The sequence below is a fragment of the Pseudarthrobacter sp. MOO14 genome, assembly GCF_058267675.1.
This window is the reverse complement of record NZ_CM177849.1, coordinates 737,577-852,919: the sequence shown is the minus strand read 5'-3', so window position 1 is coordinate 852,919 and position 115,343 is coordinate 737,577. Positions and strand designations below refer to the sequence as shown.

Annotated in this window: 97 protein-coding genes, 1 tRNA gene, 1 other RNA gene, 1 pseudogene and 1 riboswitch (2 of these 101 cut by a window edge); of the genes and pseudogenes, 60 read left to right on the top strand and 40 right to left on the bottom strand. The window is 65.0% G+C overall.

Translation table 11 applies throughout. From position 1 onward, the window contains the following. From AC4EEV_RS03915 to secA, 4 genes are all read left to right on the top strand, one after another. Window positions 1–112, top strand: partial view of a ComF family protein gene (locus AC4EEV_RS03915; RefSeq protein WP_133830975.1) — the final stretch only. Its footprint begins 680 nt before the window's first position; 112 of the gene's 792 nt are visible here — the last part of the coding sequence; the start codon falls outside the window, past its left edge; it ends in the stop codon at window positions 110–112. A gap of 178 nt (window positions 113–290) precedes the next feature. Next, a complete protein-coding gene (hpf, locus tag AC4EEV_RS03910) occupies window positions 291–1,016 on the top strand; it encodes a ribosome hibernation-promoting factor, HPF/YfiA family (RefSeq protein WP_026264258.1) in 726 nt (241 codons plus the stop codon). Between the two features lie 31 nt (window positions 1,017–1,047). Then, window positions 1,048–2,289, top strand: coding sequence for a winged helix-turn-helix domain-containing protein (locus tag AC4EEV_RS03905; protein WP_285319972.1), 1,242 nt, complete (start codon window positions 1,048–1,050; stop codon window positions 2,287–2,289). 69 nt (window positions 2,290–2,358) lie between these two features. Beyond that, window positions 2,359–5,097, top strand: a complete 2,739-nt coding sequence (gene secA / locus AC4EEV_RS03900) for a preprotein translocase subunit SecA (protein WP_018760224.1) — start codon at window positions 2,359–2,361, stop codon at window positions 5,095–5,097. A gap of 88 nt (window positions 5,098–5,185) precedes the next feature. Here secA and AC4EEV_RS03895 read toward each other — a convergent pair whose 3' ends face one another. Both AC4EEV_RS03895 and AC4EEV_RS03890 read right to left on the bottom strand, forming a co-directional pair. Further along, the gene (locus AC4EEV_RS03895; protein WP_018760223.1) at window positions 5,186–5,683 is read right to left on the bottom strand and encodes an Rv3235 family protein; all 498 of its coding nucleotides are present in this window, start codon (window positions 5,681–5,683) and stop codon (window positions 5,186–5,188) included. Window positions 5,684–5,737: 54 nt separating this feature from the next. After that, window positions 5,738–6,112, bottom strand: a complete 375-nt coding sequence (locus tag AC4EEV_RS03890) for a LysM peptidoglycan-binding domain-containing protein (protein ID WP_491330192.1) — start codon at window positions 6,110–6,112, stop codon at window positions 5,738–5,740. A gap of 598 nt (window positions 6,113–6,710) precedes the next feature. On the opposite strand from AC4EEV_RS03890, the gene AC4EEV_RS03885 reads away from it, so the two are divergent. Further along, window positions 6,711–7,280: a hypothetical protein gene (locus tag AC4EEV_RS03885; protein ID WP_018760221.1), complete on the top strand. Its 570-nt coding sequence runs from the start codon at window positions 6,711–6,713 to the stop codon at window positions 7,278–7,280. A 52-nt stretch (window positions 7,281–7,332) separates the two neighbouring features. On the opposite strand, the gene AC4EEV_RS03880 is transcribed toward AC4EEV_RS03885, so the two are convergent. Further along, complete coding sequence (locus tag AC4EEV_RS03880) at window positions 7,333–7,548, bottom strand: helix-turn-helix domain-containing protein (RefSeq protein WP_018760220.1); 216 nt, start codon at window positions 7,546–7,548, stop codon at window positions 7,333–7,335. A gap of 153 nt (window positions 7,549–7,701) precedes the next feature. Between AC4EEV_RS03880 and AC4EEV_RS03875 the strand changes: the two genes are divergently transcribed. Genes AC4EEV_RS03875 through AC4EEV_RS03860 form a run of 4 tightly spaced genes read left to right on the top strand, consistent with a single transcriptional unit; the run spans window position 7,702 to window position 16,047 of the window. Next, window positions 7,702–8,343 carry a hypothetical protein gene (locus AC4EEV_RS03875; protein ID WP_109045138.1) on the top strand — a complete coding sequence of 214 codons (642 nt, stop codon included), beginning with the start codon at window positions 7,702–7,704 and terminating at the stop codon, window positions 8,341–8,343. Further along, window positions 8,340–9,644 (top strand): CpaE/TadZ family protein, encoded by a 1,305-nt coding sequence (locus AC4EEV_RS03870; protein WP_491330191.1) that lies wholly within the window; start codon window positions 8,340–8,342, stop codon window positions 9,642–9,644. Before AC4EEV_RS03875 ends, AC4EEV_RS03870 begins: the two co-directional genes overlap by 4 nt. A gap of 55 nt (window positions 9,645–9,699) precedes the next feature. Continuing rightward, window positions 9,700–14,553, top strand: coding sequence for an NAD-glutamate dehydrogenase (locus tag AC4EEV_RS03865; RefSeq protein WP_491330190.1), 4,854 nt, complete (start codon window positions 9,700–9,702; stop codon window positions 14,551–14,553). Between the two features lie 27 nt (window positions 14,554–14,580). Further along, window positions 14,581–16,047 (top strand): sensor histidine kinase, encoded by a 1,467-nt coding sequence (locus AC4EEV_RS03860; RefSeq protein WP_018760216.1) that lies wholly within the window; start codon window positions 14,581–14,583, stop codon window positions 16,045–16,047. 135 nt (window positions 16,048–16,182) lie between these two features. Here AC4EEV_RS03860 and AC4EEV_RS03855 read toward each other — a convergent pair whose 3' ends face one another. Next, entirely contained in the window at window positions 16,183–16,431 is a 249-nt protein-coding gene (locus tag AC4EEV_RS03855; RefSeq protein WP_003804966.1) for a WhiB family transcriptional regulator, read from the bottom strand. 230 nt (window positions 16,432–16,661) lie between these two features. Between AC4EEV_RS03855 and AC4EEV_RS03850 the strand changes: the two genes are divergently transcribed. Further along, window positions 16,662–17,150, top strand: a complete 489-nt coding sequence (locus AC4EEV_RS03850; protein ID WP_109045121.1) for a hypothetical protein — start codon at window positions 16,662–16,664, stop codon at window positions 17,148–17,150. Window positions 17,151–17,248: 98 nt separating this feature from the next. On the opposite strand, the gene AC4EEV_RS03845 is transcribed toward AC4EEV_RS03850, so the two are convergent. Then, window positions 17,249–21,316 carry a type VII secretion EssC family protein gene (locus AC4EEV_RS03845; protein WP_491330189.1) on the bottom strand — a complete coding sequence of 1,356 codons (4,068 nt, stop codon included), beginning with the start codon at window positions 21,314–21,316 and terminating at the stop codon, window positions 17,249–17,251. A gap of 180 nt (window positions 21,317–21,496) precedes the next feature. Here AC4EEV_RS03845 and AC4EEV_RS03840 point away from each other — a divergent pair, with 180 nt between their 5' ends. From AC4EEV_RS03840 to AC4EEV_RS03815, 6 genes are all read left to right on the top strand, one after another. Then, a complete protein-coding gene (locus AC4EEV_RS03840; protein ID WP_491330188.1) occupies window positions 21,497–22,081 on the top strand; it encodes an acyltransferase in 585 nt (194 codons plus the stop codon). Between the two features lie 123 nt (window positions 22,082–22,204). Beyond that, the gene (glf, locus tag AC4EEV_RS03835; protein ID WP_491330187.1) at window positions 22,205–23,392 is read left to right on the top strand and encodes a UDP-galactopyranose mutase; all 1,188 of its coding nucleotides are present in this window, start codon (window positions 22,205–22,207) and stop codon (window positions 23,390–23,392) included. Further along, a complete protein-coding gene (locus AC4EEV_RS03830; protein WP_491330186.1) occupies window positions 23,389–25,410 on the top strand; it encodes a glycosyltransferase in 2,022 nt (673 codons plus the stop codon). The genes glf and AC4EEV_RS03830 overlap by 4 nt, the downstream gene beginning before the upstream one ends. Continuing rightward, window positions 25,407–26,288 (top strand): ABC transporter permease, encoded by an 882-nt coding sequence (locus AC4EEV_RS03825; protein ID WP_491330185.1) that lies wholly within the window; start codon window positions 25,407–25,409, stop codon window positions 26,286–26,288. The genes AC4EEV_RS03830 and AC4EEV_RS03825 overlap by 4 nt, the downstream gene beginning before the upstream one ends. After that, the gene (locus AC4EEV_RS03820) at window positions 26,289–27,014 is read left to right on the top strand and encodes an ABC transporter ATP-binding protein (protein WP_018760208.1); all 726 of its coding nucleotides are present in this window, start codon (window positions 26,289–26,291) and stop codon (window positions 27,012–27,014) included. Between the two features lie 54 nt (window positions 27,015–27,068). Further along, window positions 27,069–29,177, top strand: a complete 2,109-nt coding sequence (locus AC4EEV_RS03815; RefSeq protein WP_491330184.1) for an acyltransferase family protein — start codon at window positions 27,069–27,071, stop codon at window positions 29,175–29,177. Between the two features lie 109 nt (window positions 29,178–29,286). Here the strand turns inward: AC4EEV_RS03815 and AC4EEV_RS03810 are convergent, their stop codons facing one another. From AC4EEV_RS03810 to AC4EEV_RS03785, 6 genes are all read right to left on the bottom strand, one after another. After that, the gene (locus tag AC4EEV_RS03810; protein WP_491330183.1) at window positions 29,287–31,260 is read right to left on the bottom strand and encodes a DUF6541 family protein; all 1,974 of its coding nucleotides are present in this window, start codon (window positions 31,258–31,260) and stop codon (window positions 29,287–29,289) included. Window positions 31,261–31,322: 62 nt separating this feature from the next. Continuing rightward, window positions 31,323–32,186 (bottom strand): glucose-1-phosphate thymidylyltransferase RfbA, encoded by an 864-nt coding sequence (gene rfbA / locus AC4EEV_RS03805; protein ID WP_491330182.1) that lies wholly within the window; start codon window positions 32,184–32,186, stop codon window positions 31,323–31,325. A gap of 43 nt (window positions 32,187–32,229) precedes the next feature. Continuing rightward, window positions 32,230–33,153: a glycosyltransferase gene (locus tag AC4EEV_RS03800; protein ID WP_491330181.1), complete on the bottom strand. Its 924-nt coding sequence runs from the start codon at window positions 33,151–33,153 to the stop codon at window positions 32,230–32,232. Continuing rightward, window positions 33,153–34,049 carry a glycosyltransferase family 2 protein gene (locus AC4EEV_RS03795; protein ID WP_491330180.1) on the bottom strand — a complete coding sequence of 299 codons (897 nt, stop codon included), beginning with the start codon at window positions 34,047–34,049 and terminating at the stop codon, window positions 33,153–33,155. The genes AC4EEV_RS03800 and AC4EEV_RS03795 overlap by 1 nt, the downstream gene beginning before the upstream one ends. Beyond that, window positions 34,049–34,438 (bottom strand): DUF2304 domain-containing protein, encoded by a 390-nt coding sequence (locus AC4EEV_RS03790; protein ID WP_109045110.1) that lies wholly within the window; start codon window positions 34,436–34,438, stop codon window positions 34,049–34,051. The genes AC4EEV_RS03795 and AC4EEV_RS03790 overlap by 1 nt, the downstream gene beginning before the upstream one ends. Further along, window positions 34,438–35,190 (bottom strand): glycosyltransferase family 2 protein, encoded by a 753-nt coding sequence (locus AC4EEV_RS03785; RefSeq protein ID WP_109045109.1) that lies wholly within the window; start codon window positions 35,188–35,190, stop codon window positions 34,438–34,440. The genes AC4EEV_RS03790 and AC4EEV_RS03785 overlap by 1 nt, the downstream gene beginning before the upstream one ends. A gap of 210 nt (window positions 35,191–35,400) precedes the next feature. Between AC4EEV_RS03785 and AC4EEV_RS03780 the strand changes: the two genes are divergently transcribed. From AC4EEV_RS03780 to AC4EEV_RS03760, 5 genes and pseudogenes are all read left to right on the top strand, one after another. Further along, complete coding sequence (locus tag AC4EEV_RS03780) at window positions 35,401–36,153, top strand: glycosyltransferase (RefSeq protein ID WP_018760198.1); 753 nt, start codon at window positions 35,401–35,403, stop codon at window positions 36,151–36,153. 30 nt (window positions 36,154–36,183) lie between these two features. Further along, on the top strand, window positions 36,184–37,182 hold the full coding sequence (gene rfbB / locus AC4EEV_RS03775; protein ID WP_018760197.1) for a dTDP-glucose 4,6-dehydratase: 999 nt from the start codon (window positions 36,184–36,186) through the stop codon (window positions 37,180–37,182). A 3-nt stretch (window positions 37,183–37,185) separates the two neighbouring features. Then, window positions 37,186–38,610: a sugar nucleotide-binding protein gene (locus tag AC4EEV_RS03770; RefSeq protein ID WP_491330179.1), complete on the top strand. Its 1,425-nt coding sequence runs from the start codon at window positions 37,186–37,188 to the stop codon at window positions 38,608–38,610. A 9-nt stretch (window positions 38,611–38,619) separates the two neighbouring features. Continuing rightward, a pseudogene (locus tag AC4EEV_RS03765) lies at window positions 38,620–38,961 on the top strand (glycosyltransferase); the annotation flags it as partial. Window positions 38,962–39,024: 63 nt separating this feature from the next. Next, window positions 39,025–39,603, top strand: coding sequence for a hypothetical protein (locus tag AC4EEV_RS03760; protein ID WP_491330933.1), 579 nt, complete (start codon window positions 39,025–39,027; stop codon window positions 39,601–39,603). A 50-nt stretch (window positions 39,604–39,653) separates the two neighbouring features. Here the strand turns inward: AC4EEV_RS03760 and AC4EEV_RS03755 are convergent, their stop codons facing one another. Together AC4EEV_RS03755 and AC4EEV_RS03750 are read right to left on the bottom strand one after the other, a co-directional pair. After that, window positions 39,654–40,931 carry a lipopolysaccharide biosynthesis protein gene (locus tag AC4EEV_RS03755; protein WP_491330178.1) on the bottom strand — a complete coding sequence of 426 codons (1,278 nt, stop codon included), beginning with the start codon at window positions 40,929–40,931 and terminating at the stop codon, window positions 39,654–39,656. Between the two features lie 137 nt (window positions 40,932–41,068). After that, window positions 41,069–43,126 (bottom strand): GH25 family lysozyme, encoded by a 2,058-nt coding sequence (locus AC4EEV_RS03750; RefSeq protein ID WP_491330842.1) that lies wholly within the window; start codon window positions 43,124–43,126, stop codon window positions 41,069–41,071. A gap of 719 nt (window positions 43,127–43,845) precedes the next feature. On the opposite strand from AC4EEV_RS03750, the gene AC4EEV_RS03745 reads away from it, so the two are divergent. From AC4EEV_RS03745 to ssrA, 15 genes are all read left to right on the top strand, one after another. Further along, window positions 43,846–45,147 (top strand): hypothetical protein, encoded by a 1,302-nt coding sequence (locus tag AC4EEV_RS03745; RefSeq protein WP_491330177.1) that lies wholly within the window; start codon window positions 43,846–43,848, stop codon window positions 45,145–45,147. A 41-nt stretch (window positions 45,148–45,188) separates the two neighbouring features. Then, the gene (locus tag AC4EEV_RS03740) at window positions 45,189–46,256 is read left to right on the top strand and encodes an acyltransferase family protein (protein ID WP_491330176.1); all 1,068 of its coding nucleotides are present in this window, start codon (window positions 45,189–45,191) and stop codon (window positions 46,254–46,256) included. Between the two features lie 333 nt (window positions 46,257–46,589). Beyond that, the gene (locus AC4EEV_RS03735) at window positions 46,590–47,813 is read left to right on the top strand and encodes a TadA family conjugal transfer-associated ATPase (RefSeq protein ID WP_491330841.1); all 1,224 of its coding nucleotides are present in this window, start codon (window positions 46,590–46,592) and stop codon (window positions 47,811–47,813) included. Then, window positions 47,810–48,667 carry a type II secretion system F family protein gene (locus AC4EEV_RS03730; protein WP_491330175.1) on the top strand — a complete coding sequence of 286 codons (858 nt, stop codon included), beginning with the start codon at window positions 47,810–47,812 and terminating at the stop codon, window positions 48,665–48,667. Before AC4EEV_RS03735 ends, AC4EEV_RS03730 begins: the two co-directional genes overlap by 4 nt. After that, window positions 48,664–49,605: a type II secretion system F family protein gene (locus AC4EEV_RS03725; RefSeq protein WP_491330174.1), complete on the top strand. Its 942-nt coding sequence runs from the start codon at window positions 48,664–48,666 to the stop codon at window positions 49,603–49,605. Before AC4EEV_RS03730 ends, AC4EEV_RS03725 begins: the two co-directional genes overlap by 4 nt. Before the next feature lie 70 nt (window positions 49,606–49,675). After that, the gene (locus AC4EEV_RS03720) at window positions 49,676–49,927 is read left to right on the top strand and encodes a hypothetical protein (protein WP_109045100.1); all 252 of its coding nucleotides are present in this window, start codon (window positions 49,676–49,678) and stop codon (window positions 49,925–49,927) included. Between the two features lie 75 nt (window positions 49,928–50,002). Continuing rightward, on the top strand, window positions 50,003–50,347 hold the full coding sequence (locus AC4EEV_RS03715; RefSeq protein ID WP_491330173.1) for a TadE family protein: 345 nt from the start codon (window positions 50,003–50,005) through the stop codon (window positions 50,345–50,347). After that, window positions 50,328–50,939, top strand: a complete 612-nt coding sequence (locus AC4EEV_RS03710) for a hypothetical protein (protein ID WP_491330172.1) — start codon at window positions 50,328–50,330, stop codon at window positions 50,937–50,939. Before AC4EEV_RS03715 ends, AC4EEV_RS03710 begins: the two co-directional genes overlap by 20 nt. 35 nt (window positions 50,940–50,974) lie before the next feature. Further along, window positions 50,975–51,385: a pilus assembly protein TadG-related protein gene (locus tag AC4EEV_RS03705; RefSeq protein ID WP_109045098.1), complete on the top strand. Its 411-nt coding sequence runs from the start codon at window positions 50,975–50,977 to the stop codon at window positions 51,383–51,385. Between the two features lie 77 nt (window positions 51,386–51,462). Then, entirely contained in the window at window positions 51,463–52,578 is a 1,116-nt protein-coding gene (gene prfB / locus AC4EEV_RS03700; RefSeq protein WP_491330171.1) for a peptide chain release factor 2, read from the top strand. 184 nt (window positions 52,579–52,762) lie between these two features. Further along, entirely contained in the window at window positions 52,763–53,551 is a 789-nt protein-coding gene (gene ftsE, locus AC4EEV_RS03695; protein WP_491330170.1) for a cell division ATP-binding protein FtsE, read from the top strand. Further along, window positions 53,548–54,462 carry a permease-like cell division protein FtsX gene (gene ftsX / locus AC4EEV_RS03690; protein WP_018760181.1) on the top strand — a complete coding sequence of 305 codons (915 nt, stop codon included), beginning with the start codon at window positions 53,548–53,550 and terminating at the stop codon, window positions 54,460–54,462. Before ftsE ends, ftsX begins: the two co-directional genes overlap by 4 nt. A 27-nt stretch (window positions 54,463–54,489) precedes the next feature. Then, entirely contained in the window at window positions 54,490–55,920 is a 1,431-nt protein-coding gene (locus AC4EEV_RS03685) for a M23 family metallopeptidase (protein ID WP_018760180.1), read from the top strand. 82 nt (window positions 55,921–56,002) lie between these two features. Next, complete coding sequence (smpB, locus tag AC4EEV_RS03680; protein WP_026264249.1) at window positions 56,003–56,476, top strand: SsrA-binding protein SmpB; 474 nt, start codon at window positions 56,003–56,005, stop codon at window positions 56,474–56,476. 73 nt (window positions 56,477–56,549) lie between these two features. Beyond that, window positions 56,550–56,918, top strand: a transfer-messenger RNA (tmRNA) gene (gene ssrA, locus AC4EEV_RS03675). 122 nt (window positions 56,919–57,040) lie between these two features. Here the strand turns inward: ssrA and AC4EEV_RS03670 are convergent. Continuing rightward, entirely contained in the window at window positions 57,041–59,191 is a 2,151-nt protein-coding gene (locus AC4EEV_RS03670) for an acyltransferase family protein (protein ID WP_491330169.1), read from the bottom strand. A gap of 408 nt (window positions 59,192–59,599) precedes the next feature. Between AC4EEV_RS03670 and AC4EEV_RS03665 the strand changes: the two genes are divergently transcribed. The 3 genes from AC4EEV_RS03665 to AC4EEV_RS03655 all read left to right on the top strand — a co-directional run bounded on the left by AC4EEV_RS03665 (window position 59,600) and on the right by AC4EEV_RS03655 (window position 64,340). After that, complete coding sequence (locus AC4EEV_RS03665) at window positions 59,600–60,064, top strand: pyridoxamine 5'-phosphate oxidase family protein (RefSeq protein WP_491330168.1); 465 nt, start codon at window positions 59,600–59,602, stop codon at window positions 60,062–60,064. Window positions 60,065–60,132: 68 nt separating this feature from the next. Beyond that, entirely contained in the window at window positions 60,133–63,318 is a 3,186-nt protein-coding gene (locus tag AC4EEV_RS03660) for an HAD-IA family hydrolase (RefSeq protein ID WP_491330167.1), read from the top strand. Next, on the top strand, window positions 63,315–64,340 hold the full coding sequence (locus AC4EEV_RS03655; protein WP_491330166.1) for an ATP-dependent 6-phosphofructokinase: 1,026 nt from the start codon (window positions 63,315–63,317) through the stop codon (window positions 64,338–64,340). Before AC4EEV_RS03660 ends, AC4EEV_RS03655 begins: the two co-directional genes overlap by 4 nt. Window positions 64,341–64,375: 35 nt before the next feature. Here the strand turns inward: AC4EEV_RS03655 and AC4EEV_RS03650 are convergent, their stop codons facing one another. The 3 genes from AC4EEV_RS03650 to AC4EEV_RS03640 form a co-directional block, all read right to left on the bottom strand. Beyond that, window positions 64,376–65,392: a zinc-dependent alcohol dehydrogenase family protein gene (locus tag AC4EEV_RS03650; protein WP_026264248.1), complete on the bottom strand. Its 1,017-nt coding sequence runs from the start codon at window positions 65,390–65,392 to the stop codon at window positions 64,376–64,378. Window positions 65,393–65,414: 22 nt separating this feature from the next. After that, entirely contained in the window at window positions 65,415–65,885 is a 471-nt protein-coding gene (locus tag AC4EEV_RS03645; protein ID WP_491330165.1) for a pyridoxamine 5'-phosphate oxidase family protein, read from the bottom strand. A 77-nt stretch (window positions 65,886–65,962) separates the two neighbouring features. Beyond that, a complete protein-coding gene (locus AC4EEV_RS03640) occupies window positions 65,963–66,427 on the bottom strand; it encodes a pyridoxamine 5'-phosphate oxidase family protein (protein WP_018760172.1) in 465 nt (154 codons plus the stop codon). 214 nt (window positions 66,428–66,641) lie between these two features. Between AC4EEV_RS03640 and AC4EEV_RS03635 the strand changes: the two genes are divergently transcribed. After that, window positions 66,642–67,625: a S1C family serine protease gene (locus AC4EEV_RS03635; protein WP_018760171.1), complete on the top strand. Its 984-nt coding sequence runs from the start codon at window positions 66,642–66,644 to the stop codon at window positions 67,623–67,625. Between the two features lie 27 nt (window positions 67,626–67,652). On the opposite strand, the gene AC4EEV_RS03630 is transcribed toward AC4EEV_RS03635, so the two are convergent. The 8 genes from AC4EEV_RS03630 to AC4EEV_RS03595 all read right to left on the bottom strand — a co-directional run bounded on the left by AC4EEV_RS03630 (window position 67,653) and on the right by AC4EEV_RS03595 (window position 75,361). After that, the gene (locus AC4EEV_RS03630; RefSeq protein WP_109045089.1) at window positions 67,653–68,030 is read right to left on the bottom strand and encodes a hypothetical protein; all 378 of its coding nucleotides are present in this window, start codon (window positions 68,028–68,030) and stop codon (window positions 67,653–67,655) included. Between the two features lie 80 nt (window positions 68,031–68,110). Continuing rightward, window positions 68,111–68,815, bottom strand: a complete 705-nt coding sequence (locus AC4EEV_RS03625; protein WP_018760169.1) for a metal-dependent transcriptional regulator — start codon at window positions 68,813–68,815, stop codon at window positions 68,111–68,113. A gap of 72 nt (window positions 68,816–68,887) precedes the next feature. Continuing rightward, window positions 68,888–69,646, bottom strand: a complete 759-nt coding sequence (locus AC4EEV_RS03620) for a class I SAM-dependent methyltransferase (protein WP_491330164.1) — start codon at window positions 69,644–69,646, stop codon at window positions 68,888–68,890. 92 nt (window positions 69,647–69,738) lie between these two features. Next, a complete protein-coding gene (locus tag AC4EEV_RS03615) occupies window positions 69,739–71,157 on the bottom strand; it encodes an aminotransferase class V-fold PLP-dependent enzyme (RefSeq protein WP_018760167.1) in 1,419 nt (472 codons plus the stop codon). A gap of 37 nt (window positions 71,158–71,194) precedes the next feature. Beyond that, window positions 71,195–71,308: riboswitch (SAM riboswitch) on the bottom strand. A gap of 141 nt (window positions 71,309–71,449) precedes the next feature. Further along, on the bottom strand, window positions 71,450–72,274 hold the full coding sequence (hisN, locus tag AC4EEV_RS03610) for a histidinol-phosphatase (protein ID WP_018760166.1): 825 nt from the start codon (window positions 72,272–72,274) through the stop codon (window positions 71,450–71,452). 44 nt (window positions 72,275–72,318) lie between these two features. Further along, on the bottom strand, window positions 72,319–73,434 hold the full coding sequence (gene rsgA, locus AC4EEV_RS03605; protein ID WP_285247522.1) for a ribosome small subunit-dependent GTPase A: 1,116 nt from the start codon (window positions 73,432–73,434) through the stop codon (window positions 72,319–72,321). Next, a complete protein-coding gene (gene aroA / locus AC4EEV_RS03600; protein WP_491330163.1) occupies window positions 73,418–74,806 on the bottom strand; it encodes a 3-phosphoshikimate 1-carboxyvinyltransferase in 1,389 nt (462 codons plus the stop codon). The genes rsgA and aroA overlap by 17 nt, the downstream gene beginning before the upstream one ends. 6 nt (window positions 74,807–74,812) lie before the next feature. Next, window positions 74,813–75,361 carry a DoxX family protein gene (locus AC4EEV_RS03595; protein WP_491330162.1) on the bottom strand — a complete coding sequence of 183 codons (549 nt, stop codon included), beginning with the start codon at window positions 75,359–75,361 and terminating at the stop codon, window positions 74,813–74,815. A gap of 276 nt (window positions 75,362–75,637) precedes the next feature. Here AC4EEV_RS03595 and AC4EEV_RS03590 point away from each other — a divergent pair, with 276 nt between their 5' ends. Both AC4EEV_RS03590 and rsrA read left to right on the top strand, forming a co-directional pair. Continuing rightward, window positions 75,638–76,411, top strand: a complete 774-nt coding sequence (locus tag AC4EEV_RS03590) for a sigma-70 family RNA polymerase sigma factor (protein WP_231369809.1) — start codon at window positions 75,638–75,640, stop codon at window positions 76,409–76,411. After that, a complete protein-coding gene (gene rsrA / locus AC4EEV_RS03585; protein ID WP_018760161.1) occupies window positions 76,408–76,668 on the top strand; it encodes a mycothiol system anti-sigma-R factor in 261 nt (86 codons plus the stop codon). Before AC4EEV_RS03590 ends, rsrA begins: the two co-directional genes overlap by 4 nt. A 101-nt stretch (window positions 76,669–76,769) precedes the next feature. Here rsrA and AC4EEV_RS03580 read toward each other — a convergent pair whose 3' ends face one another. The 5 genes from AC4EEV_RS03580 to AC4EEV_RS03560 form a co-directional block, all read right to left on the bottom strand. Further along, entirely contained in the window at window positions 76,770–76,844 is a 75-nt protein-coding gene (locus AC4EEV_RS03580) for a 50S ribosomal protein bL37 (protein WP_369299106.1), read from the bottom strand. A 118-nt stretch (window positions 76,845–76,962) separates the two neighbouring features. After that, the gene (locus tag AC4EEV_RS03575; protein WP_018760160.1) at window positions 76,963–77,424 is read right to left on the bottom strand and encodes a PadR family transcriptional regulator; all 462 of its coding nucleotides are present in this window, start codon (window positions 77,422–77,424) and stop codon (window positions 76,963–76,965) included. Beyond that, window positions 77,424–78,251, bottom strand: coding sequence for a DUF4097 family beta strand repeat-containing protein (locus AC4EEV_RS03570; RefSeq protein ID WP_491330161.1), 828 nt, complete (start codon window positions 78,249–78,251; stop codon window positions 77,424–77,426). The genes AC4EEV_RS03575 and AC4EEV_RS03570 overlap by 1 nt, the downstream gene beginning before the upstream one ends. Before the next feature lie 82 nt (window positions 78,252–78,333). Beyond that, window positions 78,334–78,933: a GDSL-type esterase/lipase family protein gene (locus tag AC4EEV_RS03565; protein ID WP_026264245.1), complete on the bottom strand. Its 600-nt coding sequence runs from the start codon at window positions 78,931–78,933 to the stop codon at window positions 78,334–78,336. 142 nt (window positions 78,934–79,075) lie between these two features. Beyond that, window positions 79,076–82,888: a multifunctional oxoglutarate decarboxylase/oxoglutarate dehydrogenase thiamine pyrophosphate-binding subunit/dihydrolipoyllysine-residue succinyltransferase subunit gene (locus AC4EEV_RS03560; protein ID WP_491330160.1), complete on the bottom strand. Its 3,813-nt coding sequence runs from the start codon at window positions 82,886–82,888 to the stop codon at window positions 79,076–79,078. 550 nt (window positions 82,889–83,438) lie between these two features. Here AC4EEV_RS03560 and AC4EEV_RS03555 point away from each other — a divergent pair. The 5 genes from AC4EEV_RS03555 (at window position 83,439) to AC4EEV_RS03535 (ending at window position 88,596) form a co-directional block, all read left to right on the top strand. After that, window positions 83,439–84,773: a hemolysin family protein gene (locus tag AC4EEV_RS03555; protein WP_491330159.1), complete on the top strand. Its 1,335-nt coding sequence runs from the start codon at window positions 83,439–83,441 to the stop codon at window positions 84,771–84,773. Beyond that, window positions 84,770–85,852, top strand: a complete 1,083-nt coding sequence (locus tag AC4EEV_RS03550) for a hemolysin family protein (protein ID WP_026264243.1) — start codon at window positions 84,770–84,772, stop codon at window positions 85,850–85,852. The genes AC4EEV_RS03555 and AC4EEV_RS03550 overlap by 4 nt, the downstream gene beginning before the upstream one ends. Window positions 85,853–85,919: 67 nt before the next feature. Continuing rightward, on the top strand, window positions 85,920–86,897 hold the full coding sequence (locus AC4EEV_RS03545) for a metal ABC transporter solute-binding protein, Zn/Mn family (RefSeq protein WP_491330158.1): 978 nt from the start codon (window positions 85,920–85,922) through the stop codon (window positions 86,895–86,897). Continuing rightward, complete coding sequence (locus AC4EEV_RS03540) at window positions 86,894–87,712, top strand: metal ABC transporter ATP-binding protein (RefSeq protein WP_018760153.1); 819 nt, start codon at window positions 86,894–86,896, stop codon at window positions 87,710–87,712. The genes AC4EEV_RS03545 and AC4EEV_RS03540 overlap by 4 nt, the downstream gene beginning before the upstream one ends. Continuing rightward, entirely contained in the window at window positions 87,712–88,596 is an 885-nt protein-coding gene (locus AC4EEV_RS03535) for a metal ABC transporter permease (protein WP_491330157.1), read from the top strand. The genes AC4EEV_RS03540 and AC4EEV_RS03535 overlap by 1 nt, the downstream gene beginning before the upstream one ends. Here the strand turns inward: AC4EEV_RS03535 and AC4EEV_RS03530 are convergent. Continuing rightward, the gene (locus tag AC4EEV_RS03530) at window positions 88,574–89,035 is read right to left on the bottom strand and encodes a Fur family transcriptional regulator (protein WP_109045078.1); all 462 of its coding nucleotides are present in this window, start codon (window positions 89,033–89,035) and stop codon (window positions 88,574–88,576) included. The two genes, AC4EEV_RS03535 and AC4EEV_RS03530, sit on opposite strands and share 23 nt — an antisense overlap. Window positions 89,036–89,126: 91 nt before the next feature. Between AC4EEV_RS03530 and AC4EEV_RS03525 the strand changes: the two genes are divergently transcribed. After that, complete coding sequence (locus tag AC4EEV_RS03525) at window positions 89,127–89,783, top strand: MBL fold metallo-hydrolase (RefSeq protein WP_109045077.1); 657 nt, start codon at window positions 89,127–89,129, stop codon at window positions 89,781–89,783. On the opposite strand, the gene AC4EEV_RS03520 is transcribed toward AC4EEV_RS03525, so the two are convergent. Next, entirely contained in the window at window positions 89,780–90,895 is a 1,116-nt protein-coding gene (locus AC4EEV_RS03520) for a PLP-dependent cysteine synthase family protein (RefSeq protein WP_491330156.1), read from the bottom strand. The two genes, AC4EEV_RS03525 and AC4EEV_RS03520, sit on opposite strands and share 4 nt — an antisense overlap. 109 nt (window positions 90,896–91,004) lie before the next feature. Here AC4EEV_RS03520 and AC4EEV_RS03515 point away from each other — a divergent pair, with 109 nt between their 5' ends. From AC4EEV_RS03515 to AC4EEV_RS03505, 3 genes are read left to right on the top strand one after another with little or no spacing between them, the layout of a single operon-like run. After that, window positions 91,005–91,898: a sulfurtransferase gene (locus AC4EEV_RS03515; RefSeq protein ID WP_491330155.1), complete on the top strand. Its 894-nt coding sequence runs from the start codon at window positions 91,005–91,007 to the stop codon at window positions 91,896–91,898. Then, window positions 91,895–93,052: an NAD(P)-dependent alcohol dehydrogenase gene (locus AC4EEV_RS03510; protein WP_491330154.1), complete on the top strand. Its 1,158-nt coding sequence runs from the start codon at window positions 91,895–91,897 to the stop codon at window positions 93,050–93,052. Before AC4EEV_RS03515 ends, AC4EEV_RS03510 begins: the two co-directional genes overlap by 4 nt. After that, window positions 93,049–93,477, top strand: a complete 429-nt coding sequence (locus tag AC4EEV_RS03505) for an HIT family protein (protein ID WP_491330153.1) — start codon at window positions 93,049–93,051, stop codon at window positions 93,475–93,477. Before AC4EEV_RS03510 ends, AC4EEV_RS03505 begins: the two co-directional genes overlap by 4 nt. A gap of 2 nt (window positions 93,478–93,479) precedes the next feature. Here AC4EEV_RS03505 and AC4EEV_RS03500 read toward each other — a convergent pair whose 3' ends face one another. From AC4EEV_RS03500 to AC4EEV_RS03485, 4 genes are all read right to left on the bottom strand, one after another. After that, window positions 93,480–94,463, bottom strand: coding sequence for a beta-ketoacyl-ACP synthase III (locus tag AC4EEV_RS03500; RefSeq protein WP_133830914.1), 984 nt, complete (start codon window positions 94,461–94,463; stop codon window positions 93,480–93,482). Between the two features lie 28 nt (window positions 94,464–94,491). Further along, window positions 94,492–98,478, bottom strand: a complete 3,987-nt coding sequence (gene hrpA, locus AC4EEV_RS03495) for an ATP-dependent RNA helicase HrpA (protein WP_491330152.1) — start codon at window positions 98,476–98,478, stop codon at window positions 94,492–94,494. A 64-nt stretch (window positions 98,479–98,542) separates the two neighbouring features. Then, window positions 98,543–98,887: a protealysin inhibitor emfourin gene (locus AC4EEV_RS03490; RefSeq protein WP_491330151.1), complete on the bottom strand. Its 345-nt coding sequence runs from the start codon at window positions 98,885–98,887 to the stop codon at window positions 98,543–98,545. 60 nt (window positions 98,888–98,947) lie between these two features. Continuing rightward, window positions 98,948–100,000 (bottom strand): M4 family metallopeptidase, encoded by a 1,053-nt coding sequence (locus AC4EEV_RS03485; RefSeq protein WP_285319930.1) that lies wholly within the window; start codon window positions 99,998–100,000, stop codon window positions 98,948–98,950. A gap of 127 nt (window positions 100,001–100,127) precedes the next feature. Between AC4EEV_RS03485 and AC4EEV_RS03480 the strand changes: the two genes are divergently transcribed. Then, a complete protein-coding gene (locus AC4EEV_RS03480) occupies window positions 100,128–101,078 on the top strand; it encodes a cation diffusion facilitator family transporter (RefSeq protein WP_491330150.1) in 951 nt (316 codons plus the stop codon). A 53-nt stretch (window positions 101,079–101,131) separates the two neighbouring features. On the opposite strand, the gene AC4EEV_RS03475 is transcribed toward AC4EEV_RS03480, so the two are convergent. From AC4EEV_RS03475 to AC4EEV_RS03460, 4 genes are all read right to left on the bottom strand, one after another. Continuing rightward, window positions 101,132–101,207: transfer RNA gene (locus tag AC4EEV_RS03475), tRNA-Arg, on the bottom strand. A gap of 111 nt (window positions 101,208–101,318) precedes the next feature. Beyond that, window positions 101,319–102,905, bottom strand: coding sequence for a ferredoxin--NADP reductase (locus AC4EEV_RS03470; protein WP_133830910.1), 1,587 nt, complete (start codon window positions 102,903–102,905; stop codon window positions 101,319–101,321). After that, window positions 102,902–103,774 carry an FAD:protein FMN transferase gene (locus AC4EEV_RS03465; RefSeq protein WP_133830909.1) on the bottom strand — a complete coding sequence of 291 codons (873 nt, stop codon included), beginning with the start codon at window positions 103,772–103,774 and terminating at the stop codon, window positions 102,902–102,904. The genes AC4EEV_RS03470 and AC4EEV_RS03465 overlap by 4 nt, the downstream gene beginning before the upstream one ends. Before the next feature lie 3 nt (window positions 103,775–103,777). Next, complete coding sequence (locus AC4EEV_RS03460) at window positions 103,778–104,299, bottom strand: FMN-binding protein (RefSeq protein ID WP_231369808.1); 522 nt, start codon at window positions 104,297–104,299, stop codon at window positions 103,778–103,780. A gap of 144 nt (window positions 104,300–104,443) precedes the next feature. Between AC4EEV_RS03460 and argS the strand changes: the two genes are divergently transcribed. From argS to prmC, 8 genes are all read left to right on the top strand, one after another. Further along, window positions 104,444–106,108 carry an arginine--tRNA ligase gene (argS, locus tag AC4EEV_RS03455; protein ID WP_018760137.1) on the top strand — a complete coding sequence of 555 codons (1,665 nt, stop codon included), beginning with the start codon at window positions 104,444–104,446 and terminating at the stop codon, window positions 106,106–106,108. Next, window positions 106,105–107,583, top strand: coding sequence for a diaminopimelate decarboxylase (gene lysA, locus AC4EEV_RS03450; protein ID WP_491330149.1), 1,479 nt, complete (start codon window positions 106,105–106,107; stop codon window positions 107,581–107,583). The genes argS and lysA overlap by 4 nt, the downstream gene beginning before the upstream one ends. Next, window positions 107,584–108,900: a homoserine dehydrogenase gene (locus tag AC4EEV_RS03445; protein ID WP_018760135.1), complete on the top strand. Its 1,317-nt coding sequence runs from the start codon at window positions 107,584–107,586 to the stop codon at window positions 108,898–108,900. It abuts the gene before it with no gap. Further along, on the top strand, window positions 108,901–110,007 hold the full coding sequence (gene thrC, locus AC4EEV_RS03440; protein ID WP_018760134.1) for a threonine synthase: 1,107 nt from the start codon (window positions 108,901–108,903) through the stop codon (window positions 110,005–110,007). It begins immediately after the preceding gene. A gap of 2 nt (window positions 110,008–110,009) precedes the next feature. Continuing rightward, the gene (gene thrB, locus AC4EEV_RS03435) at window positions 110,010–110,984 is read left to right on the top strand and encodes a homoserine kinase (protein WP_491330148.1); all 975 of its coding nucleotides are present in this window, start codon (window positions 110,010–110,012) and stop codon (window positions 110,982–110,984) included. 297 nt (window positions 110,985–111,281) lie between these two features. After that, window positions 111,282–113,420, top strand: coding sequence for a transcription termination factor Rho (rho, locus tag AC4EEV_RS03430; RefSeq protein WP_491330147.1), 2,139 nt, complete (start codon window positions 111,282–111,284; stop codon window positions 113,418–113,420). 233 nt (window positions 113,421–113,653) lie between these two features. Continuing rightward, window positions 113,654–114,727 (top strand): peptide chain release factor 1, encoded by a 1,074-nt coding sequence (gene prfA / locus AC4EEV_RS03425; RefSeq protein WP_018760131.1) that lies wholly within the window; start codon window positions 113,654–113,656, stop codon window positions 114,725–114,727. Window positions 114,728–114,740: 13 nt separating this feature from the next. Then, window positions 114,741–115,343, top strand: the 5' portion of a protein-coding gene (gene prmC, locus AC4EEV_RS03420; RefSeq protein WP_491330146.1) for a peptide chain release factor N(5)-glutamine methyltransferase. Its footprint extends 297 nt past the window's final position; only the first 603 of its 900 coding nucleotides appear in the window; the start codon lies at window positions 114,741–114,743; the stop codon falls past the right edge of the window.

The window sequence follows — 115,343 nt, the reverse complement described above, 5'->3', positions numbered from 1 at the left end:
GCACCAGGCAGGGGCCAAGGTGAGGGGCGCCGTCGTGCTTGCCGCGACACGCCCGCCGGATGCTGCGGACCCCGCGCCCGGCGCCCGCATGGAACCGCCGAAGCGACCATGACTTAGAAAAAAATAAACCGGGAAAGGATGAATAACAGGTGGCTATGAACTAACGTCGAAGGTGGGTACCAAGAACAGAATGTACCTTTCGATGGCGGCTCGGAGAGGGGCTCGACTGTCAGACAGCTGGGCCCAGGGAAGTGCCGCCGTCGTGTCACCGAAGTCATTTGGAGGGCACCATGGAGTTTATGATCAGCGGACGAAATCTGACCGTTTCAGACCGGTTCCGCGAATATGCCGGGGAAAAGATCGCAAAAATCGAATCGCTGGGTGACAAGGTCCAGCGTGTCGACGCGAAAGTCTCCAAGGAGACCAATGCCCGGCAAACCGGCGACCAGCTGACCGTAGAGGTGACAGTGCTGGGCCGCGGACCCGTGATCCGTGCCGAAGCGAGCGCCGCAGACAAATTTGCTGCCTTTGACCTCGCCTACAACAAACTTCTTGAGCGGCTCCGCCGGGCCAAGGACCGCAAGAAGGTCCACCACGGGCGCCACACCCCCAAGGCCGTTCGCGAGGCCACCGCATCGCTTGAACCCGCCAGCGCGCACGAGCCGCTGTACCTTGAGGCAAACCACCGGGATGAAACCGTACAGGCCGCCGACAACAAGTCTCCCTATGATGTTGACAACGACATCCCGGCGGGAAGCTCACCGGTGCTGATCCGGCGCAAGGTCTTCCCCGCGGCGTCGCTCTCCCTCGATGACGCCGTGGACAACATGGAACTGGTGGGACACGACTTCTACCTCTTCGTGGACAAAGCCACCAACACGCCCTCCGTCGTGTACCGCCGTCGTGGCTGGACCTACGGGGTCATCACCCTGGACCACGAGTGCGAGCCCGGCGACACCGTCGTGGAGGAAAAGATCCTCGCGTACCGCTCCGACGACGCACCCGCCAACGCGTAAGGTGGAATACACCACCACGTGAGAGGACTGAATGTCAGCATCGCTGAGCCTTGACCAGGCACGGCGCATCGCATTGGCAGCACAGGGACTCCACAAAGGACGGCCCGCCGGCCCCGTGACAGCACGGGCGGTGGGCCGTACCTTTGCCCGTCTCCAGCTCGTCCAAATCGATTCCGTCAACGTCTTGGTCCGCAGTCACTACTTGCCCTTCTTTTCGCGCCTTGGCAATTACGACCGCGAAATCCTGCACCGCATGTCCGCGCAGCGGCCACGCCGCATGGTGGAGTACTGGGCGCACGAGGCCAGTTATATCCGGCCCGAGCACTACGGTGACCTCCTGCAATGGCAGAAGCGGTCATGGGTGGGTGCCTCACGCATGGACCCGGAGCTCCGCAGCGACCTGGCCGGCAGGATCCTTTCCGTCCTCGCCACGTCCCGGCCCATGACGGCCTCGGAACTTACAGCCAGGATCGGCCACGTCGAGGAACGGCAGACCGAGAACTGGGGGTGGAACTGGAACGCTGTGAAACGGGTCCTGGAACACCTTTTCGAAGAAGGGGCAGTGTCAGCTGCCGCCAGGACCGGGCAGTTCGAGCGCAAGTACACCCTGACGGCCAAGGTCCTGCCATTTTCTTCGAACGAAGCCACGGCGTCCGATCCGGCCGCCGCGCTCCAGCGGCTGACAGAGGCGGCGGCCATGGCGCACGGGATCGGAAGCGTCCGTTGCTTCGCCGACTACTTCCGGACACCTGTGAAGGCGACCGCGCTGGCCGTCGAGAACCTGGTGTCGGAAGGCAGACTGGAACGCGTCAACGTGAACGGCTGGAACCGCGAAGTCTTCCGGCACGTGGAAGCCGCCATGCCAAGGCGCGCCAACGGCCGGGCCCTGCTGAGCCCGTTCGACTCCCTGGTCTTCGAGCGGCGGCGCCTGTTGGAACTGTTCGGCTTCCACTACCGGATTGAGATCTACACCCCGGAGCCCAAACGGCGTTTCGGGTACTACGTGCTGCCTTTTCTGCTGCGGGACAGAATTGTGGCCCGGGTGGACGTGAAAGCGGACCGCGCCGGGGGCAGGCTGCTGGTGAGGTCCGCTTTTGCCGAGCCGGACGCCCCCGGGGACACCGCCGCCGAACTGGCTGCAGAGCTGAAGCTCATGGGCCAATGGCTTGGCCTGCCCGACGTGGAAGCCGGCCCGGCGGGAGATCTCGCCGCATGCCTGACACAGGAGCTTGGGCGGCTGCAGGACTATCCGCTCTCAGGGAAAAGGGAGTAACGGCCGGGTGTCTCTCCCGTAGACTGAACACGCCAGAATTCGGCGGCATGAGACTGGGAGCATCTTCACGTGGCATCACTTATCGAAAAAATCCTCCGCACGGGTGACAAAAAGACACTCCGGCAGTTGCGGAACTATGCCGACTCCATCAATGCCCTCGAAGACTCGTTCAAGACGTTCACCGACGCGGAACTGCGGGAGGAGACCGACCGCCTCCGCGAGCGGCACCAGGATGGCGAGAAACTCGACGACCTTCTTCCCGAAGCCTTCGCCGCCGTCCGCGAGGCCTCCTCGCGGACACTCGGAATGCGACACTTCGACGTCCAGCTCATGGGCGGCGCCGCCCTGCACCTGGGCAACATCGCGGAAATGAAGACCGGTGAAGGCAAGACCCTGGTGGCGACCGCTCCCGCTTACCTGAACGCGCTTTCCGGCAAGGGTGTCCACGTGGTTACCGTGAACGACTACCTCGCCGAATACCAGTCCGAACTCATGGGCCGTGTGTACCGCTTCCTGGGCCTGACCAGCGGCGTCATCCTGGCCAACCAGGATCCGGCCGTACGCCGCCAGCAGTACGCCGCGGACATCACCTACGGCACCAACAATGAATTCGGCTTCGACTACCTGCGCGACAACATGGCGTGGGACAGGAGCGAACTGGTCCAGCGCGGCCACCACTTCGCCATCGTCGACGAAGTGGACTCCATCCTTATCGACGAAGCCCGTACGCCGCTGATCATCTCCGGCCCGGCGCAGGGTGACACCAACCGCTGGTACAGCGAATTCGCCAAGGTAGTGCTCCGGCTGCAGCCCGAGAAGGACTACGAAGTGGACGAGAAGAAGCGTACGGTGGGCGTCCTGGAGAGCGGCATCGAAAAAGTCGAGGACTACCTCGGCATCTCAAATCTGTACGAGTCCGCGAACACCCCGCTGATCGGGTTCCTGAACAATGCCATCAAGGCCAAGGAACTCTTCAAGCGGGACAAGGACTACGTCATCCTGGACGGCGAGGTGCTGATCGTCGACGAGCACACCGGACGCATCCTGGCCGGGCGGCGCTACAACGAAGGCATGCACCAGGCAATCGAGGCCAAGGAAGGCGTCGAGATCAAGGCGGAAAACCAGACCCTGGCTACCGTCACGCTCCAGAACTACTTCCGCATGTACGGCAAGCTGTCTGGCATGACCGGCACCGCCGAAACGGAAGCTGCCGAGTTCATGAGCACCTACAAGCTCGGTGTCGTGGCGATTCCCACCAACCGGGACATGCAGCGGATCGACCAGCCTGACCTTGTGTTCAAGAATGAGGTCGTCAAGTTCGACGCCGTCGTGAAGGACATCGCCGAGCGGCACGAAAAAGGCCAGCCCGTCCTGGTGGGCACCACCAGCGTGGAGAAGAGCGAGTACCTCTCCAAGCTGCTCGCCAAGGAAGGGATCCGCCACGAGGTCCTGAACGCCAAGAACCACGCCCGTGAAGCGGCCATCGTTGCCCAGGCCGGCCGCAAGGGCGCCGTCACGGTGGCCACCAACATGGCCGGCCGCGGTACTGACATCATGCTGGGCGGCAATGCCGAATTCACCGCAGTGGCCGAGCTCGCCAAGCGCGGCCTGGACCCGGAGGAGAACTCCGAAGAGTACGAAGCCGCGTGGCCGGCAGCCCTTGAGGCAGCCAAGCAGTCCGTAAAGGACGAACACGAGGAAGTGCTGGATCTGGGAGGCCTGTACGTCCTGGGCACCGAACGCCACGAGTCCCGGCGCATCGACAACCAGCTTCGCGGCCGGTCCGGCCGCCAGGGTGACCCCGGAGAATCCCGTTTCTACCTTTCCCTGACGGACGACCTCATGCGGCTTTTCAACTCTGGGGCCGCCGAACGACTGATGAACAGCTCGGTTCCGGACGACGTTGCGCTGGAATCCAAGCTGGTGTCGCGGGCCATCGCCTCGGCCCAGGGCCAGGTGGAAGGCCGCAACGCCGAACAGCGCAAGAACGTCCTCAAGTACGACGACGTCCTGAACCGCCAGCGCGAAGCCATTTACAGCGACCGCCGCCGCATCCTTGAGGGCGATGACCTGCACGAGAAGGTGCAGTTCTTCGTCGAGGACACCATTGTGGCCCTGATTGATGCCGCCACGGCGGAGGGCAACGGTGACGACTGGGACTTCCACCAGCTGTGGACCAACCTCAAGACGCTCTACCCCGTCAGTGTCACGGCGGAAGACATCATCGAAGAAGCCGGCGGCAAGGCACGGGTTACCGTGGAGCTGCTGAAGGAGGAGATCCTCTCTGACGCCCGCCTGGTCTACCAGGCGCGGGAGGAAGCGATTGGCTCCGAGAGCATGCGCGAACTTGAGCGCCGTGTGGTCCTGTCGGTCATAGGACGCAAGTGGCAGGAACACCTCTACGAGATGGACTACCTCAAGGAGGGCATCGGCCTGCGGGCCATGGCTCAGCGCGATCCACTCGTGGAATACCAGCGTGAAGGCTTCGCCATGTTCCAGGCCATGATGGAAGCCATCCGGGAGGAAAGCGTCGGCTTCCTCTTCAACCTCGAGGTGGAAGTCACTCCCGCCCAGGACGTCGTGGTCCAGGATGCTTCCGGCGGCCACACCGAGCACGTGGATCCGCAACTGCGGGCGGCCGGTCTCGAAGCACCCGAGAAGCCTGCCCAGCTCCAGTACACGGCACCCAGCGAAGGCGGCGGAACCGAGACACGCGTGGAAACCCGCTCAGGCGGACGTTCCGGCAATCCGGCCAAGGCGGCCGCCCAGGACGCAGCAAAGCGCCCCGCAAAGAAGAAGAAGCGTTAGCCCGCCGGGCTTACCAAGGGCGCTGGCATCCGCCGACAGGGCAGGGAACCTCTTGTTCCCTGCCCTGTCGGCTTCTCCGGGCGCTCTCTCACCCGATGACAAGTTCGACCACCCGCCACACCTGTTTGCTCCGTTCGATGCGCACAGCAACGGCGCGGGCGCGCACGTCATCCACAACGACGGCGCTGGCCTCGTAGATTCCATCGGACACCTCACAGACGCGTACCGAGCGGACCACTGAATTCCGGTGAAGCCGGGCCAGTGCCGGATTGCCAGTCCGGGTCAGTTCACGCCTGATCAATGCTGCCCGGTGTTGAAGGGCCGACAGGCACCGTGGATCCAGCCGGCGTGCAAGCTGGTGGACGGGCCGGATTCCGGCCAGGACCTCCATGGAGGCCTGGATGGTCCCGCGGGTGATGGCCCGCACTTCCGCGGCCTCGTCGACTGGTCGCAGCGGTGCCGGACGTGCTCCCCGGAAACGCCCTGCGGACGAGGTCCCGCTGGCGGCAATCCCGGGCCCACCGGTCTTGTTCCCGGGAAGCGCCGTCAAGTCCTGCTTGGCGCGAATTGGTGTCACAGCAATCATTGGATTCCCCTTCATTTAGTTGGCTGGTTCCACTGCCAGGTAGCAAAAAGGCAGTTACGACGGCTGTGGCGCCCGGAGGATTTGGCCTGGCAGCAGGACATCCGGGTTCCCGCCGATTTGCCCGCGGTTCACCGAGTACCAGCGCGGCCATTCGAGGGCTATGTCCACATCCGAGGCACCGGGGCCAAGCTGGTTGGCTACGATGGCCCATAGCGTGTCCCCGGACAGTACGGTCACGGTTGCAGCCCCGGTCCCGGGAGCAGCTCCACTTGCTGCCCTGCTCCCTGGCGCGGCGAGCAGGCCGGGTTCCACTACCTGAGGAGCGGGACGCCATCCGGGTGCCGGCATGGCGGCGGGCGGTTGGGGCCCAGGTTGTCCTTCCGTTGCGGCGATGCTCCCTGGCGGTTCCACTGCGGACTGTTCCTTCACGGTTCCTCCTCCCGTGTCTGGAATGCTGCTCGTGGGTGGTGGGCTGAAGGGGGCCGACGACGAGTGGCTGGGTGTGGGGCCCCATGCGGGCCCCGGATCGGTTGCGGCGGCTTGCGCGGCCGCTCCTGCGAGGAGCTGGATCGAAAGGGCGGCAACCAAGGCCCGTTGCATGAATGCAGGAGAGAACCTGCGCACGGCTGCCGCGGACCGACGCCGGCCAAGGCGCTCGAGTAGGACTCCTGAACCGGCGCATACGATCGCAAACGTCCACCACAGCAAAATGCCGGCACCGGCCGCTGATGCGGCGGCCGCCAACAGGACTTCCACGGATGGTTCCTGGTTGCGCGCTGCGGAAGCCTGCCATTGGGCGACAAGTCCGGAGCCCAGGAACCAAAGTGCGACGCCGAGCACGAGCAAGGCAAATGCCGACACGATGTCCGACCACCGTGCTTCTTCCCTGCAATTCATTATCGTCCCTTTTGATGTCATTTGATGTTGTTTGATTCAGTTTGGACCGATGTACGATCTTTTGTCTAGACGTTGGAGAGAAAATCCTGGCTGCGTTGACCGGGGCGGAAGGGCAACTTACGCTGGCGGAATGCGCTGGGATGCACTCTTCAATGACATCGAAAGCCAACTTGCTGAAATTGACCGGTTGTCGTTGGACGCCGAAATCAATGAGCGGGCCCGCGCCGAGTTGGTAAGCCTGCCGGTTGAGGACAGGCTGCGGGCATCGGTGGGCTACCGGATTGGCGTCCATCTTCTCTGCGGGGAATCCGTACACGGTGAGCTCACACATGCCGGGGCCGATGCGCTGGTCCTGGACGATGAGCAGAGCCAAGTGCTTGTTCCCTACGCGGCCGTGGCGCGTTATGTCGGACTGGGGCGGCACGCGCAAGCAGAAAATTCCGCGGTTCGCCGATCGATTGGGCTCGCGCATTCCTTGCGTGGCCTTGCACGCGACAGGGCGGAGCTGGCGGTGACCGTTGGCGGTGCTGCAGGTCTCGTCCGCCTGGCAGGAGTGATCGACCGCGTGGGCAGTGACTACATCGACCTGGCCGTGGTCACGCCCGGCGAGGTCCGCAGGAGCCAGGGCGTGAGCCAGGTCTCTGCCATACCCTTCGCCGGGCTTGCCATGATCAGGTCACGCAAGATGGGCGGTCTGTAGCGGCGGCGCAGTCGGTCCTGCTGCTTTTGCGGCTGGAAGGTGCGCTAGCCGGTCACATCGACTTGGCGCGGGACTCCTGGATCATGCGGCTGGCCTCGGCATAGCGTTCCTGGATGTACTGCTCCAGCATCTTTTCTTCGACCCGCCACTGGCCCCTGCCACCCACCTGGATGGCCTTCAGCTCGCCGCTGCGCACCAAGGCATACGCGGCTGGAGAATTAATCTGAAGCTGCTCAGCGACGTCTGCGAGCGTGAGAAACCTTGGCATGGACTCATTTTGCCATCAAGTGGCGCAGTTTGTTCCCGTTATCCACATATTGGCAGGTTTTAGCCAAATGACTTTTGTTCCATCGGCCTTCCGGTAACAATGAGGAGTCCGGCCCCCGTGGGGAGGGTCCGGGATGCCAAGGGGGAGGACGGTATGGTTCCTGATTCAAGCGTCGGTGCTGCACGGCTCAAGCGTCCCTCGTGGAGAGACCCCCGGCTGTTGGTTGGCGTACTCCTGGTCCTGGTATCCATAGCGGGTGTCGTCTTTCTCGTAGGCAGCGCAGACCGGACAACCGAGGTCTACGCCGCCAGGGACGGCATTGCGGTGGGCGAACGCCTCACTCCCGAGAACGTGGTGCGCGCCAAGGTCAGGCTGGGAGATACCGAGCAGCATTACATCACCGTGGCGGACGGGTTGCCGCAGGACGTGGTTGCCATGCAGCGCATTGGGAAAGACCAGCTCGTTCCGCGGTCAAGCCTCGGCGAAGTGGACCGGCTGGACCGGAAGCCTGTAGCTCTCACCATTGATCAGACGTTGCCGGCACAAGCCGTTGCCGGCGCCCGCGTCGATGTTTGGGTGGCGCAGCCGGATGCCAAGAACGGTTTCAGTGAGCCGAAGCTCCTCCTGCCCGGTGCGGAGATCACCGAAGTGGCCACGGGGTCCACGGCCCTCGGATCGTCGAAGACGACGGTTCTGATGGTATTGGTGGAGGACAAGCAGATGCCGGCGTTGCTGGGCGCGCAGGCAAATGAAGCAAAGATCTCGGTCGTCTGGAACCCCGGTGGCGCCCGATGAGCATTCCGGTGGTCACTGTGGGCCAAAGCCGGGAGGATGTGGTGGGCGGCCTGGAACGGCTGCACGGCCCCGTCACTGTGGTTCGGCGATGCGCTGAACTTCCGGAATTGCTGGCAGCCTGCCAGAGCGGCCTCGCCAGGGCTGCCGTCGTGGCCGAAGGTTCAGAAGGGCTGACTGCGTCCCTGGTTGACCGCCTTGGCGCGGTGGGGGTGGCAATCATTGCCCTGACGGACAACGCCGATGAGGCGGACAGGCTCCGCAAGATCGGGGTGGCCTCTGCACTGACCGGGGTTCATTCCGCGGAGCTTTCGGACAGGATAGCGGACGCTGTTGCCCGCCTGACCGGTCTGGGTCGTCCTCCGGCGTTGAGCGCGGAAGCTGATACTGGAGCTGCGCTCGCCATCACTCCGGTTGAACCCAAGCCCGGCCCGGAGAATGCCGGGACGGGGAAGATCATCGCCGTATGGGGTCCGGCGGGGTCGCCCGGAAGGACCACGGTTGCAGCCAACATCGCTGGAGAAATGGCGGCTGACGGCCGGGAGGTCCTCCTTGTCGATGCCGACACCTACGGCGCAAGCGTAGCGGCAGTCCTGGGATTGCTGGATGAGTCGGCCGGGCTTGCCCAGGCGTGCAGGCTCGCCGACCAGGGGGCGCTGGACGCTGATGCGCTTCGGAAAGTGGCCTCAACCGTTGCCACCGCGTCAGGGACGTTCAAAGTCCTGACGGGGATAACCCGCGCTGACCGGTGGACCGAACTCAGGGCCACAGCTCTGGCCTTGGTCCTCGAGCGGGCCAGGCACATGGCGGACGTGGTGGTGGTCGATACCGGCTTCTGTCTTGAGGCTGATGAAGAACTCAGCTTCGACACCATGGCGCCGCGGCGGAATGCGGCGACGCTTTGCCCCCTTGAAGTGGCTGACACGGTCTATGCGGTCGGGGCAGCGGATCCGGTAGGGGTGCCCAGGCTGGTGCGGGCGCTCGCCGAACTGGAAACAGCGGTCCCACAGGCCGCGCCCATCGTGATCATGAACAAAGTGCGGGCCTCCTCCGTTGGCAGAAGTCCCGAGCGCCAGCTGAGGGATGCCTGGGAACGATACGGCCCGGCTTCCGGGCTCACCGCGTTTCTGCCCTACGACCCCGCTGCAGCCGACGCAGCGCTCTTGGCTGGATCCCTGTTGCACGAAGCTGCGCCGGAGTCGACGCTCCGCAGGGCGATCAGGGAACTGGTTTGTGCACCCGTCCAGCAAAAGTCCAAATCCTCTGTATTTTCTTCCACACCACGGCGCAAGGCAAAGGACTAGGCTCGCCATAAGAGCTGCAAAGGTGCGGCGAATTTCTCTAGTGGAGGCGTTGTCGATGTCGTCTGGATCCGGTGTGGAGGATCAGCCCCTCTCCATTGAAGGCCTTGAAGGTTTCATGGGGGACTACTACCAGCACTTGGCGGAGGAGGACGCCCGGAGCTACCCTCGCGAGGTACTGGAGTCCCGGGCACGGGAGCACCACACGACGGCGTCGGTCCGGCTGCCCGGGCAGGCAAAGATCTCAATCGCCGACGAGGAGGACAGCACCGTCATCTTCGTCGTTACTGACGACATGCCCTTCCTCGTCGATTCCGTGAACGCGGAACTGGTCCGGCAGCACGCAGCCATCAAACTGGTGGTCCACCCGCTGTTTGTCGCCACCAGGAATCGGGAAACCGGCGAGTTGGTAGAGGTTAACAGGGTCCCGGCCCACCTGGGCATTTCAAGTGGGGACACGGCCGCCATGCCGAACCTGTCGCACCTCATCGCCGAAGGTGAAAACGCCTCCCACATGGAGTCGTGGATCGCCGTCGAAATCCAGCGTATTCCGGACGACGCGAAGTCGTCCCTGCTTGCCGGGCTGACCAGGGTACTCAAGGACGTCCGGGCCGCTGTCGAGGACTGGCCGAAGATGCGCCAAAAGGCGCTGGAAATCGCCAGAAGCCTGGACCAGGTGGCCAACCCCGCACAGATCGCCGAATTGCGCCAGGCCAAGGACCTGCTCCGCTGGCTCGACGACGGTAACTTCACGTTCCTCGGCTACCGCGAATACGACCTCTTGAACGTCGACGGGGAAGATGTCCTCGAGCTGCGCGAAGACAGCGGGCTTGGACTGTTGCGGGCGTCCGCCGATTCCCCCCACATCCAGCACCTCACCGATACCGGCCGGAAGAAGGCACGGGAAAAACGCGCCCTGGTCATTACGAAAGCCAATTCCCGCTCGACCGTGCACCGCTCGGCTTACCTCGACTACATCGGAATCAAGAGTTTCGATGCCGCAGGCAACGTCAACGGCGAGCGCCGCTTCATCGGACTTTTCGCCACGAGCGCTTACGCCGGCTCCGTCCGGGATATTCCGATCGTCCGCGAAAAGGTCGACGCTGTGCTGCAAACCGCGGGCTTCCCGCCGGACTCGCATTCCGGGAAGGATTTGCTGGGGATCCTCGAGACTTATCCGCGCGATGAGCTGTTCCAGATCGAAATTCCCGACCTCGCCGCAACGGCTTTGGGTATCCAGAAGCTTCAGGAACGTCGCCGTACCCGGTTGTTCCTCAGGCCCGACATCTACGGCCGCTTCATGTCCGCCGTCGTCTACCTGCCCCGTGACCGGTACACCACCAATGTCAGGCTGCGCATTGAGCAGGAACTGCGGGAAACGTTCCAGGCGGTTTCGATCGACTACGAAGCACGCATGACGGAGTCGGCCCTTGCCCGCCTGTTCTTCCGCATCCGCTTGCCCAAGAACGCCGATGTCAGCCACGTCAACAGCGAGGAGCTGGAAACGCGGCTGGTCCGGGCCGCGAGGTCCTGGAGTGAGGGCATCACCGAGGTCCTGCGCGAAGGGCGGGACCCGGCCGAGGCCAAGGAACTCGCCGCCATCTGGGCCGAGGCGTTTCCCGCCAGCTACCGGGTGGACTACGAGGTAGAGGACGCGCTTGAGGATATTGCGCGCTTCGAGAAGTACGGAGCCGCCGCCGAACGGAGTGCGGACGCGCGGCAGGACCGTCCCGGCGTCCACGTCTACCTGCCCGAGGGGGCAGGCGCGACCTTGGAAGAGGACGCCCGGGTCAAGCTCTACATGCTGGAGCCCAAGAGCCTGAGCCAGATCCTTCCCTACTTCCACAACCTGGGTCTGGAAGTCCTGGACGAACGCCCGTTCGAGATCGAAACCGCCGACCACAGGGACTTCTTCCTTTACGACCTTGGGTTGAAATACCCTGCCGGCGTGGATCCGGTCAGCACGGGGGAACTCCTGGCCGAATCCTTTGGCGCCGCCGTCACAGGAGCGGCGGAGTCTGACAGCTTCGACCGCCTGGTGCTGCGGGAGGGCCTGCACTGGCGGCAGATCACGGTGCTGCGGGCTTACGCACGCTACATGCGCCAGATGGGCAGCAGCAGTTCCTTCGGGTTCATGGCGGACACGCTCCTGGCCAACGCCGACGTGACCAAGGCCCTGATCGCGCTTTTCGCTGCCCGCTTTGACCCGGCCATGGACGACGACGGCCGCGCCGCCGCCCAGGCGTCCGTACGCCAGGACCTGGCAGCTGCCATTGAGAAGGTTGCCACACTGGACGCAGACCGCGTGCTGCGCACATTCGGCAACCTCATTGAGGCCACCCTGCGCACCAACTTCTTCCAGGACAAGCCGCATCTGAGCTTCAAGCTGGACCCGCCGCAGATCGAGGGGCTGCCGTTCCCGCGGCCGATGTTCGAAATCTGGGTCTATTCGCCCCGGGTGGAGGGCGTGCACCTGCGGTTCGGCAAGGTCGCCCGCGGTGGCCTTCGCTGGTCTGACCGGCGGGAGGACTTCCGTACCGAAGTCCTGGGCCTGGTGAAAGCGCAGACGGTCAAGAACGCCGTCATCGTTCCCACCGGAGCCAAGGGCGGCTTCTTCGCCAAGCAGCTCCCGGATCCGGCCGCCGACCGCGCGGCCTGGATGGCGGAAGGCGTCGAAAGCTACAAGACCTTCATCCGCGGCCTGCTGGACCTCACCGACAACCTGCTCACGGAAGGTAGCGGCGAGCGGCTTGTGCCGCCGTCGAACGTTGTCAGGCATGACGACGACGACTCCTACCTTGTCGTGGCGGCGGACAAGGGGACGGCTACTTTCTCGGACATCGCCAACGGGCTGTCGGCAGAATACGGATTCTGGCTGGGGGACGCGTTCGCTTCCGGCGGCTCCGTAGGCTACGACCACAAGGCCATGGGGATCACCGCCCGGGGCGCCTGGGAGTCGGTCAAGCGGCACTTCAGTGAGCTCGACCTCGACACCCAGACCGAGCCGTTCACGGTGGTGGGTGTGGGGGACATGTCCGGTGACGTGTTCGGAAACGGGATGCTGCTGTCCCGCCACATCAGGTTGCTTGCGGCATTCGACCACCGGCACATCTTCCTCGATCCCGCGCCGGACGAGGCATCCTCCTTCGCTGAGCGGCAGAGGCTGTTCGAGCTGCCCAGGTCCTCCTGGGACGACTACGACAAGTCGCTGATCAGTGAAGGCGGCGGCGTCTTCGCCCGGCAGGCCAAGTCCATTCCCGTATCCCCGCAAGTGCGCGCTGCACTCGGGCTGTCGGCCGAAACCACCGAACTCAGCCCGCCGGAGCTGCTGAGGGCCATCCTGCTGGCCCCGGCCGACCTGCTGTACAACGGCGGTATCGGCACCTACGTCAAGGCCAGTTCAGAATCCAACGCAACGGTGGGGGACAAGGCCAACGACGCCATCCGCGTCAACGGCCGGGATCTGCGCGTGAAAGTGGTGGGCGAAGGCGGAAACCTCGGCATGACCCAGCGCGGCCGCATCGAGGCGGCGTTGCAGGGGGTCATCCTCAACACTGATGCTATCGACAACTCTGCCGGCGTGGACTGCTCCGACCACGAAGTCAACATCAAGATCTTTGTTGACCGCATGGTCGCCGCGGGCAAGCTGCCGGCGGCCGAACGCGCGGACTTCCTGGCCTCCATGACCGACGAGGTGGGCCGGCTGGTCCTGGAAGACAACATCGACCAGAACATCCTGCTCCTTAACGACCGCAGCCGGGTGGCCGAGTGGAGCCCGAGCTACGAGCGGCTCATGGACTGGCTGGAGAAGAGTGCGGACCTGAAACGCGACCTGGAAGCATTGCCGACGACCGAGACCCTGCGTGACCGGCTGCAGCAGGGGCAGGGCCTGACTTCCCCTGAACTGTCGGTGCTGGCCGCCTATGCAAAGATCGAGCTGGCCTCGGCGCTTCGGGACAGCGACCTTGCCGACGATCCCTGGTTCCGGGACACGCTGCGCTCCTATTTCCCGCACCAGCTGCGCGAACGCTTCGATGCGGAGCTGGACACGCATCCGCTGCGACGCGAAATCATCGCCACCGTGGTGGCCAACGACATGATCAACCTTGGCGGGATCACCTTCGCCTTCCGGGTCATGGAAGAAACGTCGGCCAGCGAAGTGGCCGTCGCCAAGGCGTTCGTGGCATTGCGGGAGGTGTACGAACTGGATGCGATGGTGGCCGAGTTGAACAGCCTGCCGGCTTCGTTCCCGACGGAGCACTGGAGCACCGTCCACCTGGACATCCGCCGGCTCCTGGACCGTGCGGTCCGGTGGCTGCTGGGCCAGGAAAGCGTCTCCCGCCCGATCGCAGAGGTAGTGGCGGAGTTCAAGCCGCTCATGGATCCGATGCGGGCCCGCCTGCTGGACTACCTGCGCGGGGATGACCGCGAACGGGTGTCCGAATGGCTGGCGAAGGGTCGCGAATGGGAACTCCCGGAAAGCCTGGCGTTGCGTTGGGCCGAGCTGTTCGAGAGCTTCGTGCTGCTGGATATTGCCAAGATCGCCCGATCCCGCAAGGACCCGGTAGAGGACATTGCGGCCACGTATTACACCGTGTTCAACCGGTTCCACGCGGATTCCTTGCTGGAACGGATCAGCAGCCTGCCCCGCCAGGACAGGTGGCAGGCGCTGGCGCGGGCCGCCTTGCGCGACGATCTGTACTCGACCGTGTCGGACATGACGACGGCGGTGCTGGACGCAACGTCCACGGCCGACTCACCGGAGGCGCGGCTCAAGGACTGGGAGGCGCAGAATGCCGAACAGCTGGGCAGGGCAAAGAGCATGTTCGACGAAGTGAACGCCCTGGAGGCCGACGACATGGCCTCACTGTCGGTAGCATTGAGGCTCTTGAGGTCAATCGTCCGACGCTAGCCTTGCGGCGTCGCAACTGGAGGTGCAGTGGCAATCTTTACGGACCCCATCAGGGAACACGCTGATTTCGGGCCGGGCGATGCCGAATGGCTGCACCTCCTGGTGGGGGACTGGCAGATGGTCGCGGACCTGGCGTTCGCCGACCTGGCACTGTGGTTCCCCCACCCGGAGCTTGGCTATGTCGCCCTGGCCCACGTGCGCCCTTCCACCACGCATACCGCCTTCCACAGCGACTTCGTGGGGGAAGGGATCCGCTCCGACCTGCAGCCGCTGGTGGACAAAGCCTGGAACAGCCGCTCCATTGAGCGGTCCAGCGAGACCAACTGGAACAGTGAGATGGCGCTTCGGGTGGAGGCGGTCCCGATGGTCCGGAACGGGCGGACGCTTGCGGTGGTCACCACGCATATGGACTTGTCCAGTTCGCGGATGCCGTCGCGGCTGGAGCTGACCTACCGGCAGTGCGCGTATGACCTGTTGCGAATGGGCACCCTGGGATTATGGCCGGACTTTGCCTCGCCTACCGGGTCGCGCCGGGGTGCACCCCGCGTGGGGGACGGCCTGATCCGGCTTGATGCCGATGGCGTGGTGCAGTATGCCAGCCCGAACGGTGTCTCCGCGTTCCGCCGCCTTGGCGACGGTGAATCCCTTGAAGGGCGTTCCCTTGCCGAGGTCACGGCCGGCCTCCTCAAGGACCGGCGGATGGTTGACGAGACCCTGCCGCTGGTGGTTACCGGGCGGATGCCGTGGCGCAGCGAGATCGAATCCCGCGGTGTCAGCCTGTCCCTGCGTGCCATCCCCCTGCGCGATGAACAGCAGCGCTTCGGTGCGTTGGTGCTCTGCCGGGACGTCTCGGAGCTGCGGCGGCGGGAAATGGAGTTGGTGACCAAAGATGCCACCATCCGAGAGATCCACCACAGGGTCAAGAACAATCTCCAGACGGTGGCTGCGCTGCTGCGGATGCAATCCAGGCGGATGGTGAGTGATGAGGCCAAACAGGGACTGGAACAAGCGATGCGCCGTGTGGCCACCATCGCCCTTGTGCATGAGACCCTGTCGCAGGGCTTGACCCAGAGCGTTGATTTTGACGAGCTGATTGGCCGCCAGTTCAGGCTGTCCGCCGAGGTTGCGTCCCCGTCACAGCAGGTACGGACTGAACGCTCCGGCACGTTCGGTGAGCTGCCCAGCGACCTGGCCACACCGCTTGCCCTGGTGATCAACGAACTGGTGACCAATGCCGTGGAGCACGGTCTTGAGGGGAGGGCCGGGACAGTGTGGCTCCTGGCCGACAGGTCCGAGGGGGAGGATGGCGAGGAACTGACGGTAACCATCGCAGACGACGGCGTGGGGCTCCCGGAGACCCCGCATGTCGAGGGGCTTGGATTGCAGATCGTGCGGACCTTGGTCACCAGTGAACTGGGCGGCACCATCACGTGGGAACGCCGGGAGGGCGGCGGAACCGAGGTCAAGATCAGGCTCAGCCTGCACGGGAAGTAGGCCACGGACCGTACGCGCCGATATGGCGCCCGGTGGTGGGTAAAACCAAACGACAGAGGCCCCGGACCGATCCTTGGGATCGATCCGGGGCCTCTGGTTGTAAGGTCCGTTTTAACGGTGCCGGCTGCCCGCCTTCTAGGACGCCCGGCGGGCGCGGGCGGCACGCCGCTTCAGGGCGCGGCGCTCATCTTCGCTCATGCCGCCCCAGACACCGGCATCCTGGCCGGATTCCAGAGCCCACTGGAGGCACGTGTCCACTACGGGGCACCGGCGGCAGACGCTCTTGGCTTCCTCGATCTGCAGGAGGGCCGGGCCTGTGTTTCCGACGGGGAAGAACAGTTCCGGGTCCTTGTCGAGGCACGCTGCGCGGTTACGCCAATCCATGCTGATCAGTTGCTCCATTTCTGGGAAGTGCCCTTTGTGAAATTATTCACTAGTGGCTACAAAGGAAAGGGGCCCTCTGGGCCCCCTTGGTCATCTGCATCAAGCCTGTCATGTTAACGCTGTGTAAACAAGGGGTAATAACGCCTGATATCAGTGGAAACCTGAGCGATGCATCACAGTGGCGGCTCCTGCCCTCACCAGTGTCCGACTATGTCCGGTAGGGTGCCAGTGTGTCAAGACCCCCGGTAAACCCAGCAGGTGTCCCAGCGATTCCGGACGAGCCCGGCAACGGACCCGGCCGCCCGGCCGACCAGCGTTCCACTCCCGCACCCGTTGCTGCCACCGTGGTGGCGTTGATTGCCGGTGCCGAAGCCCTTGCCCTGCTGGTTGCTGCAGGCTGGTACGGGTACGAGCTGTTCACCGGCAGCCCCGTGCTCTCTTTCTGGGGAGCTGTCTTCACTCTGGGCCTCCTGCTGGCCTTTTCGGCCTGGCTCTTTGCGGTATCCGTCTTCCTCTATCGCGGGTACCGGTGGACCCGGGCAGCGGCGCTGGTGGCCCAACTGTTCGTCCTGACGATTGGTGTCCCAACCTTGACCAGCGGCCTGGTCCTTGCGGGCGCGGCAATGGTGGTACCAGCGGCGGCCGCCATAGTTCTGCTGTTCTCCAACAGGGTGATCGGCCACGCGTCCCGAACGGGCAGTCCTCCCCCTGCTCTCTGACGCCCCTGCACCAGGCGCCACTGGTTCGTTCCTTGTAAACGTCCGGACTGGGTAACGAACGCCCGGATCTGGGGCAACGGCAGGGAACACCCGGCAGTTCAGGGTGCGGCCCCTGCCCACCCCACCTGCAGGGCACACGATCGTCCCTCAGAAATCAGGATGCCACGCCCGCGCGGCAGATTCGCCTCCACCTTAAACCGGACCCCGAACAGGTCACCCTCGGCCATCGTCCGCGGGCACATCAGAAGACCGAGGCCGGCCGCCCGGGCGTTCATGATCAAAGGAACGCGTTGTGGCAGCAACGGGCTGTACCTTGCGGTGACCACCATCGAATAGCCCAAACCGCTCAGGTGGCCCAGGTCCTTCACTGCCGCGGGGTCCAGAAGGTCTACATCGTCGACGAGCAGCAGCGTGTCGGGCGAAAGCTCTCCGGCCTGGGCCTGCTCCAGCACGCCCCGCCAAAGGTTTCCGGCTTTCATGTGCGGCACGGGGCTTGACAAAACTCCCTTGCCGGAATTGAGCGTTTCTATAGCGTGCAGCACGTTGCTCTTGCCACTTTCGGGACCGCCGAGGACTGCCATCACGGCGCCGGCTGGAATCCGGACGGCGATCGCATCGAGCTCGTCGCCTGCCACGCCCAGCAGGACGGCCCGGGCTTGCCCGGTTCCTGCCGAGGCGTCTGCAGTGCCAGTTTGCCCGTTCTCGGCACCAGTCCGGAACGCTGTGCTGCGCCCGGCACGTGCCGTGACCTCGACGGCGGTGATCATAGCCGGGAGGGGTTCGACCCTGAACGGCGGCGATGCCGCAGGCAGGCCGTCCCTGCAGGGAGATGGTTGCCCGTGGCCAGCGAGGGATTCTCGGTAAAACTGGCAGACCGTCGGGCCGCCGGCGGCTGCAGGCCCAAATGCGACAGCCCTTCCCGCCACCGGGGGAACGGAGGGCATCCGGGGCCATGCGGCACGGCTCTCTTCGGTGGAGCCGGACGGAAAATAGAAGCGGTTGGGGATGGATGCGTAGAACCTCGCTGCGACCAGTTCGCGTTCACCGGAAAGCAACAGAGTTATTCCAGCCTTGCTCCCGTCGCGGGCGAGGTCCTGGACCAGGTCTTCGGCCCAGGCCAATGGGCCGGACCGGAACGCTGAAACCCAGGAGCCCCAGCCAGACACAATGAGAACCAGGGGTACCTCCCCAACGGCCGGCCGGCTAAGTCGCCTCCCTAGTTCGCGGGTAAGACGTTCCAGGATCCGGACTCCCCGGCGCAACTCGTGGACACCGGCGTGGGCCCCGGTCCGGCCGGCGTGCGCAAAGGGCAAAAAGCTTCCCGTACTGTCCAGGAAATAGAAGTGGGCTTCGGACGGTCTGGCCATCAATCTTCCGGCCGTCAGTTCAAGGGCTTCCGGCGCGCCGAAGGTGGAACTGCCAAGGAAGGCGGCATGCCCATCGGTGGCGGGGCTCCAGGCCAGAGTCACCACCTTCTGCTTCTGGGGCAGATCCATCAGTCCCAGGCGCACACAGCCTTCGTCGTCGCCAGGTCCAGCGGGCATCGACCGTGCTGCCTGGTATCCGGCGGATGAAAAATCCTGCCCCGGTTCTTCCAGGTCTGCCGGCAAGGGAGGAGCCACCGGTCTCCGGGGGACCTGTTTGCCATGAGCCGTGCACAGGGATTCCACGAGTGCCACCAGGGGAGCCGCCGCCGTGGCAGGGGTTGGCGCAGGGGACGGCGGGGACGGGGCCGCCGCTTCCCGGGGAGCAAGGTACGTGGTTGTCGGCTGGATGACGACCGGACCGTGCAGCTGATCCTCGGAAATGGGCGGCAGGGACGCGGCCTGGAACGCTTCAGCAGGTTCCGCACCGCGGGCGAGGAACGCACGGCCCGGAGTATCCACTCCGATGGCCGCCGCGGCCTTCGAATTGATGATGTCCACTGACTCCATATCCGACTGCACGCGGAGGGCAATGCTGGAGGTGACGTTCGCCCGGATGTCGGCCGTCAATGCACCCTGTGGCCGTTGCGTGGCCATCACAAGATGGATACCCAGCGACCGCCCTATGGAAGCGATCCGCAGCAGCTCACGCAGCACTTCCGGAGCATCGTCAACAAGCATCCTGAACTCGTCGATGATGACAACAAGGTGGGGGAGGTTGAAATCCTTGGCCGCGTGCGAGGACCTGTACGCTGCGAGGTCCGGCACGGCGGCTGCCGAGAGGTGCTCCTCACGGAGCCTGACTTCTGCCCGCAGCGACATCAGGGTGCGTTCCATTTCGGCGCCGGTCAGGTCGGTTTGAAGTCCGACACAGTGGACCAAGCCGTGGAGTGGACCCAAGCCGGAGCCACCTTTGAAATCGACGAAGAAGAAGTTGACGCGCTCAGGCGGGTAGCTCAGGGCGAGCGCCAGGGTAAGGGTCCGGAGCAGTTCCGATTTTCCTGAGCCCGTGGTGCCTGCTATGAGCACATGGGGACCGTCGGCCTGCAGGTCCAGGGTCCTCGGGCCGGCCGCACCCAGGCCCAGTGGCACCGCGAGCCCCGGGCTTTCCGCTGCGGCTTCCCAGCGTCTCTCGGTCTCAGCCGCCGTCATGGGCAGGATCTCGCTGAGGGCGACGGTGGCCGGAACGGAGCGCACGTGCCCGTCCTCCCGTTTGGGCGCCTTCGCCAGGCGTCGGCAGAGCGTGGTGAACACTGCCTCAGGTAGAAGGTCCGGGACAAAGACCGGCTTGTCGTGGTCAAGGAGCATGACCGACCTGCCCTCGGACAAAAACACGTCAGCTAAAGGGGATTCGGTGTGCTCCGGAAGAAAATGAAGAACCTGCCAACCCCGTTCCACAGCGGCTTCACGGACTGTGACGTCGCCCTCGTCCGCCGGGTCCGTACTGCGGATCAACAGGACACTTCGCTCTGAACCTGATGGGCCACCTCCTTCGATGACCCGGAGGGCGGCATCAGTTGTTCCGGTGAGGATTGCCCTGGGAAGATACCGGGCGGCCAACGGCAGATTCTTCGGCCGTCCGTGGACGACCACCCCCGTCGTGTCAGCCAAGGGGTAGCCCGCAAGTTGCATGACGAGGGACCTGATGGCGCCGTCTATGCCCGCCGAAGAGCCCGCAATAATGGTGAGCGGCCGGCGCGGGTCAAGGACGATGGGGACCCGCCCAACCGGGTGGATGGACTGGACGGCGCGTGCCGGCTCAATTCGGACGTTGGCGGACTGCTCCATTTCGCCCACCCTCAGCCACACGCCGTCGGACGCCAAATGGGGCACCGGCGTCTGGGTGCTCCGGTGCGCTGCCAGGGCAACGAGGGCAAGGGACGGGGCGCACCGGCGCCGGCGTTCCCTGTCTTCCTGCACTGCCGCTTGAACAGCAGCCGCCAATTCCTGCCTCTGCCTCCGGCCGCTGATGACGGGCACGAGAACAGAAAACGCGGACGCCGCCGAGAAGGCAAGGAACATCCACATCCCGGTAACCACCGCAAGCCCCACGCCAATCGCCAGCGGGAGAACTGCGGCCAGCAGCAGCAGTGCGCGGTTGCCGGCCTCAGCCCCGCCGGAGACCACGATGGGTTCGGCCACGGATTTTCCGGCATCGGCCAGGACCCTCTCCGACTGGTCAGAAAACACCAGCGACATGGTGGACTGCCCGCACCTGATACCGGAATCCGTGGAGATGGCAGTATTCCGGATCCTCTCACCGTCGACGTAGGTGCCATTTGCACTGTCCAGGTCGATCAGGATGATCTCCGTGTCCGTGACGACAAGGCGTGCGTGCTCGCGCGACAACTCCGGATCCGGTATGACAACGCGCGTACCGCTGCGACCTATGGTGTAGCTGCCTCGCCGGATCGGAATGACTGTTCCCGCAGCAGCGCCACTGTGAATGGCGAGTGCCAGCGGGGCCGCGGTATCAGCGGCCCGGAGACGACGCGGCCGTTGCCCTGACTGCGGGGTGCCGCCGTCGACAAGAATTGCCGCGCTTACCAGAGGCGGAATTCCGGAGACTAACGAACGGAGATCACGTCCGTCCACAGTGACCGGCCCGGTGCCGAATTTTGTCGACAACTGTTCGTTGATGTCCGCTCCCGGCGTGCCGGGCGGGGCCTCGATGGAAAGTTCGAGAGGAGCCCGGAGATGTGGGGAGCCCGGACCACCAACCAAGGTGCAATGCAGGGTCATGGGTGCCAATCCTTCGTGCGTATTGCGTCACGCTATCCATGAACGGAAAGCCTGGGGAGCCGTTTCGGGCTCTATGTGGAAAACCCTGCCAGGGAGTCCTGCTTGCACGGAAGGAGCTCGGCTAGGATCGCTACACCCGGTCCCCTCAAAAGCGGGCCATGAGCAGCAAGGGAGAATCCTTTGGGCACCATCGCGGACAGTGCTGACGTTGATGCAGGCGCGAGTATCGGAGCGGGCACCAAAGTGTGGCATCTGGCGCAGGTCCGGGAGGCGGCGCGCTTAGGGGAGAACTGTGTCGTGGGCCGCGGCGCCTACATCGGCCCCGGCGTGGTTTTGGGGGATAACTGCAAGGTGCAGAATTACGCCTTGGTATACGAACCGGCGGTTCTTGGGGCGGGGGTCTTTATTGGTCCAGCAGTCGTCCTGACCAATGATGTCTTTCCCCGCGCTGTTACTCCGGACGGGACCCTCAAGACAGAGGAGGACTGGGAAAAAGTGGGCGTGACCATCCTCGAGGGAGCTGCTGTTGGTGCCCGCGCAGTCTGCATAGCGCCCGTAACCATTGGGGCGTGGGCGATGGTGGCGGCCGGCGCTGTGGTCACAAAGGACGTGCCCGACTTCGCTCTCGTGGCGGGAGTCCCCGCCCGGCGCATCGGCTGGGTGGGCAAGGCCGGCCAACCATTGGTCAGCGAAGGTAGCCAATGGCTCTGCCCCGAAACACGGGATGCGTATATCGAGCGGGCCGGGGTCCTGCGGCCCGCCTGAGGTCGGATGTGCGACGGACCACAAGGGCCCGGCGGATTCGACGGACGTTATGGTCCCTCGGGTAGGCTAGAACAGCAGACGATGCACTCCATTGTGCTGCCCGTATTCAAACCAGGAGATTTTGTGACCGCTGACCTCGTCATTGTAGGGTCCGGCTTTTTTGGCCTGACAATCGCAGAACAGGCCGCTAGCGAGCTCGGCCTGAAGGTCGTCGTCCTCGACCGCCGCCACCATATCGGCGGCAACGCCTACAGCGAAAAGGAAGAGCAGACCGGTATCGAAATCCACCGGTATGGCGCCCACCTTTTCCACACGTCCAACGAGCGTGTGTGGGAATACGTCAACAGGTTCACCACCTTCACGAATTACGTGCACAAGGTCTATGGCGTCCACAAGGGAGAGGTGTACTCCCTCCCCATCAACCTGGCGACCATCAACCAGTTCTTCCGGGCCAACCTCACCCCCGGCCAAGCGCGGGACCTCATCCAGGAACAAGCCGGGGAACTTGCCGGAACCGATCCCCAGAACCTCAATGACAAGGGCATCCAACTGATTGGCCGTCCCCTGTACGAGGCCTTTATCAAGCACTACACCGGGAAGCAGTGGCAGACGGACCCCAAGGACCTGCCGGCGGGCATCATTTCGAGGCTGCCCGTGCGCTACAACTACGACAACCGGTACTTCAACGACAAGTACGAGGGCCTGCCCACCAACGGCTACACCGCGTGGATCGAGAAGATGGCCGAGCACCCGAACATCGAGGTGCGCTTGAATACCGACTTCTTCGACGAATCGCACGAATACAGCAAGAACAAGGTTGTCGGCAAGATCCCCGTGGTCTACACGGGTCCGGTGGACCGCTACTTCGACTACGCCGAGGGTGACCTGTCCTGGCGCACCATCGACTTCGAAGAAGAAGTACTTGATGTCGGCGACTTCCAAGGCACTTCCGTCGTCAATTACAACGACGACGACGTCTCCTACACCCGCGTCATCGAACCCCGCCATTTCCACCCCGAACGCGACTACCAGACCGAAAAAACGGTCATCATGCGGGAGTTCTCGCGATTTGCCGAAAAAGGCGACGAACCGTACTACCCCGTCAACACCTCCGCCGACAGGGAGCGACTGCTCAAGTACCGCGACCTCGCAGCCGCCGAAACCGACGTCTTGTTTGGCGGCCGGCTGGGCACCTACAAATACCTGGACATGCACATGGCTATTGGATCCGCGCTAAGCATGTTCGATAACAAGATCCGGCCGCACTTCCAAAGCGGCGTGAAGCTGGAAAGTGGAGGCGTAGACGCATGAGCGTGTCAACTGCGAACCAGAAAAAAGCCGCCGTTGGGGCAGCTGACGAGTCGTCGGCGAACTGGAATACCCTTCAGCGGGTCATCCTGCCCAGCGCAAGCCAGATGGACACGGCCCCCCTGTATATGGACATGGGCACGGCAACCGGCATCCAACTCCCCACAATCGGCGACGGGGACGGAAAAGACACCAAGCCCCGGACCATCAGCAGCCCCTCGAAGGAGGCGCACGTCGAGGACTTCCTCTCGCGGCACTCCACTTCCGTGAGGTCGGGGGAGCGGGTCTCCTTCGGCACCTACTTCAACGCATTCCCCGCCAGCTACTGGCGTCGGTGGACAACCGTGGACAAAATCCGGTTGCAGGTCCGCACCCAAGGCGCCGGTTCAGTCATCGTCTACAAGTCGAACGCCCGCGGATCACTGCAGCGGGTGGATACCCGCCGTGTCGAGGGAATCTCGGAAAGCCATTTTGAACTGTCGCTTGCTCCGTTTGGGGACGGTGGATGGTACTGGTTCGACCTGTTGGCCGGAACCGAGCCTCTGATCATGCTCGACGCCGAATGGCAAGGGCCCGCAGTCGAGAGTACGCCGGGGTCGGTTACTCTCCAGATCACCACACTCAACAAGACGGACTTCTGCCTGAACAACCTCCGTCTCCTGGCCGACAGCGTTGAAGCCTTGGCGCATGTGCAAGAAATCCTGATCGTTGACCAGGGCACACAGAAACTCTCCGACGCACCCGGATTCGATGAGGTCAAAGAGGCCCTTAACGGCAAACTCAGGATCATCAACCAGTCCAACCTGGGCGGCTCCGGGGGATTCGCACGCGGAATGTTCGAGGCCGTCGAAAACGGCAGCGACTACGTCCTGCTGATGGACGACGACATCGTCGTTGAGCCGGAAAGCATCATCCGCCTGCTCACCTTCGCGGACCGGTGCAAGACGCCGACCTTGGTTGGCGGACACATGTTCGACCTGTACAACCGGACAGTCCTGCATACATTTGGCGAAGTCGTCAACCCTTACCGGTTCCAGCCCGCACTCCCCAGCGAGGACATGATCCTTGGGCACGACTTCCTGTCGTCCAACCTGCGTCAGACGTCGTGGCTGCACCGGCGCTGCGACGTCGACTACAACGGCTGGTGGATGTGCCTGATCCCCACCAAGGTCATCCGGGACATCGGGCTTTCGCTTCCCCTGTTCATCAAGTGGGACGACGCTGAATACGGTCTGCGCGCAAAGGAACACGGCTACCCCACGGTCTCGCTGCCGGGGTCCGCGGTTTGGCACGTCTCCTGGATTGATAAGGATGACCTGGTCGGTTGGCAGGCCTACTTCCACTCCCGGAACCGCGTCGTGGCCGCACTGCTTCACAGCCCATATGAGTTTGGCGGCGAAATTGTGAGGTCGTCTCAGTCCGGCGACGTCAAGCACATGGTGTCCATGCAGTATGCCACCGCACAAGGACGGCAATGGGCATTGGAAGATGTGCTGAAGGGCCCAGAGGCACTGCCCGGCCTGCTGGCTACCAAGCTACCGGAAATTCGGGAAATGATGTCGGGGCACTCCGACGCTGTGTTCCGGCCCGATCCGGAAGACTTTCCTGCCCCAAAGATGGACAAGCCTCCTCGACGCGGCCACGGCCCGTCCCAGCCTTCGAGGATCACCCTCCTGCCCTGGGCAGCCAAGACCATCGCCCGGCAGTTGGTCAAGCCGGTCACGGGCACCAGTGCCGAACGGCCGCAGACGACAGTGGCGCATCAGGACAACCGCTGGTGGCGGATGGCGCAGTACGACAGTGCGGTGGTCTCGAATGCCGAAGGAACAGGTGCCTCGTGGTACCGGCGTGATCCCAAGCGGCTGAGGAAAATGCTGGCCGAAAGCGGGCGCCTCCACGCGGCTCTGTTAAAGGAATGGCCTGCACTCAGCAAGAAATACAAATCAGCCATGAACGATCTGACATCGATCGAGTCGTGGAGGAAGACGTTCGAGCAGCATACGCAGAATGAGATCAAGTGAGCGTAATTTCCACCAGTGACCTGACCACGCCAGGGCTGGGCGGGGGACTGCGGGACATCAAGCAGTCGAGTTTCCTGCTCAAGCTGCTGGTGCGGAAAGAACTCAAAGTCCGCTATCGGGGCTCCGTTCTTGGACTTCTCTGGTCCTATGTCAAACCGGGCGTTCAATTCATCGTCTTTTATGTGGCGTTGGGAATCTTCCTCGGATTGGAGCGAAGTCCCAGGAATCCAGACGGATTGGCAAATTATGCCGTCTACTTGTTTTCCGGCATTGTCCTGATTAATTTCTTTTCCGAGGCATTGGGCAATGCGGCACGGTCCATCGTCATGAACGGAAACCTGATCAAGAAGATCTACCTTCCACGCGAATTGTTCCCCGTGGCCTCCGTCTGGGTGTCTGCGGTTCACTTCTTCCCCCAGCTCGTGGTTCTCGTCGTCGGCTGCATCTTCGCGGGATGGCATCCGAACCTGGTGCAACTGTTGGCTGCCGTTGCCGGCTTTATTATCGTGGGACTACTTGCGACCGGCTTGGGCTTGCTCTTCGGTGCAGCCAACGTATACTTCCGCGATTCGGAAAACCTCGTGGACATGCTGTTGATGGTTGCCACCTGGGCTTCCCCCGTCATGTACGCGTGGTCCATGGTTGAGCAGAAGCTTGGAAGCACCGCGTTTGCCATCTACCAGGCAAACCCGATCACCATCGGGGTGGAGCTGTTCCACTACGCGTTTTGGTATCCGACGACGGACGGTTCAGCAGCCATGCCACCGAACCTCTTTGGTCTGTGGCTGCCCGTCGGGCTCGTGGTTGCGGTGGTCATTGTTGTTTTGGGTCAGTACACCTTTCGGCGCCTCGAGGGCCGTTTCGCACAGGAGCTCTAAGTGGTCACGGCGATAGAAGTTTCGAATATCAGCAAGCAGTTCGTGTTGCGCCACACCAGGTCCCTGAAAGAGGCTGTGGTGTGGTTGGCCAAGGGCCGAAAGGGTGATCTGTCCGAAAAGTTCCATGCTTTGAAGAACGTTTCCGTTGAGGTCCAAGCGGGCGAAACGGTAGCGCTGCTGGGACTGAACGGCTCGGGTAAATCAACGCTGCTGAAACACATTTCGGGAGTGATGCTGCCCGACACCGGCACGGTCAAGACGAGGGGGCGGGTAGCCGGGCTGATTGAGGTTGGCGCCGGTTTCCACCCTGACCTGTCGGGGAGGGATAACGTTTACCTCAACGGGGCGATCCTCGGTATGACTGAACAGCAGGTCAATGACCGGTTCGACGAGATCGTGGAGTTCTCGGAGATCGGCCAGTTCATCGACACCGAAGTTAAGTTCTACTCCTCCGGGATGTATTTGCGGCTCGCGTTTTCCGTAGCGGTCCACACCGACCCCGAAGTGTTCCTCATTGACGAGATCCTTGCCGTAGGCGACGAGCCCTTCCAGCGAAAATGCATCGACAAGATTCAAGAACTGGCTCGTGACGGGAAGACCCTGGTAGTCGTGAGCCACGACCTCGACCTTGTGTCCAGGATTTGCGAACGGGGCATACTGCTGGAGCACGGCAACGTGAAGTTCGACGGCTCCATCCACGACGCGGTTGCGCTCCTGCGGTCCTGATCCTTCGCACCCGACAGGCCCTGCAATGACTACGCGCGTGAGATCGCGGCGCTGATGCCCCGAACAGTAGAGATGCTGGTTGGCCGCCATGTCCGGACAACTCCAGTCGGTCGAAAACTCAGATCGGTCCGTTCTGACATTCAGGGCCTCCGTGCGGTCGCTGTGGGCCTGGTCATCGTTTACCACGTCTGGCCGACTATTCTCCCCGGGGGCTTTGTCGGCGTTGACGTCTTCTTTGTGATCTCCGGATTCCTGATCGTAGGCTCACTCGTTCGGGAGATTTCTAAATCCAACAGCCTTGACCTGTTGTCCTTTTACGAACGAAGGATTGTGCGGCTGCTTCCGGCAGCGACCCTCGTGCTTCTGGTCATCGTCCTGGGGACGGTGATGCTCCTTCCGCAAAGCCGATGGCAGTCGGTCAGCCTGGACGTGATTGCCTCAGGGCTCCAGGTCCAGAACTGGAACCAGGCGTTTAGTGCCAACAGCTACGCGCACGCCACAGCCTCGGTTTCGCCGGTCCAGCACTACTGGTCCCTGGCCGTTGAGGAGCAGTTCTACATCTTCGTGCCCATTTTCCTGCTCGGCGGCGTCTTCCTCGCCCGGAAGTTCAAGTGGGCTGCTGCATCCGTTTGCGTCGCTGTCATCGGCGGCCTCACCGTCTGCTCGTTCGTCCACAGCATCTTCCTGTCCAGTTCCGATCACGACGTTGCCTACTTCGCCACGAGCACCCGTATCTGGGAGCTGGGGGCAGGAGGCTTGGTCGCCGTGCTCCTCAAGGGCGGCCTGCCGGGACGCACACCCAAGCTGGTGGCAGGGTGGGCCGGCCTGGCAGGTATTCTTTTCGCGGCCCTGACGTTCTCCACGTCCTTGGCCTTTCCGGGGTATGTGGCCTTGATCCCGGTCGCAGCTACGATATTGATTCTATGTGCGGGAGGCCAGGATCCGGCCCCGGGTTTCCTCTCCGTGCCCGCACTACTAAGTTGGCGGCCCGTAACCTTTATTGGCGACATCTCGTATTCGCTGTACCTGTGGCACTGGCCGATTGTCGTCTTTTACGTGTACTTCCTCGGCCGCGGACCCGGGATCCTGCATGGTGCCGCGATCCTGGTACTCAGCATGCTCTGCGCAACGCTTTCCTACTATTTTGTCGAGCAGCGTTTCAGGCATGTCCGTCACAGTCCCAAGACGAACCAGGCCAGGACCATGAGGGTCCGTTTTCGTTCCGCTGCCACCTTCCTCGTGGCAGCCGGTGTAGTGGTCGCAACCTCGGGGTCCGCATTGGTTCCGTGGGGCATCGTGGAAGCCAAAGCCCAAGAGCTCCAAAGCTTGCTCAACACCCGTGAATACCCGGGTGCCATGGCCTTTGACCCCGGCCATGAGAAGCCGGTCCCCTCCGGACTCCCGATTCGGCCGGAAGCCTCCCTGGCATTGAAAGACGTTCCAACGACGGCGGGAGATGGCTGCGGGGTATACGATCCGGCGGCTATGGGGCCCGAAAAGTGCGTCTACGGGTCCGCGGACCCATCCAAGCACATGGTGATCGTGGGTGACTCCCACGCTGCCCAGTTCGTGGACCCTATGGTGCTCGCCGGGAAACCGGCTGGCTGGCAGATCCATGCAATGGTCCGTAACGGGTGTCCGTTTAGTGCCGTGCCACCCGCCGATGATTCAACGGTCTACTCAAACTGTTCGGCGCAGAATCAAGTGTCCCTGCAAAGGATCCTGGACCTCCGGCCGGACCTGGTGGTGATTGCCGGGATGGTGCCCCGTGGTTACGAGGAGGCCCTCCACTGGAGGTGGGACACGCCGGATGCCTTGGTGAAGGGCTACGTCGACCTCATTAGGCCGCTCAGGAACGAGGGCCTGAGGGTGGCTGTCATCCTCGACAATCCGTACCCGACCTTCTCAGTCCCCGACTGCGTGCAGCGCAGAAGCCCGGCGTCTCCGGAGTGCCAGGTGGCCAGGACCGCAGTGGACGATCCGCTGCAACGTGCAGCTGACCAGGTGCCCGGCGTTGAGGTGATAGACATATCCGACTACCTTTGCCGCCAGGAAACCTGCCCGGCCGTCATTGGAAACGTGCTCGTGTACCGCGACAACCACCTGACAAACACGTTTGCCAAGTCCTTGGCTCCGGTCCTTTCGCGGAAGCTGAGGCTGTAGGCAGGGACCAGCGTTCCCGGTCCGCGACTCTGTGGGAACCACAGCAGCGATCCCGAACGCCCAGTACCACTGGTTGCAGTGGGGCTACCGGCCGGGGGCTACCCGGATGTCACTGGCAAGCAGTGACTTGGAACAGCTTCGCGTCGCCCTTTTGGTCCAGGAGCTTGAATCCCGGAGCCGCGTCGGGGATTTGCAATCCCTGGAAGCCGTGATTCCCACCGTGGACTTCACGCGTGCCGAAGTCGAGGACATACCGGACATTGCCGTCCCGCGCAGCCGCGCACACTGAGGGGTCGGTGGCTGCTTCGCGGAACTTGTCGTTCAGCAGCTCGGTGGCCTTGGTGTAGGTCGTGAGGGTGTGCTTCGACGTGGTGTTGCGGTCCGCAATGGCAAAGGCCATGGCCCCACCGGTCCAGGGGTTGACCGCGACGGTTGCATCCGTCGGGACATAGTTGTCGAGTTCCTGGATGATGGCCATCTCGTCGGAACTGACCAATGGGGAATCCGGCGTCGTCGAGTAGTTCGCCTGCGCGGACAACACGGGCGTAACCATAGGCGGTGCCTGCAGCAGGCCCACGACCACCAGCGCAATGATTGGCCCTGCGCTGTCCAGGAGTCCCGGGGCGGCCCCGGGGGCCGCTTTGCTCCGAAGCCGGAGGGTGCGTTCCTGCAAGCGTTCGATCAGCCAGGCGGCACCGATCGCTGCCAGCGGCACTCCGACGACGGGCAGCAGGGCTGCGAGTCGGTAGCTGTCGTTGTACCAGACGCCGGTCAGCAAGTCCCTGTACCGGCCCGCCGGGCCGGCTGACACGACGACGAAGAGCAGTGCGACGACGATGAATGATCCCGCGAACCAGGCTGTGGCGCGCCGCCGGAACACAATTGCCAGTCCCACTATCGCAAGGGCGCTCACTGCCCATGCGACGGGACGTTGCATGGCTGAGTTGGTTAGGACTTCCCCAAGGGCCTGGCCCTGAGTCTGGATTGGTGGCCAGAACGCCGCTACAGCGGGAGGCCTGATGATCTTCCACAGGACAGCCATGACGCCGAACGTGGCCAGCAGGCCTGCCCCGGCAGCCAAGGTGAGCCTAATGGGACGTCCGGCCCTGCGCCGGTCGATGGCAAAGAAGGCCCAGGCCGCAAGCAGGACGGGTACGGAGAGCGCGAGAAGTGACATGACCCCGTTCGGGTGTGCTATCGCCACGCCGAGGGCCGTCATGGGAGCCAGGAGGAACCGGGCTCCGGGACCGATGTTTACGAACTGGCGGCTGCCGAAGAAGATGCTCACGCAAGCCAAAGCTGCAGGCAGCATGCTGACGGCAAGGAAATTAGGGTAGAGGACACCAAAATCCAGCAGCAGTATGGGGAAGGAGCCAAACCCGGCTGCCAGGACGCCTGCTGCCCCCACGGCATAGGGGTTCGGCCCGACCAAGGTACGCACCAGAAACATGCAGCCCAAGGTCCAGACGCCGGCGGCGATACAAAGGTTCAGGATATTGACGGAGGCCGGCAGCGGGGCGCCCGTCAGCTGGATAAGGAGCGAGGCCAGCCCATGCCATGCCGCCGGGTAGAAGTACGGCGGATTGTCGCCGTTGGTCATCCCCGTCAGCGTCATTGACGACGCATTACCGGTATCCAGAACATACCGGATGGCGTTGAGGTGGAAGACGTTGTCAAACGTCTGGGAGATGTTGTCCGGCCTGCCGAAGGCGGTGCGGAGTTGGATTGCTATGGAAAGGGCACCAATGCCAAAGCCAACACCTCCAAGGAGCAGCATCCGCTGCGATCCTGCCAGCGCAGTACGCCAGGGAAGTACGGGTTGGCGGAGTGCCGGGATTCTTCGGATGGCGAAGAGGACCGCCGCGAGGAGCACCGTTGCCGCCCCCACGGGCAGGAGCGACCATCCGATGCCGAGGTAAGGGGCAACGATGGCGCTTACCGAGACGACGCTTACCGTAAGCAGCGGAGCAACTGCCAGGAATGCTGGATTCCGCAACCCCAGTGCCACGATCAGGAGCGTGCCGGGCGCAAATAACAGCAGCAGGCACGCCAAGGCAGTCGGCAGGACGGAAAACCAGCTCATTAATACTCCAGGGACGACGACGAGAAAAGGGCCAGGCGCATCGCGATGGCCATCACCATGTGCTAGTCCTCCAGAAGTCCAAGAAGGTAGCTGCCGTAGCCGCTCTTCACCAGGGGCTCGGCACGCTGGCGTAGGTCGTCGTCGGTCAGGAAGCCCTGGCGCCATGCGATCTCCTCAGGGGCACCGATCTTCAGCCCCTGACGGTTCTCGACCGTGCGGATGAAGTTGGAAGCATCGCTGAGGTCATTGAAAGTTCCGGTGTCCAGCCAGGCAGTCCCGCGGGGGAGTATCTCGACCTGCAGCTTGCCCCGCTCAAGGTAGGTCCGGTTAACATCAGTGATCTCAAGTTCGCCGCGGGGGGAAGGCCTGAGGTCCCGCGCAATTTCCACGACATCGTTGTCGTAGAAATAGAGGCCGGGCACCGCATAGTGGCTGCGGGGCTTCTCCGGCTTTTCCTCCAGGGACAGTGCCTTGCCGTCGCCGTCGAACTCAACAACGCCGTAGGCTTTGGGATCCTTCACCCAGTAGCCAAACACGGCGCCGCCGTCGATGTCCGCATGCTTCCGAAGCTGGGTTCCCATGCCCTGTCCGTAGAAGATGTTGTCGCCGAGGACAAGCGCTACTGTTTCGTCGCCGATGTGGTCAGCACCAAGGATGAAAGCTTGTGCGAGTCCATCAGGCGAGGGCTGCTGGACGTAGGAAAGGTTGATGCCGAACTGCGATCCGTCGCCCAGCAGGCGCTGGAACTGCTCGGCGTCGTGCGGAGTGGTGATGATCAGGATGTCCCTGATCCCAGCAAGGATCAACGTGGAGAGAGGGTAGTAGATCATTGGCTTGTCGTACACCGGGACGAGCTGCTTGCTGATGCCAAGGGTAATGGGGTGCAGCCGCGATCCAGTTCCGCCGGCCAGAATAATTCCACGCATGGGATCAATCATTCCCCACGACGCAGCCACGGCCAAAACGGGATCAGGTGCCGGGCTGCCGTTCGGGTCCCGGGCCCGACTTCCGCCGGAGCCCGTCGGCGAGGCCTTTTCGGGCCGCTACGAGGCGCTGGCGCCTGCCGGGGGCGAGGACGCTGACGACAGTCAGGTGCCGGAGGTCCGTGAGCAGTCCCCGCGCGGTCCAATAGGGTTCCCTGAGCGCAAACCTGGCCGCCAACAGGACGCGGTTGCGGACAATGAAGTAGTAGCGCCAGGTGGAGGCGGTCCTCACCATCAGTGGCTTTCCGCGCCATGTGACAGGCCACGGACCCAGGCGCGCCGGAACCATGGTGCCGAGGGAATGGTTCAGTGAGCAGTCAAGGGCAATGACGCAGTGCAGTTGCCGGGCCTTGGCGCGCAGGTAGAACTCGCTGTCCACCCCGTCGATGAACAGCTGTTCGTTGAAGGGCCCCACGGCGTCGAGGCTGGCCGTTGGAATCAGGAGACCCGACTGGACCGGCTCGTCCCCGATGGTCACTCCGTGGTGAGTCCGCACCACCCGCCGCGGCAGTCCGCTGACTTCCCCTGGCGCCACCATGCCCACCCCGAGCCCGGCGCCGGTTGCCGCACCAGCAGCGCCCTCAAGGCCTTGGACAAATCCGGGCTGGACCAGCGAGTCCTGGTCCATGGTGAGAATGAATGCAAGCGACGGGTTACGGGACCGTGCAAGTGCGATGCCGCTGTTCAGGGCCGCCGCAATTCCGGAGTTTTGCGGGAGGCGCAAAACCGTACAGCCGAGCGCCTCCAGTTCGGAATAGACGGACTCGTCGGCGGCAGTGCTGCCGTCGTCAACGACAACGACGTCGACGCACTGGTCCAACAGTGCCGCGCAGTTTCCCAGAACATTGCGGTGAGGATTGAAGGTGCTGACGACGGCGGCTGTCCGGGTGCTTTGGGACGTCTCGGCCATCAGGCACCCAGCCCGTGCTTGGCCATGGTGCGGATTGCTCCGAAGTTACGGGATTTCACCAGGCCGGGCATCAGCGACAAGGCATGAAGCCTCGACGTCAGCCGAAGCTTGGCGGCCCGTTCCGCCCGGCGCCAGCCCCGGGACCGGGTGAGCGTGGCTGCCAGGCTGAAGTACTCGCGTTCGCCGTCGAAGCGGGAGCCGTCCTGGAGCAGGAGCGAAGATGCGCTTTCGGTATGCCTCCGGTAGGCAAAGGCAACAGTGGGCACCACCAGCAGCGAGCGGTCCTGAAGGATCATGTCGATGATGAGGGCGAGGTCCTGGATGATGCGGAACTCATCGCGGAAATCGACGGTGCGGACTGACGAGGTTTTGAACGTGAGGGACGGCCAGTACAACCAGTCTCCATGCAGGAGGCTCGTGGCGAGCCTTTCGCCGGACAGGAGGAGGGGAGCGCCTGCCGACGGCCTGAGGAGCCGCTGTTTGACGGTGTCCACGAGGGTGCGTGCGGGGTCGCCCGCCGCATCAATGACCTGGACCCCCGGCTGGATGATGTCCGCCTCCGGGTTGTCACGGTAGGCCTGCAGCACTGTCTCCACATAGTTCGGCAGGAGGATGTCGTCGCAGCCAACTACGGCGACCAGATCCTGCCGGGCCATCTGGATGGAGGTCCTGAAGCTCTCGGTGATGCCTTCGTTCGTGGCTTTCTTGACGTACGTGATTCTGGGGTCATCGATGTTCCGTACGTAATCTTCCACCGTGGGATCCGGGTAGGCGTCGTCCACCACCGTGAGGAACCAGTGCGGATCCGTTTGCGCAAGGACGCTGTCAACCGTGATTTTCATGTAGTCGGGATCGCCCCAGTAGGGCACGAAGATGTCCAGCGAGGGTTCCACCACTAGGGCTCAACCTCCGGGTCCTGGCTGCCTCCGGGCCGGCCGGCAACCATCACCTCGTTAATCCGTTCAATCTGGATCCGCAAAATGGCAACTTCTTCGGCCAAGGCGCGGGTCTCTTCTTCAACGACCGATATTTCCCAGGACAGGTGCAGGCAGACGCCCAGGAGCATCAGGATGCTGAGGATGAACAGCAGATTGGAGGGGAGCTGGACTCCGACTGCCTGGGCCACGTAATCCAGGAGCTGCGGGAACGCGGCAAGAACCAAGGTGGCAATTCCGACGACGAGCCACCAGATCGCGTATTTTTCGCGCAGCTTCTTGCGTCGGAGCATCTCCGCGACCAGCCCGACGATGGCCAGGGCCAGGAAGAATGCGGCAATATTCGGCATCAGTTCTTTCCTGCCATCAGGGGGAGGGGCAAGGCAACATTGGATCGCTTGCGCGTGAGGGCGAAGGCGAGTGCGAAGAAGGAACGGCCGAGGTATACGGCGGCTTTGATGGGGTGGTGGCTCGGCGTGCCGCCCTGCCGGGGCCGCATCGCCACGGGAACCTGCGTGACCTTGAGCCCGGACCGAATGGCCACCACCAGCGAATCGATCGTGTCTCCAAGGTATTCAGCCGGGTAGTGGTCCAGGTACTGCGCGATCGCGCGGCTGTTTCCAGCGCGGAATCCGGAAGTCACATCAGTAAGCGGCGTCTTGGCAAGTCTGGTGAGGACAGTCGCCAGGAGTTTCATTGCCCACTTCCGGGGGCCCTTCACGGCATAGTCGCCGCGGTCGGCAAACCGGGCGCCGATGGAGATGTCGGCTGATTCCAGGCCGTTGAGTACTTCGCGGATATTTCGCGGGTCATGCTGCCCGTCGGCGTCAACCTGGATGACTTGCCGGTAGCCCAGGCGCTGGGCGTACTTGAATCCAGCACGCATCGCGCCCCCGACACCCAGGTTGAACGGCAGGTTCAGGACAGTTGCCCCTGCCGCCGCTGCGAGGTCCGGTGTGCCGTCGGTCGAGCCGTCATTCACTACTAGGACGTCGTAGGGCTCATCGAGGCTCAGTACTTCGGCCACGGTTGCCCCTACGCAATCAGCCTCATTCCACGCCGGCATGATGACCAGCACACGGTTGTTTTCCAAATTGCGCATAATGTCCCAACTATATCAACGCGGCGATTGCGCACTGTCCGGAGCCTGCACGGACAGTCGGCAGGCCGCGGCTGCCCCGCCAGCCAGTTGGCCAGTGGTTCGCATCCTAGCGCGTGCCGGCCGGCGCGGCCGAGTCCGCGGCGGACCTGGCAGTGGCGCACATCGTCAGCCACCACCAGAGGCAGGGGTGAATCAGTTAGTGTCGGTTGCATGACCAGCATCCCACCCAGCGTTCCTTCCGCCACCCGTGTCAGCGTTTGCATGGCGAGCTACCGGGGTGCGTCCTTCATCGCGGACCAAATCCGTTCGATACTTGACCAGCTGGATGCCGCGGACGAGCTAGTCATCTACGACGACGCGTCCCCCGACGACACCGTTGACGTCATCAACGGGTTCAAGGACCCGAGAATCCGGCTAATTCGGGGAGCCAGCAACGTGGGGTACGTCCGCGCCTTCGAAGCCGCTATCGGCGCGAGCAGGGGCAGCTTCATCTTCCTGTCCGACCAGGATGACGTCTGGGTTCCCGGCCGGGTCGCCCTGATGCTGGACGGCCTCCGGAACGCCGCCGTGGTAGCCACGAACTTTGCCATGCTCGGCGGCGGCCCGCGGCCATGGATCCCGCCACTGACGGGGAAAATGGACGGCCGGCGCATGGCGAACCTCGTGGGAATCATGGTCGGTTACCGCGCCTATTACGGTTGCGGAATGGCGTTCCGGCGCGACTTCGTTGACGTCGTCACCCCCATCCCGTCCTACGTCCGGGAGTCGCACGATCTTTGGATCGCCATCTGCGGCAACCTTGCACAGTCAATTGCCCACCTCGAAGCGCCGAGCTTGCTCCGGCGCCTTCATGAACAAAACGAGACGCCGGCCGGCTTCCGTTCGCTCCGGCGCATAGCGGCCGCACGGTTCATGCTTGCCCGGCTGGTCCTTGAGGCGTCGCGCAGAGTCCGCGGTCGGTGAGGGGGAGGGCCGAGACGCTAAGCTGGGCTCATGCAGAATCTCCTTGTCACCGGCGGCGCCGGCTTCATTGGTTCCAACTTCGTCCACTACGTTCTTGAGAACACGGATGACCGTGTAACCGTCCTGGACAAGCTGACATACGCAGGCAACATGGAATCGCTGAAGGGGTTGCCCGAGGGCAGGTTCGAATTTGTCCAGGGCGACATTGCCGACGCAGAGCTGGTGGACCGGCTGGTGGCTGCCGCCGACGTCGTGGTCCACTACGCGGCCGAGTCGCACAACGACAACTCACTGCACGACCCCCGTCCTTTCCTGGACACGAACATCATTGGCACGTACACGCTCATCGAGGCTGCGCGAAAGCACAACAAGCGCTTCCACCACATCTCCACGGATGAGGTCTACGGAGACCTTGAGCTGGATGACCCCGAGCGGTTTACCGAGCAGACGCCGTATAACCCGTCCAGTCCCTACTCGTCCACGAAGGCAGGTTCGGACTTGCTGGTGCGGGCATGGGTGCGGTCCTTTGGCCTTCAAGCGACCATCAGCAACTGCTCGAACAACTACGGCCCCTACCAGCACGTGGAGAAGTTCATTCCGCGCCAGATCACGAACGTCATCGATGGCATTCGTCCCAAGCTCTACGGCAAGGGCGAGAACGTCCGCGACTGGATCCACGCCAACGACCACTCTTCTGCTGTCCTGGCGATCATTGCCAAGGGCAGGATCGGAGAGACTTACCTCATCGGTGCTGACGGTGAGAAGAACAACAAGGACGTTGTCGAGCTGATTCTCAAGCACATGGGTGAATCGCCGGATGCTTATGACCACGTGGTGGACCGCCCGGGTCATGACCTGCGCTACGCCATCGATTCCACCAAACTGCGCGATGAGCTCGGCTGGTCACCCCAGTTCTCCAACTTTGACGCGGGCATCGAGGACACCATTGCCTGGTACCGGGCCAACGAGGACTGGTGGCGTCCGCAGAAGGCCCAGACGGAAGCGAAGTACAAGGAACAGGGCCAGTAACCGATGACCATCGAGTTCTCCAAAAAGCTTGCTGCCCACCGGACTCCAATTCCCGGCGTCGTCGTCTATGACCTGCCGGTCCATGGGGACAACAGGGGATGGTTCAAGGAAAACTGGCAGCGCGAGAAGATGCTCGCCCTTGGGCTGCCCGACTTCCGGCCGGTGCAGAACAACATCTCGTTCAACGAAAAGGCCGGTACCACGCGTGGTATCCACGCGGAGCCCTGGGACAAGTTCATCTCCGTTGCCACCGGGCGCATCTTCGGTGCCTGGGTCGATCTTCGCGAAGGCCCGTCGTTTGGCAGCGTGTTCACGGCCGAACTCGACCCCAGCCAAGCGATCTTTATTCCACGCGGCGTCGGGAACGCCTTCCAGACTCTGGAAGACAATACGGCGTACACCTATCTGGTCAATGACCACTGGTCAGCCGATGCGCAGGGACAGTACACGTTCCTGAACCTGGCCGACGAGTCCGCAGCCATCCAATGGCCGATTTCGCTTGAACAGGCAGAACTGTCCGACAAGGACAAAGCGCATCCACGGCTGGCCGACGTCGTGCCCATGCCGGCGAAGAAGACGCTGGTGGTGGGGGCGAACGGTCAGTTGGGGAAGGCCCTGCGGACGCTTTACGCCGAGGACGCGTCCGCGGAGTTCGTCGGCCGGGCGGAGTTTGACGTCACCGATCCTGAAGCGTTTGCAGCCAGGAACTGGAAGAACTATTCGACCATCATCAATGCGGCGGCGTACACGGCCGTCGATGCGGCCGAGACCCTGGAAGGCCGGATCGCCGCCTGGGCCAACAATGTGACCGCCGTCGCGCACCTGGCAAAGACCGCCGTCGAGCATGGCCTGACCCTGGTCCACGTTTCGTCCGATTACGTCTTCGACGGTTCCCAGTCCATCCATTCGGAGGACGAGCCTCTCAGTCCGCTGGGGGTGTACGGGCAGACCAAGGCGGCAGGGGACGCGATTGTCAGCACGGTGGCTCGCCACTACATCCTTCGCACGAGTTGGGTTATCGGCGATGGCAACAACTTCGTCAGGACGATGGCGTCGCTCGCCGCCCGGGGGATTGAGCCGTCAGTGGTCAACGACCAGATCGGCCGCCTGACATTCACGGAGGACATTGCGGCGGGCATCCGGCACCTTCTCGAGAGCGCAGCCGACTACGGGACGTACAACCTGACAAACGACGGTGAGCCGCAGTCGTGGGCCGACATCGCAAAGGACGTCTACGCGCTGTCCGGTGGCTCCCGTGATGCTGTTTCCGGTGTGAGTACGGCAGAGTATTTCAAGGGCAAGGATGCTGCGCCGCGACCGCTCAGCAGCGTGCTCGACCTTTCGAAGATCAAGGCATCCGGTTTCGCTCCCAGGGCTGCGCGTGAGGGTCTTGAAGCCTACCTTGCGCAGCAGTCGGCGACTGTCTAGACGTTCACCATGCCCTTTGACTCCTCTTCCTTTGGAATCATCGCCCTGGCGGCGTACAAACCTGACTGGGACCTTTTCAGGGCTCAGTTGCTTTCGATACAGGCGCAGACGCATGCCAACTTCGAGTGCCTTATTTCAGCCGACGGCGGCCACGCTGAGGTCCAGGAATTTGTCACCCGGGAGATGAATGGGGATCAGCGTTTCAAGGTCCTCGGTTTTCCGGACCGACTGGGATTTTACGGAAATTTCGAGCGGGTACTCCAACACGTACCGGAGGACGCCGAGTGGGTTGCTTTGTCCGACCAGGACGACTCGTGGTACCCGGCAAAGATCGAAACGCTCCTTCCACACCTGCATGATGTCAGCCTCGTTGCTGGTCAAGCCCGTGTGGTCCGGCGCCCCGGGAATGACGTTGTGGCCGACTCAACGCACCGCAAAGACGTCAGTCTGGGATCGCTGATCGCCCAGAACCAGGTGACGGGAAGTCTCTGCCTTTTTCGCCGTGACCTCCTGGACCTGGCCCTGCCGTTTCCGCGGTTCGCGGCGGTTACCCAGGTCCACGACCATTGGCTCGCTGTGTGTGCGAAGGCCACGGGGGGAGCGCTGGTCGTCGACGACATCCTCCAGGATTACGTGCAGCATGCCGCCAACGTCCTGGGCGAGGTCGAGGCCCGCCGGAGCGTGGCAAGGTCCTTGGCGAACGTCTCGGCCATGTCCCGCAAGTACCGCGGCGGGAGCGGCCCCCTTGACCTGCTTCGCACTGCAAATGACTTGAGTTTCGGCTGGCGCCGGACCATGGCAGACGAACTGGCGCGACGGGTGGGGCCCGCCGGCGGGGAGCTGACTCCTTTTGAATCAGGGCATTCCTGGGCCTCGACCATGCGGACGCTTTTTTCCGGGTTGCGCCGCGGCGAGATCGCGAGGCCATGCTTCCTCGAATTCGTCGCCGGCAGCCCCGTCGAGCTTTTGCGCCTGGGTGCACGCAGGAGCTGATTACAGCCTGCCGGAGCCTCCAGCGCCAGGCACCCGTTGCCCTCAGGCGTTCAGTGCGTCTTGCTTGCGTTGTCAGTAACAGAAGTCGAACTGCGGAGACTGTCGTGGACGACCCTGAGCTGGTAAGCCGCCACGATGAGTTCCGCAACGCCAACTGCCCATGCGACGCCGGGGGCCCCCCAGGCAATGCCCAGGGCGAACATGAGCGGAACGTTGAACGCGGCCCCGACGGCTGTTGATTTTGCCAGGGCGGCGCCCTTACCCAGCGGGATGAGGCACGCCAGGCCCACAACCTGGGCCACGATCACACCCCCGAGTATCAGGCCGAACGGGACGCTGAGGCTGTAGCCGATGAGGATTTCCCCGCCTGAAAACAACGCACTGGCCCACGGCGTCAACGCTGCCAGAAGTACTCCGGCGCCCAGGCCAGCCACGGGAGCCAATTTGGCAACGGTGCGGATGCGGTGGTCCCGTTGGCCTGGGCCCGCCTCAGGGATCCAGCCCTGGATAACCTGCAGCACGGGGCCGAACCCGGCCACGGCAAACCGGAAGAGCTTATCTGCCAGTGCGTATTGTGGGAGCGCGGCCGTTACGACTTGGTTCACGGCGAGCATGGGGAGGTTACTGTTAAGGCTGCCTGTCCCGGCAGCGATGACCCCATATTTTTGGCTCTTCAGCCGCGCCATGGCGGCTGTGAATCGAAAGTCGGCTTTCACGCGGTGCCCGGTTCTGGCAGTGGCTCCGGTTGCGCCCAGCAGAACGGCGAGGAGATTGAACAACAGGAGGCAGGCCACAAAAAGGATCGGTTCGGGGATGAACTGGATCAGCAGGACGCCGGAGACGATGCCAAGACCTTGGGGCAGGACGTCCAGCAAGAACAGTTTCCACGGCTTGGCCTGGCCGATGAAGAACCACGATGCGCCTACGAACGGCAGGACATAACTGACGGATGCCAGCGCGGCCACTTGCGGGTTGTTTTGCGTGATCAGAAGCATGACCACATACATCACCGGGGCCGCCATCAGGAACAGGTAGGTCCGGCTGACCAATGAGTCGATGTACATCTGCGGCCGCTGCGCGGGAGCCAGCGACGCGACGAGCGCCGCTCCGACGGTTCCCCATCCGAACGCAACGATGATCCCGAAGATCGCCGCAGTGGCTTGGGCCAGTGCGAGTTCACCCCATGTCTCCTTGCCAAGAGTGACAATGACGAACGGGATTGCCAGGAGATTTATGGCCGTCGAGAAGACGAGAGACGCCGCGAATCCGCCGAAGCGGGTCAGCAGGGCGGGAAGGGCCTTCACAGCCACGGTGGGGACTCCGATCATGGGATGGACATTGCCCGTAGGCGGGTGCCGACGGACAAAGTACAGTCCTGAATCCTATCGCGTGTTGCGAACGCTCCGGTCGTCCCTCCCATGTTCCAGGGGTCCCTGGCTGACCGTCTGTCATCCCGGGAGATGCTCTAGTACACGAGGCTGCGGCATCCCAGTTGCGTATTGAGGGTACTGAACACTGAGACTGCCACGCCGTAGGTGCACACGCTGTACCGTCCACGTGCAGTAATCGGCACGGTGGTGGAGTATCCGTGGTCCCCGATGGTCTGAAGGGCAGAATTAACGTCCGTCCGTTTGAGGTTGGCGGTGAACGGATACCCCTTCGTGGTGCCGTCAGGATAGGTGATGTAGACGTGCACGGGGTTTGAGACGCCGGGCATGGCCGGGTCCAAGGTCCACCCCTGGGTGGTCAGTGACGCCTGGCCGTTCGAAACCTGTATGCCGGCCGTGTCGAGGCTCCCCATGGTGGGAGGAGTCGGTCGTACGGTGATGTCGCGGCAGCCCAGCGGGGTAGGCCCTGCTGCGAGGGGGGCAACCCCTACGGCTCTGGCGCACACGGTGTAGTTGCCGGGGGCGCTGATCGCGATCTGGGCTTGGTACCCGTGGTTGCCTATCGTATTCAAGGCGGCATTCACGTCAGGCCGGGCAAGGTTCGCCGTTGCCGTTGCCATAACCGGTTTGGCTACGGGTGTGCCGTCTTTGGCGGACACGTAGACGCTTACCGTGTTGTTCTTTCCCGGGTAGCTCGGATCCAGGGTCCAGCCGGTCAATTGGAGGTTCGCGGAATTGGGTGCCTGTACGAGGGAGAGTCCATCGTAGGAACCCATGGGGGCGGGGCTTGGTGCGATGGAGATGCTCTTGCAGCCGAGCGGGACATTCGAATTTTGCCCGATGGCATATGTGCACGCTTGGTAGGCGCCTGGAGCAGTCAATGTCACCTGGTAGTCAAAGCCGTGATTCGATCCGAGGCCCGTCACGGTCTGGACATCCGGCCGGGATGTGTTTGCGGACATGCGGTAGCCGGTGGTCGTGCCGTCCGGACCTGTGATGTATGTGTCCGCATAGGTGCTGGCGGCCGGGTTGGCAAGATCGATTGCCCATCCCCGCAACTGGACGGCGACCTTGTCGGCTGTCCTGACCTCGCTGAGGCTGTCGAAGTTGCCTACCGGGGCTTCGACGCCGGAAGCGGTGATGGACTTACAGCCAAGAGAGGTATTGCCGAAGGATCCGATGGAGAAGGCGCAAGCCGTGTAATTTCCCGACTTGGTGATAGGTACCGTCCCGTCAAAGCCATGGGACGAACCGTAGCCGAAGACGTTGTTGACGTCGGGTCGGTAGGCATTTGCTGTCCAGGGATAGCCTGTTGTGGTTCCGTCCGGGCCGGTGATGTAGACATGCGTTTGGTTCGACGCCGGAATGTTGGCCAGATCCACCGACCATCCACGGGCTCGAAGGCTGACGTCGCTCCCGTTCTTGATTACGGAGAGATCGTCAAAGTTGCCGGTGGGCAAGGCGACTCCGGCGAACCGTTGCAGCGATGCGTAGTCGCCGTTCCATACGTTGGAGTCTCCGGCCAGCGGGCCCGTGCTGCTGTACTGCCAGACGCTGTAGGTTGCCCAGCTTGCTGGAACTGCGCCCGCGTCGTTGGTCGGCGAACCGGGGTAGGCGGCAACCCACAGCGGGTAGTCACCGAAACCTGTCTGATTGCCGAGGCATTGATTCCACCAACTCGTGTTGGTGTAGATCATGGGCAGCCTGCCGGTCATCGATCTGACCGTGTTTCCAAAGTCCTGGACCCAGGCAGCCAGCTGTCCCGGGGACATGTTGTAGCACGTGTTGCCGAAGTAGAAGCCGTTGATGGTCCTGCCCTCGTAAGGGTTGAATTCGAAGTCGAGGACTGGTGGCAACGTATATCCGTCGGGGGACCACCCCCCGCCATTGTTGACAAAGTATGTGGCTTGGTCTGCTCCGGACGACCAGTTCGGAATTGCGAAGTGGTACGCTCCGCGGATCATCCCTACGTTTCGGGATCCCTGGTACTGGGAGCTGTAGGCGGGGTTTGTGTAGTAATTGCCCTCAGATGCCTTCACATAGGCAAAGCGCGCGCCCATGTTCCATTGCTGCTGCCAGTCAACGGATGCTTGGTAATAACTGACGTCCAGCCCCTGGACTCCGAAGGTGGGCATCCATGAACCCTGCGCGGACAGAGTTTCGACGCTGTTGGGCTTGGTGGCGGCAGCAGACGCGGCGGACGTTACCCGGGCTGATCGCTGACCCATCTGCGCGCCGCCGGGTCCGATGGCATCTGCCATCGACTGGGGCTTTGGTGACGGTGTGGCCACCGGGCTTTGGGTCGGACTGGGGGAGGGCTGTGCCGTGGTGGGCGCAGCGGGCTCTGTCGTGGGCTGGGGCGCAATCGGCGGTGCGGCGGCCGGCGACGAGGAAGGGGCAGGGGCCGGACTCGGTTCAAGCCCGACCGCGGGGCCTGTGAGGCCCGGGCCTGCCACCAGTGCAAGCGCAAGCGGAACAACCCCTAGGTACTTTAGGAATTGGCTACGGGACTGAGACAGGTTCCGCTTCATATTGGCTCCGGACGGCAATGCGCGCTCCCCCGAACGCTCATCTGGTTTGCTGTGCCGTGGTCCCCCCAGGGGCCTGTCGAACACAGTTACTGACACTTAACGCGCTCACCATAGCATCGTGGTGCGTGGGGGACCAGTGGTATGGGTGTTTCTGTTGGGGCTCCTGTGAGGATTCAGCGTCGAGTCCGTCCGCACCGGGGCTTTGATTGAATCGTCGGCGTATCCGGTAGCATTCATGAGGCGCGTCCGGAGAGAGCATCCGTTGACCGCGCATCCATTTCTAGCCGGCTTCGTACGCTCAACGCCGCGGGCCTTAAGGGACGATGAACAGCAATCAGGGCTCTTACGCTTCCATGGCGCTTGGCTGGAGGATGTCAGCAGCTCCCGTCGCTGTTTTAGGGGCCGGTCTCATTGCCTTTGCCCGCCTTAGCCCAACAGCCCAAGGGACCATCTGGGCAGAGGACGGAGCGGTATTCCTTCAGGATGCACTGGCCCGTCCTGGAATTCTGGGAGTATTTGCTCCGTATCAAGGCTATCTGCACGTGGTGCCGCGATTTGCAGCCGCATTCGTCGTCCGCCTGTTCCCTGTGGACGCTTATGCCGTGGCCATCTCACTTTTGAGCAGCCTGATCGTTGGTCTCGTCGCCCTCATGGTCTTCCATTGTGCCAGCGCCATCTCGACGCGCTTTGTACCTAGGCTGGCGTGGGCATCGATCACCATTATGGTGGCACCGGCAGCGTTGGAGACGCAGGGCAATTTTGCCAATCTGCATTGGTACCTCCTCTGGCTCGCTCCCTGGCTGCTTATCAAACCGGCGCGGAACAAACCTGAGGGCATTCTTCTGTTCGCAGTGGGCGCCCTCTCATCGTTGACCGAAATACTGACGCTGATGTGTGTTCCGATTTTCCTTTACCGGTTTCGGGACCGTTGGTTATGGCCTGCCAGGGCCGGGTTGTTGCTGGGTATCGCATGCCAGGTCTTCACGACCTTAAGTTATCCGCGTTCTGCTCCGTTTGAGCCGGCAAACCTTTTGTCCGTGGTGGTTGGGTGGTTCCTCAATAGCAGCTCGGCCGTAATGTTCGGCACCTCCAACCAAGTTGCGCTGCTCATTCTGAACTTTGGTGCCATCCCGATCGTGTTGGCGGCGCTCCCTTTTTTCGCGGCTTTTCTCTTTCTCCTTTTTCGAGGCACCGCTGTCCATCGCGTCATTGCCGTCATCGCAGTTGTCGCTTCGGTGGGCGTTTGGGCTGCGGCTGTGCTCTTTAACTTCTCCAAGGAGTTCAACTATGCGGAATTTCAGGCCCCGCAGTGGCGTGAATTCCTGTTGGGCAGATACAGCGTAGTTCCGTCCATGTTTCTTCTTGTCCTCCTTCCTCTCCTGGCAGTGGCTTTGGAAAAAACATCTGCCAAGGCCGCAACCTCTGTGCTGGCCGTCTTCGCCCTTTTGCAGTGCTTGTATTTCTTCCCCTCTTTTTCATTCCGCCAAGACGGTCCCGTCTGGGCCGAAGGTGTAGCTGGGGCCCGCGCAGCCTGTTCTGCCGATCCCGCATTGGCTTCACACGCGGTCGCAACGGCGCCGGGAAACTGGAAGGTCGATGTGCCGTGCGCCATTCTGCGAAAGTGAAACGCCTGTCACTTATGCCGTCCACGAGGCAAGGACACACCTTGGACAACGATGTCGCACCTGCCCCGACCTGGGGCCGGCGGCTCGCCGGCATTGAAGGCCTCAGGGCTGCCGCGGCTTTATCTGTGCTGGCCTACCATGTCGGCTTGATGGCCTCCGATGAAGTGCACGCCGGGCCGGTCGGCCAAGTCATCTTGCCAGTCTTGGGGCAGGGGTTGCCCTTGTTCTTTGTCCTCTCAGGGTTCCTGCTGTTCAGGCCGTTCGCTTCGTCGCTTCTTCGCGGCAGCGAGCTGCCGTCATTCCGGCGATATGCAAGAAACAGGGTCTTCCGCATCTATCCGGCCTACCTGCTCATCTTCTGTGTGGCGTCGCTCGCCATGGGATGCGTCTACCTGGTGGGCAGTACGCACGGTTTTGGTCCGGAGAACGTCGGGCGCCTGACAGATCCGGCGAAATTCGTCGCCAATGCACTGCTGGTACACATGTTCATTCCCCAGTTCGTGATGAGTGGTCTGCCTGTGGCGTGGTCGTTGACGGCTGAAATCACTTTCTACGTGGCCGTCCCCGTCATGGCGTTGCTCGCCGCTAGGCTCATCAGGCGGGGGATGCCCAAGGCGACGGCGCTGGCGGTCCCGGCAGCCGCACTGATTGTCATTGGCCTGGGCGTTTCCTTCTGGGGTCACCTAGCAGCTGACAACCTTGGTTATGCACAGCGCATTGACTTCGCATTTGGTCAGACGTGGACCGCGGTCCTGCTGCGAAGCTTTCTTGGGCAGGCTGACCTGTTTGGGTACGGAATGGCCGCCGCACTTATTGTTGTCCTGTTGAACGAGCGCGGCGTCCGGCGCGTGGGCATCCCTGCCAAGCTGTTCCTTGTGGCCGGAGCCGCCGCATCTCTGGTGGCCGGCACGGGCGGAACAATGCCGTTTCTGTCCAACTTCGCGGGCGTTGCTTCGGCGTTGCTTCTCCTTGCGGTTGTTCTTCCCTCGTCCAGGAACGACGGGCCGAACCGGCTCGCGGCCGTGCTGGAGTGGTCTCCGATCCGGTTTGTCGGCCTCATTAGCTACAGCATCTACCTGTGGCATCTGCCGGTCATCTCTGGCTCATGAGACGGCAATTGACGGTCGGGTCGTCTGCCCTTGCGCTGCCGTTCAACGTGGTCTTGGTGCTTGGCATCGTTTTGCCGTTGTCGGCAGTAACCTACTTTGCCATCGAGCGGCCCGCGATGATGTTGAAGAAGCGGCCTGCCAAGCGATCCGGCCCGGCAACTAAAGATCGAGTTCCCAGCGCCCGCTAGCGCGTCCACCGGCACCTTGCGCTGAAGGATGGGCGACTTTGTCCACAGGGGACGCCCATATGACTTGGCAGCGTGGTGTACGCTCCCTAGGCTGTAAGCCAGTCGCAGTGCCTCCGACGGAGGCGGCATTTGTATGGGGGAACATATGGACGCGCTGGGAATAGTCGAGGACGAGGTCCGCGAACTTATCCGCCGCCGTGGGTTGGATCCGCTCAAGCAAGCGGGTGAGGTCCGGCGCCTGGTGGAGGCCGCGGTCACGGATTACGACGAACGGGCACTGATGGGCCCGCTTCCTCCCATCGGCCCGCTGGACGCAGCGCGCAGATTCCTGTTCGACGCCGTGGCAGGGTTCGGTGTACTCCAGCCGCTGCTCGACGATCCTTCGATAGAAGAGATTTGGCTGAACGCGCCAAACGAGATCTTTGTAGCGCGCAACGGCGAGTCGGAACTGACATCACTGAGCCTGACGGAGCAGCAGGTGCGTGATCTCGTGGAGCGCATGCTGAAAAGCTCCGGCAGGCGGCTGGATATGTCCTCGCCTTTCGTCGATGCTGCCCTGCCTGACGGGTCCAGGCTGCATGTGGTCATCCCGGACGTCACGCGCCGCCACTGGGCGGTCAACATTCGAAAATTCGTGGTGAAGGCGAGCCGCCTCGAGCACCTGGTTGAGCTCGGAACGCTGACTCACCAATCCGCGCGGTTCCTCGGAGCGGCAGTTGCCAGCGGCCTTAACATCTTGGTCTCCGGCGCAACACAGGCCGGCAAGACGACCATGCTGAACTGCCTGGCCGCCAGTATTGGAAGCCGGGAACGCGTGATCACGGTTGAAGAAATCTTCGAACTGCAGTTCCCGCTGCGCGACGTCGTGGGCCTCCAGTGCCGGCAACCCAACCTGGAGGGTGAAGGCGAGATCCCGCTCCGGCGCCTGGTCAAGGAAGCGCTGCGGATGAGGCCAGACCGACTGGTCGTGGGCGAGGTCCGGGAAGCCGAAAGCCTCGACATGCTGATTGCACTCAACAGTGGGCTTCCCGGAATGTGTACCGTCCACGCAAACTCTGCCCACGACGCCGTCACGAAGATTTGCACGCTGCCGTTGCTGGCCGGAGAAAACATCTCCAGTGCGTTTGTAGTTCCCACAGTCGCATCGTGCATCGATCTTGTCGTGCACTGCAGCAGACAGGCAGATGGGCGGCGGCAGGTCACCCAAATCCTCTCTCTGGGGCGCCGGGTGGAGAACGGAATCATTGAATCGTCCCTCGTCTTCGCCCTGGAGGGCGGCGTCCTTCAGCCCAGGGCAAACGCGATGCCGGCCGCGGAAAAATTCTCCCGGGCGGGATACGACGTCGCCGCTCTGTTGGACGCACGATGATTTCAGCGATGGTGGGAGCTGCGGCCGGGGTGGGGTTCTTCCTCATCTGGTGGTCCTGCTGGGAGACTCCTGATGCCGGACGCCGGGAGCGGAAGCCAGGACGTATCAGCGACCTGCTCGTTGCGGCGGGCGTGGAGAAAGTTTCGGCCCGTGGCCTGGTCGGGACCTGCCTTGGTCTGGGGCTGTTCATTGCCCTTGTCTTCTTCGCGCTCAGTCGTTCATGGCCGATTGCCGGCTGCTTCGGCCTCTTCGGATCGTGGCTGCCTGTCACGCTGCTTCGCTGGCGGGCACGAAAAAGGTCAGCGTTGCTCCGCCAGCTCTGGCCAGACGTCGTTGATCACCTTCGCTCGGCAATCCGCGCCGGCCTCCCGCTGCCTGAGGCCCTCATTCAACTCGGCGACAAAGGGCCCGAGGAACTCCGGCCCCTGTTCCGCGATTTCGGAGCCGATTACCGGGCCGGCGGCCAATTCGACGGCTCCCTGAATAAACTGAAACACCGGCTTGCCGACCCCGTCGCAGACCGCATTGTTGAAGCATTGCGCCTCACCCGTGAAGTGGGCGGCTCGGATCTGGGGCGGCTGCTCGGCACCCTGGGAGAGTTCCTTCGTGAAAGCGCCCGCACGCGCAGTGAGCTGGAAGCGCGGCAATCCTGGACGATCAACGCGGCCCGGCTTGCTGTCGCCGCACCATGGATTGTGCTGGTGCTGCTGGCAACCAGACCGGAAGCAATCCAGGCGTACAACACACCCCTGGGCGCTGCAGTCCTGCTTGGGGGCCTGGTGGTCTCGCTCATGTGCTACACCATCATGTTGAAGATTGGCGCGCTGCCCCAGGATGAAAGGGTGCTCCGATGATGGCCGTCCCGGCCGCCGCCGTTGTCTTCGGAATCGGCCTTGGCATCGGCTTGTGGCTTGTGATCTTCAGGTCCCCGCCGATGCGTGCCATGACGCTCTCTGAGCGGATCGAGCCCCAGCTTAAGTCGCAGAACCTGGAGTCGCGGCTCCTGAGCACGGGCGATCCGAATCTGACACCATTCGGCCCGCTGGAGCGGATTCTCCGTCCGGTCTTCCGCGACTGGCTTTCCGCATTGGCCCGGCTAAACCCATCACCGGGAGCAATGGATCGGCGGCTGGCCCAAGCGGGAATCGGCAAGTCACCCATTGACTTCCGTGCGGAACAGCTGCTTTGGGCAGCGGCCGGTTTTGCCATCGCCGTGACGGTCGTACTTCTGGGAGCCGCCGCAGGAAGGTTCAGCCCGATCTTTGCAGTGGCCGCAATCATTGGCAGCGCGGCGGCAGGTTTTGTTTTGCGGGATTACTGGCTGGGCGCCCAGGTGCGACGCCGTGAGGCGCGCATGATGGCCGAATTCCCCAGCCTGGCGGAGCTGATGGCCTTGGCTGTCAGCGCGGGGGAAAGCGCGACGGGTGCACTGGACCGGGTGTGCAGGAGCGCCCACGGGGAACTGTCAAAGGAGTTTGCGAAGATCCTCGCGGAGACGCGGGCAGGGAAGCCGCTCATCCTTGCCTTGGAGGAGTTTTCCGGACGTACTGACCTGGCGCCCTTGGTCAGGTTCGTTGACGGAATCATCGTTGCGGTGGACAGGGGAACACCCCTTGCGGAAGTGCTCCGGGCCCAAGCCCAGGATGTTCGTGATTCGGCCAAGCGGGACCTCATGGAGGCGGCGGGCAGGAAAGAAATAGCAATGATGGTGCCGTTGGTCTTCGGGATACTCCCGCTGACCGTGGTCTTCGCCGTATTCCCGGGCATAGCAGCGATCAATTTGGGCTTCTGAAGCTGTGGGCGGCCACTTGTCGTAAAGCAGCTCGTGCAAGGACACCGTATTCATCAGGAAAGGACGCAACATGAAAACAATGGGAAACCGTCTCGTGATGCTGTTTATCGGCATGGCCGCCGTCGTGCAGTGTGAACTGCACCGCCCGGCGGACGGGCACCGATCCACAGGAGTCCCGGGAGACAACCCGGAACGTGGGGACGTGCCGGGTTGGGTAATGATCACACTGATGTCCGCCGTCCTGGTAGCGGCTCTCTTGGCGCTCGCCGGCCCTGCACTGGAAGCCATGTTCAACCAGGCCATGGACAAAGTAGGGAACTGACCCTTGGCACGCTCCGCTCCAGGGCCTGAGGCGCGTCCCGGGCTTCGGTCTGAGGGGGAGCGGGGCTCGGCCGTCGTGGATTTTGTTCTGGTCGGCGGGCTGCTCACGATGTTCTTCCTCGCGATCATCCAGCTGACCTTGGTCCTGCACGTTCGGAACACGCTCATCGATGCTGCCGCGTCCGGCGCCCGCTACGGGACCTTGGCAGACCGCAACTCCGCCGACGCCGAGGAACGGACCCGCAGCCTCATCGAAACTGCCCTGAATCCCGGATTTGCCGAGCAGGTCAGCACCCGGGAAGTAGATCATCAAGGGATGCGCACGCTGGAGGTGACAGTCCGGTCCCCGTTGCCGGTCATCGGCCTGATCGGTCCCCGGGAGATGCTGGAGGTGAAAGGGCATGCGGCCATCCAGCCGTGATCCGTCAGCGACAGACAAGCCGCCCCGCACCGCCATCAGGTTCCGCATCAGGACAAGGCTCGCGGAAGCACTCTGCCGGGAACGGGCACCGTACGCCGGACAATATCCGGGAAATGCAAACGCCCCCGGCCTGGCGGTGAACCCGCCGCGTCCCAACCGGGAGGACGTGCAGCGGCACGTGAGCGAGCACGAACGGGGGAGTGCAGTCGTCGAATTCACCTTCCTGGCACTCCTGCTGATGGTCCCGCTGGTGTATTTCGTCATCACCGTGTCCCAGATCCAGGGCGGCTCCTTCGCCGTGGTGGGCGCCGCCGACCAGGCAGCAAAGGTGTACGTTGCCCAGTCCGACCCCGTCACCGCGCAAGCGGCCGCAGAGCGGGCGGTAACCCTGGCTCTTTCCGATTTCGGGCAAGAACCGGGGCGGGCAACCATGACGACAAGCTGCCAACCAGCAGACTGCACTGCTGCGGGAAGTGCCGTCACGGTGACCGTCAGCCTCAGCGTGCCGCTGCCCTTCCTCCCTTTTGCGGAAGGACTGTCGGCCACGGATGTCCAGGCCTCCGCCACCCAATTGGTGGGGCGGTACCGGTGACACCCCGTGCGCAAAATAGCGAGGAGGGCCAACTGATGGTGATGATCGTCGGCTACGTGGCCCTCGCCTTGCTGGTGGCAACGGTCGTCATCGGAATATCCAGTGTTTACGTCGAACACAAGCGGCTGCTCTCCCTGGCTGACGGAGCATCGCTGGCGGCTGCCGACAGCTACACGCTCGGCGACGTCTCATCGCAGGGCGGAACTCCATCGGCTGTCCTCAACCCCGCCCGCGTGCGCAACGTGGCCTCCGACTTCGTCGACAGGAGCCCGGCCGCCCAACGGTTCTCCGGCCTCGCCGTCGCCCCCGGAACGGGATCGCCCGACGGTTCCACCGCCGTCGTAGTCCTCACCGCTGCGGTGCACCCGCCGGTAGTGAACTTCCTGATTCCCGACGGAATCCGCATCGAGGCCACCTCCACGGCACGTTCCCGGTTGACCCGTTGATGCCTGGCCCGGCGGTCCAATCTCCGGTGGCGGCCGGCGCCGGGCCGTAAGCCCCAATAGCGTAGGGTTAAACCACCATGGCCAATATTGATTTTTCCGCTGAAATCCGCGCCCTCCGCGCCACCTACGAGTCCATCGAACGCGTCTCCGACGTGGATGCACTCCGTGAAGACATCGCCGAGCTCAGCGAGCGGGCAGGGGAGCCGGACCTGTGGGACGACCCTGCAGCGGCGCAGAAGATCACCTCCCGTCTCTCCCACCGACAGTCCGAGTTGGAACGCCTTACCAACCTGGCCTCGCGTATCGACGATCTCGAAGTGCTGGTGGAACTGGGCCAGGACGAGGACGACGCCGCCTCGATGGGGGAGGCCGCGGCCGAACTCGAATCCATCAAGAAGGCCCTCAAGGACCTGGAAGTGGTCACCCTGTTGTCCGGAGAATATGACGAGCGCGAAGCCGTGGTGTCCATCCGTGCGGGAGCGGGCGGTGTCGACGCGGCAGATTTCGCCGAGATGCTGATGCGCATGTACCTCCGCTGGGCCGAGCGGCACGGCTACCCCACGACGGTCATGGACACCTCGTACGCGGAGGAAGCCGGCCTGAAATCGGCCACCTTCGAGGTCAAGGCGCCCTACGCTTACGGCACCCTCAGTGTCGAAGCAGGGACCCACCGCCTGGTCCGGATCAGCCCGTTCGACAACCAGGGCCGGCGCCAGACATCGTTCGCGGCCGTGGAAGTCATACCGCTGATCGAACAGACTGATTCCATCGACATCCCGGACAACGAAATCAGGGTTGACGTATTCCGCTCGTCCGGGCCCGGCGGCCAGTCGGTGAACACCACCGACTCCGCGGTGCGCCTTACCCACATTCCCACCGGCACCGTCGTCTCGATGCAGAACGAGAAGTCACAGCTCCAAAACCGGGCCGCCGCCATGCGCGTGCTGCAATCCCGGCTCCTCCTGATTAAGAAGGAACAGGAAGACGCGGAGAAGAAGGCCCTGGCGGGAGACGTCAAAGCCTCCTGGGGCGACCAGATGCGTTCCTATGTCCTCAATCCCTACCAGATGGTGAAGGACCTGCGCACTGAACACGAGGTGGGCAATACATCAGCTGTATTCGACGGCGAGATCGACGACTTTATCGACGCCGGCATCCGCTGGCGTACTGACAACCGCAACGCCGAAAAGTAGCCGGGCGGCTGCCGGGCGCGATCGGATCCGGCGACACGCCCCCGAAAGCCCGCCCTAGCGCCGGGCATCCTGCGTATAGTCGAGGGGCCGGGGCCCTACTTCCCCCAAACGAAAACCCGTGCACCGGCTGCAGAACTGGGCTGCATCAGAACAATCAGCCATGCCCTGCAGGGTACTTAGGGCCATGATCCGATTCGAAAATGTCACCAAGGTCTACGACCAAAAAGCCCGGCCTGCGCTGGACTCCGTCAACCTTGAGATTGATCGCGGCGAATTCGCCTTCCTGGTGGGAGCCTCGGGCTCCGGGAAGTCCACCTTCCTCCGGCTGGTGCTGAAGGAGGACCGCGCAACTTCGGGCGCCGTCTACGTCGCCGGCCAAAACGTTGCCAGGATTTCGAGCTGGCGCGTGCCGCGCCTCCGCCGTGGCATCGGCGTCGTCTTCCAGGACTTCCGCCTCCTGCCCCAAAAGAACGTCTTCGCCAACGTGGCGTTCGCCATGCAGGTCATCGGAAAGAGCCGCAGCGTCATCCGCGATACCGTCCCCGAGGTCCTCAAGACCGTTGGCCTCGAAGGCAAGGAACACCGCATGCCGCACGAACTGTCCGGCGGCGAGCAGCAGCGGGTGGCCATCGCCCGGGCCGTGGTCAACCGGCCCGGGATCCTCCTGGCCGACGAACCCACAGGAAACCTGGACCCCACAACGTCCATGGGCATCATGGGTGTGCTGGACAAGATCAACCAAAACGGAACCACGGTAGTGATGGCCACCCACGACGACGACATCGTCAACGAAATGCGCAAGCGGGTGGTCGAGCTCAAGAACGGCGTGGTGATCCGGGACGAAGCCAAGGCCCTGTACACCTCGATGATCCCCGTCGTCGGCCAGTCCAGGCGGCTCAAGGACGCCAGCGGCAGGAAAACGCCCGACGACGGCCTGCCGGGCAACGGTGCCGAAGGTGAGGCACGGCAATGAGGCTTGCATTCATCCTTTCCGAGATCGGCAGCGGCCTGCGCCGCAACCTTTCCATGGTGGTTTCGGTCATCCTGGTGACCTTCGTGTCCCTCACCTTCGTGGGCGCCGCCGGGATGCTCCAAATGCAGATCAACCAGATGAAGGGGTACTGGTATGACAAGGTCCAAGTAGCCATCTTCCTGTGCAGCGACGGTTCGACCGCGCCCGGGTGCGCGTCCGGGCCGGTCACCCCTGAGCAGCAGCAGGGCCTCAACGCTCTCCTGGAATCACCCGCCGTGGCGCAGTACATCAACGACTTCCAGTTCGAGTCCCGGGATGAGGCGTACAAGCACTTCAAGGACCAGTTCTCCAACTCGCCCATCGTCGATTCGGTTACCCCGGACCAGCTGCCGGCATCATTCCGGATCAACATGAAGGACCCCGAAAAATACCAGATCATCAGCGAGACCTTCTCATCGCAGCCGGGCGTGGAGACCGTGATCGACCAGCGACAGCTCCTCGAACGCCTCTTCTCGGTGATGAACGGCGCCTCCCTGGTCGCAGTGGGCATCGCCGGCGTGATGATCGTCTGCGCGATCCTGCTGATCGCCACTACAATCCGGCTATCCGCCTTCAGCAGGCGCCGGGAAACCGGCATCATGCGGCTTGTGGGCGCGTCAAAGACCGTGATCCAGTTGCCCTTCATCCTTGAAGGGGTCATCGCCGCAGTCATCGGTGCTGCGCTGGCCTCCGGCACGCTGTGGGCCGTGGCGCAGTTCTTCCTGGGTGACTACATGTCCCGCCAGTACCCGGACACCGCTTTCATTTCCTCGGGCCAGACACTGATCCTCGCGCCGGCGCTGTTGATCCTTGGCGGATCCTTGGCAGGAATTTCGTCTCTCTTGACCCTTCGCAGATACTTGCGCGTTTAGGCTATGCAAACCGACCAAGGAATGCTCATGAACGTAACCGATCAAACCTCTCCGCGCCGCCGGTTCCGCCGGGGGCGGGCCGCTGCCCGCCGCATGGGGATCGTCAGCGGTGTACTGGCCGTCATCCTTTCCGCCGGGATGGCCGTGGCAACTCCCGTGGCCTTCGCCGACGACCTCGAGGACCGCAAGGCCGCGCTCGAGGCCGAAGCGGCCCGCGTCCAGGCCTCCCTTGAGTTCGTCGATTCCAGGATCGCCAAGGCCGCCGGTGACCTGGTGATTTACCAGGGCCAGCTCCCCGGCGCGCAGCAGGCCCTCCTCGACGCGCAAGGCCGCGTGGCCAGTGCTGTGAAAGAATCGGAAGCCCTGGCGGCCCGGGTGGACATGGCCCAGCAGAACAAGGCCAAGATCACCCAGCAGCTCGAAACTGACAAGCAAAAGATCGCCGGTACCAAGAAGCTGATCGGCCAAATCGCCACCCAGGCCTACAAGTCCGGCGGCGTACCCTCCAATCTCTCCCTGTTCTTTGGGTCCAGCGGCGGCGGCAGCCTAACCGACACCATGGACCTCGCCGACCAGGCCATGCGCAGCCAGAACGCGGCGATGGACAAGCTCAACCAGCAGAACGCCACCAACGTCAACTCCGAAGCCCGGCTGCAGGCCGTGGAAGGTGAGATCAAGGACCTCAAGGCCAAAGCCGATGCGGCACTGGAACGTGAGAAGGCCGCCCGGGACGAAGCCGCGGCGAAGAAAGCCCAGGTTGACCAGCTGATCGCCGATACCACCCGCCTTGATGCGGAGCTCCAGGCGGCCAAACCCGGCATTCAGGCCCAGCTTGCGGGCGTCCAGGCCAACCAGAACCAGGTGGCCAACGAAATTGCCGAGCGCGACCGGAAGGCTCGTGAGGCCTGGGAAGCCGAACAGCGCAGGCAGGCCGCGGCTGCGGCAGCCGCAGCTGCCGCCGCAGCGGCGGCAGCGAACCGCCCGGCACCGCCTGTCCAGCCGTATGTTCCGCCCGCAGCAGGGTCGCCGTCGGCCTTTGGCCTCCGCCACCCCTTCGACGGCAGTATCCCCATCACCTCCGGCTTCGGCTACCGCACGACCCCGCCGGGCACCATCGACTTCTACGGCACCGGCGGATACATGCACACCGGTATCGACTTCGGCGCGGCCTGCGGCACTCCCGTGTACGCTGCGGCAGCCGGTGAAGTCTTCAGCTCAGGCTGGAACTCCGCCGACGGCGGCGGCTGGCGCGTCAAGATCGACCACGGCGTGGTGCAGGGCAACACCCTGACGACCATTTACTACCACAACTCCAGCATCGTGGTTTCGAACGGACAAAGGGTCTCGCAAGGCCAGCTGATTGCCTACTCCGGCAGCACGGGCAACTCCACAGGCTGCCACGCCCACTTTGAAACCTGGCTCAACGGCGTCGCGGTTGACCCCATGGGACTGCTCTAGGGGCATGCTGCCCCTGCCGTAGACTGGTATAGCTCCGCGCCGCGGGCACGGAGCAGCCAACCTGAACCTGAGGAGTTTCCCCGTGCCTAAAGAAAGTGGCCGTAAGGTGGTGGCCACCAATCGCAAGGCCCGGCATGACTATCACGTGCTGGACACCTACGAGGCCGGCATCGCCCTGATGGGCACCGAAGTAAAGTCGCTCCGGGAGGGCCACGCCTCCATGGTGGATGGATTCTGCACGTTCTACAACGACGAACTGTGGATGGAAGCGATCCACATTCCCGAATACAACCAGGGCAGCTGGACCAACCACGCTGCCCGCCGCCGGCGAAAGCTGCTGCTGCACCGCGAGGAGCTCATCAAGATCGCCCACAAGGTCCGGGAATCCGGCTACACCATTGTCCCGTTGCAGTTGTACTTTGTGGACGGACGGGCCAAAGTGGAAATCGGCGTGGCCCGCGGCAAGCGCGAATACGACAAGCGGCAAACGCTGCGTGAGCAGCAGGACAACCGCGAGGCCCAGCGCGAGATGCGCGAACGCAACCGGCGCCGCTAGGAATTATTTCCGCAGGGCATGCGTTAGTATTGATAGTCCGGCAGGCTTGCCAGCCGGTTTGGTAACAAAATACGGGGATGATCGGTTTCGACGATGTTAGTCGCGACAGGTGAAGCGGGCCGAGGATGCAGAATTATCTCGTAAACGCTGTCTGCAAACCAATAAGTGCCGAATCTAAGCGCACTGACTTCGCTCTCGCTGCCTAAGCAGTAAGACAGTCCGTCAGCCCGGGGTTGCTATCGCCCCGGATCCTGGCGTCATTTAGATAGCCACTGCTGTTTGCTCCCGTCACCGGAGTAAACGGGACTCTTAGGTGACTGGGCCCGGATCAGCCAGCTGTTTGCAGCATGGCTGGGGCCGAGAAAATCCGACGCAAACTGCGCCCGGAGAAGCCCTGACAACACGACATCGGACGGGGGTTCAATTCCCCCCATCTCCACCCACGGCAAAGGCCGGGACATCCCACGGATGTCCCGGCCTTTGCCGTAACGCCCCGGTCCCAGGACCGGGGCGTATTCGTTTGTTCGGCGAGGGCACCAGCAGCACCCCTCAGGACGCCGGGAACTACTGCCGGGCCTCGTTGAACCGCTGGGACAGGACCGGGACCAAGGACCGGATATAGCTGCGGGCGGCATGGTCATTGTCGAAATAGACCTGCAGTCCGCCAATGACCGCGTAGCAGCGCTGGCCGTCGCAGAACTGATCCGAGAGGTCGAGGACCTTTACATTGGGCTTGCCCATGCTTTTGGCGGCCTCCGCAACCGGGTCCGGCGCCAGCGCCTCCTCACGTGCGTTGGTGCAAGTGACGGGTTGCTGCGGGTTCAGCGACACGCAGTCGGGGCTGGTGCGGTGAAGGGTCAGTGGCGGATCCCGGAAGACGAAGACCCGGCTGCCTGCCGCTGTCCAGTCACCGAACCTTTTCGTCACGGAGTCCTTGTATTGATCCATTTGCGGCCGGCCTGTGCCGTCGTCGATGGTTTCACCTGCCCCGAAAGAGGAAACGAAGATCATGTCTGGCTTTTCCTTGACGATCCGGTCGGAGACCTGGGTGCTCCAGCCGAGGCACCGCTGCTGTGCATGCGGGTCCGTGGCGGGCGCGCCCGCCACGGCCACCCGCTTTACGTCGACGAACGGACAACCGCCCAGCAGGGATTCCTTCAGCTTCCACTTGTGCAGCCGTGCGAGCTCGTACAGCCCGGCCTTCCACTGCTCGGCATGCGAGTCTCCTACCAGCCAGACATTCGCCTCCGGCTGCGCCCCTCCGGTGAAGTCGCACTCGGCGAGGACCTGCAGGTCCTCGTAGACAACCGGATCCGCGGACGGGTGGCATTCGGGCGCGCTGAACCAAGGCGCTTCGTTCTGCCCCACATTGGCGACTTTGGCTGCACCAAAGGGGTCGCTGCAGTTGTTTCGCGGGTCGAGGCTGCGCGCCCCGTGGCAGGGTTCGCCGATGAGGCTCTCCAGCTTCGCCGCTTCAGCAGCCTGGGCTTTCCCAAAGTTCAGCAGGAGCCCGCCGCAGAGTGCGGCGACCACTGCTGCAGCGACTGCCATTGCCGCAAAGACACGGATGGGTTTGGCTCCGCGGAGCAGCTTCGTGCGGCCCGGATCTTCAATGAATTTCTTGGAAAGGTACGCCAGCGCAACGGCCGCCACCAGGAGGACCGCCTTGTCCCGTGTCCCCAGCGAGTGGCCCACGAGCGCGGGTGCCAGGACGATCAGCGGCCAATGCCACAGGTAGAGGGAGTAGGACACGTCACCCAGAAGCTGGATGGGCCTTGCGGACAGGAGCTGGTTGGGGGACCAGAACGGACTGTTGGGCCCGGACGCGATCACAAGGACCGTGCCCGCAACTGGGACCACCGCGGCGAAGCCTGGGAAGAAAGTTTGCTCGTTGTAGGCCAAGGCCGAATACGCGATCAACCCGTATCCGAGATATTGGGCGGTGCCGGAGATGGCCAGGTGGTGGTCGGGCAGCCGCAGTCGCAAGGCTGCCATTGCGTGGGGGCCTCCGAGGGCTATCAGTGCGCCTGCGCCGAACTCCCAGGCACGTGCGGGCGTGACAAAATAGGCCGGGCTCCGGTTGGAATAGGTAAACCAGATGCAGAATGCCAATGCAAGGGCACAGACCAGAACGACACCCAGTGCCAGTAACGCCCGCCTGCGGAGGCGGAAGCGGATCGCGGCCAGGGACAGCCCCAGGAACAGCAGGGGCCAGACCAGGTAGAACTGTTCCTCCACCGAGAGGGACCAATAGTGCTGCACCGTCGAAGCGGCTTCGTTGTGGGCCGAGTAGTCAACCGACTTCGCCGCCAAAACCCAGTTTTCCACGTACAGAACCGACGCAATGGTTTCCTGCGCAATGGCGAGCCAGCGCGAAAATGGCAGCAGTGCCCATGCAGCCAGCAGGGAAACCGAGGCAACGAGGGTTGCGGCAGGAAGCAACCGCCTGATGCGCCGGGAATAGAACTGTCCGAGATTGATGCGGTTTGACCGCTCCAGTTCGCCGAGCAGGTGCTTGGAGATCAAATAGCCTGAGATCACGAAGAACACATCGACGCCGACGTACCCGCCGGGAAGCCGTGCCGGCCACAAATGGTTCAGGACCACAAGCCCCACCGCCAGTGCGCGAAGTGCCTGGATATCCTTGCGGGTTGCGTTGACGGCCTCTGTCCGCCGCATTTCCGCGCGGGTTCGCAGGACAACGTGTCCGGTCACAGGTACTCCTTGTCGATCTTCGTTTAAGCGCAGCGCGCCTGCCGTGCCGCTGGCGGCATGCCTGGAGGGCCTCCAGGCTGTGCACACAGTGCTTGGCGTGTTCAGGCGACATCCGGAGATGGAATGGCGCCGGCAGCTTCTCGATGCCCGCGTGCGGTATCCTGCGCGCGGAAAAGCCTGGACGAATACCGGCCGCCTGGCGGCGGCGGAGTCGGTGAGGTCATGAATCAAGCGAGCCCTGCGTCTGGGCCGCTGTTGCAACCCCCCGGGGTACTCTAGCACCGCGGCATGCCTGCGCCGGTGCCCACCGGCTTCCAGGGGGTTCCCACCCGTTACCCCGCCGCCGGGACAGCGCCCGGGCCTAAATGCTCTAGTGGCATGCTCCGGCACACGGCTACCGTCGACTTTATGCACAACGATCCGCCGCAAACGCCCACTGAGCTCCTGGACCCAGGCAGCTGCTGGGACCTCCTGCGCGGTGTCTCGGTTGGGCACCTTGCCGTGTTCGTCAACGGCTACCCGGAAGTCTTCCCCGTCAACTACAAAGTGGATCAGCAGTCGCTGGTCTTCCGCACGGGCGAGGGAACCAAGCTGCGCGCCGCCGGCGGCCCACTCGCGGTCGCGCTTGAAGCCGACGGGCACGACGACGCCAAAGCCTGGAGCGTGCTGGTCAAGGGAAAAGCCGTCATCCTGGAGCCCTCCGATGAACTCCTCGCCGGAGCAGGCCTTACCCTGTTCCCCTGGCAGGCCGGGGAGAAGGACCACTTCGTCCGGATCGTCCCCACTTCGATAACCGGCAGGCGCTTCACCATCACGTCGCCGCTGACCTGGTGGAACCACGTGGGGCACGGCACCCGGCACGAACCCGTATAGGCCGTGGAAACGAGGGGCGGGCCCAACGGCCCTGTCCGGATTCCCGTGCGTGCTGGTACCACTGACCTATGATCGGGTCGCCAACCGCCGCTGCCGCCAAACCCCCTTTTGACGCCGTCATTTTCGACCTGGACGGGGTGGTAACCAACACGGCGCTGGTCCACCAGGCTGCGTGGAAAGATGCCTTCGACCGCATCTTCCAGGACCCGCGGATGCCCGCCGGCGCCAACCGTGCTCCGCTGACCCGGGCGGAGTACCTCTCTTTCATCGATGGCATGCCGCGTGAGGACGGCGTGGTCCGGTTCCTCGCAGCGAGGGGGGTAGAGATCGCCAGGGGAGCCGAGACTGACGAGCCGGGAGCCTGGACCGGGTTTGGCCTGGGCGCTTGGAAGAACGAACTGTTCCACCAGCGGCTGCGCCGGGACGGGGTGCAAAGCTACCCGGGAACGCTGCAATTGCTGCAGCGGCTTGCCGGCGCTGCAGTCCCCACCGCGGTGGTCACCGCCAGCCGGAACGCCGCACTGGTCCTGGAAGCCGCCGGCATCGAGCACCTGTTCACTGTGGTCATGGACGGCGCGACGGCGGCTGGCCTGGGTTTGCGGGGGAAACCGGCACCGGACGTCTTCCTCGCCGCCGCCGTCCAGCTGCGCGTCGCACCGGCACACGCCGTGGTCATAGAGGACTCAGCGGCGGGAGTGGAAGCAGGGCACCGGGGCGGCTTCGGCCTGGTGGTCGGAATCGACCGCAGCGGCAGCCGCCGCCAATTGGAGGCCGCCGGCGCAAGTACTGTGCTGAACGATGTGGGTGAGCTGGACCTGGGACTGGTCATCGGCAACGCCTGGCACCTCGTGTATGAAGGCATCGACGCCGGCCACGAGGGGCACCGTGAAGCCCTGACCACGTTGGGCAACGGCTACATGGGCGTCCGGGGGGCGGCCCCTGAAGGGAGCCCCTTCAGCTACGCGGGCATGTACCTTGCCGGCGTGTACAACAGGGTTACCGTGAAGGCCGCAGACGAGACGCTGGTCGAGGAGCACATGGTCAATGCGCCGGACTGCCTCCCGCTGGACCTCCGGATCGCCGGGCTGCCGTGGTGGTCGGACGGCGGCCTGGCCGTGGTGCGTGAGCGCCGTGTCCTGGACCTCCGACGGGCCGTGCTGGAACGGCGCCTGCTGCTCGAAGGCTCGGACCGCCGTCGCATGGAGGTGGTCCAGGTCCGCTTCGTTTCCATGGCCGAACCCCACCTCCTGGCGCTTGAGACCACCATCACCGCCTTGGGGTGGAGCGGCGCCGTGGAAGTTCGCAGCGGCATCAACGCCGGCGTCCGCAACGCGAACCTGCCGGAGCGTGCCCAGGGCTCGGACATCCACCTGGCCGATCTGACGCCGTCGGGCGGCACCGCCGTCGAACTGCCCCTGCACGCTCCATCCGTCGTCGAAGTCCAAACCACCCAAAGCCTCATCCGTATCGCTGCGGCGTACCGTACGCACGTGTCCGTGGCGGCAGAGTCGTTAGGGGAGGGCGGAGAAGGGGCCTTCCACTACAGGACGTTCCAGATTTCCCTCACGCCGGGCATCCCTGTCAGGCTGACCAAGACGGTGGCGGTGGTGACGTCCCGTGACCGGGCCATTTCCTCCCCGGAAACCGGCGCCCGCGCGGTGCTGGAACGCGCCGGCGATTCCTTTCCCCGGCTCTTGGCATCCCACGAGGAAGCATGGCGGAGGGAACTCCGCCCGTTCCTCGTGGAAATCGACGCCCCGGTCCAGGTACGCCTGGTCCTCAACCTGCACATCTTCCACCTGTTGCAGACACTGACGCGCCACACGGCCGAACTGGATGCCGGTGTCACTGCGCGTGGACTGCACGGCGAGGGCTACCGCGGGCACGTTTTCTGGGATGAATTGTTCGTCCTCCCGGTGCTCACCTCCAGGACCCCGGTGGTGGCCCGCTCCGTCAGTGAGTACCGGTGGCGGCGGCTGCCCGCTGCCAGGCACGCTGCCGCCGCGGCCGGCCTGGAAGGGGCGAAGTTCCCGTGGCAGAGCGGCAGCGACGGGACTGAGGAAACGCCGAAGTGGTTGTACAACGAGCGTTCCGGACGGTGGGTCAGGGACTACTCCCATCTTCAGGTGCACTCGGGCCTCGCGGTGGCCTTCAACGCATGGCAGTACTTCCAGGCCACCGGTGACAAGATCTGGCTCCTGCAAAAAGGTGCGGAGCTGGTGATCGAAGTGGCCCGGTTCTTCCAGTCCCTGGCCTCCCTCGACCGGCGCGATGGCAGATATCACCTGCGCGGTGTTGTGGGCCCGGATGAATACCACACAGGATATCCGGGCCGGGCCGACCCCGGCCTGGATGACAACGCCTACACCAACGTCATGGCGGCGTGGGTGTGCCTGCAGGCGGCGGAAATCCTTCGCTACCTGCACGGAAGCGAGCGTGCCGGGCTGATGGAATCACTCGGCGTTGACGACGAGGAGGCCGCAGGCTGGGAAGCCACGGGCGCTGCCATGTATGTCCCGTTCCACAGCGACGGCGTCATCAGCCAGTTCGAGGGGTACGAGCAGCTCAAGGAACTGGACTGGGAGCACTACCGCGACGCCTATGGCGACATTGAGCGGCTGGACCTGATCCTGGAAGCGGAGGGGGACGGAACCAACGGCTACAAGCTGGCTAAGCAGGCGGACGTTCTGATGCTCCCGTATCTACTGGGACACGAAGGCCTGCTGGGTATCCTCGAGCGACTGGGCTACGGTTTCACGAGGGAGCAGCTGAACCGGACCATCGAGTACTACCTGTCCAGGACGGCCCATGGCTCCACGCTGAGCCGGGTGGCCCACGCCTCCGTCCTGGCCGGGGTGGATGCCGACCGTGCCTGGGACAGTTTCCGGGAAGCGCTCGACGCCGACCTTGACGACACCCAGCACGGCACCACCCGGGCGGGTATCCATTTGGGGGCCATGGGAGGAACCATCGACGTGGTGCAGCGCAGCTTTGCCGGCCTGCGCTTCAGCGGGGACAGCATCCTGTTCGCCCCCAACCTGCCAACACGGCTGCGTGCCGTGGCCTTCGAGGTCCTCTACCGGGGACACCTTCTGCGGGTCCACCTCAAGGACGGGCAGATGAGCATCGCGTCGGCCCCCGGTGACGCCGGCCCCATCACCGTGCACGTTAATGGCACCGATGTGGTCCTGCCGCCAGGCCAAACCCGGCAGTTCCCGCTACCCGCCCGCACCGCCGGAGTGGCGGCATCGTGAGGCGGCTGGGGATCCTGACCAGCGGCGGCGACTGCCCCGGCGTGAATGCGGTCATCCGTGGAGCGGTGCTGGGCGGCGACGTCGTCCATGGGTACGAGTTCGTAGGATTCCGCGATGGATGGCGGGGCGTCCTGGAGGACGACGTCGTTCCCCTGCCCAGGACGGGTGTCCGCGGGATCGCGCGCCTTGGCGGGACTATCCTGGGGACGTCGCGGACCAATCCGCTGGCCGCGGGCGGCATCGACGCAGTACGTGCCGGCTTCCAGCGCAGCGGGCTGGACGGCCTGATTGCCATCGGGGGAGAAGGCACCCTGGCGGCGGCCCGGGAGCTGTGCGGACAGGGGCTCAACGTCCTGGGTGTCCCAAAAACCATCGATAACGACTTGGGCGCGACGGATTACACTTTTGGTTTCGACACCGCAGTCCAGACTGCCACCGAGGCAATTGACCGGTTGCGGACCACGGGGGAATCACACCACCGGTGCATGATTGCCGAGGTCATGGGCAGGAACGCCGGCTGGATAGCGCTGCACTCAGGCATGGCGTCCGGTGCGCACGCCATCCTGATCCCGGAACATCCCGTCCCGATCGAGCAGATCTCCGCCTGGGTGCTGTCGGCGCGGGACCGTGGCAGGGCTCCGCTGGTGGTGGTGGCTGAAGCTTTCGCGCCGGAGGGGCGGCAGGCACCTTACGCGCCGCGCGGCCTGGACACCTTCGGCCGGCCGCGCCTCGGCGGGATCGGGCTGCTGCTTGAAGACCAACTGCAGGAACGGACCGGCATCGAAACCAGGGCCACCGTGCTGGGCCATATCCAGCGCGGCGGCGAGCCCACCGCCTTTGACCGTGTCCTTGCCACCCGGCTTGGCCTGGCTGCCGTTGAATCAGCCGCCGCCGGACGGTGGGGCACGATGGTTTCGCTCCGGGGCACGGACATCGTGAATGTGGGCCTGGATGAGGCCCTGGGCGAACTCAAGAGCGTTCCCGAGGCCCGCTACAGGGAAGCCGCCGTGCTGTTCGGGTAACTCGACCGCCAGAAGGGGCCGGAATAGGGCTGGGCTTAACCAGGCTGCTCCGGGCGGACGCGCAGGACGGCGGACCCGGTGATCCTGTCGGCTGCCAGGTCTTCCAGCGCCTCATCGGCAAAGTCGAAGGGGTATGCGGTTGTTTTCAAGGTCAGCGACAGCCTCGCCGCCAGGGCCAGGAATTCACGGCCGTCCGCCCGGGTATTGGCGGTGACGCTACGCAGCTGGCGCTCGTAGAAAAGCTCCCTGCCATAATTCAGGGACGGAATATCGCTCAGGTGGATGCCCGCGACGGCAAGGGTCCCGCCGCGGTCGAGGGCCGCCAGCGCCACCGGGACAAGATCGCCCACCGGGGCGAAGAGGATGGCCGAATCCAGGGGGACGGGCGGCCGCCCGTAGGCGTCGCCGGCGTACTCCGCCCCCAGTTCCAGTGCGAGTGACCGGGCCTCCTCCGACCGGGTCATGACGAACACGGAGGCGCCCTGCCTGATGGCCAGCTGAGCGGTGATGTGGGCGGAACTGCCAAAGCCATAGATGCCAAGGCGGCCGCCAACCGGCAATGCGGCGCGTTTCAGGGCGCGGTACCCGATGATCCCGGAGCACAGCAACGGTGCGGCCTGCTCGTCGGAAAAGGCCGCCGGGACCGGGTAGGCGAAGTCTTCGGCGATTGCCAGCCGTTCGGCAAATCCTCCGTCCTTGTCCCACCCGGTGAACACTGGCGATGAGCACAGGTTTTCGTCGCCGCGCCGGCAGTAATCGCACCGGCCGCACACGCTGCCGAGCCAGGCGATGCCTACCCTGTCGCCGGCGTGGAACCGTGTGCAGTCCGCGCCCGTTTCGATGACGACGCCGACCGCCTCGTGCCCGGGGACCACGTGCGGATGGCGTGGTGCCAGGTCTCCTTCAGCGAGATGGAGGTCCGTGCGGCACACGCCGCAGACACTGACCTGCACCAGGAGCTCATGCGGCCGCGGCTTCGGCGTGGCCCTGTGCCCCTGGACCAGGGGATGCGTGGATATGGGGCCCGGGGCGCCCACCCACCATGCACGCATGATGCGTCCGGTTCGGTGGCGGCTACTCGAAGCCCGCGCGGGTCGCGTCGTCCAACGGCGTCTGCCACAGCAGCGGTGCGGTCATGGTGAAACGCCGGCCCGTAATGGATTCCGGCGTGATGCGGATGAAGTATTCCTTGCCCACGCCCTGCCAAGGGAAGAGCGCCCGCCGGATATTGTCCAAGTCAGGGCCTGTGGGGGTCGTCTCTGCGGCTTTGCCCTTGACCACGACGCTCCATGCCAGGCCGAACTGGGAACTGACTGCATCTGCCTCCAAAGCGACCACAGCGTCCGCCTCAATGGCCTGCTGTTTGGTGCCCCCGCCCGTGCGGAAGACCAAGGTATGGCCGTCCACCTTGTAATTGACCGGAAAGACGTCCGGATGGCCATCCGCCATCACGGCCAGGCGTCCCACCCCGGTCTGCGCGAGAAGCGACCAGCACTCTTCCGCATCGAGGATTTCAGCTGCAGGTACGTTTGGGTTCTCTGTCATAGGGCACAGCGTAGGGAAGTCCACCGCCCCCGGAAAGGGCACAAAGGCCCGGCCTTGGGCGGACGCATGTGCTGCGGCTAGAGCCAATCGGCGGCGAAGTCCACAGGCGGCCACCACCGGGTGGGCGGCGTGACCGCGAACCGGCGGCCGGTGAGTTCGGTGGGGGAGATGGCGATCAGGTGGTCCTTGATCCCGGCCTCCCACGGTTCACGGTCGGCGTCGATGGCCGGCAGGCTCATGCGCGTTTCGTCGAACGGTTCCGGCCTGCCCTTTGCAACCACGCTCCACACCTCCGTGGCGTATGGATTGAGTCCATCAACCTCCAGCGCTGCCACCGCCCCGCGCAGCAAGGCACGAAGCTTGGTTCCCGGAGCCGTCCGGAAGAACAGCGTGTCGCCGGAGACAGAGAAATTCACCGGAAAGATTTCCGGAATCTCGCCGTTGATGACCGCCAGCCGGCCGATATAGGAAGACCTCAGGTACTGCCAGCACGCATCAGCGTCCAAAATTTCCGTGGGAGAGCCCGCCGGGGAACCAGTCATGCTACCGATCCTAAAGCCTGGGCAGCACCAGCGCACCGGTGGGAAGGGGAATGCCGGACGCCGCGGTGCTGTTCACCGACGGCGTAGCAGCACCGGGACTGGAATCTGCCACTGCGTCGTTGACTAGCGTAAGGATCCCGATGGAAACCTGCCACGGCCGGCAACGGACCGGGGAACGCACCGGGTGAACCGGCACGAGGGCTGGAGGTACCCCATGGAGCAGGCGCGGAAAATCATGCCGCCGGATGACGACGACATCCTGGACTCGTACTCGCAGACGGTCATGCGGGTGGCGGCGACGGTTACGCCGCACGTGGCGGCAATCGAGATGACCGCTAACCGGAGGAACAGCAGGGTCAGGGTGGGCGCCGGCTCGGCAGTGCTCTTCACCGAGGACGGATACCTCCTCACCAACTCACACGTCGTGGCAGGCACCCGGCACGGATTTGCGGTCTTCGGCGACGGCAGCAGGATGGAACTGGAACTGGTGGGAGCCGACCCCCTGTCTGATCTTGCAGTGGTCCACGGTTCGCGGCCCAAGGTGCCACCGGCTGAATTCGGCGCGGCTGAAAGTCTGCGCGTGGGCCAGCTTGTGGTGGCCGTCGGAAACCCACTGGGACTCGCGGGATCAGTCACCGCGGGCGTGGTCAGTGGTTTGGGCCGGGCCATTCCGGTCTGGGCCGGGGGTAACCGGAGGGTGATCGAGGACGTTATCCAGACGGACGCCGCACTGAACCCCGGTAACTCCGGTGGAGCGCTGGCAGACACGCACTCCAGGATCGTCGGCATCAACACGGCAGTGGCGGGCGCCGGCCTGGGGCTCGCCATACCGATCAACGCCACCACCCGCAGGATCATCGCCGCGCTGCTGTCGGACGGCAGGGTACGCCGTGCCTACCTTGGCCTTGTCAGCACACCGATCCAGCTCAACCCCAGCGCTGTGATCCGCAGCGGGCTCCGCGAAGGGCTGCGCGTCGTGGAGGTGCTGCCCGGTTCTCCGGCGGACAAGGCAGGGCTGGCGGCCGGGGACATCCTGCTGACGGCGGGAGGCCGTCCCGTCAGCAACGCCGAAAGCCTGCAGCGGCTCCTGTTTTCCGATGCCATCGGCGAGCCGCTTGACCTGAAGGTCCTGCGGGACGGCACCGAAGTGCACCTCACCGCCGTTCCGGAGGAAATGACGGGCAACGGGACGCCGTAGGCGCCGGGGGCGGTGCGTCCGGAAGCGCTATGCCCCCGCTGCCGGCGCTTCTACGTCCGCGATGCCTGTGAAACGCGTCCCGACGCCGTCGTACTCGCCACGGACGCAACCGGGCTGTACCGGTGGGATCTCTTCCGGTGCGTGGTGCCCGCACACCACATAGGTGAAGTCCGGCCACCACTTCTTTGGGCGGGCCGCTTCCTCATACCCGCACACGGCGCACTCAAGATGGACCCACACGGGCCGCTTGCCTGTCCGGTTGGCCCGTGACTGCACCAGCCACGGGGGAGGATTGTCCAGGATGCCGCGGAGCTCAGCTTCGGGCATCCATTTCGGCAGGCCATGGCGCTGCGCCATTTCGAGGGGTACGTCCAGGGCTATTGCGGCGTCACGTCTGCTGATCATCACCATCCACCATACGGGAGCCCGCCAAATCGGGACGCTGCCCCGGAGCCCCGCAGCCGGCTGTCCCGGCAATCCGCTGGTCAGGACAGATCAAGGCTGCAGCCGGGATGCGGGGCGTCGCTGGAAACCCACAACGCCGTGGCGATCTCATCGGCGAGGTCGTATTCCCGGGCACCGCCGATCCGCACCACCAGCGCGCCGCCAAACGGCCGCCGCCCCAGCACTTCCACGCGGGCGTCAAGCTCGATGTCCTGCGAGGCAAGGTAACGGAGCAACTCAGGGTTGTCGTCGCTGATCCGGGTGATCCTGCCGGCGTGGCCTTCGTCCAGTTCGGCGAGGAGATGGGCGCGTGGCATCAGCACCTGGCCGTCCGCCGTGGGAATGGGATCGCCGTGCGGATCCCGGCTGGGGTCCCCGAGCTTGGCGGCAACGCGCTCGATGAAGGTGTCCGACACCGCATGCTCCAGCTGTTCGGCTTCATCGTGCACTTCATCCCAGCTGTAGCCCAGGCGCTCCACGAGATAGGTTTCGATCAGCCGGTGGCGCCGCACCATGGCCAGCGCGAGCCGCAGTCCCGCCTCGGTCAGGGTCACGGCGCTGTACGGTTTGTGGTCCACCAGGCCCTGGTCCTTGAGCTTGCGGACCATCTCCGATACTGACGAGTTCGCAACCCCGAGCCGCTGCGCCAGTTGGGAGGACGTGATGGGCTTGTCCTGCCATTCAGTGAATGAATAGATGACCTTGACGTAGTCCTCGATGGAGGAGGATGGCGCGCTGGTCTTCACAGGCTCAAGCCTACCGGGTTCCCTGCCGTGGCCGGGTCCGCGGGGCCTGCGGCGTCGGGCAAACCCATCCCGTTACGCCTTCACGGCGCGCCACGCCAAGGTGAGGTAGGGAAGATCGAGTTCCTGGTCGGGCGGGTAGGCCAGATGGTCGTGGAGGTACCAGTCCAGGTTCGCCAGGACCTTGGCCCTGGTTGCCTCGCCGGCGCGCAGGTAATAGCTCCGGGACTTGGTGAGTTCCATCAGGTCCGTGGTGGTCACCTTGTCCTGCCAGTGCGTGACATGCCCTTCGAGCCCGGTGAATTCGGGCCCCACCACCGGCTTGTGGCCCGGGCGGTACACATCGCCGGCGTGCATGATCCTGGAGAGCCTGTGCACCCACGGCACCGAGGTATCCAGTTGGTTCCAGATGAGTCCGAGCGTTCCGTGCGGGCGCAGGACGCGGGCAAGTTCGGTGCTCGCAGGCAGCGCGTCGCACCAGTGCCAGGCCTGCGCCACGGTGACGACGTCGAAGGAGGCTTCGGCCAGCCCCGTCGCCTCCGCGGTCCCCGCCACGGCCGTGGCAGCAGGGCAGTGTGCCGCGAGTTGGGCGAGCATGTCCGTGGAAGGGTCGACGGCGGTTACCTCCAGGCCAAGCTCCAGCAGCAGGGCCGTAAACTTCCCGGTACCGGCCCCGACATCGAGTGCGTCACGGGCCTGCGCCGGGACCAGCCACCGGGCTGATTCCACGGGGTAGCCCGGCCTGACGCGCTGGTAGTGCCGTCCGCCGTCGCGGAAACTGCCGCCAAGTTCCCGCCGGCGCCCGTGATCAAGCTTGGGGCCACCCCGAACCACGCGTGGACTCCTTCAATTCCGACTGTTGATGCCCCTCGAATTTACCGCACCCCCTTTGGACATGTGCTGGGGGAGCAGGAGCGGGAGGTGCCCTAGTCGTCGATACAGGGGGCCGCACCGGCCGTGCCCGGGGTGTTGGGTGCCCAGTGCGGGTAGGTGCGGGAGTCGTTGGCGGGCACCCAACGGCCTGCGTCAACCACGTAGTCCCAGCCCAGCCCGTTGCTGCGCAGTGCGCGGATGCCGGCAAGAAGGCGTTCGGCATCCTCCAGCCGGGATCCGACGCCGAAGCTCGCCCGGAGTGATCCGTTGGGCAGGCCCAGGCGTTTCAGCAGTGGGTGGGCGCAGAAGCGTCCGTCCCGCAGGCCCACGCCGTGCTCCGCCGAGAGGTAGGCGGCCACCAGCCCGGCGTCGTAGCCTGCAACCGAGAAATTGACCACGCCGATGGTGTCCGTTTCCGGATTGGTGTCCTTGAAGATCTGGTGGACGGTGACGCCATCGATGCCCTGGAGGCCCTCCACCAGGAAGGAGCGGATGGCGGACTCGTGGGCGTGCCAGCGTTCCTGGTCCAGTTCCGCGATCACCTGGGTGGCGCGGGCCAGCGTGGCGGCTCCCAGGACGTTGGGCGATCCCCCCTCATGGCGGGCCGGGCCGGTGGCCCAGCTGACGCCGTCGAGCCTTGCTTCCTTGACGGCACCGCCCCCGGCCAGGTGCGGGACACCGGCGTCCAGCCAGTCAGCACGTCCCACCAGGACGCCTGCGCCGAACGGCGCGTAGAGCTTGTGCCCGGAGAACGCAAGGTAGTCGACGTCGTCCGTGCTGATGTCCACCCGGCGATGCGGCGCAAGCTGGGCGGCGTCCACCACGATCCGTGCGCCGTACTGGTGCGCCAGCGCGGCCAAGGCCCGGATGGGGAGGATCTCGCCGGTGACGTTGGAAGCGCCGGTGACGGCCAGCAGGCTGACCCCGCCCTGCTCAAGTTCGGTGCGGACTGCCTCCAAAGTGCCGCTGATGGTATCCGCGGCGACAATGCTGCGGTGCGGGACGCCCTGCCAGGGCAGGAGGTTGGCGTGGTGTTCGATGTCCAGGTAAAGGACATCTCCGGCGGGGCGGCCGTCCGCCAGCGGCAGGCAGCCGGCCAGCAGGTTCAGGGAGTCGGTGGTGTTGCGGGTGAAGATGACCGAATCGCCGGGGCGCCCTCCCACGAAGTCGCGGACAATGTTGCGTGCGTTTTCGTACACTGAGGTGCTGATCTGGGATGCGTAGCCGGCGCCCCGGTGGACACTCGCGTAGTACGGGAGGATCTCGTTCAGGTACGCGGACACCACTGACAGCGCCGGTGCGGAGGCGCCGTAGTCGAGGTTTGCGTAGCGGACGTGGCCGCCGGAGATCAGCGGCGCCTGGATCTCGGCGCCGGTGACCGCGGCGAGGGGCCGGCCGGCGACGGCCTGTCGCGGATCCGCCGCGGCGGCGTTGGCGGTGGCGGAAAGGGGGGAGACGGTGGCAGTTGTCACAGAGACCTCACTTGGATACAGGACTCCGGCACAGTGGAATCCGCGCTTGCCGTATCCGCTCCGGACCGGCCTGGTCGTCACCCGGGGCACCCCACCGCGAATGGAGGGTTGCCGGCCAGCAAACCGGGGTTTTGCGCTGGCACTCGTGACCTGGATAAAAGCGTAGAACATGGAATGGGCAGGACTAAAGCCGCGGCAATTGTTAAGGCTTTTGTTACGCCCTGCCGAAGAAACGGCCGCGGACGCCCCCTCAAGGAGGCGTCCGGCGTCGTATTGTTCGATTATTGTGCCGCTAGGGCGACTGCTGGAGCAGGTCGTCGAGGTCCGGGTTCAGCCGGTGCAGCACCTCTGAATGCAGGATCGAGTTCGTGGCCAGGGCATTGCCGCCGAACGGGCCATCCTCGCCTTCGAGGGACGTGAAGCGGCCGCCGGCCTCCACCACGATCGGTACCAGGGCAGCCATGTCGTACAGGTTCAGTTCGGGTTCGCAGGCGATATCCACCGAGCCTTCCGCCACCATGCAGTAGGACCAGAAGTCTCCGTACGCCCGGGTCCGCCACACGTCTTCCGTCAGGCCGAGGAAGTCGTCAAGGTTTCCGCGTTCCTTCCAGCCGCCCAGGCTGGAATAGGAGAGGGAGGCGTCGGCCAGGTTTGAGACGTTGGAAACCCGAAGCCGGGTGGCGGCGGCCAGGGACCTGCCCATGTACGCGCCCATGCCTTTGGCAGCCCACCAGCGCTTGCCCAGTGCCGGAGCGCTGACGACGCCCACCACCGGCTCGCCCTCGTCCACCAGGGCGATCAGCGTGGCCCAGACCGGGACGCCGCGGACGAAGTTCTTGGTCCCGTCGATGGGATCGATGATCCAGCGCCGCGAGCCGTGGCCGGTGCTGCCGAATTCCTCACCCAGAACGGCATCGCGGGGCCGGGAGCGGGAGAGTTGGCCTCGGATGGCCTCCTCGGCCGCCTTGTCGGCGTCGGTGACCGGCGTCAGGTCCGGCTTGGTCTCGACGTGGAGGTCCAGGGCCTTGAACCGGCTCATCGTCTGGTCGTCCACGGAGTCGGCCAGGACGTGGGCCAGGCGCAGGTCATCGTTGTAACTCGAAGCGGGTTGGATCATGGTTCCAAACTACCGTCTGCGGGCGTTTCTGCCGGGAGAACGCGTCAGTTGACGCTGCCAAGCTCCTTCGTTTCCTGTGCTTCCATCCTTGGATCGGCGCCGAGCAGCCGCCGCAGGGACGCCAGGCGGGCGGCGCCGGTAGGGCCGGCGTGTCCGCCGTCCACCCACTCGTCCAGCCCGCAGTTGACCGCCGTTGCCGTGTGCTTGCAGCCCCGCTCGCAGTTTTCGATGCCCGGGGAGAGATCCGGGAACGAGCGCAGGATCCTGTCCGGGTCCACGTGCGCCAGGCCAAAGGACCGGATCCCCGGGGTGTCGATGATCCAGCTGCCGGGCGGCGCGTCCGCGAGCCGAAGTGCCAGCGCCGACGACGACGTGTGCCGGCCGCGCCCGGTGACGGCGTTGACGCCGCCGGTGGCGCGCTCGGCGCCCGTGAGTGCGTTCACCATAGTGGATTTGCCCACCCCGGAATGCCCCAGCATCACGGTGACGGTGCCGTCGAGGTGTGCGCGGAGGGCGGCCACCGCAGCGCTGTCCAGCCGGGCGGAGAGGCCGTCGTCGGACCGCGCGTCGATCCCGGAGGCCTGTGCGTCGGCGGTCTTGCTGATGATGACGGGGAAGTCCAGGTGCGTGTAATTGGAGAGGAGCTCGGCGGGATCCTTGACGTCGGCCTTGGTCACCAGCAGGATCGGCGCGATCCCGGCGTCGTAGGCCGCCACCAGGGCGCGGTCAATGAAGCCTGTGCGGGGCTCGGGGTTGGCGGCCGCCACGACGATGACCAGCTGGTCCGCGTTGGCCACCACGGCGCGCTCCACGGGGTCGGTATCGTCGGCACTGCGGCGAAGCAGGGTGCGGCGGTCCTGAATTTTCACCAGCCGGGCCAGCGTGTCCGGGGCTCCGGAGACATCCCCCACCAGGGAGACGAAGTCGCCGGCCACCACGGGATTGCGGCGAAGCTCGCGGGCCCGCGCAGCGATGACCACCCGCTCATTGTCCGAGTCCTCACCCACCACCGCGGTGTACCGCCCACGGTCCACCGTGATGATCCGGCCGGTTACGGCGTCATCGTGGCTGGGGCGGTCTTTGGTGCGTGGCCTGGAGCCTTTCTTGCTCGGGCGGATCCTGACGTCCGATTCGTCCCAGGAATCAGTGCTCCGCGCCACTGCCGCGCCCTTCCGGTCCGGCAGCGGACGTGCCCTCCTGGGCCAGCATGCCTGCCCACAGCTGTGGGAAGTCGGGCATGGTCTTGGCTGTGGTGGCAATATCCTCCACCTGGACGCCCGGTACCGCCAGTCCCAGGATCGCCCCGGCCGTGGCCATCCGGTGGTCCGCGTAGCTGTGCACGACGCCGGCGTGCAGCCGGGCGGGGCGGATGAGCAGTCCGTCCGGAGTTTCCTCGGCGTCTCCGCCGAGCCGGTTGATCTCTGCCACCAGGGCAGCCAGCCTGTCGGTTTCGTGTCCTCGCAGGTGCGCGATCCCGGTGAGCCGGGAGGGCTCCGAGGCCAAGGCGCACAGCGCGGCGACGGTGGGGGCGAGTTCGCTGGTGTCCGCGAAGTCCCCACCCTTGATTTCCGGACCGCCGGTGACGGTCAGGACGCCGCTGTCCAACGTGACCGTGGCACCCATGCTGGTGAGGATGTTGCGCCACAGGTCGCCCACCTGCCGGGTCTCCGCCGGCCAGTTGGGGATCCGGACCGTTCCCCGAGAGGCGAGGGCCGCCGCCAGGAACGGGCCCGCGTTGGAAAGGTCCTGTTCGATCCGCTGGTCGAAGGCACGGATCGGTCCGGGCGCTACCACCCAGTGGTTGGGCACGGAATCGTCCACGGACACGCCTGCGCCGCGAAGGACCGAGACCGTCATGTTGATGTGGTCCAAGCTTGGTACCGGTTTGCCCACGTGCTCAAGATGCAGGCCGTCGTCGAACCGTGCCCCCACGAGCAGGAGCGCGGAGACAAACTGGGACGAAGCGCTGGCATCAATCACCAGGTGGCCGCCGCGGACGGAGCCCTTGCCCGCCACGGCGAACGGGAGGGACGACGGGGCGTTGCCGTCTTCGGCTGAGACAGCCACACCCAGGGCCTTGAGGGCCTCGATGATGGTCCCCATGGGGCGCTTGCGTGCGTGCGGGTCGCCGTCGAACACGCTTATCCCGTTGCGGAGTGCAGCGAGCGGCGGAACGAACCGCATCACCGTACCGGCCAGCCCGCAGTCGATCCGGGCCTCCGTCACGGGCGCGGACGCAGGCAACGGAACCACTTCGAGGTCGGGACCAAAGGTTCCGTCGCCCGGGACCTCCGTGATCGTGGCGCCAAGCTGCCGCAGCGCATCGATCATCAGCACGGAATCCCTGGAATGCAGGGGCGCCCGCAACCGGGACGGCCCATCCGCCAATGCCGCCAGAACGAGGTACCTGTTGGTCAGGGACTTCGAGCCAGGCACCGTAACGGTGGCGTTGACGGGCCGGGAAGCGAAAGGGGCGTCCCAGTGCTGGACAGGTGTTCCGGAAGCGTCCCGGGCGGCAGTTGCTGCGGTCATTCGTGCTTAGGCTTCCGTGGCGTGGTCGACGGCGCGGCGGACAGCCTTGTCCGCCTTGTGCAGCTTCTTGTTCGTGGTCTTGCGCGCGTCGGCGGCCAGGTGCGAGGCGTTCCGGCGGGCACCTGCGGCAAGGTGCTCGGCGCGCCAGGCCAGTCCCGGCTTTCCTGCGGTGTCCACCGAGGCGAGCAGCGCACCGCCGCTGAGGGACAGGTTCTTGAGCAGCTGGTTCCGGCGGGTCTCGCGCCCTTCCTTGCTGCTGATGTCCGCGCTGCGCCACTCGACGAACGTGTTGAGCAGGGAAACCACCGTCAGCAGCGACGCGGAGAGCCTGGAGAACTTTCCAAGGCCGAACAGGACGCCGGCGCCCACCTGGGTACCGCCGATAACACGCGCGAGGGTCTTCTCGCTGGCCTGGAACGGAAGCGAGGCCGCGGCCTTGCGGAGCAGGGGTGAGAGTTGCTGCGCAGTGTCGTCGGAGTTCTTGAGCTTATCCAGTCCGGCAATGACAAAACTGGAGGCGAGCATGGGCCGTGCGAGCGTGCGGACAAAGGACATGGATTTCCTCCTGGATGGACGAACCGCGGAACGCGGCGGAGTCGGTCCTAGTCTTGCACTTTTGGGGAATATTTGCCTGCGGGAAGGGGTTATGGCTGACGGGTCACCGACATGCGGCCCGATGATCATTCACCCGATACAGAGCGGAGTTGGCCCTTGGGGAAGGTGTTGGACGGAACGAGGCCCGCGGGTCCGGTGGCAGTGGAAGCACTGGCTGCCGATCCCTTGGAGTACGGCACGCCCCGGGCAGGGCGCCTGACAGTAGACTTGAAGGCAATGAGCACCCTGGATCCGGCCGTCGCGGCCATGTATGAGGCTTCACCTGGCGCAGCGAACGGCTCGGCACCGGCCCCGCCGGCTTCTGCCGCGCCGGCGGGGGAGGTTGGTCCGGCCGCAGGGCCGGACACCGAGGACGCCGCCCTGGACGTTGCGGCGGAGACCGTTGAGGACCGCCGCCTGCGCTTCGAGCGGGACGCCATGCAATACGTCGACCAGCTGTACTCGGCGGCGATGCGCATGGCACGGAACCCCTCAGATGCCGAGGACCTGGTCCAGGAGGCCTACACCAAGGCATTTTCGGCGTTCCACCAATACAAGCCGGGCACGAACCTCAAAGCGTGGCTGTACCGGATCCTGACCAACACCTACATCAACCTCTACCGCAAGAGGCAGCGCGAGCCGCTTCAGTCCAATTCGGACACGATCGAGGATTGGCAGCTTGCCCGCGCGGAGTCCCATACTTCAAGCGGACTTCGGTCGGCCGAGGCCGAGGCGTTGGACCACCTCCCGGATTCAGACGTCAAGCGGGCGCTCCAGGACATTCCGGAGGAATTCCGGCTGGCAGTGTACTTCGCCGACGTCGAGGGCTACGCCTACAAGGAAATCTCAGACATCATGAACACGCCCATCGGCACCGTGATGTCCCGGCTCCACCGCGGCCGGAGAATGTTGCGGGACATGCTCGCGGAATACGCCGCCGAGCGCGGATTCAAAACGGCCGCAGATGCATCGGAAGCGGCAGGAAGCAAACCACAGGAGAACAGGAAATGAGCGACTGCCAGGGATTGGGCGATTGCGACGACACCCGGATGCAACGCATCTACGAGTACCTTGACGGGGCGTTGACCCGCGAGGACCTTACCGAAATCAAGAACCACCTTGACGACTGCCCCGAGTGCGCGCAGCAGTATGACCTTGAGTGCGTGATCCGCAACATGGTCAAGCGCTCCTGCACAGAGTCCGCTCCGGACAACCTGAAGAACGCCATCCTGGACCGTATCCACGCCATCCGGCCGGTGGAGGCGTAGGAACGCCCCACGCCGGCGGACAATGGCCGCAGACAGCAAAGGACCCCGAAAGCCGAATGGCTTCGGGGTCCTTTGCTTGAACCGTAGTCCCTGGCATTTGCCTAGGTGTTGGGGCGCTTCCCGTGGTTCGCGCCGCCACGCTTACGGTCACGACGCTTGCGTGCACGCTTGCTCATAGCTGGCCTCCTTACTGTTGGTACTCAAAAGAGCTGCCCTCCAGTCTCCCACATGATGTGGCGGCCCGCGAACCGGAGCGGGCCGGTGGCCTGCGGCGGTGCCGCTGGTTGCCTGCGCCTACCCGTGGAGCGCAGCGCCGATTGCGGCGCGGGCATCTTCCAGGACAAGCCGGACATGATCCAATGCCACCGCGTTGAGGGGCGCGGGCGGGCCCTGGCGTTGCAGGTCGGCGCGGATGCCATCGCGGAATTGTTGCAGCATCCGGTCTATGGCGAGCTGCTGTACGGAGGCGGTGATCCCGCGTTCCACTGCTGCCAGGTCCACCTGGCGGTGGTTCAGCTCGGCAAGGCCTTCTGCCGTGATGCGGTACGTCGTGCGTCGTCCGGACGGCTCAGTGGCCACCAGGCCGTCCGCTTGAAGCTTGCCCAGCCGTGGATAGATCGTTCCCGCGCTGGGGGAGTAGGCGCCGCCAAAGCGGTCCTTGAGCGCCTTGATGAGCTCGTACCCGTGCTTGGGACCGCCTTCGAGCAGGGAAAGCAGGTACAAGCGCAACGCACCGTGTGCGAAGACGGCAGGCATCAGCCGTGCGCTTCCCCGCTGCCGGGTTTCGGGGCGTGGACAATCGACGTCCGGCCGGACACCGAGTTGGTCCTGACCAGCATGAGCTGTTCATCCGGGCCGGCAATCGTTTCCACTCTTCCGTTGGCCAGGAAGCACTGCTGGCCGTCAAGGACCACCGCCCCGCCGGCCGACTTGGCCACGATATCGACGCCGACATCGTGCGGAAGTTGAATGGTCAGGTCCCCGGAGACGGAGTTGGAGCCGAAATCATGGGTAAAGCCAAGCAGTTCGAAAGCGAGGTGGCCGCTGACGGTGTTCGTGCGCACGTTGGTGAAGTGCCCGTCCGCGGTGACTGCCCCGGAGACGGTCTTGACCGTGAGGACGCCACGGTGGTTCCTGACGGCGGCCGTGCCGCTCACGGTGTTGACCTGCAGCTCACCGGAGGTGCCGTCGGCGACGACGGAGCCTGACACTGCGTTGAGGCGGACGTGGGCGGCGACGCCGGAGACCAGTCCCTCGCCACTGACGGTGCCGGCCTCCACCTCGACGCCGGGTGGAACGGAAATGCTGATCATGGCCGAGTTGTCGCTGGTGTGGTTGACGGACTCCATCAAATTCTTGAACCATCCCTGCGGACCATTCAGTTGATGCCGGACCTCCACCCTGCCGCCGCTTGCTGATACCGCCACGGGGTCGCCGTGGACTTCCGAGATCTCAACCCGCACATCCGGCCCGGCATGGGCCGCCACGGTGAACTTGCCGCGCACCATGCCCAGCTTCAGGGCGGTGGCGTCCCCGATTTCAATGGTTTGCGGGCCTTGCACAGTCCAGTTTCCGTCAGCCATGGTCCCCTCCAGAGGCGATATATCGCGTTGGGCTTCAACCTAGCCGCGCCGGCTTGCGCCGGTCAAGGCGTCCTGTCGGGGCTTACTGTGGCGCGTCCACGCCAAGCCATTGGAACCAGCCTCGGTGGAGCACCAGCCAGGCCATGAGGCCATAGCCTGCCTGGCCCGGCGTCCCCCCGTTCGCAGCCAGGTCCTGGCGCCACTGTTCATGGTTCAGCAGGGGCGAGAAGGTATCGACGTACAGATGCTTACGCCGGGTGGTGACGTCGGCGAAGGCGGTGTTCAGCTCATCCAGCCTCCGGTTTTGGGTCGGATCGAGCGTGGGCGGTGGTCCAACGACGAACACCTCTATGCGGTTCTGCGACGCCGAGTCCAGGATGTTGGCAAGGTTCAGCCTGCTCCGCGCGGTGGAAAGGCCGAATTCGATGTCGCGCCCGGACAGGCCGATGACCAGCCTGTTCTCGGCCTGGTCGCTGAAGCGCCTGCCGGCTTCGTCCAGCCACCGGGCTGCAAGCCCTTCGGTACCTTCCTGCGGACAGGGGAGGGCATAGCTTTCCAGCAGCATGCCGTCCTGGGGAGTGCGGGCCAGGACGCGGCCGAGCCAGCCCAGCGCCCGGGGATCGCCCAGTCCGGCCAGCAGTTCGTCTCCTACAGCTGCGATCCGCAGCTTCCTGTCTTCCACGCGTTCCTCTTCACTTCCGAACCGGCCGCAGCCTCCGTCGCCGCCGCGGCTGCGGAGGTACGGGGCGGCGCTGTCCAACCATTAAACAGAACTGCCCGGCCGGAGTCTGGTATTTCGACGTCCGGCCGGGCAGCCTTACGGTTTACTTCTTTGCAAATGCCTGCTTCAGCAGCAGGTCCTGTTCAGCGGCGTGCCGCTTCATGGAACCTGCAGCCGTTGAGGCGGACGCCGGCCGGGACACCAGGCGGACGCGGCGGTCCAGTGCCTCCGGCAGGTTCAGACCGATGAACGGCCACGGACCCTGGTTGGCGGGCTCGTCCTGCGCCCACACGACCTCGGCGTTCGGGTACTTGGCAAGCTCCGCGGCGATCTCCGCGTGCGGCAGCGGGTAGAGCTGCTCGACGCGCACGATCGCGGTGGTCTTGTCTCCGGTCTTCTGGCGGGTGGACAGGAGATCGTAGTACAGGCGGCCGGATACCAGGATGACGCGTTCGACGGCGGTGGCCGGCAGCTGCTCGTGCTCGCCGATGACCGGGCGGAAGGCGCCGGTGGTGAAGTCCTCCACGGACGAAGCGGCAGCCTTCAGGCGCAGCAGCTGCTTGGGCGTGAAGATGATCAGCGGCTTGCGCGGGCGGCTGTACGCCTGGCGGCGCAGCAGGTGGAAGTGCGAGGCCGCCGTGGTGGGGTTGGCCACGATCATGTTGTCTTCGGCGCACAGCTGCAGGAAGCGCTCAATCCGTGCCGAAGAGTGGTCCGGGCCCTGGCCTTCGTAGCCGTGCGGGAGCATCAGGACAAGCGAGGAGCGCTGGCCCCACTTCTGCTCGGCGGAGGAGATGAATTCGTCGATGATGGTCTGCGCACCGTTGACGAAGTCACCGAACTGGGCTTCCCAAAGGACCAGCGCGTCAGGGCGCTCCACGGAGTAGCCGTACTCGAAGCCCATGGCAGCGTATTCGGACAGCAGGGAGTCGTAGATCCACAGCTTGGCCTGGTCATCGGAGAGGTTGCCCAGGGGCAGCCATTCCTTGCCATTGGCGCGGTCGTGGAAGACGGCGTGGCGCTGCACGAACGTGCCGCGGCGCGAGTCCTGACCGGCGAGGCGGACGGGCACGCCTTCCATGATGAGTGAGCCGAACGCTGCGATCTCGCCGAAGCCCCAGTCGATGCCGCCTTCGCGGGACATCTGCTCGCGTTTCTCCAGCAGCTGCTTGAGCTTGGCGTGGACGGTGAAGCCCTCGGGAACCTCGACGTGGGCCTTGCCGATCCGGGCCAGGGTCTCGGCGCTGATGGCGGTGGCGACCGGTGCACTGACGTTGGAATCGGACTGCTGGGCCATGGGGCGCTCGATATCGGATACGGCGGCGGAGTCGGCTGTCACGATCGGGATCGGCGAGGTCTGCGCGGCGTGGGTCTCCGCGAAGACCCGCTCCAGCCGTTCCTGGTAGTCGCGGAGCAACTGCTCGGCTTCTTCCTCGGTGATGTCCCCGCGTCCGATCAGCGATTCGGTGTACAGCTTTCGGACGGAGCGCTTGGCTTCGATCAGGTTGTACATCAGGGGCTGGGTCATCGAGGGGTCATCGCCCTCGTTGTGGCCGCGGCGGCGGTAGCACACCATGTCGATGACGACGTCCTTGTGGAAGCGCTGCCGGAACTCGTAGGCGAGTTGGCCGATGCGCACCACTGCCTCCGGGTCGTCGCCGTTCACGTGGAAGACGGGCGCCTGGATCATTTTGGCGACGTCGGTTGAGTACGTGGACGAACGCGAGGACGACGGGGCGGTGGTGAAGCCCACCTGGTTGTTGACCACCACGTGGATGGTGCCACCGGTGCGGTAGCCGCGCAGCTGGGACAGGTTGAGCGTCTCCGCCACGACGCCCTGGCCTGCGAAGGCGGCGTCGCCGTGCACCATGATGGGCAGCACTGGGAAGGATTCGCCCTGGTCCAGGCGGTCCTGCTTGGCGCGGACAATGCCCTCGAGGACGGAATCGACGGCTTCAAGGTGCGACGGGTTGGCGGCGAGGTAGACCTTGGTCTCCCTGCCGTTGTCGGAGGTGAAGGTACCCTCGGTACCCAGGTGGTACTTGACGTCGCCAGAGCCCTGGACGGAACGCGGATCCTGGGTGCCTTCGAATTCGCGGAACACCTGGGCGTAGGTCTTGCCGGCGATGTTCGTGAGCACGTTGAGGCGGCCGCGGTGGGCCATTCCGATGGCAACTTCGTCCAGGCCGTCGTCGGCAGCGTTGGACATGATGGCGTCCAGCAGCGGGATCAGCGATTCGCCGCCCTCGAGCGAGAATCGCTTCTGGCCTACGAACTTGGTCTGCAGGAACGTTTCGAAGGCCTCCGCGGCGTTCAGCTTGGAAACGATCCGGATCTGTTCTTCGCGGCTGGGCTTGGAGTAGGGGTGTTCCAGCTGGTCCTGGAACCACTTGCGCTCGGCCGGCTCCTGGATGTGCATGTACTCGATGCCGGTGGTGCGGCAGTAGGCATCGCGCAGGACGCCCAGGATGTCGCGGAACTTCAGCATCGGCTTGCCGCCGAAGCCGCCGGTGGGCCACTCGCGGTCCAGGTCCCACAGGGTCAGGCCATAGGTGAGGACGTCGAGGTCGGGGTGCTTGCGCTGGACGTATTCGAGCGGGTCCGTGTCCGCCATGAGGTGGCCGCGGACGCGGTATGAGTGGATCAGCTGCTGGATCCGGGCCACCTTGTTGATCTCGTCGGCGGGATCCACCTGGAGGTCGGGGCTCCAGCGGACGGGCTCGTACGGGATGCGCAGTGCTTCGAAGATCTCGTCGTAGAAGTTCTGGGCCCCGAGCAGGAGCTGGTGGACCAGCTTGAGGAACTCGCCGCTGCCTGCGCCCTGGATCACGCGGTGATCGTAGGTGGAGGTCAGGGTGAGGACCTTGCTGATGGCGTTCTGCGCAATGATCTTTTCGCTGGCGCCCTGGAACTCGGCGGGGTAGTCGAGGGCACCGACGCCGATGATGGCGGCCTGGCCCTTGGAGAGGCGGGGTACCGAGTGGACGGTGCCGATGCCGCCCGGGTTGGTCAGGGATACCGTGGTGCCCTGGTGGTCCTCAGCGGTCAGCTTGCCGTTGCGGGCGCGCTTGATGAGGTCCTCGTAGGTGTGCCAGAACTCGGCAAAGTTGAGGGTTTCGGCCTTCTTGATGTTCGGGACCATCAGCAGGCGGGTGCCGTCCGGCTTGGGCATGTCGATGGCTATGCCGAAGTTGACGTGAGCGGGCTGGACGGCGACGGGCTTGCCGTCCACTTCGTCGTAGTACACGTTCATGGACGGGAACTGGGAGAGCGCGCGGATGACGGCGTAGCCGATCAGGTGCGTGAAGGAAACCTTGCCGCCACGGGCGCGGGCAAGGTTGGAGTTGATGACCACGCGGTTGTCGATCAGCAGCTTGGCGGGGATGGCGCGGACGCTGGTTGCGGTGGGCACCTCGAGGCTGGTCACCATGTTGGTGGCGATGGCCTTGGCAGGGCCGCGCAGGATCGAGACGACGTCCTCTTCGGGAGCCGTGGGGGCCTTGACGTTCTTGGGCAGCTGGGCCGGGATGGGCTGGGCGCCGGTGCCTGCACCGGTCTTCGTGCCGCCGTCGCGGGCCTCGGTTGCAGGAGCCTTTTTGACCGGCGCAGGGGCCGGGGCGGCGGGTGCGGCAGCAGCGGGTGCTGCCGGGGGAGCGGCGGGGGCTGCTGCCGGCGACGGTGCCGGCGCGGCGGGAGCTGCCTTCACGACGGGGAGTTCCCGGGTGGCGGGGTGGGCTGCGTGTGCGGAATTTCCATTGGAAGAAGAACCGTTGCCCGAGTCGAAGGATTCAAACAGCGGCCACCACTTGGCATCCACAGCGTTCTTGTCCTGTTGGTACTGCTCGTACAGTTCGTCAACGAGCCACTCGTTTCCGCCAAATTCCTCTGGTAGACGGTGGCTTGGCTGCTCTGGCACTTGAAATACGCCTCTTCCATGAGTTTGATTTCTCTCCGGCCCCCCGGTGCTTCAGCACTGCGATCGAACCAGTCTCTGCGTCCTCTGAACCCAGACCTTTGCAAGTCTAGTGAGCATCGTGTGTTAACTGCCAATAAGGGTGACCCAAATCATGAAGTGACGATCGCCGGCCCTATCGAGGGCATTCCGGGAGGCACAGCAAGGCCTGCCGGATCACCGGGAGAGGCATGCCTGTGACCGTGTTTCAGGGGCCGGCGACGGACTGGTGCCGCGTGGTTGCGCGGGGCCGCTCCTGTAGACTGAAATTCTTATGGACAGTAAATCTAGGTGCCGGCCTGGGCGCTGTCAGCGGAGCTCGAAGAGAAGCGCCGCGCAGTCCGCCCCCAGAGCCGGCAAACCCCGACAACGCGCCCATCACCAGAAGACGGCCCAGCTTGCCGCAACCCGCACGGACCAGGCGTCGGTTTCGGCCGATCATCCTCCGCCGGGACGACACATCCTCCCCGTTCCAGGTTTGACTGCCCATCCCGCGCACCGGGCGGGGTGCTGAATGGAATGGCTCCTCCTCGCAGCAGGTTTGCTGCTGATCGCCGGCACGGGCTTTTTCGTGGCCGTCGAGTTTTCCCTCATCGCGTTGGACCAGCCCACGGTCCAACGCGCCATTGACGACGGCGATGCCGGCGCGGTACCGCTGCTCACCTGCCTGAAGTCGCTGTCCACCCAGCTCTCGAGCTGCCAGCTGGGCATTACCCTGACCACCCTCCTGACCGGTTACGTCATGGAACCCTCCGTGGGACATATCCTCAAAGGCCCGCTGGCCGCCGCCGGACTGCCCCCCGTGGTGGTCGAATCGGCCTCGCTGGTCCTGGCCATGGTGGTGGCCACCCTGCTCTCCATGCTCCTGGGGGAGCTGGTGCCCAAGAACATGGCGATCGCCCTGGCATTCCCTGTGGGCCGTGCCCTGGCCGGCCCGCAGCTGGTCTTCACCACCATCTTCAAGCCTGCCATCCTGGTCCTCAACGGATTCTCCAACCGGGTCCTGAACGTGTTCGGACTGGAAGCCAAAGAGGAAATTTCCGGCGCCCGCACCCCGGCGGAGCTGGCCTCGCTGGTCCGCCGTTCCGCCGCGATGGGAACGCTCGACGCCGGAACCGCCAACTTCATTGCGCGCACCCTGGACTTTTCCACCCGGACGGCGGCGGATGTGATGACGCCACGCATCCGGGTGGAGACGATCGACGCCGACCAGCCGGTGTCCGACGTCGTGGATGCCGCGCGCCGGACCGGGTACTCCCGGTTCCCCGTGATCGGTGATTCGGCCGATGACATCCGCGGGCTGGTCCACGTCAAGAAGGCCGTCGCCGTCCCGTGGGAACGCCGGCGGAACCTTGAGGCGGGCGCCATCATGACCGAGGTCCTGCGCGTGCCCGAGACCATCCACCTCGATGCCCTGCTGGCCGAGCTGCGGGAGGGCAACCTCCAGCTGGCAGTGGTGCTGGACGAATACGGCGGGACCGCAGGCATCGCCACGCTGGAGGACCTCGTGGAGGAGATCGTCGGCGAAGTGGCGGACGAGCATGACAAGGTCCGCCCCGGGCTGCTGCAAAGCGCCTCCGGCGACTGGTACTTCCCGGGCCTCCTGCGTCCGGACGAGTTGTCCGAACAGATTCCCGGTCTCAGTGTGCCCGATGAGGCTGCGTACGAGACCGTGGGGGGATACGTGATGAGCAAGCTGGGCAGGATCGCTGCCGTGGGGGACGCCGTTCCTGTCGGCGGCGGAACACTCAGCGTGACCAGGATGGACGGCCGCAGGATCGACCGCATCTGCTTCCGGCCCGACAAGGAAACCGGAATGCCGGACGCCAGTGACGGGAGCAACCCATGAGCGACTGGGCCGGAATAATGTGGCTGGGCGTACTCCTGCTTGGCAATGCCTTCTTCGTGGCGGCGGAGTTCGCCATCATGTCGGCGCGCCGCAGCCAGATCGAACCATTGGCCGACGCCGGGTCCAAGCGGGCCCAGACCACCCTGCGGGCCATGGAGAACGTCTCGTTGATGCTCGCGTGCGCGCAGTTGGGCATCACTGTCTGCTCCCTGCTGATCCTGCTGGTGGCCGAACCCGCCATCCACCACCTGCTGGCTGTTCCCATCGAGACGGTTGGCCTGCCGGCCGAGGCTGCGGGCGTGGCTGCCTTCGCGGTGGCCCTGCTGCTGGTGACGTTCCTCCATGTCACCTTCGGCGAGATGGTGCCGAAGAACATTTCCGTCTCCGTGGCGGACAAAGCCGCGCTGCTGCTGGCGCCGCCGCTGCTCTTCGTAGCCCGGCTGGTCCACCCGGTGATTTCGGTCCTCAACTGGTCGGCCAACCACATCCTCAAACTCCTGAGGATCGAGCCCAAGGACGAGGTAACTTCCTCGTTCACGCTTGAGGAAGTCCAGTCGATCGTCCAGGAGTCCACCCGTCACGGCCTGGTGGACGACGACGCCGGGCTGATCAACGGCGCCCTTGAGTTTTCCGAGCACACCGCCGAGGACATCATGGTGCCGCTGGAGAACCTGGTCATGCTTGGTGCGGCCACCACCCCCGTGGAGTTCGAGAAGGCGGTCAGCAGGACGGGGTTCTCCCGGTTCCCCATGCTGGATGACGAGGACATGCTGTACGGCTACCTCCACGTCAAGGATGTGTTGTCCATCCCGGAGTCCGGCTATGAGTTGCCGATCGCCGAGGGCCGTGTCCGGTCGCTGGCCAACCTTGCCTTGGATGACGAGATTGAAAAGGCCATGTCCGTCATGCAGCGCACGGGCTCCCACCTTGCCCGGGTGATCGGCCCGGATGGCAGGACGCGCGGGGTCTTGTTCCTCGAAGACGTGATCGAACAGCTTGTCGGTGAAATCAGGGACGCCACGCAGGCAACCGGGATCCGCCGGCTGGGCCAGCCCAACGGAAGCCAGAAGGCTAAATAGGAATCATTCGCATTTAGGTATAGGCTGGCACTGTTGACGTCCCCTCCTGTGAACTGAGGTATCCCCCGTGCGCCGTAATGCCGCTGCCCGCTCCTTCGTTGCCGCCCTCGCAGGGCTTGGCCTCCTGCTGAGTGCATGCAGCACGCAGTCCGCATCGACGCCCGACACCGGGGCGGGCGTCAATGTCGTAGCGTCGACGAACGTCTACGGGGACATCGCCAGGGCGATCGGTGGGGACAAGGTGAAGGTCACCGCCATCATCAACAACACGGCCCAGGATCCGCACTCCTATGAGGCAACCGCGCAGGACCGGCTCGCCGTTTCAAAGGCGCAACTGGTCATCGAAAACGGCGGCGGCTATGACGATTTCCTCCACACCCTGGTGGAGGGGAGCAAGCTGGACAGCGCGGCCGTCCTCACCGCCGTCGAGGTCTCGGGCCTCGCCCACCCGGAGGACGCCACGGCCCATGCCACGGCGTCCGCAACTGCCGCCGCCGACACGCATGACCACGGCGATTTCAACGAACACGTCTGGTACAGCCTGGCGGCCATGGAGCGGATGGCCGACAGCATCGCCGGCAAGCTCGGCACGCTGGACCCGGCCTCCGCCGCCACGTTCACGGCCAACGCAGCCTCGTTCAAATCCGGGTTGTCGGCCCTGCACAGCCGGCTGGACGCTGTGAAGGCCTCCGCGGCAGGAGGCAAAGTGGCCGTCACGGAGCCCGTTCCGCTGTACCTGCTGGAGGACGCGGGCTTGGAGAACGCCACGCCGGAGCAATACACTGCTGCGATTGAAGAGGGAAGTGATGTTCCGCCTGCCGTCCTGAAGGAAGCCACTGACCTGGTGGCGTCCAAGAGCGTGCGGCTGCTGGCTTACAACGCCCAGACCGAAGGGCCGCAGACCGAGGCGCTGAAGAAGGCGGCGGAGGCTGCCGGCGTTCCGGTGGTGGATTTCAACGAAACCCTGCCCGAAGGCAAGACCTATCTGCAGTGGATGACGGACAACGTGAACAACATCAACAATGTCGTGGAGGCCAACCGGTGAATTCCGTTGTCAGCCTCAAGGGTGCCGGGCTTGCGTTCGGCCAGCGGACGCTTTGGTCCGGCCTTGACCTGGACATCCGGCCGGGCGAGTTCTTCGCCGTGCTGGGCCCGAACGGCAGCGGCAAGACCAGCTTCCTGAAAGTCCTCCTGGGCCTGCAAAAGCTGCACGCGGGACAAGCCACGCTGGGTGGCCGTCCTGTGGAACGCGGCAGCAGCCTGATCGGCTACATCCCGCAGCAAAAATCGTTCCCGGTGGACACGCCCATGCGCGCCCGCGACCTGGTGGGCCTGGGGGTGGACGGCCACCGCTGGGGCGTCCGGCTGTCCGCGGCGAAAATAAACCGGCGCGTGGATCAACTCCTGGAACTGGTAGGGGCCACCGACTACGCCAAGGTGCCGGTAGGCCAGCTCTCCGGCGGCGAGCAGCAGCGGCTCCGGGTGGCCCAGGCGCTGGCCACCGATCCCCAGGTTCTGCTCTGCGACGAGCCGCTGCTGTCCCTGGACCTGCACCACCAGCAGGCGGTCAGTGCGCTGATCAACAAGCAAAGCCATGAGAAGAACAGCGCGGTCGTCTTCGTCACCCATGAGATCAACCCGATCATCGATTACGTGGACCGGGTGCTGTACCTGGCCGGCGGTCGTTTCCGGGTGGGAACGCCGGAAGAGGTCATGACCACGGAAGTGCTCTCGGACCTGTACGGCAGCCATGTGGAGGTGATCCACGCCAACGGCAGGATCGTCGTCGTCGGCCTGCCGGATGCCACCACGCACCATCATCATGCCGGGGCGGACGCACTGGCCGGGGAGGTGGCGTGATGGACGCCAAAAGCATCCTGGGGGCCATCTTCAACTTCGACAACTACGGCGAGCTCCTGGTCCTGGTCCAGAATTCGATCTGGGCCGGCGCCGTCCTCGGACTCCTCGGCGGGCTGGTGGGGACGTTCGTCATGAAGCGCGACCTTGCCTTCGCGGTCCACGGCATTTCCGAGCTCTCCTTCGCAGGTGCGGCCTTTGCCCTGCTCATCGGCGCCGACGTGGTCTTCGGCTCGCTGATCGGATCCGTGGCGGCAGCACTGTTGCTGGGCCTGATGGGCGTCCGGGCCAGGGACAAGAACTCGATCATCGGCGTGATCATGCCGTTCGGGCTGGGCCTGGGAATCCTGTTCCTGTCCCTCTACCAAGGCCGCGCAGCGAACAAGTTCGGGCTGCTCACCGGGCAAATCGTCTCGGTGGACACCGTCCAGCTCCAGGCACTGGCCGGGGCGGCCCTCGTAGTGATGCTCGCACTGGTGGCCATCTGGCGGCCGCTGAACTTTGCCAGCATCGACCCGGAACTTGCGGAGGCGCGGGGAGTTCCCGTGCGCAGCCTGGCCATCGTGTTCATGATCCTGCTGGGCGTCAGCGTGGCACTGTCCATCCAGGTGGTGGGGGCCCTCCTGGTGCTCGCACTGCTGATCACACCTGCCGCTGCTGCCCTGCGGGTCACCTCATCGCCGGTATGGGTGGTTATCCTGAGTGTCCTTTTCGCCGTTACGGCGACCGTGGGCGGAATCCTGCTGGCCTTGGGTGGCCGGATCCCGATCAGCCCTTACGTCACCACGTTGTCATTCCTGATCTACGTTGTGTGCCGCGTCATCGGTTCCGTGCGGGCGGCCCGCGGAATCAACGGCAGGGTCCTCACAGCTGCCCGGCAGCCTTAAGGGCAGTGCAGTCCGGGCACAGCCCGAAGATCTCCACCGTGTGGTCCACCTCGGTGAAACCATGTTCGGACGCTGTCCGCGCTGCCCAGGTTTCGACGGCGGGTGCCTCCACCTCCACGGCCTTGCCGCAGTTCCTGCACAGCAGGTGGTGGTGGTGCACGGTCACGTTGCAGCGCCGGTACACGGCCTCGCCGTCGCCATTGCGCAGTACATCCACCAAGCCCTCATCCGCGAGGGACTGGAGGATCCGGTAGGCCGTGGCGAGGGATACGGACACGCCCTGGTTGTGCAGGATCCGGTAGAGCTCCTGCGTACTGACGAAGTCATCAAGGTCGTCCAGGGCTGCGCTGACGGCCTTGCGCTGCTTGGTGACGCGCTGCTCCTTGCCGCCTCCTGCCGGGGATGGGGCGGCGGAATCAGCCTTGACGCCGATCGGCATGGACAAACTCGCTTCCGTGGGGGGGCAAACACCAAGATTACCAGCCGGCGCCTCGTGGACACGGTTCCGGGACGCGCCCTAGGCTGGCGCCATGAAGCTGACCAAATACACCCACGCCTGTGTCCGGCTTGAGAAGGAGTCCGGGGTCCTGGTCCTTGATCCGGGCACCTTCTCCGAATCAGCCGAGGCCCTTGCCGGGGCTGACGCCGTCCTGGTGACCCATGAGCACCAGGACCACCTGGACACCAAAGCCGTGGTGGAGGCCCTCGCCAGCAACCAGGACCTGGCGCTGTACGCGCCCGGGTCCGTGGCCGCCCAGCTGCGCGGGGAAGCTGCCGGCGCCGCCGGGAGGATCCACACGGTTGACCCGGGGTCCTCGTTCCAGGTTGCAGGGTTCGAAATCCGCAGCTTCGGCGGACAGCATGCCCTGATCCACCCCCAGATCCCGATGGTGGCGAACATTGGCTACCTGGTGGACCGCAATGTCTACCACCCGGGAGATTCATTCATCATCCCTGACGGCCTCAGCGTGAAAACCCTGCTGGTGCCGCTGCACGCACCGTGGAGCAAGTCCGCCGAGGTGGTGGACTTCGTCATCGGAGTGCGGGCACCGCAGGCGTTCCAGATCCACGACGGCCTGCTCAATGAGATCGGACTGGGCATCATTGAGGGCCATGTGCAGCGGATCGGTGCGAAGTATGGCACCGAGTACAGGCACCTGGCTGCCCGCGAGTCCGTGGAGGTCTAGTCCGCCGTCCACTCGCCGGTGTCGAGGAAGCGTGAGATCACGGCCTCGTAGGGCGCCGGATCCAGCCCCTGCGACGCCAGCCACTCCGGGTTGTAGTAGTTGCCCGCATAGCGCTCGCCGCCGTCGCACATCAATGACACAATGCTGCCTCGCCGGCCATCGGACAGCATCCGTGCCACTGTTTGCCAGACACCCCAAAGGTTGGTGCCGGTGGAGGGTCCGGCGTGCAGGCCGGCGTAGGAGTCCAGGTGGCGCATGGCGCCGACGGACGCCGCGTCCGGCACCTGGACCATCCGGTCGATGACGGTGGGGACGAAGCTTGGCTCCATCCGCGCCCGGCCGATGCCTTCGATGCGTGACGGCAGGCCGGTGGGCTGTTCAGCCGTGTCCGCCAGCCAGCCGGGGTAGAAGGCCGAGTTTTCAGGGTCCACCACCAGGAGCCGGGTGGGATGGCTGTGGTAGCGCAGGTAGCGGCCGATCGTGGCACTGGTCCCGCCGGTCCCCGCGCCCACCACGATCCAGTCCGGCACCGGATGCTGTTCCAGGCTGAGCTGGCCAAAGATCGACTCGGCAATGTTGTTGTTGCCGCGCCAGTCGGTGGCCCGCTCCGCATAGGTGAACTGGTCCATGTAGTGTCCGTTGCAGGTGGCCGCCACGTCTTCGGCCACGGCGTAGACATCCGAGGCGTTCTCCACCAGGAGGCACGTGCCGCCGAACTGTTCGATCAACGCGATTTTTTCCTGGCTGGTGGTACGGGCCATCACCGCGATGAAGGGCAGCCCCAGCAACCGGGCGAAGTAGGCCTCGGATACTGCGGTGCTGCCGCTGGAGGCTTCCACGATGGTGGTGTCCTCGCGGATCCAGCCGTTCACCAGCCCGAACAGGAAAAGGGACCGCGCCAGCCGGTGCTTGAGGCTGCCGGAACGGTGGGTGGATTCGTCCTTGAGGTAGAGCTGGATGCCCCACTGCTCCGGCAGCGGCACCGCGTAGAGATGGGTGTCTGCCGACCGGTTGTCTTCCGCCCTGATGGTCCGGATGGCGTTGTCTGCCCATTCCCGGTCTGCCCCGCTGTGGCGGCTGCCGTCCCCGTCTGCGCTGCCCTCGATCTTCACCGGACCAGCCTACCCGCGCGGGCGGCCGCGGCGCGCTTAGAGTGGGATCCGTTGGCAAGATCCACACACCAAGCCTGAGCCGCGGCCCGGATCCGCAGAAGGAGTGCACATGAACCCGCTGATGGATGTCTCCCGCCTTGAGTCGCGGCGGGCCGCCGGCCACCGAACAGTCCTGCTGGATGTCCGCTGGGTGCTCGGCGACCCCCGCGGGCACGAGCATTACGTGCGGGAGCACCTGCCGGGAGCTGTCTTCGTTGACCTGGCCACCGAACTTGCGGACCCGGCCATCCCGGACCGCGGGAGGCACCCGCTGCCTGGCGCCGGGCAGTTCCAGGAGGCGGCGCGGCGGTGGGGGATCCGGAACGGCGACGTCGTGGTCGCCTACGATGACAGCGCCAACATGGCGGCCGCCAGGCTCTGGTGGATGCTGCGCAACGCAGGGTTTGCCGAGGCATACCTGCTCGACGGCGGCCTGGCCGCCTGGCGAAAGGCCTGCCTGCCCCTTGAATCCGGCCCCGTCCAGCCCGTCCGCGGCGACGTAGACCTGGGCGGCGGCGGGATGCCGGTGCTCGACGCCTGCGCTGCCGCCACCTGGTCCGGCCACGGGTTGTTGCTCGATGCGCGGGCGGGGGAGAGGTACCGGGGCGAGGTGGAACCCGTTGATCCGCGGGCCGGGCACATTCCGGGAGCGTTCAGCGCGCCCACGGCGGACAACGTGGACGATTCCGGGTACTTCCGGCCACCGGCAGAGCTGCGCCGGAGGTTCGAGTCCCTCGGGGCCGGCGGTGACCTGCCCATCGCCGTCTACTGCGGGTCCGGCGTCACAGCGGCCCACCAGGTGGCCGCGCTGGAACTGGCCGGCTTCACGGCTGCGCTCTATCCGGGGTCGTTCTCGGAATGGTCCAACCGCCCCGGCCTGCCGGTGGCGACCGGTCCGGAACCGGGAGGCACCGGCGCCCCGGCTGGAAACTTCGCCGACGGCAAGGGTAGCGTCGGACCATGACACCTGGACGCCCCGTGCCGCCACCCCTCGCCCAACCTATTGCGGCCGCCGCCGACCCGCGGCCGGCGGAGGACGGCGGACGGCTGGCCGGCGCCTACGGCGCAACCTCCGGGGACAGCGGGCTCGTGCCCCTGACCGTGGCCCGGCGCATTCCCAAACCGGACGACGTCGAGATCGCCATTGAATTCTGCGGGCTCTGCCATTCGGATGTGCACGCCACCCGCGGAGAGTGGGGCACGCAGGCCTATCCACTGGTTCCCGGGCACGAGATCGTGGGAACGGTCAGCCGGACTGGTGCCGGCGTCACCGACTTCGCCATCGGCGATCGCGTGGGCGTGGGCTGCATGGTGGACTCCTGCCGCGAATGCGGGAGCTGCCTGGACGGCCTGGAACAGTACTGCGAAAACGGGATGACCGGAACCTACGGCGCCAAGGACCGGAGGAACGGCGACGCCATCACCCAGGGCGGATACTCCTCCTCCATCGTGGTGGACAAGCGGTACGTCCTTCATGTCCCCGCTTCCCTGGACCCGGCCGCCGTCGCGCCACTGCTCTGCGCAGGCGTCACCACGTTCTCCCCGCTGCGGCATTTCGGTGTGGAGGAAGGCGACGTCGTGGGCGTGGTGGGCCTCGGCGGACTGGGCCACATGGCCGTCAAGCTCGCCAAAGCCATGGGTGCCACCGTGGTGGTATTCACCACGTCCGAGGCGAAAACTGCTGCCGCCCTGGAACTGGGTGCGGACCGGGTTGTGCTGTCCCGGGACGACGCGGCCATGGCTGGTGGCGACCGGAGCATCGACCTCATTATCGATACCGTTGCCGCCCCGCACGACCTGAACCCGTACTTCCGGACCCTGAGGGTCGACGGGGCGCTGTTCCAACTGGGCCTGCCGTCCGAGGCCATGCCCCCGGTCAATCCGGGCTCACTGATCCGGCGCCGGATAGCCTACGCCGGATCGCTGATCGGCGGCATCGCCGAAACCCAGGAGATGCTGGACTTCTGCGCCGAGCACGGTGTGGTGGCCGACATCGAGCTGGTGGCCGCCGGAGAACTCAATGACGCCTACGACCGAATGGTTGCGGGAGACGTAAAATACCGGTTCGTGCTGGATACCGGCACGTTGCAGCCAGCCGCCGAGGAGGCAGACGCATGAGCACCCTTTTCACCCGGATCCTGAATGGTGAGATCCCCGGCAGGTTCGTTTGGCGTGAAGACGACGTGTCCGCATTCCTCACGACCGGACCGCTCGCCGATGGGCACACGCTGGTGGTTCCCACCGAGGAAGTGGACCGCTGGACCGACGCATCGCCGGAGACCCTGGCCCGTGTCATGGAGATTGCCCGGTGCATCGGGGCCGTGCAAGTGGACATTTTCAACGCCCGGCGGGCCGGCTTGATCGTGGCCGGGTACGAGGTCAACCACCTGCACGTCCACGTATGGCCCTCCCGGAGCATGGCCGACTTTGACTTCGGTTCTGCAGACCAGAACCCGGACCCCGCTGTCCTGGACGCCAACGCGGAAAAACTCCGTGAAGGCCTCCGCGCGGCCGGCTACGGGGAGTTCGTACCCGAAGGGTAGGTTCAGCTCCTGCGGGGAGTCATCGCCACCATCCCCGCGTAGGTGAAGCCGCCGCCGAACCCGAACAGCAGTGCGGGGACATCCTCCGGGATCCGCCCGGCATGCCACCATTTGCTCAACCCGAGGGGCACACTGGCCGCGGAGGTGTTCCCGGACTCGGTGACGTCGGTGATGACGATCCGGTCCGTCAGGCCGAGGGCTTCAGCGAGCGGCTCGATGATGCGCAGGTTGGCCTGGTGTGCTGCCAGGACCTGGATGTCGTCCATGGCCAGGCCGGCGCGGGCCACCACTTCGCGGGCGCGCTCCGGGGCCCTGGTCAACGCCCACCGGAGGACCTCCCTGCCGTTCTGCGAGAACCTGCCCGCCGGCGGGGAGATCCGGACGGCGTCCGCCATGCCCGCCTCCGAACCCCAGACCACCGGCCCAACCCGCGGTGTGGCGGACGGACGGACGACGGCGGCGCCGGCACCGTCGGCGGTGAGCACCGCCGTCGCGCGGTCCGTCCAGTCCGTGACCGCGGAAAGGGTTTCCGCCCCGACCACGATTGCGTGCGTGGCGCTTCCGGTACGGATGGCCTGGTCAGCCACGCCGAGGGCGTATTCGAAGCCGGAGCACGCGGTGTTGATGTCCATGATTCCCGGGCCGCGGCCGTCCCTGCCGAGGCCCAGTGCCTCCGCGATGCGGCCCGCGGTGTTGGGGGACCGCTCCGCCGCCGTGGTGGTGGCGACCACCACCAGGTCGATGTCGGAAGCGTCGACCCCGGAATCAGCGAGGGCCATGCGCGCAGCGGGAACCGCGAGGTCCACCACCGTTTCTCCCTCGGCCACAATGTGCCGGGTCACGATGCCCGTACGCTGCCGGATCCACTCGTCGCTCGTGTCCATCATGCCTTCCAGTTCATGGTTGTCCATGACATGCGCCGGCTGGGCGTGGCCCAAGCCGGCGAGCTCTGTCCCGGCAGGACCCTGGGCAAGCGTGATCTTCATTGAGTTCCTCTTCTCTGGACGGGCGTCGTCAGGCCGGTGCGAGCGCCTTGTTGAGCACCGCGCGGATGCGTTTCTCGGACACCGAATACGCGGTTCCCAGCTCGACGGCGAACAGGCTCACCCGAAGCTCCTCGAGCATCCAGCGCACCTGGGTTAACTCCCGGCCGGCGCGGCGGCCGGGCAGCAGCGCCGAGACGGCGTCGTCGTAGTCGTCTTCGAGCCGCTGGATCACGGCCATATTGACGGCGTCGCGCTGGACGTTCCCCGGCAGCCGCTCCAGCCGCTTTTCGATTGCGGCCAGGTACCGCGGCAGCTGGCTCAGCTGGGCGTAACCCGTGCGTGCTACAAAACCCGGGTAGACCAGCTGTTCCAGCTGGCTCCTGACGTCGTTCAACGCGCTGATCAAGGCCAGGCTGGTAGTGCCTTTGAGCTGTTTCTCAATCCGGCGGGTGCTCGCCAGGATGCGTTCGACCACCGCGGTCACGGTAAACACCGTATCGATCAGTTCGGCGCGGACCACCTCATACAGTGAATCGAAGGCCGTGCGGTCCCATGGCAGGTCCACCGGCGTGAGCTTGTCGATGGCCGCCAGCGCGCAGTCAGCGATCAGGGCCGAGACCGAACCGTGCGGGTTCTGGCTGAAGGTGAGCTTCTCCGTGTTGCTCAGGTGCTCCAGGACGTAGCGGTCCGGGGCTGGAACGCGCAGGGCCAGCAGCCTGATGACGCCGCCGCGCATCGCCTCGAGCTGTTCCTCCGGGGTTTGGAAGACGCGGAGGGAAACAGACTGGCCCTGGTCCACGAGCGCCGGATAGCCGGTGACGGTGTGGCCTTTGACCATGCTGCTGACCTGGCGCTCGATCGCGCCGAAACTCCACTCCGTCAAGCCGTCCTGCTCCACGAACCCGGCCGCGGCGTGCTGCCCCGGCACTCCTGGGGCCTGCTGCCGGGCCGCCGGGCCGTCGTCGGACGCCTTGCCGCCCCGGCGCTGCGCAGGGCCTGTACCGCCTGGCGCTGTGGTCGCGGGAGTGGCGCCGAGCGATTCGGCAATGGCACGCCGCGTTGCCGGTGCCAGCTGCTCCTGCAAGGCGGCAAGGTCCTTGCCCTCGCCGAGGACCTTGCCCTTGCTGTCCACCACCTTGAAGCTGACGCGCAGGTGCGTTGGCACGGAATCCCAGTTCCAGGAGCCGGGCGGGATGACCGCGCCGCGGAGGCGCCGCAGTGCCAGCTCCAGCGACGGCTCCAGCTCATCCGTGGCGGGGTCGAAGTCCGCTTCGAGGAGCGCCACCGCCTGGCGGGCAACGTCAGGGGCCGGAACAAAATTCTTCCGGACCTGCTTGGGCAGCGACTTGATCAGGGCAGTCACCAGCTCCACCCGCTGGCCCGGGATGAGCCAGCGGAAGGGAGCATCGTCGAGCTGGTTCAAGAACAGGACAGGCACCTCGGCCGTGACACCGTCGGAGGGGTCGGGCAATCCGCCCGGGGCCACCGGATGGAACTCGTACGTCAACGGGAGTTCGAAGCCCTTGTGCAGCCAGGTCTTCGGATAGGCGGACTCGTCCAGGTCCTCGGCATCGTCGCTGAGCAGCAGCGACTTGTCGTAGTCCAAGAGGTCCGGGTTATCGCGCCGGGCGTCCTTCCACCATTTGTCGAAATGGCGCTCGGACACCACGTCGGCGCCGATCCGGGCGTCATAGAAATCGAACAGCGTCTCATCGTCCACCATCAGGTCCCGGCGCCGCATGCGCGCCTCGAGTTCCTCGACCTCATGCAGCAGTGCCCGGTTGCGGTGGAAGAACTTGTGGTGGGTGCGCCAGTCGCCCTCCACCAGTGCGTGCCGGATGAACAGCTCCCTGGCCACCACCGGGTCAACGCGGCCGTAGTTGATCCGCCGCTGGGCGATGATGGGCACGCCGTAAAGGGTGACCTTTTCGTACGCCATGACGGCGCCCTGCTTGGTGGACCAATGCGGTTCGCTGTAGCTGCGCTTCACCAGGTCCGGCGCCACCTGCTCTGCCCAGACCGGATCAAACTTCGCTGCCACCCTGGCCCACAGCCGGCTGGTCTCCACCAGCTCCGCCGCCATCACGAACGTGGGGGACTTCTTGAACAGCGCTGAGCCCGGGAAAATGGCGAACCGGCTGCCGCGGGCGCCGGCGTACTCGCGTTTGCGTTCGTCCAGGATTCCGATGTGGCTCAGGAGCCCGGAAAGCAGGCTGATGTGGATGCCGTCATGGTTGCCCACCGGATCCGTGAGGCGCTTGTTGTCCAGGGTGATGCCCAGCGGCCGGGCGAGCTGGCGCAGCTGGGCAAAGAGGTCCTGCCATTCACGGACCCGAAGGTAGTTGATGAACTCGGCGCGGCACAGGCGGCGGAACGCCGACGAGGACAGCTCCTGCTGCTTCTCCTGCAGGTAGTTCCAGAGGTTCAGGAAGCCGGTGAAGTCGGAATTCTCATCGCGGAAGCGGTTGTGCTTTTCCGCTGCCAGCTGCTGTTTGTCCGTGGGCCGCTCCCGCGGGTCCTGGATGGTGAGGGCGGCGGCCAGGACCATGACTTCGCGGACACAGCCGCGTTTCCCGGCTTCCACGATCATCCGGCCGAGGCGGGGGTCCACCGGCAGCTGGGCGAGTTTTTGCCCGACGGCGGTGAGGCCGCTGCCCCTGGCCCCGCCCTTGGTGCCGGCCTCCGGGGTGCCGGATGCGTGCTGCGGCCTGGCCGGGGCCAGTGCGCCGAGTTCGCGCAGGAGGGTGACGCCGTCGTTGATGGCCCGCGTCTCCGGGGGCTCGACGAACGGGAAGTCCTCAACGTCCTTGGGGCTCTTGGCCACGCCCATGGCCGTCATTTGCAGGATCACGGCGGCGAGGTTGGTCCGGAGGATCTCCGGATCCGTGAACTTCGGCCGGGACTCGAAGTCTTCCTCGGAGTAGAGGCGGATGGCGATGCCGTCGGACACGCGTCCGCACCGGCCGGAGCGCTGGTTCGCTGACGCTTGCGAGACACGCTCGATGGGGAGGCGCTGGACCTTGGTGCGGTGCGAATAGCGGGAGATACGGGCAGTTCCCGTATCCACCACGTACTTGATGCCTGGAACCGTCAGCGATGTTTCGGCCACGTTGGTGGCCAGGATGATCCGGCGCTTGCTGCCCGGGTGGAACACTTTGTGCTGCTCCTGCAGGCTCAGGCGGGCAAACAGGGGGAGGATCTCGGTGTTGGCCAGCCTGCGGTTGGCCTGGATGCGTGGCTGCAGCGCCTCCGCTGCGTCACGGATTTCACGCTCCCCGGAAAAGAACACCAGGATGTCCCCGGGAGCCTCCGCCGCGAGTTCGTCGACGGCGTCGCAGACAGCATCCAGGGGATCGCGGTCTTCCTCAAGTTCGTCGTCCGAGGCGTCGTCCTCATCGGATTTCGGCTGCGACAACGGACGGTATCGGACTTCCACGGGGTACGTGCGGCCGGAGACTTCGATGATGGGAGCCGGTGCGTCCGCACTGCCGAAGTGGTTGGCAAACCGTTCAGGATCGATGGTGGCCGAGGTGATGATGACCTTCAGGTCCGGCCGCTGCGGGAGGACCCGCTTGAGGTAGCCCAGGATGAAGTCGATGTTCAGGCTTCGCTCGTGGGCCTCATCAATGATGATGGTGCTGTACTTGCGCAGCAGCCTGTCCCGCTGGATCTCGGCGAGGAGGATGCCGTCGGTCATCAGCTTGACCTTGGTGTCCTTGCTGACTTCGCCGGTGAACCGCACCTGGAAGCCGACCTCCTGGCCGATCTCCACGCCCAGTTCCTCTGCGATGCGCTCGGCCACGGTGCGCGCGGCCAGCCGGCGGGGCTGCGTGTGCCCGATCAGGCCCTTCTCGCCCAACCCCAGTTCCAGGCACATCTTGGGGATCTGGGTGGTTTTTCCGGAGCCGGTCTCGCCGGCGATAATGGTCACCTGGTTGGCGGCGATCGCTGCCATCAGGTCCTCGCGGCGCTCGGAAACCGGCAGCTCGGCGGGATAGGAAATATGAAAAGTCATGGCTGCAGACAGTCTACTGCTGCGTGGCGGAGCGATCGGCCGGGGCCGGCCCGCAGCCCGGCGGTCAGGCGGGCTCTTCCGGACTGTCCGCGGCACGTGCGCCGGCGCCGCCACCGGACTCCTCCGCCGCAGCCCGTGCTGTGTCCACCAGGATCCGCCAGGGACCGGTGAGGGCCTGTTCCGGAAGGGCCGCCCTGCGCCGGCCGGCAGTGATGGCGTAGATGAAGCGGTCCGGCTGCGGCGACTCGATGGCGGCGGCCGCCGCCCGCCTGGTGCTGGGAACGGTATCCCACGGGCAAGCCTCAAGAATGGGCTGCCATTGGCTGAGGTCGCTGTCCGTCCGGGCGTCGACGGTCCACACCCTGGTGGCAGCCGCGAGCCCGCCGCTGCGCTCCACCTTGATCTTCATTGCAGGCCCCCGGGCTTTCGGACGTTCCGGCGGCCGGAGGACGGCGCGCCGGAACAGTGGCTAAACCTTGACCCTCACAGTTTCCCACGCGCCGCGGACGGCGTCATGTTCTTTGGTTCCGGCGCCGAACAGGTCCACGGCCCCGCGCACCGTGGCACGGGCAAAGACGGTGAACGTGGCCGCCGCAGGCAGCGCGCCGTTGGTCAGTGTCTCGTACCAGATCCGGCCCGGCGCCTCCCATGCGTTGCCTCCGAGTGCGCTGGCCACCAGGTAGAAGGCGCGGTTGGGGATGCCGGAGTTGATGTGGACACCACCGTTGTCCGCGCTGGTCCGGACGTAGGAATCCATCGAGTCCGGCTGTGGATCCTTGCCGAGCACGTCGTCGTCGTACGCTGTTCCGGGCGCTTTCATGGAGCGGAGCGCTGCCCCCCGCACCTGGGGCGTAAAGAGGCCTTCGCCGATCAGCCAGCTTGCCTCGGCGGCCGACTGTTTCCTGACGAACTGCTCAACGAGCGCGCCGAAGACGTCGGACAGCGATTCGTTCAAGGCGCCCGCCTGGTTCCGGTAGGCGAGCCCGGCAGAGTACTGGGTGACCCCGTGGGCAAGTTCGTGCCCGATGACACTGACGGATTTGGTGAAGCGTTCGAATACCTCGCCGTCCCCGTCACCAAAGACCATCTGGCTGCCGTTCCAAAAAGCGTTGTCGTAGAGCTTGCCAAAATGCACCGTGGCATCGAGCTTCATTCCGCGGCCGTCCACTGAGTCCCGTCCAAAGGCCTCGGCATACAAGCGGTGCGTATGTCCCAGCCCGTCATAGGCCTCGTCCGCTGCGGCGTCGCCGGACGGAGCGGTACCTTCCGCGCGGACCAAGGTGCCAGGCAGTGTTTCGGTACCTCCGGCGTCGTAAATGCTGCGCGCCACCGGTTCCGGCGGTGCCTGGCGCAACCCGGCCGTTGGGGTGGCCACCCCCTGGGCGCGGGCTGCCTGGAACGATTCGACGTGTCCCAGGGCTTTCCTGGCGGCGCTCGCCGCGGCGGAGTATTGCGGTGCGGCCTCCCGGGCCAGCCGCCGCAACAGGTAGGGCGGAACGATGGAACAGAACGGAACATGCATGGCGTACCCCCTCAGTTAGGTCTTTTCAGACTACGAGCGGGCACTGACAATCGGCCGTAGGCACGGTACCCGGACTTGATGGGCCGTGCCGGCGCCCGGAAGCCGTGCGGTTGGGTACGGTAGGCCCATGGCGCAAACCGAAGAGCGATCCAAGTCCAGTTCAACGCTGCTGACGGTCATCATCGCGTTCGCGGCCAATATCCTCGTGGCGGCGGCCAAATCGGTGGCGGCCGTCCTCTCCGGATCGGCCTCGATGGCTGCGGAGGCAGCGCATTCCTGGGCGGACACCGGAAACCAGGTATTCCTGTTCTTCGCGGAGCGGCGGTCCGCCCGGCCCCGCGACAAGGGCCATCCCATGGGTTACGGGCGGGAAGCGTACGTGTGGTCGATGTTCGCAGCGTTTGGGCTTTTCACCGCCGGCGCGGTGGTTTCCATCATGCACGGCATCCAGGAGATTATTCAGCCCGAGCCTGCCGCAGACTTCATGGTGGCGTACGTGGTCCTGGCCGTCGCCTTTGTATTTGAGGGGATTTCGTTCATCCAGGCCTTCCGGGAAACCCGCAAGGCGGCCCACGAGCTGGAACGGCACACCCTGGAGCAGGTCCTCATCAGCTCCGACCCCACCCTGCGCGCCGTGTTCGCGGAGGATGCGGCCGCGCTGATCGGACTCGTCGTGGCCTTCGTGGGCGTGTTCCTGCACCAAGTCACCGGCTCGCCGCTGCCCGATGCCATCGGTTCGATCGTCGTGGGGGTGCTGCTCGCCGTCGTCGCCGTCCTGCTGATCGACCGCAACCGGCGCTTCCTCGTGGGCCAAGGCGTCACCCCGGACATCGAACGGTCCATGGCACGGCGGATGCTGGAGCACCAGGACATCGCCAGGCTCACGTACCTGCACCTCGAGTTCGTCGGGCCCCGGAAGCTGTACCTTGTTGCCGCCGTGGACTTGCAGGGCGACCACCCTGAGCACGAAGTGGCGGTGGCCCTGCGCCGGATCGAGCGCGAACTGGAGGACCACGAATCGGTCGAGGAAGCCGTGCTGACGCTGGCCACACCGGATGAGGCCGCACTGAGTTTTTAATGACGCGAAAACCAAAAACCCCGCCGCTTCAGTGAAGCGGCGGGGTTTTCCTGTGGTGCCCTCGATAGGATTCGAACCTACGACCTTCTGCTCCGGAGGCAGACGCTCTATCCCCTGAGCTACGAGGGCAATCCGGACTTCCTGCCGTTGCCGGCGGGACGTCCTAGAGCTTAGCAGGAAGGTGGCCCGCAAGGGAAAACCGTCCTTGGCGGCACGCTTGGGGCCGGCCGCGGTGCCTGTTCAGTAGCCCGAAAAGGAGTCGGTGTGGACGCGGCGCGCCCCCGCCCGGCGGGCTTCGCGGCGCAGCGCGGCAACGCTCGCCGGGGACCCGGACACATAGACCTCCCGGCCCGCGATATCCGGGACCAGCGCGGTCAGCATCCCTGCGTCCAGCCTGTGGCCCGGTGTGTGGGCGCCGGCACCCTCCGAAGCGGCACCTTCAGGCCCGGGGAACGCCGGAGCCAGTCCCGACGGCGGCCCGGAACCATCGGCCACCCGCACCAGGACCCTGACGCCCGAGTTGCGGAGTTCGTCCGCATACGCCACCTCGTCCGCGCTCCGGGCCAGCAGCAGGAGCACGGCATCCCGGTCCCGCAGTCCTCCGGCGGACAGATGCGATACGAACGGGGTGATACCGATGCCCGCCGCGACCAGGAGCACGGGCCTGTGGGGGTCGCGGGGAAGGACGAAATCGCCACCCACGGACGTAGCCGTGACTTCATCGCCCGGGCGCAGGTCCAACAACGCCTTCTTGGCCCCGGACAGCGGCCCGGCGGTCCGCACCCCGAACCGGACTAACCGGTCGCGCGGAGAACCCGTCAGGCTGAACACCCGGCGCCGCCCCTTGCCGTCACGCTTCCCGTGCGGAAGATCCAGTTCCATGTATTGCCCGGGCACGAACCGGACCGGCCGGGACGGAACAAATGAGAACTCCGTAGTGCTGGGAGTGAGCGGCCGGGTGCCGGCGAGCCGCAGCTTCACCGCGCCGCGCTGGCCCGCCAGGAAGGCCAGGAGGTTGCCGGCCAGGAGGGCCGCTTCCGGCGAATTCGCAAAAGTTCCCAGGTTGTAGGGGACGGCAAACAGGATCCCCACCACGGCGGCCAGGGACAGTTGCTGCCAACGCCGCGGAGGCAGGGTCAAGGGTTCGGTGAGCATGAATCCCACGAAGAACAGCACCGGCCGCTGGGCCAGGGCCTGGTAAACGGCCATGCCGGCGGTCATGCCCGCACGGATCAGTTCACCCGTGATGATGGCGGTGGCCACCACGGTGAACACCGATGCCATCAGCACCTTGCGGGTCCGGTACAGGACCAGCAGCACGCCGGGAACCACCAGCCACAGCATGGCGGGGGTGGCGGCCCACCAGGTGGCGATGTTCATCCCGGTGAGCCCGGTGACGAAAGCACCTGCCGCGGCGGGATTGAAGATGTGCCGCCCCCGCCATGCCAAGGCATATTTCGACGCCGACGCCAGCACGCACGCCAGCGCCACCCCTGCGAGATCCATCGGTTGCAGGGACGGCCAGAACAGGAAGTACAAGAGGAGCCCCGTGATCAGCGAAGACTCCGAATGGGGGTTCACCCGGAAGACCGCTGCCAGTCCACGGTTGGTGGCGTAGGTCAGTCCCAGGCACAGGGCCAGGTGCGCCAGCATCTCCGGAATGCCGAACGTCAACCAGCCCAGCACGTCGAGCAGCAGGCTGTAGGCCGCAAGGGCGGCCAGGACCAGCAGGATCAGCCGGTACATGGTGAGCTTGCCCACGGCAGAACCCACCCGGCCGGCCAGGGAGGGAAGCGGGCCTGCTTGCGGTGTTTCCACGGGCTTCATGCGAACAGTGTCCCTTCGAAGGCGGCTGAATAGGCTGCGCTGCCGTCGGAAAAAACGGTCAGCCAGGAAAACTCGAACTCATCCTCAAGCGTGCCGCCCGGAACGAAGAAAAGCGCCGTCGCCAGAGCATCGGCCAGCACCGCGGTGTCCGCCAGTGCCCAGGTGGCGACGGCGGTCCGGACCGGCTGTCCGGTTGTTCCGTCGAGCACGTGGTGCAGTCCGTCGCCCCAGGCACGCCGGTTGGCCGCGGAAGCACACAGGGCCCGCCCGGCCAGCTCCACGACGCCGATGGCCTGGGCCGGGTTGTAGGGGTGTTCGAGGGCAACACTGACGGGGTCCGGGCCGCGGACCAGCAGGTCGCCGCTGGCATCAATGATGAAGGATCCGGCGCCGGCGCCTTCCAGTTCGGCGGCCAGCAGGTCCACCAACAAACCCTTGCCGGCGGCGCCGATGTCCAGCACCACCGGCTCGCTGGCCGTCAGGCTGGTCCCGGACCAGCTGAGGACCGACTCCCAGGCGGGCGCGGGGAGTGGCGGACCTGCCGGCCGGAGCGAGTAGGCGGGATCGTAACCCAGCCGTTCCAGGCTGCCGCCGATCAGCGGCGTCATGGCGCCACCGGTCAAACCGTACAGTGTGGAATACAGCGGGCCGAGCGCTGCGGCCTCGTCGGGAAACCGATAGCGCCCCGGTGCGCGTGCCATCGCCGCCACCAGCGAGTCGGCCCTGAACCTGGACCACGCGGCGTCGAACCCTTCAATGCGGTCCAGGAGGCTCTCCCGCAGCGCCGCCGTCAAGGGCAGGGGAGTGGAGATCTCCCAGTCGGTGCCGATCCCCTGGAACGCAAAGCCCTCCCAGTCCGTTCCGGACACCGCCTACTGCGCCTCCGACTTGATCTTGCCCACGGCCTGGTTGAAGCCTCCGCTGGTCAGGGACGAGCCGGCGACCTTGGACACATTGAGTTCGTCGAGGTTCTTGCCCACCACCTGCGCCGCGATGCCGCCGGCGAACTCGCCCTGGAACTTGCGGGTATTCGGGTTGGACGGGTGCTGGGTGATCTGCACGTCGGTGACTTTTCCCGCGGCCAGGGTCAACTGCACGCCGACCGTTTCCGTGCCGTTGGGGGAAACGTAGTTGCCGTCCGCGCTGTAGGTGCCGTCCTTGTAGCTGCCACCGCTGCCGGCCAATGCGGTGGAGCCGCCCGATGCCGCGGCGGAGCTGTTTCCGGCGGCGCCGTTGGTGGCCGGCGGGGCTTCGGCCGCCGAGGGTGCGCAGCCCGCCACGGTTCCGGCCAGTGACAAGCCGGCGATTCCGGCGTAGAGGGTCCGGCGGAGGGCGCCGCCCGCTGCCGGCGGGCTTGCGGGTACGGACGGGCTTGTGCGGGTGGAGGGTCTCATGAAGGCTCTCGTTTCACTCGGAGGTCATGCCGTGCGGCAGTGGCTACGCTCTGGACAACGCCGGATCTGCCCGAAAGGTTCACCCGGGGGGCTCCGGCCGGCGTTAAATTCTTTGCTGTCACTGGCCCCCGGTAGGCTAGGGGGGTGACTCCCGAAGAACTTTCCCTCGCCATATCCGCCTGCCTCAAGGACGCCGTCGCCGCCGGCGAAATCGCCCTTGCGGAATCAGCAATTCCTGCTGAGGTGCGCGTGGAGCGACCCAAGAACAGGGACCACGGCGACTGGGCCACCAACATCGCCCTCCAGCTCGCCAAGCCGGCGGGGACCAACCCGCGTGAATTCGCTGCCATCCTCAGTACCCGGCTGAAGTCCATCAATGGTGTTTCCGCGGTGGATATCGCCGGCCCGGGCTTCCTGAACATCACCGTTGACGCCGCGGCAGCCGGTGCCCTGGCCAAGGCCATTGTCGAAGCAGGCCGGAGCTACGGCACCAACACCGCGCTCGCCGGGCACACCGTCAACATGGAGTTCGTCTCCGCGAATCCCACCGGGCCGCTGCACATCGGCCACACCCGCTGGGCAGCGCTCGGGGATGCCATCGCGCGCGTGCTGCGGGCCTCCGGGGCCGATGTCACGGCCGAGTACTACATCAACGATGCCGGGTCGCAGATGAACACCTTTGCGCACTCCGTCTACAACCGGCTGCATGGCCTCCCGGTGCCAGACGGTGGCTACCCCGGGCAGTACATCGCCGATCTCGGCCACGAGGTCCTCACCGCGCACCCGGACATCCGCGAGCTCACCGAGGTAGCCGCGCTGCCCGTCATCCGTGCTGCGGCCTACGAAGCCCAGATGAAGGACATCAAAGCGACGCTGGCGGACTTCGGCGTCGAGTTCGACGTCTTCTTCTCCGAGCAGGAGCTGCACGACGCCGGCGCGATCGAGAGTGCCGTGGCACGCCTGCGCGAACAGGGCCACGTGTTCGACGACGGCGGTGCGGTCTGGCTGCGGACCACGGACTTTGGCGACGACAAGGACCGGGTGATGGTCCGCGCCAACGGCGAGCCCACCTACTTCGCCGCCGACGCCGCCTACTACCTGTCCAAGAAGGACCGCGGCTTCACCGAGAAGATCTACCTGCTCGGCGCCGACCACCACGGTTACATCAACCGGCTGAAGGCGATCGCCGCCGCTGCCGGTGATGACCCCGAGGTGAACATCGAGGTCCTGATCGGCCAGCTGGTCTCCGTCAACGGAGCCAAGCTGTCCAAGCGCGCGGGCAACATCATCGAGCTCAAGGACCTGATCGAGTGGCTGGGCAAGGACGCGGTCCGCTACTCGCTGGCCCGGTTCCCGGCCGATTCCCCGCTGACCCTGGACCCCGAGCTGCTCAAGAAGCACAGCAACGAGAACCCGGTGTTCTACGTCCAGTACGCCCACGCCCGTTCCCGCGGCGCCGCGCGCAATGCGGTGGCCGCCGGCGTGGAACGCCAAGTGGACGGCCGCGACAGCTTCGAGGCCTCGCTGCTGGACCACGCCACGGAAAACGAACTGCTCTCCTACCTGGGCAGCTACCCGTCCATCGTGGCCAAGGCCGCGGAACTGCGTGAACCGCACCGCGTGGCACGGCACCTCGAAGCCATCGCCGGGGCCTACCACCGGTGGTATGACGCGTGCCGGATTGCGCCCATGGGTGACGAACCGGTCACCGACCTCAACCGCACGCGGCTGTGGCTCAACGACGCCACCAGCCAGGTGCTCGCCAACGGACTTGACCTGCTGGGCGTTTCGGCGCCGGAACGGATGTGAGCACCGTGACGGTATCCTCAAGCACCGCATCCCCGCTGGCCCCCGAGTGGCTGCAGGTCCCGGCCGACCTGAACGCGCTCCACCAGCCCATGTGGGCCGGCAGCGTGGTCCGGAACGGCGCCGGCGCCCTCACCGTGGGCGGAGTGGACGTCCACGCCCTGAAGGAGCAGTTCGGGACGCCGCTGTTCGTCATGGACGAGGCCGATTTCCGTTCCCGCGCCCGGGCCTTCAAGGACTCTTTCGACGCCGCCTTTGCCGATATTTGCGGCGGCGTGGACGTCTACTACGCAGGGAAGTCCTTCCTGTGCACCGCAGTGGTGAAGTGGGTCGAGGAGGAAGGGCTGCGCCTGGACACCGCATCGGGCGGAGAACTGGCGGTCGCTGCACGCGCCGGAATTCCCGGCGAACGGGTGGCACTGCACGGAAACAATAAATCCGATGACGAGATCCACCGCGCGCTGGACATGAAGCTCGGCCGCATCGTGGTGGACAGCCTTGACGAGCTGGTCCGCGTCGGGGCCATCGCGCAGGCCCGCGGCGAACAGGCCAAGGTCATGCTTCGGCTGACGCCCGGCGTGCACGCCCACACGCACGAGTTCATCGCCACCGCGCACGAGGACCAGAAGTTCGGCCTCTCGATGGCAGCGGACACCACCGCGGAAGCAGGCGTCTCCGCAGCCGAAGAAGCAGTTGCCGCGGCGTCAGCCCACCCCGGCATCGAGTTGCTGGGCCTGCACTGCCACATCGGGTCGCAGATCTTCGAACCCGATGGCTTCGCGCTGGCTGCCGAAAAACTGCTGCGCTTCCTGGCGGCCATGCAGGGGAAATACTCCATCACCATGCCGGAACTCGACCTCGGGGGCGGTTACGGGATCGCCTACACGCCGGTGGACACCCCCCGCCCCGCAGCGGAGATCGCGACGGCGATGGCCGCCGTCGTGCGTTCAACCTGCGCCGAGCTGGGCATCGACGCGCCGCGGATCTCGATCGAACCCGGGCGCGCCATCGTGGGCAGCACCACCTTCACCCTGTACGAGGTGGGTACGCTCAAGACCGTTCGCGTGGACGCTCCCTCCGGGGCCGGCGGTGACGCCGGCAACAACGTTACGTATCCGCGCCGGTATGTTTCGGTGGACGGCGGCATGAGCGATAACGCCCGCCCGGTGCTGTACGACGCGGATTATTCGGCTGTCCTGGCCTCCCGCACCTCCGGCGCGGCCCCGCAGTTGTCCCGCGTGGTGGGCAAACATTGCGAGAGCGGCGACATAGTTGTTAGAGATGTATATCTGCCCGGGGACGTGGCAGCCGGTGATCTGCTTGCCGTACCGGGGACCGGCGCCTACTGCTGGGCCCTCTCGAGCAACTACAACTATCTGGCCCGGCCGGGCGTTGTCGCGGTGCGCGACGGATCTGCCCGGCTGATTGTCCGCGGGGAAACCGAAGAAGATCTTTTGAACCGCGACATGGGAGCCTGAATGACGGAAATGCGAACCCTGAAAGTGGCCCTGCTGGGCTGTGGCAACGTTGGGGCCCAGGTTGCGCGGATCCTGCTTGAGGACGCCGATGCCCTTGCCGCCCGTGCCGGGGCACGACTCCAGCTCAGCGGGATCGCCGTGCGCAACGTCAACGGCCACCGCGACGTCGAACTGCCCCAGGAACTCTTCACCACCGACGCCGGGACCCTGGTCAAGGACGCGGACCTGGTGATTGAACTGATGGGCGGCATCGAACCGGCGCGTACGCTGATCCTCTCCGCGCTGCAGAACGGTGCCTGCGTGGTGACCGGCAACAAGGCACTCCTGGCGCAGGATGGCCCCACGCTCTACGAAGAGGCAGACAAAGCCGGCGTCCAGCTCTCCTACGAAGCCGCCGTCGCCGGAGCCATCCCGATCCTCCGACCCATCCGCGACAGCCTCTCCGGCGACCGGATCACCCGGGTGCTGGGTATCGTCAACGGCACCACCAACTTCATCCTCGACCAGATGGACAGCACCGGCGCCCAGTTCGCGGACGCCCTCGCCGAAGCCCAGCGCCTCGGCTACGCCGAAGCGGACCCCACCGCCGACGTCGAAGGGCACGACGCCGCGGCGAAGGCCGCCATCCTGGCGTCCCTGTCGTTCCACACCCGGTTTGCCCTGGAGAACGTCCACTGTGAAGGCATTTCCGCCGTCACAGCTTCGGATATCGCCGCGGCCAAAGACGCCGGCTTCGTGATCAAGCTGCTGGCCATCGCGGAGAAACTGACCGGTGCGGACGGCAAGGAAGGCGTGTCCGTCCGCGTCCACCCCACCCTGCTGCCGCGCGAACATCCGCTGGCGGCCGTCCGCGGCGCCTTCAACGCCGTCTTCATCGAGGCCGAAAACGCCGGCGAGCTGATGTTCTACGGCCAGGGCGCCGGCGGTACCCCCACCGCGTCCGCCGTGATGGGAGACCTCGTTTCCGCTGCACGGCGACTGGTCCTGGGCGGACCGCAGCGCACCGAGACCACCACCGGCCATGTCCCGGCGCTGCCCATCGAGGCCGCGACCACCAGCTACTACATCGGGCTGGACGTCGCGGACCAGCCAGGCGTGCTGGCCCGGATCGCCCAGCTCTTTGCCGAGCACGGCGTATCCATCGAAATCATGCGGCAAACCATCCACCGCGACGCCGAATCCAACGTGGAGTCGGCCGAGCTGCGGATCGTCACCCACCGCGCGTCAGAGGCTGCCCTCGCAGCCACCGTCGAGGCCGTGAAGGGCCTGGACGTCATCAATTCAGTTACATCCGTTCTGCGGGTAGAAGGAGTCTAAGTGGCTCACCAATGGCGCGGCGTCATCCGCGAATACGCTGACCGTCTGCCCGTGACGGAGTCCACCAGGGTCATCACCCTGGGCGAGGGCGGCACCCCGCTGGTGCACGCGCAGAAGCTCTCCGAACTCACCGGCTCCCAGGTCTACCTGAAGGTGGAGGGGATGAACCCCACCGGATCCTTCAAGGACCGCGGCATGACCATGGCCATGACGGCCGCAGTGGCTTCCGGCGCCAAGGCCGTGGTGTGCGCCTCCACCGGCAACACTTCGGCTTCCGCTGCCGCCTACGCCACCGCCGCCGGGCTGAAGTGCGCCGTCCTGGTGCCCGAAGGCAAGATCTCCATGGGCAAGCTCAGCCAGGCCATCGCGCACGGCGCCACCTTGCTGCAGGTTGACGGCAACTTCGACAACTGCCTGGACATCGCCCGCAAGCTGGGGGAGTCCTACCCTGTCTTCCTGGTCAACTCCGTCAACCCTGCCCGCATCCAGGGCCAGAAGACCGGCGCCTTCGAAGTGGTGGACGCCCTGGGCGACGCCCCGGACATCCACGTCCTGCCAGTGGGCAACGCCGGCAACATCACCGCCTACTGGAAGGGCTACAAGGAGTACTCCGCACCGTTTGAGTCGGAGACCGCCGGGACGCTGCCCGCCGTCTCCACCAAGACGCCTGCCATGTGGGGCTTCCAGGCCGCCGGAGCCGCACCCTTCGTCGCCGGACACCCGATCACCGAGCCGGACACCATCGCCACTGCCATCCGCATCGGCAACCCCGCATCCTGGGACGGTGCCGTCGGCGCACGCGACGAGTCCGGCGGCCTCATCGACGCCGTGACGGACGAGGAAATCCTGCACGCCCACCGCTGGCTGTCCGCCAAGGAAGGCGTCTTCGTCGAGCCCGGCTCCGCAGCCGGCGTGGCGGGCCTGCTCAAGAAGCACGCCGCAGGCGAAGTTCCCGGCGGGAAGACCATCGTCATCACCGTCACCGGGCACGGCCTCAAGGACCCGCAGTGGGCCCTCCGCACCGAGGACGGCAGCGACGTGCAGCCGGTCAAGGTGCCCAACGACGTCGTCACCGTGGCCGCTGAGCTGGGACTGGAAGAAAAGTAGCCTTGGACGCCACCTCGCAGGCCGCCGTCGGGCTGCACCTCATTGAGCCCGGCCAGAGGGTCACCGTCCGCGTCCCCGCGACGTCGGCCAACCTGGGCCCCGGGTACGACAGCCTGGGGCTTGCCCTGGCCCTGCACGACACCCTCACCGTGGAAAGCCTGGACACCGACGAACTCCTGTTCGAGCTCCGCGGCGAGGGCGCCGACACGCTGCCCCGCGATGCCAGCCACCTGGTCATCCGCGCCATGGATGCGGCGTTCGAGCGGCTGGGTTACCGCCACGGCGGCCTGAAGGTGACCGCCGAGAACGTCAACCCGCACGGGCGCGGGCTCGGGTCCTCCGCCTCTGCCGTGGTTGCCGCCGTCACTGCCGCCAACGCCATGGTGCCTGCCGGCAGCCGGCGCGGAAAGGACTGGATCCTCCAGCTCACCAGCGAACTGGAAGGCCATCCGGACAACGTCGCACCCGCCATATTCGGCGGACTGGCGCTGTCGTGGCAGGACAGTGAGCAGTACAGCAGCACCAGTGCCACCGTGGCCGGGGACGTCATTCCCATCGTCGCCGTACCGGACTTCGAACTCTCCACGGAGGCCGCGCGGGCCCTGCTCCCGGCGTCCGTGGGACACCACGCCGCCGCGATGAATTCCGGCCGTGCAGCACTGCTGATCCACGCGCTCACCCAAAAACCCGAATTCCTGTTGCCGGGCACCGAAGACTACCTGCACCAGAGCTACCGCGCAGAGGCCATGCGGCCCAGTGCGGCGCTGATCGGCGCCCTGCGCAAAGCCGGCTACGCCGCGGTTGTCTCCGGCGCCGGTCCCACCGTCCTGGTGCTGGCAAACGGCGCGGCCCAGGCAGGGGATGCCCTGGCCTTCATCGAGTCCTTCACCGCAAACAACACGCCGGATATTGGCTGGCGCGTACTGAAGCTCGCAGTGGACGTTGAAGGTGCTAAGGTGGACATGCACCGGCGGTAATTCCGCCTATCTGATCTGCTCGTGCATTCAGTTGCTGTTTTGATCTACCGACTGTGAATGTATTCCGGTGCCGCCTGCTTGGTCTGTCGCAGGAAATTGCAGCATCCAACTGCCCCTGAACCGTCAGCCCGGCGTTGCTCCAAGAGTGCAGCGCAAGGTGAATCAGTATCCGGCCCTGCTGGCCGAAATCCAACCGGCAAGGCCGAAAAATCCCGGCTGCAGATCTGAACTGCGGCCCAGATCAAATCATCGCGTCCAGCTCCTCGTCTGGACGCCGTCGAGGGGGAAGGATCCTTCGTGACCGAAACCACTGAGCTGTCACCAGCTGTGGACCACACATCTTCTGCTGCCGAATCATCGGCTGCACCCGCCAAGAGCAGCGGCCTTGCAGGCCTCAAGCTCGCCCAGTTGCAGGCCCTGGCCAGCCAGCTCGGCATCTCCGGCGGCTCCCGCATGCGCAAGGGGGACCTGGTCTCGGCCATTTCCGCCCACCGTGCCGGAACCCTCACCGCCAAGGCTCCTGCCAAGGCAACCGTCAAGGCACCGGAGAGCGTCGAGGCCCCGGCCGCAGCAGCCGCCCCGGCGGCTACGGAAGCCCCCGCCGCCGAGGCCCCCGCCGCAGAAGGCAGCCGCGCCCGTGGCCGCGGCCGCAGCCGCCGCGCGGTCAGTGACGGTGTGGTTGCCCCGGCAGCCGCGGCTCCCGTCGTCGAGACCGCTGCTGCACCGGCCGCCGAAGCGCCGTCTGCGGTGTCCGCAGAAGCCACCGAGGGCACGGAAGGCGCCTCGGAGCGCCGCCAGCCCCGAACCCGCAACCGCCGTCGCAGCGAGGCCGCTGCAGCCTCCGTCCAGGAGGCTCCGGTGGAAACCCCGGCAGAGCAGCCGGCCACGGAACAGCGGGCAGGCGAGCAGCGCACCGAAACCCCCGCAGCCGAGTCCGGCGACGCCGGCCAGCGCACCGAGCGCCGTGACGGCGGCCGCACCCGCGGCGGCCGCGACACCACCGCCCGGGATTCCGACGGCGGCCGGGACAACGCAGGCAGCCGCGACGCCGGCCAGCGTGACGGCAACCGCGACAACAACCGCGACAACGACGACACCGACGGCGGCAGCCGCCGGAACCGCCGGAACCGCCGGGACCGGAATGACCGCAACGACCGCTCCGGCGGCCAGGACCGCGACAACTCGCGCAACGACCGCTTCCGCGACCGCAACGACCGCCGCCGCGGGCGCAACCAGGGACCCGACGTCGACGACGTCGAGGTCACCGAGGACGACGTCCTGCTTCCGGTCGCCGGCATCCTGGACGTCCTGGAGAACTACGCGTTCATCCGCACGTCCGGCTACCTGCCCGGCCCCAACGACGTCTACGTCTCACTCGCCCAGGTCAAGAAGTACAACCTGCGCAAGGGTGACGCCGTCGTCGGCGCAATCCGCGCCCCCCGCGAAGGCGAAGACCGCAACCAGCAGTCCAACCGCCAGAAGTTCAACGCCCTGGTCCGCGTCACCTCCGTCAACGGCAAGACCGCCGAAGAACTCAAGGACCGCGTCGAGTTCGCCAAGCTGGTGCCGCTCTACCCGTCCGAGCGACTGCGCCTCGAGACCGACCCCAAGAAGATCGGTCCCCGCGTCATCGACCTCGTGGCCCCGATCGGCAAGGGCCAACGCGGCCTGATCGTCTCCCCGCCCAAGGCCGGAAAGACGCTCATCCTGCAGTCCATCGCCAACGCCATCACCACCAACAACCCTGAGGTCCACCTCATGATGGTGCTCGTTGACGAACGTCCTGAAGAAGTGACGGACATGCAGCGCACCGTCAAGGGCGAGGTTATCGCCTCCACCTTCGACCGTCCCGCCGACGACCACACCACCGTGGCCGAACTCTCCATCGAACGCGCCAAGCGCCTCGTGGAAATGGGCATGGACGTGGTGGTCCTCCTGGACTCCATGACCCGCCTGGGCCGCGCCTACAACCTGGCAGCACCGGCCTCCGGCCGCATCCTGTCCGGTGGCGTCGACTCTGCCGCCCTCTACCCGCCCAAGCGCTTCTTCGGTGCCGCCCGCAACATCGAAAACGGCGGCTCGCTCACCATCCTGGCCACCGCGCTCGTCGAGACCGGCTCCAAGATGGACGAGGTCATCTTCGAAGAGTTCAAGGGCACCGGCAACATGGAACTGCGCCTGTCCCGCCAGCTGGCCGACAAGCGCATCTTCCCCGCCGTTGACGTGAACGCCTCCGGCACGCGGCGCGAGGAGAACCTGCTCTCGCCCGAAGAAGTCAAGATCATGTGGAAGCTGCGCCGCGTCCTCTCCGGACTCGAAACCCAGCAGAGCCTTGAACTGCTCACCAACAAGATCCGGGAAACCCAGAGCAACGTTGAGTTCCTCATGCAGGTCCAGAAAACGACGCTTGGTGCGAAGTCGGATAACGACAAGTAGCTGAGTTAAGGGGCGGGCGCTGGTGCGTTCGTGCGGTGGGTGCCGCGCGGATGTTCCGCCCCCGCCCCTTCGCGTTGCAGTTGACGTACTGCGTACGTCAACTGCAACGCTCCGACAGGCCCGATGCCACTCCCGGGGCGGAACATCCGCGCGGCAGTTGCGGGCTCGCTCACCATGGCGCGCCGCTTCCTGTGCCTGATTTAAGATGGGCACAGAACGAAAGGTTTTGAAATATGTTTGAGTCCGTACAGGGCCTGCTTGATGAGCATGACGCTATCCAGGCGCAGCTGGGGGATCCTGCTGTTTATGCTGACCAGCGGCTTGCCCGGAAGCTGGGGCGGCGGTCGGCTCAGCTTAATGGCATCGTGGAGGCCTACCACCGGTGGGAGGGGCTCAGGGACGATCTCGCCGCTGCCAAGGAAATGGCTGCCGAGGACCCCGAATTCGCTGCCGAGGTGCCGGAACTGGAAGCCTCGCTCGAGACCGCTGCCGCCAAGCTGCGGCGCCTCCTCATTCCGCGCGATCCCGACGACGCCCGCAACGTGATCCTTGAAGTCAAGGGCGGCGAAGGCGGCGATGAGGCCGCCCTGTTCGCCGGCGACCTGCTGCGCATGTACACCCGGTACGCCGAATCCCGCGGCTGGAAGACCGAAATCATCTCCGCCACGGAATCCGACCTTGGCGGCTACAAGGACGTCCAGGTTGCGGTCAAGGGGAACTCCAACGACCCCGCCGAAGGCGTCTACGCCCGGCTCAAATTCGAAGGCGGCGTGCACCGCGTCCAACGCGTGCCCGTGACCGAATCCCAGGGCCGCATCCACACCTCCGCTGCCGGCGTCCTGGTCCTGCCTGAGGTCGATGAGCCCGAAGAGCTCGAGATCAACCAGAACGACCTCAAGATCGACGTCTACCGTTCCTCCGGTCCCGGCGGCCAGTCCGTCAACACCACGGACTCGGCCGTCCGCATTACGCACCTTCCCACCGGCATCGTGGTGGCCATGCAGAACGAGAAGTCCCAGCTGCAGAACCGCGAAGCCGGCATGCGCGTGCTCCGGGCGCGCATCCTGGCGCACCAGCAGGAGCAGATCGACGCCGAGAACTCGGCCCAGCGCAAGTCGCAGATCCGCACCATGGACCGCTCCGAGCGCATCCGCACCTACAACTACCCGGAAAACCGGATCGCGGACCACCGCACCGGCTACAAGGCGTACAACCTGGACCAGGTGATGAACGGCGACCTCGAACCGGTCATCCAGTCCGCCATCGAGATGGACGAGCAGGCGCGGCTGGACGCCATCGGCGACTGACCGGAAGCCAACCATGAGTGAGCCCACCGAGACGGCCCCTGCCCAGTCCCTGGCCGCAGCCGTACGAGAGGCCGCGGAACGCCTGGCCGAGGCCGGTGTCCCCAGCCCCCGGGCCGACGCGGAGTTGCTGGCGGACCACCTCCTCAATGTCGGGCTGGGACGCCTCCGCGCCCTGATGCTCGGCGATACGGCTGCGCCCGCGGGCTATGCCGAGCTGGTGGCTGAACGCGTCCGCCGCATTCCGTTGCAGCACATCACCGGGGTGGCGCACTTCCGCTACCTTGAGCTGGCGGTCGGTCCCGGCGTGTTCATTCCCCGGCCGGAAACCGAATCCGTGGTCCAGCTGGCCATCGACCACGTCAAGGGCATGCAGGCGCCCCGGATCGTGGACCTGGGCACCGGCTCGGGCGCCATCGCCGGCTCCGTCGCGCACGAGGTGCCCGGTGCCGACGTGCACGCGGTAGAGTTCAGCCCGTTTGCGCACGCCTGGGCGGCGAAGAACCTGGCGCCCCTCGGCGTCAACCTCGTCCTGGGGGACCTGCGCAACGCGCTGCCGGAACTCAACGGAACAGTCGACGTCGTGATCTCCAACCCGCCATACATCCCGGCCGCCGCC

What these genes read in the sequence shown, in the direction of transcription:
- hpf (WP_026264258.1), top strand. Translation starts at nt 291, where the DNA reads ATGGAGTTTATGATCAGCGGACGAAATCTGACCGTTTCAGACCGGTTC.
- AC4EEV_RS03905 (WP_285319972.1), top strand. Translation starts at nt 1,048, where the DNA reads ATGTCAGCATCGCTGAGCCTTGACCAGGCACGGCGCATCGCATTGGCA.
- AC4EEV_RS03895 (WP_018760223.1), bottom strand. Translation starts at nt 5,683, where the DNA reads ATGATTGCTGTGACACCAATTCGCGCCAAGCAGGACTTGACGGCGCTT.
- AC4EEV_RS03885 (WP_018760221.1), top strand. Translation starts at nt 6,711, where the DNA reads ATGCGCTGGGATGCACTCTTCAATGACATCGAAAGCCAACTTGCTGAA.
- AC4EEV_RS03880 (WP_018760220.1), bottom strand. Translation starts at nt 7,548, where the DNA reads ATGCCAAGGTTTCTCACGCTCGCAGACGTCGCTGAGCAGCTTCAGATT.
- AC4EEV_RS03875 (WP_109045138.1), top strand. Translation starts at nt 7,702, where the DNA reads ATGGTTCCTGATTCAAGCGTCGGTGCTGCACGGCTCAAGCGTCCCTCG.
- AC4EEV_RS03870 (WP_491330191.1), top strand. Translation starts at nt 8,340, where the DNA reads ATGAGCATTCCGGTGGTCACTGTGGGCCAAAGCCGGGAGGATGTGGTG.
- AC4EEV_RS03865 (WP_491330190.1), top strand. Translation starts at nt 9,700, where the DNA reads ATGTCGTCTGGATCCGGTGTGGAGGATCAGCCCCTCTCCATTGAAGGC.
- AC4EEV_RS03855 (WP_003804966.1), bottom strand. Translation starts at nt 16,431, where the DNA reads ATGGATTGGCGTAACCGCGCAGCGTGCCTCGACAAGGACCCGGAACTG.
- AC4EEV_RS03845 (WP_491330189.1), bottom strand. Translation starts at nt 21,316, where the DNA reads ATGACCCTGCATTGCACCTTGGTTGGTGGTCCGGGCTCCCCACATCTC.
- AC4EEV_RS03830 (WP_491330186.1), top strand. Translation starts at nt 23,389, where the DNA reads ATGAGCGTGTCAACTGCGAACCAGAAAAAAGCCGCCGTTGGGGCAGCT.
- AC4EEV_RS03815 (WP_491330184.1), top strand. Translation starts at nt 27,069, where the DNA reads ATGCCCCGAACAGTAGAGATGCTGGTTGGCCGCCATGTCCGGACAACT.
- AC4EEV_RS03810 (WP_491330183.1), bottom strand. Translation starts at nt 31,260, where the DNA reads ATGAGCTGGTTTTCCGTCCTGCCGACTGCCTTGGCGTGCCTGCTGCTG.
- rfbA (WP_491330182.1), bottom strand. Translation starts at nt 32,186, where the DNA reads ATGCGTGGAATTATTCTGGCCGGCGGAACTGGATCGCGGCTGCACCCC.
- AC4EEV_RS03800 (WP_491330181.1), bottom strand. Translation starts at nt 33,153, where the DNA reads ATGGCCGAGACGTCCCAAAGCACCCGGACAGCCGCCGTCGTCAGCACC.
- AC4EEV_RS03790 (WP_109045110.1), bottom strand. Translation starts at nt 34,438, where the DNA reads ATGCCGAATATTGCCGCATTCTTCCTGGCCCTGGCCATCGTCGGGCTG.
- AC4EEV_RS03785 (WP_109045109.1), bottom strand. Translation starts at nt 35,190, where the DNA reads ATGCGCAATTTGGAAAACAACCGTGTGCTGGTCATCATGCCGGCGTGG.
- AC4EEV_RS03780 (WP_018760198.1), top strand. Translation starts at nt 35,401, where the DNA reads ATGACCAGCATCCCACCCAGCGTTCCTTCCGCCACCCGTGTCAGCGTT.
- rfbB (WP_018760197.1), top strand. Translation starts at nt 36,184, where the DNA reads ATGCAGAATCTCCTTGTCACCGGCGGCGCCGGCTTCATTGGTTCCAAC.
- AC4EEV_RS03770 (WP_491330179.1), top strand. Translation starts at nt 37,186, where the DNA reads ATGACCATCGAGTTCTCCAAAAAGCTTGCTGCCCACCGGACTCCAATT.
- AC4EEV_RS03755 (WP_491330178.1), bottom strand. Translation starts at nt 40,931, where the DNA reads ATGATCGGAGTCCCCACCGTGGCTGTGAAGGCCCTTCCCGCCCTGCTG.
- AC4EEV_RS03750 (WP_491330842.1), bottom strand. Translation starts at nt 43,126, where the DNA reads ATGCCCACCTTCGGAGTCCAGGGGCTGGACGTCAGTTATTACCAAGCA.
- AC4EEV_RS03745 (WP_491330177.1), top strand. Translation starts at nt 43,846, where the DNA reads ATGAACAGCAATCAGGGCTCTTACGCTTCCATGGCGCTTGGCTGGAGG.
- AC4EEV_RS03735 (WP_491330841.1), top strand. Translation starts at nt 46,590, where the DNA reads ATGGACGCGCTGGGAATAGTCGAGGACGAGGTCCGCGAACTTATCCGC.
- AC4EEV_RS03730 (WP_491330175.1), top strand. Translation starts at nt 47,810, where the DNA reads ATGATTTCAGCGATGGTGGGAGCTGCGGCCGGGGTGGGGTTCTTCCTC.
- AC4EEV_RS03725 (WP_491330174.1), top strand. Translation starts at nt 48,664, where the DNA reads ATGATGGCCGTCCCGGCCGCCGCCGTTGTCTTCGGAATCGGCCTTGGC.
- AC4EEV_RS03720 (WP_109045100.1), top strand. Translation starts at nt 49,676, where the DNA reads ATGAAAACAATGGGAAACCGTCTCGTGATGCTGTTTATCGGCATGGCC.
- AC4EEV_RS03710 (WP_491330172.1), top strand. Translation starts at nt 50,328, where the DNA reads ATGCGGCCATCCAGCCGTGATCCGTCAGCGACAGACAAGCCGCCCCGC.
- AC4EEV_RS03705 (WP_109045098.1), top strand. Translation starts at nt 50,975, where the DNA reads ATGGTGATGATCGTCGGCTACGTGGCCCTCGCCTTGCTGGTGGCAACG.
- prfB (WP_491330171.1), top strand. Translation starts at nt 51,463, where the DNA reads ATGGCCAATATTGATTTTTCCGCTGAAATCCGCGCCCTCCGCGCCACC.
- ftsE (WP_491330170.1), top strand. Translation starts at nt 52,763, where the DNA reads ATGATCCGATTCGAAAATGTCACCAAGGTCTACGACCAAAAAGCCCGG.
- ftsX (WP_018760181.1), top strand. Translation starts at nt 53,548, where the DNA reads ATGAGGCTTGCATTCATCCTTTCCGAGATCGGCAGCGGCCTGCGCCGC.
- AC4EEV_RS03685 (WP_018760180.1), top strand. Translation starts at nt 54,490, where the DNA reads ATGAACGTAACCGATCAAACCTCTCCGCGCCGCCGGTTCCGCCGGGGG.
- AC4EEV_RS03665 (WP_491330168.1), top strand. Translation starts at nt 59,600, where the DNA reads ATGCACAACGATCCGCCGCAAACGCCCACTGAGCTCCTGGACCCAGGC.
- AC4EEV_RS03660 (WP_491330167.1), top strand. Translation starts at nt 60,133, where the DNA reads ATGATCGGGTCGCCAACCGCCGCTGCCGCCAAACCCCCTTTTGACGCC.
- AC4EEV_RS03650 (WP_026264248.1), bottom strand. Translation starts at nt 65,392, where the DNA reads ATGCGTGCATGGTGGGTGGGCGCCCCGGGCCCCATATCCACGCATCCC.
- AC4EEV_RS03645 (WP_491330165.1), bottom strand. Translation starts at nt 65,885, where the DNA reads ATGACAGAGAACCCAAACGTACCTGCAGCTGAAATCCTCGATGCGGAA.
- AC4EEV_RS03640 (WP_018760172.1), bottom strand. Translation starts at nt 66,427, where the DNA reads ATGACTGGTTCCCCGGCGGGCTCTCCCACGGAAATTTTGGACGCTGAT.
- AC4EEV_RS03635 (WP_018760171.1), top strand. Translation starts at nt 66,642, where the DNA reads ATGGAGCAGGCGCGGAAAATCATGCCGCCGGATGACGACGACATCCTG.
- AC4EEV_RS03630 (WP_109045089.1), bottom strand. Translation starts at nt 68,030, where the DNA reads ATGATCAGCAGACGTGACGCCGCAATAGCCCTGGACGTACCCCTCGAA.
- hisN (WP_018760166.1), bottom strand. Translation starts at nt 72,274, where the DNA reads ATGATCCAACCCGCTTCGAGTTACAACGATGACCTGCGCCTGGCCCAC.
- aroA (WP_491330163.1), bottom strand. Translation starts at nt 74,806, where the DNA reads ATGACCGCAGCAACTGCCGCCCGGGACGCTTCCGGAACACCTGTCCAG.
- AC4EEV_RS03595 (WP_491330162.1), bottom strand. Translation starts at nt 75,361, where the DNA reads ATGTCCTTTGTCCGCACGCTCGCACGGCCCATGCTCGCCTCCAGTTTT.
- AC4EEV_RS03590 (WP_231369809.1), top strand. Translation starts at nt 75,638, where the DNA reads ATGAGCACCCTGGATCCGGCCGTCGCGGCCATGTATGAGGCTTCACCT.
- rsrA (WP_018760161.1), top strand. Translation starts at nt 76,408, where the DNA reads ATGAGCGACTGCCAGGGATTGGGCGATTGCGACGACACCCGGATGCAA.
- AC4EEV_RS03575 (WP_018760160.1), bottom strand. Translation starts at nt 77,424, where the DNA reads ATGCCTGCCGTCTTCGCACACGGTGCGTTGCGCTTGTACCTGCTTTCC.
- AC4EEV_RS03570 (WP_491330161.1), bottom strand. Translation starts at nt 78,251, where the DNA reads ATGGCTGACGGAAACTGGACTGTGCAAGGCCCGCAAACCATTGAAATC.
- AC4EEV_RS03555 (WP_491330159.1), top strand. Translation starts at nt 83,439, where the DNA reads ATGGAATGGCTCCTCCTCGCAGCAGGTTTGCTGCTGATCGCCGGCACG.
- AC4EEV_RS03550 (WP_026264243.1), top strand. Translation starts at nt 84,770, where the DNA reads ATGAGCGACTGGGCCGGAATAATGTGGCTGGGCGTACTCCTGCTTGGC.
- AC4EEV_RS03535 (WP_491330157.1), top strand. Translation starts at nt 87,712, where the DNA reads ATGGACGCCAAAAGCATCCTGGGGGCCATCTTCAACTTCGACAACTAC.
- AC4EEV_RS03530 (WP_109045078.1), bottom strand. Translation starts at nt 89,035, where the DNA reads ATGCCGATCGGCGTCAAGGCTGATTCCGCCGCCCCATCCCCGGCAGGA.
- AC4EEV_RS03525 (WP_109045077.1), top strand. Translation starts at nt 89,127, where the DNA reads ATGAAGCTGACCAAATACACCCACGCCTGTGTCCGGCTTGAGAAGGAG.
- AC4EEV_RS03515 (WP_491330155.1), top strand. Translation starts at nt 91,005, where the DNA reads ATGAACCCGCTGATGGATGTCTCCCGCCTTGAGTCGCGGCGGGCCGCC.
- AC4EEV_RS03510 (WP_491330154.1), top strand. Translation starts at nt 91,895, where the DNA reads ATGACACCTGGACGCCCCGTGCCGCCACCCCTCGCCCAACCTATTGCG.
- AC4EEV_RS03505 (WP_491330153.1), top strand. Translation starts at nt 93,049, where the DNA reads ATGAGCACCCTTTTCACCCGGATCCTGAATGGTGAGATCCCCGGCAGG.
- AC4EEV_RS03500 (WP_133830914.1), bottom strand. Translation starts at nt 94,463, where the DNA reads ATGAAGATCACGCTTGCCCAGGGTCCTGCCGGGACAGAGCTCGCCGGC.
- hrpA (WP_491330152.1), bottom strand. Translation starts at nt 98,478, where the DNA reads ATGACTTTTCATATTTCCTATCCCGCCGAGCTGCCGGTTTCCGAGCGC.
- AC4EEV_RS03490 (WP_491330151.1), bottom strand. Translation starts at nt 98,887, where the DNA reads ATGAAGATCAAGGTGGAGCGCAGCGGCGGGCTCGCGGCTGCCACCAGG.
- AC4EEV_RS03485 (WP_285319930.1), bottom strand. Translation starts at nt 100,000, where the DNA reads ATGCATGTTCCGTTCTGTTCCATCGTTCCGCCCTACCTGTTGCGGCGG.
- AC4EEV_RS03480 (WP_491330150.1), top strand. Translation starts at nt 100,128, where the DNA reads ATGGCGCAAACCGAAGAGCGATCCAAGTCCAGTTCAACGCTGCTGACG.
- AC4EEV_RS03470 (WP_133830910.1), bottom strand. Translation starts at nt 102,905, where the DNA reads ATGAAGCCCGTGGAAACACCGCAAGCAGGCCCGCTTCCCTCCCTGGCC.
- AC4EEV_RS03460 (WP_231369808.1), bottom strand. Translation starts at nt 104,299, where the DNA reads ATGAGACCCTCCACCCGCACAAGCCCGTCCGTACCCGCAAGCCCGCCG.
- AC4EEV_RS03445 (WP_018760135.1), top strand. Translation starts at nt 107,584, where the DNA reads ATGACGGAAATGCGAACCCTGAAAGTGGCCCTGCTGGGCTGTGGCAAC.
- prfA (WP_018760131.1), top strand. Translation starts at nt 113,654, where the DNA reads ATGTTTGAGTCCGTACAGGGCCTGCTTGATGAGCATGACGCTATCCAG.